At 64.8% G+C, this 115,343-nt stretch carries 97 protein-coding genes, 1 tRNA gene and 3 pseudogenes (1 of these 101 running past the window's edge); 35 read left to right on the top strand and 66 right to left on the bottom strand.

Annotation, left to right across the window (positions count from 1 at the left end):
• Positions 1-1,107, top strand: the 3' portion of a protein-coding gene (thiC, locus tag ADADO0_RS18350) for a phosphomethylpyrimidine synthase ThiC (RefSeq protein WP_511306650.1). The gene continues 741 nt to the left of window position 1, outside the view; the window shows 1,107 of its 1,848 coding nt (coding positions 742-1,848); its start codon lies beyond the left edge, outside the window; the stop codon is at positions 1,105-1,107.
• Positions 1,108-1,180: 73 nt separating this feature from the next.
• Here the strand turns inward: thiC and ADADO0_RS18345 are convergent, their stop codons facing one another.
• Both ADADO0_RS18345 and ADADO0_RS18340 read right to left on the bottom strand, forming a co-directional pair.
• On the bottom strand, positions 1,181-1,540 hold the full coding sequence (locus ADADO0_RS18345; RefSeq protein WP_511306649.1) for a hypothetical protein: 360 nt from the start codon (positions 1,538-1,540) through the stop codon (positions 1,181-1,183).
• A gap of 357 nt (positions 1,541-1,897) precedes the next feature.
• The gene (locus ADADO0_RS18340) at positions 1,898-2,608 is read right to left on the bottom strand and encodes a metal-dependent hydrolase (RefSeq protein ID WP_511306648.1); all 711 of its coding nucleotides are present in this window, start codon (positions 2,606-2,608) and stop codon (positions 1,898-1,900) included.
• Between the two features lie 105 nt (positions 2,609-2,713).
• On the opposite strand from ADADO0_RS18340, the gene ruvX reads away from it, so the two are divergent.
• Positions 2,714-3,241 (top strand): Holliday junction resolvase RuvX, encoded by a 528-nt coding sequence (ruvX, locus tag ADADO0_RS18335; protein ID WP_511306647.1) that lies wholly within the window; start codon positions 2,714-2,716, stop codon positions 3,239-3,241.
• A 349-nt stretch (positions 3,242-3,590) separates the two neighbouring features.
• Positions 3,591-4,529, top strand: a complete 939-nt coding sequence (locus ADADO0_RS18330; protein ID WP_511306646.1) for an AEC family transporter — start codon at positions 3,591-3,593, stop codon at positions 4,527-4,529.
• Between the two features lie 4 nt (positions 4,530-4,533).
• Here the strand turns inward: ADADO0_RS18330 and ADADO0_RS18325 are convergent, their stop codons facing one another.
• Entirely contained in the window at positions 4,534-4,989 is a 456-nt protein-coding gene (locus ADADO0_RS18325; protein ID WP_511306645.1) for a hypothetical protein, read from the bottom strand.
• A gap of 315 nt (positions 4,990-5,304) precedes the next feature.
• Between ADADO0_RS18325 and ADADO0_RS18320 the strand changes: the two genes are divergently transcribed.
• Genes ADADO0_RS18320 through dprA form a run of 4 tightly spaced genes read left to right on the top strand, consistent with a single transcriptional unit; the run spans position 5,305 to position 9,331 of the window.
• On the top strand, positions 5,305-6,252 hold the full coding sequence (locus ADADO0_RS18320; RefSeq protein WP_511306644.1) for an aspartate carbamoyltransferase catalytic subunit: 948 nt from the start codon (positions 5,305-5,307) through the stop codon (positions 6,250-6,252).
• Positions 6,245-7,558, top strand: a complete 1,314-nt coding sequence (locus ADADO0_RS18315) for a dihydroorotase (protein ID WP_511306643.1) — start codon at positions 6,245-6,247, stop codon at positions 7,556-7,558. The genes ADADO0_RS18320 and ADADO0_RS18315 overlap by 8 nt, the downstream gene beginning before the upstream one ends.
• Before the next feature lie 31 nt (positions 7,559-7,589).
• On the top strand, positions 7,590-8,225 hold the full coding sequence (gene plsY, locus ADADO0_RS18310) for a glycerol-3-phosphate 1-O-acyltransferase PlsY (protein WP_511306642.1): 636 nt from the start codon (positions 7,590-7,592) through the stop codon (positions 8,223-8,225).
• Positions 8,222-9,331 carry a DNA-processing protein DprA gene (dprA, locus tag ADADO0_RS18305; RefSeq protein ID WP_511306641.1) on the top strand — a complete coding sequence of 370 codons (1,110 nt, stop codon included), beginning with the start codon at positions 8,222-8,224 and terminating at the stop codon, positions 9,329-9,331. The genes plsY and dprA overlap by 4 nt, the downstream gene beginning before the upstream one ends.
• A gap of 2 nt (positions 9,332-9,333) precedes the next feature.
• Here dprA and ADADO0_RS18300 read toward each other — a convergent pair whose 3' ends face one another.
• Entirely contained in the window at positions 9,334-9,531 is a 198-nt protein-coding gene (locus tag ADADO0_RS18300; RefSeq protein WP_511306640.1) for a hypothetical protein, read from the bottom strand.
• A gap of 194 nt (positions 9,532-9,725) precedes the next feature.
• Between ADADO0_RS18300 and topA the strand changes: the two genes are divergently transcribed.
• Positions 9,726-12,407, top strand: coding sequence for a type I DNA topoisomerase (topA, locus tag ADADO0_RS18295; RefSeq protein WP_511306639.1), 2,682 nt, complete (start codon positions 9,726-9,728; stop codon positions 12,405-12,407).
• Positions 12,408-12,458: 51 nt separating this feature from the next.
• Here topA and ADADO0_RS18290 read toward each other — a convergent pair whose 3' ends face one another.
• On the bottom strand, positions 12,459-13,946 hold the full coding sequence (locus ADADO0_RS18290) for an MDR family MFS transporter (protein WP_511306638.1): 1,488 nt from the start codon (positions 13,944-13,946) through the stop codon (positions 12,459-12,461).
• 323 nt (positions 13,947-14,269) lie between these two features.
• Between ADADO0_RS18290 and rnr the strand changes: the two genes are divergently transcribed.
• From rnr to rpmG, 5 genes are all read left to right on the top strand, one after another.
• Positions 14,270-16,588, top strand: a complete 2,319-nt coding sequence (rnr, locus tag ADADO0_RS18285) for a ribonuclease R (RefSeq protein ID WP_511307221.1) — start codon at positions 14,270-14,272, stop codon at positions 16,586-16,588.
• 34 nt (positions 16,589-16,622) lie between these two features.
• On the top strand, positions 16,623-17,051 hold the full coding sequence (locus ADADO0_RS18280; protein ID WP_511306637.1) for a DUF983 domain-containing protein: 429 nt from the start codon (positions 16,623-16,625) through the stop codon (positions 17,049-17,051).
• Positions 17,048-17,782 carry an NUDIX hydrolase gene (locus tag ADADO0_RS18275; protein WP_511306636.1) on the top strand — a complete coding sequence of 245 codons (735 nt, stop codon included), beginning with the start codon at positions 17,048-17,050 and terminating at the stop codon, positions 17,780-17,782. The genes ADADO0_RS18280 and ADADO0_RS18275 overlap by 4 nt, the downstream gene beginning before the upstream one ends.
• Before the next feature lie 14 nt (positions 17,783-17,796).
• Entirely contained in the window at positions 17,797-18,969 is a 1,173-nt protein-coding gene (locus tag ADADO0_RS18270; RefSeq protein WP_511306635.1) for an MFS transporter, read from the top strand.
• Positions 18,970-19,086: 117 nt separating this feature from the next.
• A complete protein-coding gene (gene rpmG / locus ADADO0_RS18265; protein WP_511306634.1) occupies positions 19,087-19,254 on the top strand; it encodes a 50S ribosomal protein L33 in 168 nt (55 codons plus the stop codon).
• Between the two features lie 170 nt (positions 19,255-19,424).
• Here the strand turns inward: rpmG and ADADO0_RS18260 are convergent, their stop codons facing one another.
• From ADADO0_RS18260 to ADADO0_RS18250, 3 genes are all read right to left on the bottom strand, one after another.
• The gene (locus ADADO0_RS18260) at positions 19,425-20,366 is read right to left on the bottom strand and encodes a peptidoglycan DD-metalloendopeptidase family protein (RefSeq protein WP_511306633.1); all 942 of its coding nucleotides are present in this window, start codon (positions 20,364-20,366) and stop codon (positions 19,425-19,427) included.
• A 352-nt stretch (positions 20,367-20,718) separates the two neighbouring features.
• Positions 20,719-21,990, bottom strand: a complete 1,272-nt coding sequence (locus ADADO0_RS18255; protein ID WP_511306632.1) for an alpha/beta hydrolase — start codon at positions 21,988-21,990, stop codon at positions 20,719-20,721.
• Between the two features lie 91 nt (positions 21,991-22,081).
• The gene (locus ADADO0_RS18250; RefSeq protein WP_511306631.1) at positions 22,082-22,735 is read right to left on the bottom strand and encodes a protein-L-isoaspartate(D-aspartate) O-methyltransferase; all 654 of its coding nucleotides are present in this window, start codon (positions 22,733-22,735) and stop codon (positions 22,082-22,084) included.
• A 120-nt stretch (positions 22,736-22,855) separates the two neighbouring features.
• On the opposite strand from ADADO0_RS18250, the gene recG reads away from it, so the two are divergent.
• The 4 genes from recG to ADADO0_RS18230 all read left to right on the top strand — a co-directional run bounded on the left by recG (position 22,856) and on the right by ADADO0_RS18230 (position 28,027).
• Positions 22,856-24,949: an ATP-dependent DNA helicase RecG gene (recG, locus tag ADADO0_RS18245; protein WP_511307220.1), complete on the top strand. Its 2,094-nt coding sequence runs from the start codon at positions 22,856-22,858 to the stop codon at positions 24,947-24,949.
• An 8-nt stretch (positions 24,950-24,957) separates the two neighbouring features.
• Positions 24,958-25,326, top strand: coding sequence for a YbaN family protein (locus tag ADADO0_RS18240; protein ID WP_511306630.1), 369 nt, complete (start codon positions 24,958-24,960; stop codon positions 25,324-25,326).
• Positions 25,327-25,371: 45 nt separating this feature from the next.
• Entirely contained in the window at positions 25,372-26,844 is a 1,473-nt protein-coding gene (locus tag ADADO0_RS18235) for a DUF2142 domain-containing protein (RefSeq protein WP_511306629.1), read from the top strand.
• A gap of 88 nt (positions 26,845-26,932) precedes the next feature.
• Positions 26,933-28,027 (top strand): SGNH/GDSL hydrolase family protein, encoded by a 1,095-nt coding sequence (locus ADADO0_RS18230; RefSeq protein WP_511306628.1) that lies wholly within the window; start codon positions 26,933-26,935, stop codon positions 28,025-28,027.
• A 69-nt stretch (positions 28,028-28,096) separates the two neighbouring features.
• Here ADADO0_RS18230 and glmS read toward each other — a convergent pair whose 3' ends face one another.
• Positions 28,097-29,920: a glutamine--fructose-6-phosphate transaminase (isomerizing) gene (glmS, locus tag ADADO0_RS18225; RefSeq protein WP_511306627.1), complete on the bottom strand. Its 1,824-nt coding sequence runs from the start codon at positions 29,918-29,920 to the stop codon at positions 28,097-28,099.
• Between the two features lie 97 nt (positions 29,921-30,017).
• Positions 30,018-31,400 (bottom strand): bifunctional UDP-N-acetylglucosamine diphosphorylase/glucosamine-1-phosphate N-acetyltransferase GlmU, encoded by a 1,383-nt coding sequence (glmU, locus tag ADADO0_RS18220; protein ID WP_511306626.1) that lies wholly within the window; start codon positions 31,398-31,400, stop codon positions 30,018-30,020.
• A gap of 101 nt (positions 31,401-31,501) precedes the next feature.
• Between glmU and ADADO0_RS18215 the strand changes: the two genes are divergently transcribed.
• Positions 31,502-31,909 (top strand): hypothetical protein, encoded by a 408-nt coding sequence (locus ADADO0_RS18215; RefSeq protein WP_511306625.1) that lies wholly within the window; start codon positions 31,502-31,504, stop codon positions 31,907-31,909.
• On the opposite strand, the gene ADADO0_RS18210 is transcribed toward ADADO0_RS18215, so the two are convergent.
• Positions 31,869-33,521: a glycoside hydrolase family 17 protein gene (locus tag ADADO0_RS18210; RefSeq protein WP_511306624.1), complete on the bottom strand. Its 1,653-nt coding sequence runs from the start codon at positions 33,519-33,521 to the stop codon at positions 31,869-31,871. The two genes, ADADO0_RS18215 and ADADO0_RS18210, sit on opposite strands and share 41 nt — an antisense overlap.
• A gap of 104 nt (positions 33,522-33,625) precedes the next feature.
• Here ADADO0_RS18210 and ADADO0_RS18205 point away from each other — a divergent pair, with 104 nt between their 5' ends.
• The 3 genes from ADADO0_RS18205 to gltA all read left to right on the top strand — a co-directional run bounded on the left by ADADO0_RS18205 (position 33,626) and on the right by gltA (position 38,523).
• Positions 33,626-34,150 carry a hypothetical protein gene (locus tag ADADO0_RS18205; protein ID WP_511306623.1) on the top strand — a complete coding sequence of 175 codons (525 nt, stop codon included), beginning with the start codon at positions 33,626-33,628 and terminating at the stop codon, positions 34,148-34,150.
• Positions 34,151-34,357: 207 nt separating this feature from the next.
• Entirely contained in the window at positions 34,358-36,997 is a 2,640-nt protein-coding gene (locus ADADO0_RS18200) for a glycosyltransferase (protein WP_511306622.1), read from the top strand.
• A 221-nt stretch (positions 36,998-37,218) separates the two neighbouring features.
• Positions 37,219-38,523 carry a citrate synthase gene (gene gltA / locus ADADO0_RS18195; protein ID WP_511306621.1) on the top strand — a complete coding sequence of 435 codons (1,305 nt, stop codon included), beginning with the start codon at positions 37,219-37,221 and terminating at the stop codon, positions 38,521-38,523.
• Positions 38,524-38,626: 103 nt separating this feature from the next.
• On the opposite strand, the gene lpxB is transcribed toward gltA, so the two are convergent.
• The 14 genes from lpxB to ADADO0_RS18125 form a co-directional block, all read right to left on the bottom strand.
• A complete protein-coding gene (gene lpxB, locus ADADO0_RS18190) occupies positions 38,627-39,805 on the bottom strand; it encodes a lipid-A-disaccharide synthase (protein WP_511306620.1) in 1,179 nt (392 codons plus the stop codon).
• A 2-nt stretch (positions 39,806-39,807) separates the two neighbouring features.
• Entirely contained in the window at positions 39,808-40,698 is an 891-nt protein-coding gene (locus ADADO0_RS18185; protein WP_511306619.1) for an LpxI family protein, read from the bottom strand.
• Between the two features lie 2 nt (positions 40,699-40,700).
• Positions 40,701-41,507 carry an acyl-ACP--UDP-N-acetylglucosamine O-acyltransferase gene (gene lpxA / locus ADADO0_RS18180; protein ID WP_511306618.1) on the bottom strand — a complete coding sequence of 269 codons (807 nt, stop codon included), beginning with the start codon at positions 41,505-41,507 and terminating at the stop codon, positions 40,701-40,703.
• Position 41,508: 1 nt separating this feature from the next.
• Complete coding sequence (fabZ, locus tag ADADO0_RS18175; protein WP_511306617.1) at positions 41,509-42,021, bottom strand: 3-hydroxyacyl-ACP dehydratase FabZ; 513 nt, start codon at positions 42,019-42,021, stop codon at positions 41,509-41,511.
• Positions 42,018-43,082: a UDP-3-O-(3-hydroxymyristoyl)glucosamine N-acyltransferase gene (gene lpxD / locus ADADO0_RS18170; RefSeq protein ID WP_511306616.1), complete on the bottom strand. Its 1,065-nt coding sequence runs from the start codon at positions 43,080-43,082 to the stop codon at positions 42,018-42,020. The genes fabZ and lpxD overlap by 4 nt, the downstream gene beginning before the upstream one ends.
• Positions 43,083-43,143: 61 nt before the next feature.
• Entirely contained in the window at positions 43,144-45,567 is a 2,424-nt protein-coding gene (gene bamA, locus ADADO0_RS18165; protein ID WP_511306615.1) for an outer membrane protein assembly factor BamA, read from the bottom strand.
• A 208-nt stretch (positions 45,568-45,775) separates the two neighbouring features.
• Positions 45,776-46,921 carry an RIP metalloprotease RseP gene (gene rseP / locus ADADO0_RS18160; protein WP_511306614.1) on the bottom strand — a complete coding sequence of 382 codons (1,146 nt, stop codon included), beginning with the start codon at positions 46,919-46,921 and terminating at the stop codon, positions 45,776-45,778.
• 133 nt (positions 46,922-47,054) lie between these two features.
• On the bottom strand, positions 47,055-48,224 hold the full coding sequence (gene dxr, locus ADADO0_RS18155) for a 1-deoxy-D-xylulose-5-phosphate reductoisomerase (RefSeq protein WP_511306613.1): 1,170 nt from the start codon (positions 48,222-48,224) through the stop codon (positions 47,055-47,057).
• 8 nt (positions 48,225-48,232) lie between these two features.
• On the bottom strand, positions 48,233-49,051 hold the full coding sequence (locus ADADO0_RS18150) for a phosphatidate cytidylyltransferase (RefSeq protein WP_511306612.1): 819 nt from the start codon (positions 49,049-49,051) through the stop codon (positions 48,233-48,235).
• Positions 49,048-49,833, bottom strand: coding sequence for an isoprenyl transferase (locus ADADO0_RS18145; protein ID WP_511306611.1), 786 nt, complete (start codon positions 49,831-49,833; stop codon positions 49,048-49,050). The genes ADADO0_RS18150 and ADADO0_RS18145 overlap by 4 nt, the downstream gene beginning before the upstream one ends.
• Before the next feature lie 11 nt (positions 49,834-49,844).
• On the bottom strand, positions 49,845-50,408 hold the full coding sequence (frr, locus tag ADADO0_RS18140; protein WP_511306610.1) for a ribosome recycling factor: 564 nt from the start codon (positions 50,406-50,408) through the stop codon (positions 49,845-49,847).
• Positions 50,409-50,512: 104 nt separating this feature from the next.
• Entirely contained in the window at positions 50,513-51,229 is a 717-nt protein-coding gene (gene pyrH / locus ADADO0_RS18135; RefSeq protein ID WP_511306609.1) for a UMP kinase, read from the bottom strand.
• Between the two features lie 16 nt (positions 51,230-51,245).
• On the bottom strand, positions 51,246-52,169 hold the full coding sequence (tsf, locus tag ADADO0_RS18130) for a translation elongation factor Ts (RefSeq protein ID WP_511306608.1): 924 nt from the start codon (positions 52,167-52,169) through the stop codon (positions 51,246-51,248).
• 103 nt (positions 52,170-52,272) lie between these two features.
• Complete coding sequence (locus tag ADADO0_RS18125; RefSeq protein ID WP_511306607.1) at positions 52,273-53,277, bottom strand: 30S ribosomal protein S2; 1,005 nt, start codon at positions 53,275-53,277, stop codon at positions 52,273-52,275.
• Positions 53,278-53,597: 320 nt separating this feature from the next.
• Between ADADO0_RS18125 and ADADO0_RS18120 the strand changes: the two genes are divergently transcribed.
• Positions 53,598-56,456 carry a DUF4114 domain-containing protein gene (locus tag ADADO0_RS18120; RefSeq protein ID WP_511306606.1) on the top strand — a complete coding sequence of 953 codons (2,859 nt, stop codon included), beginning with the start codon at positions 53,598-53,600 and terminating at the stop codon, positions 56,454-56,456.
• On the opposite strand, the gene dnaE is transcribed toward ADADO0_RS18120, so the two are convergent.
• Positions 56,453-59,893 (bottom strand): DNA polymerase III subunit alpha, encoded by a 3,441-nt coding sequence (gene dnaE / locus ADADO0_RS18115; RefSeq protein ID WP_511306605.1) that lies wholly within the window; start codon positions 59,891-59,893, stop codon positions 56,453-56,455. The genes ADADO0_RS18120 and dnaE overlap by 4 nt on opposite strands.
• Before the next feature lie 501 nt (positions 59,894-60,394).
• The gene (locus ADADO0_RS18110) at positions 60,395-61,507 is read right to left on the bottom strand and encodes a choloylglycine hydrolase family protein (RefSeq protein WP_511306604.1); all 1,113 of its coding nucleotides are present in this window, start codon (positions 61,505-61,507) and stop codon (positions 60,395-60,397) included.
• 172 nt (positions 61,508-61,679) lie between these two features.
• Between ADADO0_RS18110 and ADADO0_RS18105 the strand changes: the two genes are divergently transcribed.
• Positions 61,680-62,114 carry an EamA family transporter gene (locus tag ADADO0_RS18105; protein ID WP_511306603.1) on the top strand — a complete coding sequence of 145 codons (435 nt, stop codon included), beginning with the start codon at positions 61,680-61,682 and terminating at the stop codon, positions 62,112-62,114.
• 6 nt (positions 62,115-62,120) lie between these two features.
• Here the strand turns inward: ADADO0_RS18105 and ADADO0_RS18100 are convergent, their stop codons facing one another.
• From ADADO0_RS18100 to ADADO0_RS17985, 24 genes and pseudogenes are all read right to left on the bottom strand, one after another.
• A complete protein-coding gene (locus tag ADADO0_RS18100) occupies positions 62,121-62,834 on the bottom strand; it encodes an ABC transporter ATP-binding protein (RefSeq protein ID WP_511307219.1) in 714 nt (237 codons plus the stop codon).
• Positions 62,834-64,123, bottom strand: coding sequence for a lipoprotein-releasing ABC transporter permease subunit (locus ADADO0_RS18095; protein WP_511306602.1), 1,290 nt, complete (start codon positions 64,121-64,123; stop codon positions 62,834-62,836). The genes ADADO0_RS18100 and ADADO0_RS18095 overlap by 1 nt, the downstream gene beginning before the upstream one ends.
• Positions 64,124-64,137: 14 nt before the next feature.
• Positions 64,138-65,460 carry a proline--tRNA ligase gene (proS, locus tag ADADO0_RS18090; protein ID WP_511306601.1) on the bottom strand — a complete coding sequence of 441 codons (1,323 nt, stop codon included), beginning with the start codon at positions 65,458-65,460 and terminating at the stop codon, positions 64,138-64,140.
• 588 nt (positions 65,461-66,048) lie between these two features.
• The gene (locus tag ADADO0_RS18085) at positions 66,049-66,321 is read right to left on the bottom strand and encodes a DUF1467 family protein (protein WP_511306600.1); all 273 of its coding nucleotides are present in this window, start codon (positions 66,319-66,321) and stop codon (positions 66,049-66,051) included.
• Positions 66,322-66,334: 13 nt separating this feature from the next.
• Positions 66,335-66,739 (bottom strand): methylmalonyl-CoA epimerase, encoded by a 405-nt coding sequence (gene mce / locus ADADO0_RS18080; protein WP_511306599.1) that lies wholly within the window; start codon positions 66,737-66,739, stop codon positions 66,335-66,337.
• A 63-nt stretch (positions 66,740-66,802) separates the two neighbouring features.
• The gene (locus ADADO0_RS18075; RefSeq protein ID WP_511306598.1) at positions 66,803-68,470 is read right to left on the bottom strand and encodes a ribonuclease J; all 1,668 of its coding nucleotides are present in this window, start codon (positions 68,468-68,470) and stop codon (positions 66,803-66,805) included.
• An 8-nt stretch (positions 68,471-68,478) separates the two neighbouring features.
• Entirely contained in the window at positions 68,479-69,246 is a 768-nt protein-coding gene (locus ADADO0_RS18070) for a biotin--[acetyl-CoA-carboxylase] ligase (RefSeq protein WP_511306597.1), read from the bottom strand.
• 4 nt (positions 69,247-69,250) lie between these two features.
• Positions 69,251-70,681: an NADH-quinone oxidoreductase subunit NuoN gene (gene nuoN / locus ADADO0_RS18065; RefSeq protein ID WP_511306596.1), complete on the bottom strand. Its 1,431-nt coding sequence runs from the start codon at positions 70,679-70,681 to the stop codon at positions 69,251-69,253.
• Between the two features lie 14 nt (positions 70,682-70,695).
• A complete protein-coding gene (locus ADADO0_RS18060) occupies positions 70,696-72,210 on the bottom strand; it encodes an NADH-quinone oxidoreductase subunit M (RefSeq protein WP_511306595.1) in 1,515 nt (504 codons plus the stop codon).
• A 2-nt stretch (positions 72,211-72,212) separates the two neighbouring features.
• Entirely contained in the window at positions 72,213-74,138 is a 1,926-nt protein-coding gene (gene nuoL, locus ADADO0_RS18055; protein ID WP_511306594.1) for an NADH-quinone oxidoreductase subunit L, read from the bottom strand.
• Positions 74,139-74,142: 4 nt separating this feature from the next.
• The gene (gene nuoK / locus ADADO0_RS18050) at positions 74,143-74,451 is read right to left on the bottom strand and encodes an NADH-quinone oxidoreductase subunit NuoK (protein ID WP_511306593.1); all 309 of its coding nucleotides are present in this window, start codon (positions 74,449-74,451) and stop codon (positions 74,143-74,145) included.
• 10 nt (positions 74,452-74,461) lie between these two features.
• Positions 74,462-75,073: an NADH-quinone oxidoreductase subunit J gene (locus tag ADADO0_RS18045; protein ID WP_511306592.1), complete on the bottom strand. Its 612-nt coding sequence runs from the start codon at positions 75,071-75,073 to the stop codon at positions 74,462-74,464.
• Positions 75,074-75,268: 195 nt separating this feature from the next.
• Positions 75,269-75,757 carry an NADH-quinone oxidoreductase subunit NuoI gene (gene nuoI, locus ADADO0_RS18040; RefSeq protein ID WP_348931854.1) on the bottom strand — a complete coding sequence of 163 codons (489 nt, stop codon included), beginning with the start codon at positions 75,755-75,757 and terminating at the stop codon, positions 75,269-75,271.
• A 43-nt stretch (positions 75,758-75,800) separates the two neighbouring features.
• Entirely contained in the window at positions 75,801-76,820 is a 1,020-nt protein-coding gene (gene nuoH, locus ADADO0_RS18035) for an NADH-quinone oxidoreductase subunit NuoH (protein ID WP_511306591.1), read from the bottom strand.
• 15 nt (positions 76,821-76,835) lie between these two features.
• Positions 76,836-78,923, bottom strand: a complete 2,088-nt coding sequence (gene nuoG / locus ADADO0_RS18030; protein WP_511306590.1) for an NADH-quinone oxidoreductase subunit NuoG — start codon at positions 78,921-78,923, stop codon at positions 76,836-76,838.
• An 11-nt stretch (positions 78,924-78,934) separates the two neighbouring features.
• Positions 78,935-79,144: a hypothetical protein gene (locus ADADO0_RS18025; RefSeq protein ID WP_511306589.1), complete on the bottom strand. Its 210-nt coding sequence runs from the start codon at positions 79,142-79,144 to the stop codon at positions 78,935-78,937.
• Positions 79,145-79,150: 6 nt separating this feature from the next.
• A pseudogene (gene nuoF, locus ADADO0_RS18020) lies at positions 79,151-80,459 on the bottom strand (NADH-quinone oxidoreductase subunit NuoF).
• Between the two features lie 2 nt (positions 80,460-80,461).
• Positions 80,462-81,322, bottom strand: coding sequence for an NADH-quinone oxidoreductase subunit NuoE (gene nuoE / locus ADADO0_RS18015; protein WP_511306588.1), 861 nt, complete (start codon positions 81,320-81,322; stop codon positions 80,462-80,464).
• The gene (locus tag ADADO0_RS18010) at positions 81,322-81,720 is read right to left on the bottom strand and encodes a hypothetical protein (RefSeq protein WP_511306587.1); all 399 of its coding nucleotides are present in this window, start codon (positions 81,718-81,720) and stop codon (positions 81,322-81,324) included. Before ADADO0_RS18010 ends, nuoE begins: the two co-directional genes overlap by 1 nt.
• On the bottom strand, positions 81,717-82,925 hold the full coding sequence (locus ADADO0_RS18005) for an NADH-quinone oxidoreductase subunit D (RefSeq protein ID WP_511306586.1): 1,209 nt from the start codon (positions 82,923-82,925) through the stop codon (positions 81,717-81,719). Before ADADO0_RS18005 ends, ADADO0_RS18010 begins: the two co-directional genes overlap by 4 nt.
• An 11-nt stretch (positions 82,926-82,936) precedes the next feature.
• Entirely contained in the window at positions 82,937-83,563 is a 627-nt protein-coding gene (locus ADADO0_RS18000; RefSeq protein WP_511306585.1) for an NADH-quinone oxidoreductase subunit C, read from the bottom strand.
• A 43-nt stretch (positions 83,564-83,606) separates the two neighbouring features.
• Positions 83,607-84,191 carry a NuoB/complex I 20 kDa subunit family protein gene (locus ADADO0_RS17995; protein WP_511306584.1) on the bottom strand — a complete coding sequence of 195 codons (585 nt, stop codon included), beginning with the start codon at positions 84,189-84,191 and terminating at the stop codon, positions 83,607-83,609.
• Positions 84,182-84,547, bottom strand: a complete 366-nt coding sequence (locus ADADO0_RS17990; protein WP_511306583.1) for an NADH-quinone oxidoreductase subunit A — start codon at positions 84,545-84,547, stop codon at positions 84,182-84,184. Before ADADO0_RS17990 ends, ADADO0_RS17995 begins: the two co-directional genes overlap by 10 nt.
• 322 nt (positions 84,548-84,869) lie before the next feature.
• The gene (locus ADADO0_RS17985; RefSeq protein ID WP_511306581.1) at positions 84,870-87,380 is read right to left on the bottom strand and encodes a response regulator; all 2,511 of its coding nucleotides are present in this window, start codon (positions 87,378-87,380) and stop codon (positions 84,870-84,872) included.
• Positions 87,381-87,673: 293 nt separating this feature from the next.
• On the opposite strand from ADADO0_RS17985, the gene ADADO0_RS17980 reads away from it, so the two are divergent.
• Entirely contained in the window at positions 87,674-89,830 is a 2,157-nt protein-coding gene (locus tag ADADO0_RS17980; protein ID WP_511306580.1) for a flagellar biosynthetic protein FliO, read from the top strand.
• 103 nt (positions 89,831-89,933) lie between these two features.
• On the opposite strand, the gene ADADO0_RS17975 is transcribed toward ADADO0_RS17980, so the two are convergent.
• Both ADADO0_RS17975 and ADADO0_RS17970 read right to left on the bottom strand, forming a co-directional pair.
• On the bottom strand, positions 89,934-90,209 hold the full coding sequence (locus ADADO0_RS17975; RefSeq protein WP_511306579.1) for a hypothetical protein: 276 nt from the start codon (positions 90,207-90,209) through the stop codon (positions 89,934-89,936).
• A 228-nt stretch (positions 90,210-90,437) separates the two neighbouring features.
• Entirely contained in the window at positions 90,438-90,779 is a 342-nt protein-coding gene (locus ADADO0_RS17970) for a hypothetical protein (protein WP_511306578.1), read from the bottom strand.
• A 168-nt stretch (positions 90,780-90,947) separates the two neighbouring features.
• On the opposite strand from ADADO0_RS17970, the gene ADADO0_RS17965 reads away from it, so the two are divergent.
• Positions 90,948-91,928 (top strand): hypothetical protein, encoded by a 981-nt coding sequence (locus ADADO0_RS17965; protein ID WP_511306577.1) that lies wholly within the window; start codon positions 90,948-90,950, stop codon positions 91,926-91,928.
• Between the two features lie 128 nt (positions 91,929-92,056).
• Here the strand turns inward: ADADO0_RS17965 and ADADO0_RS17960 are convergent, their stop codons facing one another.
• A complete protein-coding gene (locus ADADO0_RS17960) occupies positions 92,057-92,446 on the bottom strand; it encodes a hypothetical protein (RefSeq protein WP_511306576.1) in 390 nt (129 codons plus the stop codon).
• A 240-nt stretch (positions 92,447-92,686) separates the two neighbouring features.
• Between ADADO0_RS17960 and ADADO0_RS17955 the strand changes: the two genes are divergently transcribed.
• Positions 92,687-94,270: a sensor domain-containing diguanylate cyclase gene (locus ADADO0_RS17955; protein ID WP_511306575.1), complete on the top strand. Its 1,584-nt coding sequence runs from the start codon at positions 92,687-92,689 to the stop codon at positions 94,268-94,270.
• 34 nt (positions 94,271-94,304) lie between these two features.
• Positions 94,305-94,655, top strand: coding sequence for a hypothetical protein (locus ADADO0_RS17950; protein WP_511306574.1), 351 nt, complete (start codon positions 94,305-94,307; stop codon positions 94,653-94,655).
• A 564-nt stretch (positions 94,656-95,219) separates the two neighbouring features.
• Here the strand turns inward: ADADO0_RS17950 and ADADO0_RS17945 are convergent.
• The 4 genes from ADADO0_RS17945 to ADADO0_RS17930 all read right to left on the bottom strand — a co-directional run bounded on the left by ADADO0_RS17945 (position 95,220) and on the right by ADADO0_RS17930 (position 98,732).
• A tRNA-Lys gene (locus ADADO0_RS17945) sits at positions 95,220-95,295 on the bottom strand.
• A gap of 204 nt (positions 95,296-95,499) precedes the next feature.
• Complete coding sequence (locus tag ADADO0_RS17940) at positions 95,500-96,999, bottom strand: tripartite tricarboxylate transporter permease (RefSeq protein WP_511306573.1); 1,500 nt, start codon at positions 96,997-96,999, stop codon at positions 95,500-95,502.
• Between the two features lie 10 nt (positions 97,000-97,009).
• Positions 97,010-97,471, bottom strand: coding sequence for a tripartite tricarboxylate transporter TctB family protein (locus ADADO0_RS17935; RefSeq protein ID WP_511306572.1), 462 nt, complete (start codon positions 97,469-97,471; stop codon positions 97,010-97,012).
• A 280-nt stretch (positions 97,472-97,751) separates the two neighbouring features.
• A complete protein-coding gene (locus ADADO0_RS17930) occupies positions 97,752-98,732 on the bottom strand; it encodes a tripartite tricarboxylate transporter substrate-binding protein (protein WP_511306571.1) in 981 nt (326 codons plus the stop codon).
• 308 nt (positions 98,733-99,040) lie between these two features.
• Between ADADO0_RS17930 and ADADO0_RS17925 the strand changes: the two are divergent.
• Positions 99,041-99,463 (top strand): annotated as a pseudogene (locus ADADO0_RS17925) (DUF6600 domain-containing protein); the annotation flags it as partial.
• A 318-nt stretch (positions 99,464-99,781) separates the two neighbouring features.
• On the opposite strand, the gene ADADO0_RS17920 reads toward ADADO0_RS17925, so the two are convergent.
• Positions 99,782-100,078: a hypothetical protein gene (locus ADADO0_RS17920; RefSeq protein ID WP_511307247.1), complete on the bottom strand. Its 297-nt coding sequence runs from the start codon at positions 100,076-100,078 to the stop codon at positions 99,782-99,784.
• A 1,113-nt stretch (positions 100,079-101,191) separates the two neighbouring features.
• The gene (locus tag ADADO0_RS17915; protein ID WP_511306570.1) at positions 101,192-102,778 is read right to left on the bottom strand and encodes a 2-isopropylmalate synthase; all 1,587 of its coding nucleotides are present in this window, start codon (positions 102,776-102,778) and stop codon (positions 101,192-101,194) included.
• A 448-nt stretch (positions 102,779-103,226) separates the two neighbouring features.
• Here ADADO0_RS17915 and ADADO0_RS17910 point away from each other — a divergent pair, with 448 nt between their 5' ends.
• Entirely contained in the window at positions 103,227-103,967 is a 741-nt protein-coding gene (locus ADADO0_RS17910) for an AprI/Inh family metalloprotease inhibitor (protein ID WP_511306569.1), read from the top strand.
• On the opposite strand, the gene ADADO0_RS17905 is transcribed toward ADADO0_RS17910, so the two are convergent.
• From ADADO0_RS17905 to pdxY, 4 genes are all read right to left on the bottom strand, one after another.
• The gene (locus ADADO0_RS17905; RefSeq protein WP_511306568.1) at positions 103,931-104,668 is read right to left on the bottom strand and encodes an NUDIX hydrolase; all 738 of its coding nucleotides are present in this window, start codon (positions 104,666-104,668) and stop codon (positions 103,931-103,933) included. The genes ADADO0_RS17910 and ADADO0_RS17905 overlap by 37 nt on opposite strands.
• Positions 104,665-105,762, bottom strand: a complete 1,098-nt coding sequence (locus ADADO0_RS17900; RefSeq protein ID WP_511306567.1) for an alkene reductase — start codon at positions 105,760-105,762, stop codon at positions 104,665-104,667. The genes ADADO0_RS17905 and ADADO0_RS17900 overlap by 4 nt, the downstream gene beginning before the upstream one ends.
• Positions 105,763-105,878: 116 nt before the next feature.
• Entirely contained in the window at positions 105,879-106,775 is an 897-nt protein-coding gene (locus ADADO0_RS17895; protein ID WP_511306566.1) for a PhzF family protein, read from the bottom strand.
• Between the two features lie 95 nt (positions 106,776-106,870).
• On the bottom strand, positions 106,871-107,719 hold the full coding sequence (gene pdxY / locus ADADO0_RS17890) for a pyridoxal kinase PdxY (protein ID WP_511306565.1): 849 nt from the start codon (positions 107,717-107,719) through the stop codon (positions 106,871-106,873).
• 172 nt (positions 107,720-107,891) lie between these two features.
• On the opposite strand from pdxY, the gene ADADO0_RS17885 reads away from it, so the two are divergent.
• The 6 genes and pseudogenes from ADADO0_RS17885 (at position 107,892) to phnE (ADADO0_RS17860) (ending at position 113,939) form a co-directional block, all read left to right on the top strand.
• Positions 107,892-109,151, top strand: a complete 1,260-nt coding sequence (locus ADADO0_RS17885; RefSeq protein ID WP_511306564.1) for an amidase — start codon at positions 107,892-107,894, stop codon at positions 109,149-109,151.
• 582 nt (positions 109,152-109,733) lie between these two features.
• Positions 109,734-110,087 carry a DUF1428 domain-containing protein gene (locus ADADO0_RS17880; RefSeq protein ID WP_511306563.1) on the top strand — a complete coding sequence of 118 codons (354 nt, stop codon included), beginning with the start codon at positions 109,734-109,736 and terminating at the stop codon, positions 110,085-110,087.
• 223 nt (positions 110,088-110,310) lie between these two features.
• On the top strand, positions 110,311-111,123 hold the full coding sequence (gene phnC / locus ADADO0_RS17875; RefSeq protein ID WP_511306562.1) for a phosphonate ABC transporter ATP-binding protein: 813 nt from the start codon (positions 110,311-110,313) through the stop codon (positions 111,121-111,123).
• A 61-nt stretch (positions 111,124-111,184) separates the two neighbouring features.
• Positions 111,185-112,096, top strand: coding sequence for a phosphonate ABC transporter substrate-binding protein (gene phnD / locus ADADO0_RS17870; RefSeq protein WP_511306561.1), 912 nt, complete (start codon positions 111,185-111,187; stop codon positions 112,094-112,096).
• A gap of 97 nt (positions 112,097-112,193) precedes the next feature.
• On the top strand, positions 112,194-113,078 hold the full coding sequence (gene phnE, locus ADADO0_RS17865; protein ID WP_511306560.1) for a phosphonate ABC transporter, permease protein PhnE: 885 nt from the start codon (positions 112,194-112,196) through the stop codon (positions 113,076-113,078).
• Between the two features lie 50 nt (positions 113,079-113,128).
• A pseudogene (gene phnE, locus ADADO0_RS17860) lies at positions 113,129-113,939 on the top strand (phosphonate ABC transporter, permease protein PhnE).
• A gap of 3 nt (positions 113,940-113,942) precedes the next feature.
• Here phnE (ADADO0_RS17860) and ADADO0_RS17855 read toward each other — a convergent pair.
• Together ADADO0_RS17855 and phnF are read right to left on the bottom strand one after the other, a co-directional pair.
• Entirely contained in the window at positions 113,943-114,557 is a 615-nt protein-coding gene (locus ADADO0_RS17855; RefSeq protein ID WP_511306559.1) for a pyridoxamine 5'-phosphate oxidase family protein, read from the bottom strand.
• Positions 114,554-115,343: phosphonate metabolism transcriptional regulator PhnF (phnF, locus tag ADADO0_RS17850; RefSeq protein WP_511306558.1), on the bottom strand; the 790-nt coding region annotated here is incomplete at its 5' end. The genes ADADO0_RS17855 and phnF, both read right to left, overlap by 4 nt.

Raw genomic sequence — 115,343 nt, 5'->3', positions numbered from 1 at the left:
TCCACGGGGAAGAACATCCACACCATCCGCGAATGGATCATCCGCAACGCCTCGGTTCCGATCGGCACCGTGCCGATCTACCAGGCGCTGGAGAAGGTCAACGGGGTGGCCGAGGACCTCACCTGGGAGGTGTTCCGCGATACCGTGATCGAGCAGGCAGAGCAGGGCGTGGACTATATGACGGTCCATGCCGGCGTGCGCCTACCCTACATTCCGCTCACCGCCAACCGCGTCACCGGCATCGTTTCGCGCGGCGGGTCGATCATGGCGAAGTGGTGCCTCGCCCATCACAAGGAGAGCTTCCTCTACGAGCATTTCGAGGAATTGTGCGAGATCTTCTCCTGGTATGACGTCGCCTTCTCGCTGGGCGACGGCCTGCGTCCCGGCTCCATCGCCGACGCCAACGACGCCGCCCAGTTCGCCGAACTGGAGACGCTGGGCGAACTCACCGAGATCGCCTGGGAATACGATTGCCAGGTGATGATCGAAGGGCCGGGCCATGTGCCCATGCACCTGATCCGCGAGAACGTGGAGAAGCAGCTGAAGATCTGCCACGAGGCGCCGTTCTATACCCTCGGCCCGTTGGTCACGGATATCTCCCCCGGCTACGACCACATCTCCTCCGCCATCGGCGCGGCGATGATCGGCTGGTTCGGCACCGCCATGCTCTGCTACGTGACGCCGAAGGAACATCTCGGCCTGCCCAACCGCGACGACGTGAAGGCCGGCGTCATCTCCTACAAGATCGCCGCGCACGCCGCCGACCTTGCCAAGGGGCACCCAGCCGCGCGCATCCGGGACGACGCGCTCTCCCGCGCCCGCTTCTCGTTCCGCTGGCGCGACCAGTTCGCGCTCTCGCTCGACCCCGAGACGGCGGAGCAATACCACGACGAAACCCTGCCGGCGGAAGGCGCGAAGGTCGCCCACTTCTGCTCCATGTGCGGTCCGAAATTCTGCTCCATGAAGATCAGCCAGGAGTTGAAGATCGAGGCCGGCGGCATCCTGAGCGCGGAAGCCGGGATGGACGAGATGTCCCGCAAGTTCCGCGAGGGCGGCAGCCAGATCTACCGCCCTGAAGACGAACTCGCTCAGCCGCCTTCGGCATAGGCCAACAAAAAAGGCCCTCCCTGGTTTTCCAGGGAGGGCCTTTTGAAATTCAGCGACGCCCGAAGGCGCCGGATCACTTGAAGCTGGCACTCGTGGTGTCATTCTTCCGGTTGTAGCGGATCGTGATCTCTTCCACCGTGCACAGGTCGATGTTCTTCCATACCGCGCTGGAATTGTCGTCGGCATAGACGACCTTCAGGTCCCACTTGCAGGTGTTGTCGGTGCGGTCGAACTTGATCTCCCAGGAATCGTTGTTCTCGAGCACATCCTTGCCGAGCACGTCTTCTTCCCAATCATTGGTCTTGGTGGGAGAGACGTAGACGTGGCTGATATCGTAGCCCGTCTTGTTGACCAGATCGAAATCCTGCTTGGCGCTCGCCGCATTCCCCACCGCCGGGAACGCGAGGGCCGCCATCAAGGCCAACCCAGCCATCCTCGCTGCCATTTTCATGTCCGCCCCCATCTTGTGATTGCCTTGCCCGCACAGAGCTTTTGCGTACGCCTTTTGCAAACGGCGTCAATTGCGACATCTTGGCAAGGTGTTGCACCGCAAATTCCGAGAACTTCCGAACCCCGATACATGAAAATCGCGTTTCATGCGGAGGCCAGGCCGTCGGACATTACCCGGGAGCGCGCTTTACTCTCGTCATCCTGAAGGTAAGGCGAACTTAGCAAGGTCACGGGAAGCGGATGCACCGAGATGGCCGTGCTGTGCCCGGCATGGCCGCCCCCCTCACCCCACGAGCGGCAGAGTGAGGGGGCACGAGCGCACGGGGTGCGTCTCGGTCGATCAGACCTCGAAGGGGATGCCGCTGGTGGGGACAATGACCTTAGTCGGATGTCCTTCCAGCGCCGCGACGAAGCCGGAGGGGTCTTTGACCAGGGGCGGGAAGGAGGCGTAGTGGCAGGGTACGACGGTCTCGACGTTCAGGAAGCGCCGCACCGCCAACGCGGCGATTTCGGGTCCCATGGTGAAACGATCGCCGATCGGCACGAAGGCGATCTTCGGCTGGTGGATTTCGCTGAGCAGCGCCATGTCCGAGAAGATGTCCGTGTCGCCGAGATGCCAAACCGTCGGCTCACCCTCGGCCTTCACGATCATCCCGTTGGCATTGCCGAGATTGGTCGGGTTCGCGCTCGCGCCACCTGAGGAATGATCCGCACGCACCATGGTGACGGTGAAGCCGCCGAGCGCCACGGTGCCGCCGGTGTTCATCATTTGCAGTGCCTTCAACCCCTGACCTTGCAGGAAGACGCTGAGTTCCGGATTCGCCGCAACCGGCACCTCGCGCCCCTCCTTCGCGGCCTCCTGCACCAGCGCGACCGTGTCGCCGATGTGGTCGTCGTGACCATGGGTGAGAAGAATATGGGTGACCCCCGCCGCCGCCGCTGCCCGGTCCCCCGAGAAAGCGGGATTGCCGGTGAAGAAGGGGTCGATCAGCACCACCTTGTCAGCGAATTCCAATCGGAAGGCCGCGTGTCCGAACCAGGTGATTTTCATGGAAAATGCCTTTGCAAGAGATGATCGGAGCGTAAGCGGGACATGCCGAAGAGACATGCGCGCGCCATCCTCGCCCCGTCTGCCGGGACATGATAGCGAGGGGATATGACATCGGCACCCCCGCCCCCTCCTTCCGTGACCCCCGCCCTGGTTCTCACCCTGGCCGAACTCGCGCCCTTGCTGCCGCCGCGCGGGGCGCTGCTGGGGCTGGATCTCGGCACCAAGACCATCGGGGTGGCGGCCTGCGACCCGGACCGGCGGATCGCAACCGTTGTGGAGACCCACTGGCGCACCAAATTCACCGCAGATGCGCAACGGCTCGTGCTGCTGGCGAAAGAACGCAAGGCGGTCGCCTATGTCCTCGGCCTGCCGCTGAACATGGACGGCTCTGAAGGCCCACGCGCGCAGGCCAGCCGCACCTTCGCCCGCAACTTCGCGCGACTGTCCGGTTGCCCCATCGCCCTCTGGGACGAGCGCCTCTCGACCGTCGCGGTCGAGCGCGCGCTGATCGCGGCCGACATGAGCCGCGCCAGGCGCGCGGCGGTCATCGACCAGCACGCGGCCGCGTTCATTCTTGAAGGGGCATTGGACTTCCTGCGCAATGCAGCTCCAGAAGAAGAAGACGAAGCGTGAACGGCGCCGCTCCTGCGATTCGCGCGCGGTTTGATCCACGGATGTTCCGGCGCGGCAGTCGTCGCGTCCCGTTTTGGGACTGTTGCGTTACGCGCACTCGGCTCCCTCTCCCCCACGGGGAGAGGGTTGGGGTGAGGGGGACAACCCTTTCCAGTTCTGAGATATCGGAGCCCCCTCACCCGGCTGCTAAGCAGCCGACCTCCCCCCCTCGGGGAGAGGTGAAAACAGCCGAGACTGTTGTACGTAAAGAATTGCGCCTCTCCGCGAGAAGCGCTCGGGCAGGATTTCGCAGGACCCCCGCGTGCGGGGGATGGCAGTTTAAACCCAGCGGACACGGCGCGCGTCAGCAATGTCGGTGATCCTGAACTCACTGGTCCCGGTGGCGCTGATCATCGCGTTGGGATACCTGCTCAGGCGCACGATGCTGCGCGATGTCGGCCATTGGTTCGGTATGGAGCAGTTGACCTATTTCGTGCTGTTTCCGGCACTGCTGCTGATCTCGGGCATTCGCGCGGACCTGTCCAAGGTGAGTTTTGCCGGTGTGGTCGGCGCCTACGCGCTCACGCTGGCGCTGTTTTTCTTCGGACTGCTGGCACTGCGGCCCATGCTGGCGCGCCGCTTCGCAATCGATGGACCTGCCTTCACCTCGCTGGCCCAGGGCGTGCTGCGCTGGAACTCCTATGTCGCTCTGGCGGTGGTGGATGGACTGTTCGGGCGCGAAGGCGTCGCTGTGGCAGCGGTGGCGCTGGTCAGCCTGATCCCCGTGGTCAACGTGATGGTCGTCTGGGTGCTGGCGCGTCACGCCAGCACAAAGCCGCCGAGGATGGCTGAGGTTGGGCGCCAATTGCTGCGCAATCCACTCATCTGGTCGTGCGGGCTGGGCATGGCGATCAACCTCGCCGGCATCAAATTGCCCACGGTGGCCTTGGATTTCACCGACATCCTGGGGCGCGCGTCGCTCGCCGTCGGACTGCTTGTGGTGGGAGCCGGGCTCACCCTCCGCACGCTGGCGCAGCCCAAGCCGGCGACAACCTTGGCAATTCTGCTCGACCTGGTGATGAAGCCCGCCTGCACGATCGCCATCGGCTACGCATTCGGACTGCGCGGCATGGAACTGACCACAATCGCGCTGCTTGCCGGTGTACCGTCCTCACCCTCCGGCTATGTGCTGGCGCGGCAGATGGGCGGTGACGCGCCGCTGCTGGCGGAAATCTTGACCCTTCAGATTCTGGTTTCCGCCATTACGCTGCCGCTCGTCGCCTTCGCGGCGACGGCGGTGGGTTCATGATGGCTCAGCACGCGCCCCAATAGCCATAGCCGCGGTTGTCGGTTTCAAACCAACACCGCCCCGCGGCCCGCTGCGGCGGGTAATAGGCTGCGGGCGGGGGCGCATAATACGCAGGAGGCGGCGCGTAATAGGCCGGGGGCGGCGGGGCATAATAGACCGGCGGCGGGGCCGCGGCGGCCGCGATGGCCGCGCCGCCGATCAGGCCGGCGGCAAGGCCGACACCGAGTGCGGCCCCGTTATTCCAGCCGCCACCACCGCAATTCCAACAGCCGCGTCCACCCCAGCCGCCACCGCCCCAACCGGGACCATAATAGCCCACCTGGGTGACCGTGGCGGGGGCGGACTGAACCGCCGACAGCGCGCCGGTGCCGATGGATGCGGAAAAAGCCGGGGATGCCGCAGCCGCTCCCAGTGCCGCGACAATTCCCAATGCCGCAAAATTCTTAACCATCGTCGCCATGATCAAAGTCTCCAGCAGCTTGCAGATTCCGTATGACTGCTTTGGATCCGCAAGACACATGCCCAAACGTTCACACTTGAACCAAGCCAAATTGTGTCGACTGATCAGCATTAGTGATCTTCTTTGCCTTTCCTCGATCGACCCGAAAACAATCGTGGCTGTTTCGTGTTTCATTTACCGAGATTGCGGTGACACTTGGCTCGGGCCTTGGCTTCCGCACAGTTTTGACCGCATTCGTGAAGAAAACGCGCAAGCGTGGCAGTCCGTTCCGCGCTTGCCGGTGGCGGCGGGTTTCTTTAAACCTCCGAGCTTGTCATGCATGCTCCTTCCGCCTTCACACTCGACCGCCGCGACCTGATCGGCATCGAGGGTCTGTCCGCTGACGAGATCCTCGGTCTGCTCGATAACGCGGAGGAATTCGTCGATCTCAATCGGCAAATCGAAAAGAAGCGCACCACCCTGCGGGGGCGCACCCAGATCAATCTGTTCTTCGAGGCTTCGACCCGCACCCAGGCGTCCTTCGAGATTGCCGGCAAGCGGCTCGGCGCCGACGTGATGAACATGTCGGTGAGCAATTCGTCGGTGAAGAAGGGCGAGACGCTCATCGACACCGCGATGACGTTGAACGCCATGCATCCCGATATCCTGGTGGTGCGCCACCATGCGTCAGGCGCGGTCGCGCTGCTCGCCCGCAAGGTGGATTGCTGCGTGGTGAACGCCGGCGACGGCGCCCATGAGCATCCCACCCAGGCGCTGCTCGACGCCCTCACCATCCGCCGCAATAAAGGCCGTATCGCTGGTCTCATCATCGCCATCTGCGGGGATGTGCTGCATTCGCGGGTGGCGCGCTCGAACATGATGCTGTTGGCGACACTCGGCGCGCAGGTGCGCGTGGTTGCCCCCTCCTCGCTCATCCCCTCCGGTATTGAGCAATATGGAGTCGAAGTGCACCGGACCATGGAAAGCGGGCTCGACGGCGCCGACATCGTGATGATGCTGCGCCTACAGCGCGAGCGGATGGCAGGCTCCTTCATCCCCTCGGTGAAGGAATATTTCCATTATTTCGGCCTCGACGAGGTGAAGCTCCGGCGCGCCAAGCGCGATGCGCTGGTGATGCATCCGGGACCCATGAACCGGGGGGTCGAGATCGATTCCGCAGTAGCGGACGGCCCCCAGTCGCTGATTCGCGAGCAGGTGGAAATGGGCGTCGCGGTGCGCATGGCGGTCCTCGACGTTCTGGCGCGGAAGCTTCCCAATGCGTGAAACCGGACGCGGCGCCGAGCCTCACCCCCTGATGCTGACCAACGCGCGGATCATCGATCCCTCGCGCGGCGCCGATTTCCACGGCGACATCCTGCTCTCGGAAGGCGTCATCCGCGACGCGGCGTTCGGCCTCGCGGCCGGAGGCATTCCTGACGGCGCAGAGGTGGTGGATTGCCGGGGCGCGGTCGTCGCCCCCGGTCTTGTCGACATGCGCGCCTATATCGGCGAGCCGGGCGCCGAGCATCGCGAAACTCTCGCCTCCGCCAGCCACGCGGCGGCGGCGGGCGGTGTCACCACCATCGTCTGCCAGCCGGACACAGACCCGCCGGTGGACGACCCGGCCATCGTCGACTTCATCCTTCGCCGGGCGCGCGACACGGCGGTGGTGCGCGTGCACCCTATGGCCACCATTACCAAGGGCCTCCGTGGCACGGAAATGACCGAAATCGGTCTGCTCCAGGCCGCCGGCGCCGTGGCCTTCACTGACGGCACCCGTTCGCTCGCCAGCGCCCAGGTGTTGCGGCGGGCGCTGGTGTACGCCCGCGATTTCGATGCGCTGATCGTCCATCACACCGAAGACGCCACCATGTCCGGCGGTGCCATGAACGAGGGCGCGTTCGCTTCACGCCTTGGCTTGTCGGGAATCCCCGCGGGGGCTGAGACCATCGTGTTGGAGCGCGACCTGCGCCTGGTCGCCGGTACCCGCTCGCGCTATCACGCTGCGGCGCTGACCTGTCAGGACTCGTTGGAGGTCCTGGCCCGCGCCAAGGAGGCGGGTTTGCCCGTCACCGCCTCCGCCAGCATCAATCACCTCAGCTTCAATGAACTGGATGTCGGGGAATATCGCACCTTCTTCAAGGTCGCCCCGCCGCTGCGGGCGGAGGATGATCGCAAAGCCCTGGTACGCGCCCTCGCCTCGGGCCTGATCGACGTCATGGTCTCGGATCACAACCCGCAGGACGTGGAGGTGAAGCGCCTGCCGTTCGCCGAGGCCGAGCCCGGCGCCATCGGCCTGGAGACGCTGCTGTCCGCCGCGCTGCGGCTGGTCCATTCCGACGAGGTCGATCTCGTCAACCTACTGCGCGCGCTCTCGACCCGCCCGGCGGAATTGCTCGGGCTTCGGGCCGGCACCTTGCGTCCCGGCGCGCCGGCAGACATCGTCGTCTTCGACCTCAACATGCCCTGGCTGCTCGATGCGGCGCAGCTCAAGTCGCGCTCGCGCAACACGCCGTTCGATTCAGCCCGGCTGACCGGACGCGTCCTGCGCACCATCGTTGCCGGACGCACCGTGTACGAATACGTTTGAACGGTATTTTCCTTCTGGCAGCGGCGCACTGATGTCCTTTTCCTGGTCCCTGTCTCTGCCGCTTGCCCTGGGTGCCGCCCTGTTCGGCTATCTGCTGGGCTCTATTCCCTTCGGCATCCTGATCACCCGGATCGCCGGCACCGCCGATATCCGCAATATTGGTTCCGGCAACATCGGCGCCACGAATGTGCTGCGCACCGGGCGCAAGGACCTGGCGGCCATGACGCTGCTGGGCGATGCGCTCAAGGGCACCGTGGCGGTTCTGGTAGCCCGCTATCTGCTGGGCAAGGAAGCGGCGCTGCTGGCGGGGCTCGGCGCCTTCGCCGGACATCTCTGGCCGGTGTGGCTGGACTTCAAGGGCGGTAAGGGCGTCGCCACCTTCCTCGGCGTCGCCCTCGGGCTGTATTGGCCGGCCGGACTGATCTTCATCGTCGTATGGATCGCCGTTGCCGCCGCGTCGCGCTATTCCTCGCTTGCCGCATTGCTGGCCTCGGTGGCGACACCGGTGGGCGCGTTTCTGCTGGGAGCGCATGGGGCGGGGCTGTTCCTCGCAGTCCTCGCCGTCATGCTGTGGCTGAAGCACAGCGCCAACATCGCGCGGCTACGGACCGGGACCGAAGGGCGCATCGGCAGCAAGGGGACCCCAAAAGCCGATTCCGAGGGATGACGCCGGGCGCGGCACGGCTCACCGAGGCGCAGCGCCTCGATTGGCTGCGGCTGATCCGCACCGAGAATGTCGGGCCTCGCACGTTTCGTGCTCTGATCAACCAGTTCGGCGGCGCGGGTGCCGCCCTCGAAGCCCTGCCCGCCCTGGCGCACCGTGGCGGCCGAACGGTAGCGCCGCGCATTCCCAGTCGCGCAGAAGCCGAAGACGAGGTGGCGGCGCTCGCCCGAATGGACGGCCGGCTCGTCACATCGGGCGATGCCGACTATCCCCCCGCGCTCCGGCATATCGACGACGCGCCACCCGTGATTTCGGTGCGCGGGTCCGCAACCATTCTGGCGGCGCCGAAGGTCGCCATCGTCGGCGCGCGCAACGCCTCCGGCGCCGGGCGCACAATGGCGGCGCGGCTCGCGCGCGACCTTGCCGCGGCGGGCTATGTCATCGTTTCCGGCCTGGCGCGCGGCATCGATGCCGCCGCGCATGCGGCAAGCATCGATGCCGGAACGCTCGGCGTGTTCGCCGGCGGCCTTGCCCGCCCCTACCCCCCGGAAAACATCGCGCTGATCGAAAGCATGGCCAAGTCCGGCGCGCTGGTCTCCGAGATGCCCCTGCTCTGGGAGCCGCGCGCCCGCGACTTTCCCCACCGCAACCGGCTGGTTTCCGGCATGTCCCTGGCGGTCGTGGTGGTGGAAGCGGCGGAACGCTCCGGCTCGCTGATTACCGCCCGCCTGGCCAACGAGCAGGGACGCGAGGTGTTCGCGGTTCCAGGCTCCCCGCTCGATCCACGCGCCGGAGGCACCAACCGCCTGCTGAAGAGTGGTGCGGGGTTCGTGACCTGCGCCGAAGATGTCATCGAGATGCTTGCGCCTCTCCTGGCACATCCACGCATCCAGGACGTGGAGGCCCCGCCCCCCGATGTCCCGCGCGAACCGCCGGGCGATTCCACCAGGTCGAAAATCGTCGAACTGCTGGGACCGGTGCCGATGACGCTGGATGATCTGGTGCGCCTCTCCGGTTCAAGCGCGTCGGACGTGCAGATCGTTCTGCTGGAACTGGATCTGGCAGGGCGTTTGGAACGACAGGCGGGCGGAAGGGTCGCGTTGATCTGAGTTCAGCGCGGGCGTCCCGGCCTGAACTCGCTGCCCTTTGCGATGCTGCGCGCTTCAAGGCGCGTGATTTCAAGAACATAGGCCAGTGTGGTAAGTCCATGTTCGCGTGACAATTTTGAAAGCTCCGCCGCCAGCGACGCCACATAATCGGCAAACTGAATCGCGTCGACCTCAGGGTCCGGAGGAGAATCGCCCGACATTCATCGCTCCCAGCTTTTGGCTTGAAATATAGCGCGATCCTCAAGGTTGCTGAGCGTTTTACAATCTACTTAAAGTTGTATTTGTCTTTTTACGCCATTGAAGCTGGGCTGTCGCCTGAAATTTGACAGGCCCGCCTTCGCACCCCATGTTGCCGCCGCCGCAGGGGCCGCGGCGCTCTCAAGAGATAATTGCGATGCAGGTCGTCATCGTCGAATCGCCTGCCAAGGCGAAGACGATCAATAAATATCTTGGTCCGGACTATGAGGTTATCGCCTCCTACGGCCATGTACGCGATCTCCCTTCCAAGGATGGTTCGGTCGATCCCGATGCCGACTTCCGCATGCTTTGGGAAATTGACCCGAAGGCGCAGAAGCGGCTCAACGAGATCGCTCAGGCGGTCAAGAAGGCCGATGGCCTGATTCTGGCGACCGATCCGGATCGCGAAGGCGAAGCCATTTCCTGGCACGTTCTCGAAATCCTGAAGGAGAAGAAGGCGCTGCGCGACCAGAAGGTCGAGCGCGTGGTCTTCAATGCCATCACCAAGCAGGCGGTGCTGGACGCCATGAAGGCGCCTCGCGCCGTCGATGTGGCTCTGGTGGATGCCTACCTTGCCCGGCGCGCCCTCGACTATCTGGTCGGCTTCAATCTTTCTCCCGTGCTCTGGCGCAAGTTGCCCGGCGCACGCTCCGCCGGACGCGTCCAGTCGGTGGCGCTGCGCCTGGTCTGCGACCGCGAACGGGAAATCGAGGTCTTCGTCGCATGTGAGTACTGGTCGATCGTGGCCCAGCTCGCGACGCCGCGCGGCGATGCCTTTGAGGCCCGCCTGTCCGGCGCCGACGGCAAAAAGATCACCCGCCTCTCGGTGGGAACGGCGGCCGAGGCCGCCGCCTTCCGCGCCGCGCTCGATGCCGCCGCCTTCAGCGTCAGCAACATCGAGGCGAAGCCGGTGCGGCGCCACCCGCAGCCGCCCTTCACCACCTCGACGCTTCAGCAGGAAGCCAGCCGCAAGCTCGGTCTGGCGCCTGCCCGCACCATGCAGATCGCCCAGCGCCTGTACGAAGGCGTGGACTTGGGTGGCGAGACGGTGGGTCTCATTACCTATATGCGAACCGACGGCGTGGACATGGCGCCGGAGGCGGTTGCCGCGACCCGCAGCGCCATCGCCGCTCAATTCGGCGACCGCTACCTGCCGAGCGCGCCGCGCAAATACGTCACCAAGGCCAAGAATGCGCAGGAGGCCCACGAGGCCATCAGGCCGACCGACTCGAATCGCTCGCCCGGCGCCGTGGCGCGCGTGCTCGATGCCGAGCAGTTGAAGCTTTATGAGCTGATCTGGACCCGCACCATCGCCAGCCAGATGGAATCGGCGGAGATGGAGCGCACCACTGCCGACATCCGCGCGAATGTCTCCGGCCGCGACCTCGAGCTGACGGCGACCGGCACCGTGGTGAAGTTCGACGGCTTCCTCGCGCTGTATCGCGAAGGCCGCGACGATGATGATGATGACGAGGAAGGCCGCCGCCTTCCTGCGATGGCCAAGGGCGATGCCCTGTCCAAGCGCGACATCGTCACCAGCCAGCATTTCACCGAACCGCCGCCGCGTTATTCGGAAGCCTCGCTTGTGAAGCGCATGGAGGAACTCGGCATCGGCCGTCCCTCCACCTACGCTGCCGTGCTCGCGGTGCTGCGCGACCGTGAATATGTGAAGCTGGACAAGAAGCGCCTCGTCCCGGAGGACAAGGGCCGTCTCGTCACCGCCTTCCTTCAGAGCTTTTTCGCCCGCTACGTGGAATACGATTTCACGGCGGACCTTGAAGCCAAGCTCGACCAGATCTCGGCAGACGAGATGGACTGGAAGCAGGTTCTGCGGGAGTTCTGGGCCGATTTCATCCTGGCGGTGGACGCCACCAAGGAGCTGCGGGTCTCCCAGGTTCTCGACGCGCTCGACGAGATCCTGACCGCCCACATCTTTCCCCCGACTGCGGACGGCACGGACCCGCGCCTCTGCCCGACGTGCGGGACCGGCCGGCTGTCGCTGAAGATGGGCAAGTTTGGCGCCTTCATCGGCTGCTCGAATTATCCGGAATGCCGCCACACTCGCCCCCTTACGGGAGAAGCGACGCCCGAGGGCGATGGTATACGCAAGCTCGGTCCCGACCCTGAGACCGGGCTTGAGGTCACCCTGCGCGATGGGCGCTTCGGCGCCTATCTCCAGCTTGGCGAGGCCGAGAACGGCGAGAAGCCGAAGCGATCCAGCTTGCCGAAGGGGCTTGCGCCCGCAGACGTGACGCTTGAGATCGCTCTGGCCCTGCTGGCCCTGCCCCGCACCATGGGCGTGCATCCGGACGACGGCGCACCGATCCTGGCTGGCATCGGCAAGTTTGGGCCTTACATCCAGCACGGCAGGGTCTACGCCAATCTGGATAAGGACGACGATATCCTCTCCATCGGCCTCAACCGGGCGGTGGTGCTGCTTGCGGAAAAGCAGGCCAAGGGCGGACGCGGCGGCGCGACCGCCGGGCGCAATCTCGGCGACCATCCCTCGGGTGGTGCGATTACCGTGCGCGCCGGGCGCTTCGGGCCTTACGTGAACCATGGCAAGGTCAACGCGACCCTGCCGAAATCCGTGGACCCCGACACCCTGGCTCTCGCGGAAGCGATCGTCATCGTCGATGCCAAGGCGGCAACCATGCCCGCCAGCAAGACCACCACGCGGGCAAAGACCCCGAAGGCGGCTTCAGGCGATGCGCCGGCCAAGCGCGCACCCGCCAAAGCGAAGGCCGGGACCAAGGCGGCTGGAAAGACCACTGCCGCTAAGGCAACAGCCAAGAAGAAGGCGCCGGCCAAGGCAAAGACAGCGAAAAGCGCCGGCTGAGATACCGCGAATGCACCGGCCCAAGGCCGGTGCATGGTCACCGGTGCATGGTCATTCGACCACGAGCGCCTCGGCGGATTCACGCACCGTCGCGCGCAGCGGCAGTTCCTTCATCTGAAGCAGGAAGCCGAGGCCGCAGATCAGCGACGCTGCGGCGACCGCGAACACCAGGCTGAACGCGAACGCGAGCTTCCCCTGGTCGGCACCTTGGGCGAGTTGCGCCACGTCGCCCTGATGATCCATCCCCAGCGCGCCGATGAAGACCGCGCCCAGCATTGCCACCATCAGAGCGCCACCCAGCGACCGGAAGAAGTTGGCTGCCCCCGTGGTGGTGCCTAGCAGGTGAACCGGCACCGCATTCTGAATGCACACGGTCGAGATCGGGAACACCATGCCCATGCCGACGCTCGCGACCGTGAACAGGCAGATCCAGATCCACACCGGCAGGGTGGCGGGCAAAAACGCAAGGATAAGAAGGCTCGCCGCAGACAGGACCATCCCGAACACCGCCGGCCGTTTGTAATGCTGCAGCTTCGCCATGGCGCGTCCGCCAAGCACGGCGCCGAGGACCGTCGCAGTCATCTGCGGGATCAACGCCAGTCCCGCCATGCTGGCCGTGAAGCCACGCGCGGTCTCGAAATAAAGCGGCGTCATGATGGTGAGCGCGATCATGGTGCCATAGATGAAGCAGGCCGCGCCGGTCGCGCTTCCCACCACCGGGTTCGACAGGATCGACAGGGGCAGGAACGGCTCCGCCGCTGTGCGCATGCGCCAGATGAACGCCGCCCCCGCCATAACGAACACCGCCAGCAGCAGGATGATCTGTGGACTGGTCCAGGCGAAATGCGTTCCGCCCGACGTCATCGCGAGTAGCAGCGAGGTGGAGGAGACCACCATCAAGGCGCAGCCGAGATAGTCCATCTTATGCGGCCGCCCATGGCGCGGCAGGCGGCCCAGCATCTTGCGCATCACAAGGAACGCGGCGAGGCCGAGGGGAATGTTGATCCAAAAGATCAGCGACCAGTGCAGATGCTGGGCGAAAATGCCGCCCACCACCGGGCCGGCCACGCTGCTGAACGCAAACACGCTGGCGAAATAGCCCTGGTATCTCCCGCGCTCACGCGGCGAGACGATATCGGCGATGATGGTCTGCGCCAGCGAGATCAACCCGCCGCCGCCAAGGCCTTGGAGGCCGCGCGAAATCACCAGCATCAGCATGCTTTGCGACATGGCGCAGGCGAGCGAGCCGATGGAGAACAGCGCGATCGCCACCAGCAGCACGACGCCGCGTCCGTGGATGTCGCTGAGCTTGCCGTACAGCGGCGTGACCGTGGTGGACGCCAGAAGATAGGCCGTCACCACCCAGGACAGATTGACCAGATCATTGAGATCCGCGCCGATGGTGGGGAGCGCCGTGGCGACGATCGTCTGATCGAGCGCCGCCAGGAACATCGCCAGCATGACACCGAAAATGATGGAGAGAATCTCTTTGTGGGAAAACGTCGTCGACGTCTCTTCAGGCTCGGACACGCCGCTCATTGAGGCTGGCTCTTTTCAAGTGCGCCGGGTGACGCATGGAATTTTTAATGGAGAAATCCCGGACTGCCGGACCGGCTCTGTGCCGTGACACCCTGCATATTCGAGAGGATCTCGATGGGTTTATAATGAGGCAGCCTTACTATTTTCGCAACCTGAGCCCGCGACTCGCCCACGGCGCCGGGGTCGAGTAGCCTGAGCGGACGCAAGGCGAATCCTGCCGCAAGGCAAATTGGCGAAGGCGAATCTTGGCAAAGCGCATCTCCCCAGCCGGCCGCTCTCCGGGCCCCAGGGCCAAGACCGGCCAGCGGACCGCCGGAAGGCCCCTGCCCGCCCCGCCCGTGCGCGAGGGACAACTTCCCTCCAAGGAAGAATTGATGGCCTTCGTCGCCGCGCGCGGCGGAGATGTTAGCAAGCGCGACATCGCGCGCGCTTTCGGCCTTGATGCGAGCCAGAAAATCGACCTGAAGAACCTGCTGCGCGACCTCGGGGACGACGGCACCATCGATCGGCGCGGCCGCAAGGTCCATGTGCCCGGTGCCCTGCCAGGGGTGGTTCTTGCCGACGTGACGAGCCGAGACGCGGACGGCGAGTTCCTCGCCATTCCGGTGGAATGGGATGAGGCGGAACACGGCGAGGCGCCGCGCATCCTTGTCCAGGTGCCCCGGCATGCACGCGGCCCGGCGCCCGGCCTGTCAGACCGGGTGCTTCTGCGCATTGCGGATTCGCGTGAGGACGACCGCTACGTGGGGCGGGTCATCAAGGTGATCGAGAAGGCCCGCAAGCAGACCCTCGGCATCTATCGCGCATTACCCGGCGGCGGCGGACGCATTCTCCCCATCGACAAGAAAAACCTGGGTCGCGAGCTTCAGGTGCCCGCCGGTGCCGAGCAGGACGCTGGCGACGGCGATCTGGTGTCCGTCGAAATGATGCGCGAGCGGGTTTACGGCTTGCCCATGGCACGGGTTAAGGAGAAGCTGGGCTCGTTGTCGAGCGAGAAGGCAATCTCGCTGGTGGCGATCCACGCCCATGGCATTCCCCACGTCTTCCCCCAAAACGTTCTCGCGGAAGCGGAAAAGGCAAAGCCCGCCGCCAAGGCCGGCCGCGAGGACTGGCGCGACGTGCCGCTTCTCACCATCGATCCGCCCGACGCGAAGGACCATGACGACGCGGTGCACGCCGAGCCCGATACCGACCCGTCCAATCCGGGTGGGTTTATCGTGATCGTCGCCATCGCCGATGTCGCCGCCTATATCCAGCCCGGATCCGCGCTGGATCGCGAAGCGTTGCTGCGCGGCAATTCCGTCTATTTCCCCGACCGCGTCGTGCCGATGCTGCCGGAGCGCATCTCCAATGATCTCTGCTCGCTGCGCCCGCTGGAGGATCGCCCCGCCCTCGCCGTCCGCATGGTGATCAACAGCGACGGACGCAAGAAATCCCATACCTTCCACCGCATCCTGATGCGCTCGGCGGCGAAGCTCGCCTACGCCCAGGCCCAGGCCGCCATCGACGGCCAGCCCGACGAGACCACGACGCCGCTACTAGATGGCGTGCTGCGCCCGCTCTATGCCGCCTATGCCTGCGTGAAGAAGGCACGGGACGCGCGCCAACCGCTCGACCTCAACCTGCCGGAACGCAAGATCCTGCTGAAGGAGGACGGCACCGTCGATCGTGTGATCGTGCCCGCGCGCCTGGATGCGCACCGGCTGATCGAGGAATTCATGATCCTCGCCAACGTCGCCGCCGCAGAGACGCTGGAGGCGAAGCACACGCCGCTGGTCTACCGCGTCCATGACGGCCCGACGCTGGAGAAGCTGGCGAATCTGCGCACTTTCCTGCTCACCATCGACATCAAGCTGGCCAAGAGCGACACGGTGCGGCCGGAGAATTTCAACCGCATCCTGGAGCAGGTGGAGAACTCGGATGTCGCGCCCCTGGTCAATCAGGTGATCCTGCGCAGCCAGTCCCAGGCGGAATATTCGTCCGACAATTACGGACATTTCGGCCTCAACCTGCGCCGCTACGCCCATTTCACCTCGCCGATCCGGCGCTATGCGGACCTGATCGTGCATCGCGGGCTGGTGCGCGCCCACGATTTCGGCCGGGACGGACTGCCTGAGGGGGTGACGCCTGCCGAACTCTCGGAGGTCGCCGCCGCCATCTCCGTCACCGAGCGCCGGGCCATGGCCGCCGAGCGGGAGACTGTGGATCGGCTGATCGCCCATCATCTCGCCGACCAGATCGGCGCGACATTCGCGGCGCGCATCACCGGGGCGACCAAGTCGGGGCTCTTTGTCGCGCTGGACGAGACCGGTGCCGACGGCTTCATCCCCGCCTCGACGCTGGGCGCGGATTATTATCGGTTTGACGAGACCCGACAGGCACTTGTGGGTGACCGGACCGGCGAAATGCACCGCATCGGCGATCGCGTGCAGGTGAAATTGGTGGAGGCTGCCCCGGTCGCGGGGGCGCTGCGATTTGAGCTTCTGACCGAAGGCACCTATCTAGGGGGCGGACGCAGCAAGCCGAAAGGTCCGCGAACTGTGCCGAAAGGCAGCGGAAAGCCCGGAGGCCCGCCGCGCCGAAAGCACGACGGCAGCCATGTCCCGAAATCCGGACGCAGCAAGGGTCGCAAGCAATCGTGAAGACCGCGCAGACATGACAGATGTTCTCACGACCATGATCGAGGATCGCGCCCCGCGCGCGCCCGGTGAGGCCATCAAGCGCGGCTTGATGTGCCGCTGCCCCAAATGCGGCCGGGGCAAGATGTTTCGCGCCTATCTGAAGGTGGTCGATAACTGCAACGTTTGCGGCGAGGCGCTGTATCACCACCAGGCCGATGACGCGCCGCCTTATATGGTGATTGTCGTGGTCGGGCATATCGTGGTCCCGCTGCTGGTGATCGTTGAAGACGTCTTCCGCCCTGCGATCTGGCTGCACCTTTCGATCTTCATGCCGCTGACTCTCCTCTTGAGCCTTGCGCTTCTGCCGCCCATAAAGGGCGCACTCGTCGGCCTCCAGTGGGCCTTACGGATGCATGGTTTCGACCCTCGCAGCCCGGATCACGAACCATTCCCACCGGCCGCAGTACGGCCAAAGGCACCATGACCGACCTTGCCGCATACCTCACCACGGCGGAACGCCGCCAGGATTCGCCCAATTCGCGCCCGCGCGACGCCGCAGCCCTCGTGCTTCTGGATCGCACCGGCAAGGAGCCGCGCGTCCTCATGGGTCTGCGCCACCCCGGCCACAAATTCATGCCGAACGTCTTCGTGTTTCCGGGCGGGCGGGTCGAACTGACCGACAAGTCGATGCCGGTTCACGGCGTGCTGGACAAAGAGAGCGAGCGGCGGCTTCAGGAGCACGTATCGCGCCCCAGTGCCACCCGAGGGCGCGCCCTCGCCTCGGCGGCGATCCGCGAAATGTATGAGGAAACCGGGCTGATGCTCGGCACCAAGGACGCCGGCAGCCCCGATAGTCCGTCCGATTCCTGGAAGGCTTTCGCCGAGAAAGGTGTCTTCCCGGATCTGGAAGCCCTGACCTTCGTGCTGCGCGCCATCACACCGCCGCGCCGGCCGAAGCGATTTGATACCCGCTTTTTCGCCGCCGATGCCGGCGCAGTGTGCGAGCGGGTGGAGGGACTGGTCGGTCCGTCCTCGGAACTCATCGAGACCCGTTGGCTGACCTTTGAAGAAACCAAGAAGGCGGAACTTCCCACCATCACGCGCGTCATTCTCCAAGAGGTGAGCGCCCGCCTTGAAGCCGGCTTCCGGCGCGAGTTGCCTGTGCCGTTCTACAGCATGCATCATGGCCGCTTCGTCCGGGCCGTCCTGAATTAGATTAGGACATCGTCATGCACGCCCCGGCGTCCACGGCTCAGATGAGCCGCACCGCCTCGATCACGGCTGCCATTGCCTCCATTTCTGTGGTCGGCATCGGCATCAGCCTCTCGATCCCGCTCCTCGCCCTGGAAATGGAAGCGCGCGGGATCAATCACACCTGGATCGGGATCAATACCGCCGTCGCGGGCATCGCGACGGTCTGCACGGCGCCGTTCGTGCCGGCGATGGTCCGCAAGCTTGGCCCCCGCGCACTGCTGGGCATCGCAATCGCGGTGACCGCATTGAGCTTGCCGGCCTTCAAGGCTTCGTCCTCCTTCCTGGTCTGGTTTCCGCTGCGCTTCGCCCTTGGCGCCGCGCTGTGCATCCTGTTCGCCGTCAGCGAATTTTGGATCAACGCGGTCGCGCCACCCCATCGGCGCGGTCTCATCATGGGCGTTTACGCCACCGCTTTGTCTATCGGTGCCGCCATGGGTCCCATCATCCTCAGCGTGGTGGGGACGCAGGGCTGGCCGCCCTATCTTGTGGGCGCCGTGGTTCTCGCCGCCGGACTGATTCCCATATTGCTGGCGAAAGGCATGGCGCCGACCATCGGCGCCAGCACCGGCCGCGGGGTGCTGTCATTCATACGGCGCTCCCCCACCGCGACGCTTGCCGCTCTGGTGTTCGGCGCGATCGAGACGGCGGTGATGAGTTTCCTCCCGCTTTACGGCCTGCGCCTGGGCATGCCCGCGAGCCAGGCATCGCTGCTGCTGACCATCGCCGTGCTCGGAAACGTCGCGTTCCAGATCCCGCTCGGGCTGATCAGCGACCGAATCGACCGGCGCATCCTTTTGATCTTCTGCGCCGCGGTCGGGACCATCGGCGCGTTCGTGCTGCCCTATATGCCGGTGGAAAGCCTGAGCTTCCGCGTGGCCATATTCCTGGTCACCGGAATCGTTGGCAGCCTCTACACGGTCGGGCTGGCTCATCTCGGCGCGCGCTTCCACGGCGCCGACCTTGCCGCCGCGAACGCTGCTTTCGTCATGCTCTATTCCATCGGCCTCGTCGTGGGTCCGCCCCTGGTCGGCTTTGGGATGGACCTTTACGATCCCTATGGTTTCGCCATCGTCATCGGCACCATGCTGGGACTGTATGTGGCGGTGGTGGGCACGAGGTTTGCGCTGACCGACCGCTCCAACGCTTGACAAAGCGGGGCGAATGAAGGAATTTCCGCGCCACGAGCCGCCGCGCTGGCAGCGCGTGCGACTACCTTTGATACCGCGCTGCCTCGGGCACGCCAGCGGCACCAGGATTTAGGAATTATGGCCAAGGCTGCAACCATCAAGATCAAGCTCCTGTCCAGCGCGGACACGGGCGTGTTCTATGTGACCAAGAAGAACTCGCGCACCAAGACCGACAAGATCGTGCTCAAGAAGTACGATCCGGTCGCCAAGAAGCACGTCGAGTTCCGCGAGACCAAGATCAAGTGAGCATGGCTCACCTTAACTTTTAATGGTTCATCGTGACTGACAGGGCGCCTTTCGGGGCGCCCTTTTTGTTTGTGCAGATGGCGAGAGAGCCACAGTCAGCCACTGGCCCGAGCCAACGAAAAACGGCCGGCGTGAGCCGGCCGTCTATCAATCCTCGAAAGAACGTCAGGTCAGAGACCGGCCACGTACTGGCTGGGGTCGACCGGCTGCGAACCCTTGCGAATTTCAAAGTGAAGCTGCGGGGTGTTGACCCCACCGCTCTGACCGGCCTTCGCGACGATCTGGCCGCGCCGCACCGTGTCGCCGCGCTTCACCATGACTTCGCTGTTATGAGCGTAGGCCGTCACATAGCCATCCGCATGCTTGATCAGCACCAGATTGCCGTAACCCTTCAATTCGTTCCCGGCATAAGCCACGGTGCCGTCTTCGGCGGCGCGGACCGATGTGCCTTCCGGCACGGCGAAGTTGACGCCATCGTTGCGGGCTCCGCCAGGCTTGGGGCCGAAGCCGGAGATCACGCGGCCACGCACCGGAGCGCGGAACTGCGGGCCTGAACCGGCAGCGCGCGGCGCATCATCCGCATCTTCGGTCGCGGCGGCAGCGGCGACCTTGGGCGCTGCCGCCGCAGGCGCGGCAGGCTTTGCCGGCGCGACGGCTGCTGTTGCCGGCGCGGCGGCAGGCGCCAAGGTTGCCGCCTGAACCGGCGCGCTCTTGGGCGCGGCAGGAGCCACAGGGGCAGCCACCGGCGCCGCGAGCGGAGCAGCGGCAACAACCGTCGTCGGCTTGGCGCTGACAACAGCCGGCACCGGCTTTGACTGAGCGAGATTGCCCATCGAAGAGGGCACGATCAGCGTCTGCCCGACACGAAGCGGCGCATTCTGCTGCAGATTGTTCGTTGTTGCGATCACCGCCGGCGTGGTGCCGTAGGAGCGCGCCACCGAGGCCATGGTCTCGCCGCCGACCACCACATGAGCAACACCGGAGACACGCGGCGCGGCCGGCGCGGCGGCATGAACCGGGGCGGGTGTGTAGGTGGCCGCCGGGGCGGAATAATTGGTTGGCGCGTAGGCCACCGGAGGACCGGAAGGCGCGGCAGCCTGGGGGTATGCCATCTGGGGCGCACCGATTGGCGCCCGTTCCACCTGCGCGGTCGGCGCAGCGCCGAGCGAACCGGTGACTTCAGGCGAACCCTGCGTCGAAGGTGGATAGGGGCTCGACAACGAAGTGAGGCGTGTCGAGTCTGAGCTGCATCCAGCAAGCGCGCTCGAGACAAGCCCGACCAGGGCAAGCTTCGAAAAAGCGCTATTTCCCGCGGTCTTAAAATTGGAAGGCATGTGAGGGCACTCGCACGCAACGAACATGACGTGAGTAAAGCTGGAGCGAGTAAACACGGGCTTAAATGCCGCAAAAATGCTTAAATTCATTACGGTAGCGCGACATTTATGTCACAGCCCAAATCGCGCCCTATTGCAGCTTGGTCGGAGGCGTCGTCAGCAGCCGCCCGGTCGATCCGGCGGTGTTGGTGACGCTGGAGCCGAGTTGCTCCACCTGGGCGCCGAGATTGTCGCGTGTGTTGGGATCGAACACCGCGACAGGCGCCGAGATGACGACGCCGGCAGCGGTGCCGATGCTCGCCGCGGCACCGCTGGTCACCTGGATGATGCGGTCGCCCACGCCTTCGCGGCCGTCGGTCATCTTCTGCCCCTCCGCCAGGCGGCGGCCGATCATCTGCACGACTTCCGGGCTTTCCGCGAACTTGCCGTGGTTGAGCTGGTCCTCGGTTCTCAGCTTCGTCAGATCGAGCACGGTGATCTTGTCTGTCTCGAACATTGTTTTGTATGGCTCGACCGAAGGGTCCACCTGTCCGAGGCGCGCCTTCGAGCCCCACACCTGCTGCGACACCTGAAGGGCGCGGTCGTCTTGCGACACGAAAACCGCGAAATCCGGCCGCTTCGGGCCGAAATCGGCCATCTGGGTGCGGAAGATGTCCACGTCCACATCCGGCGCCGCCAGCATCACGGTCTTGATCTTCGGCAGGATTCGCCCGTTGCGGATCGCCATCTGGCGGAGGGCTTCGAGCGTCACCCAATTGCCCATGGAGTGGGCGAGAATGGTGATCTCCCCTACATCCGGGCTCTTGGCGAGAACCGTCAGAAGGCGCTCCAGCGCATCGCGGGAATAGGACGCGCTCTCCCGGTCATAGCCATAAGCCAGCAGGCTGCCGCGCGAGGGCCAGGTGAACAGCACCGGCATTACGTCCGCACCCGAATCGTGGATGATCTGGGCGAACCGGAAGACGGCATCCTCGAAGCGGTTGTTGTAGCCGTGGATGAACACCAGCGCCTGGCGCTTGGGGGTCTTGGCGATCTTCTTCGTGACCCAGGCCTTGGCCTGCTCCTGCGTCACCACATCGGCGTTGAGCGTCACGAAATCCGTGGCCGGATTGCCCGGCACGCTCTTGGGCCACTGGACCTCGCCGATGGTGCGCACATTGTCCGGGGGAATCGACACGGTGATTTCTGCGAAGCCGGCATCCAGCCCTCGGTCGCCGCCGTAGAGATCGCCGCCCGTGACCGTGGCGCGCGTCGTGGCAACGAGCATCTCGACCCGGCTGGCGCCCGGAACAGTCGCTGCAATGGGAATGAGGATGCCTGCGGGCCGGCTCGCGCAGGCCGTGAGCCCAAGGCTCGCGAGTGCGAAGGCGATGCCCGCCATGACGTAGCCGCGACGCTTCAAACCAAGCTCTCCTCCCCCACCCGAGGTCGATAGAGGAGCGTAAAGGGTGGCGCAATCGGCAATCGCGTGAGCAGCCGCCCTGCCCCAGCGTTCACAACGTCGCCGATACTCCAGAGAGCAGCGGCACAAACCGCACGTCAGACAGTAACGAGGCACTCATGCCGCCGGCGCTTTTCACGAAGCGCGTGAGCTGTTGCACGGATGCAGCATCACCAATCGGCGCGACGAGGATGCCGTCGATGCGCAACTGGTCCAACAGGGCTTGGGGCACTTCGGAAATCGCAGCGGTGATCATGATGCGGTCGAACGGTGCGCGGGAGGGAGCGCCGCCGCGCCCGTCAGCCGCGATGGCGGTCACATTGCGCAGGCCTAGCACCTGGAAGCGGACCTGAGCCTCACTCACCAGGGTGCGATAGCGTTCCAGCGTCACCACCTCGGATGCGAGGTGGGCGAGGATCGCTGCCTGATATCCCGAGCCGGTTCCCACTTCGAGAACGCGATGCTCGGCATTGACAGCGAGCGCCTCGGTCATCTCCACCACCACGCTCGGCTGCGACATGGTCTGCCCGCAGGCGATGGGAAGCGCGACATCGTCATAGGCGTGCTGCCGCAATACCGGGTCCACGAACAACGCGCGGGGCACCAGTTCCATGGCGCGAAGAACCAGCGCATCGCCTGCGCCGCGTCGGCGAAGCCCCCGGACGAACGCCGCCCGCTCCGTGTCCTCCGCTTGCGTATGCTCCATGAAAGCCCCGAACCTGCCAAAGCCGCATCGTGGCCGGTGATCAGGATACCAGAATTCTCACGCCGCGCAGGGACCGAACAGGGCTTGCGGAGCCACCCGCGCTCGGCCACCTTCCCGGCCATGCGCCCCGCCATACTTGACCCCTTGTTTGCGCCCCTGACGACGCTCAAGGGGATCGGCCCCAAGATGGAACGCCCCTTCGCGCGTTTGCTCGAGCGGGAGACGCCGCGCGTCATCGATCTGCTGTTTCACCTCCCGTCCGGCTTTGTGGATCGCCGCGCACGCCCGACCATCGCAGATGCGCTTCCTGAAACCGAGGTCACGCTGGAGGTGCGGGTGGACGGCCACAGCCCCGCCCCCTCCGGTCGGCGCGCGCCGCACCGCACCTTCGTCAGCGACGCCACCGGCGATCTGGTGGTGACGCATTTCAAAATCGATCCCGCATTCATTGAGCGCCTGTTGCCGGTAGGAGCCACCCGCTGGCTGTGCGGGAAGATTACCCTCTACGACGGCATGCGCCAGATGACGCATCCGGACCGTGTGCTCGATGCCGCCGGCCTCGCCAAGCTTGCGCCGATCGAGCCGGTCTATCCCCTGGTCGAAGGGCTGGGCGGCGGGCAGGTGCGGCGCGCCATGGAAGCTGCGTTGGCGCGCGTGCCCGATCTACCGGAAGCGATTCCTTCCGATATCCTCGCAGCGGAAAGGTGGGAGGATTTCAAGGCTGCCCTCCTGCGCGTCCACCGCCCGGCGGACATCCCCGACATCGAGCCCACCGGACCGGCATGGCGCAGGCTGGCATTCCAGGAATTGCTGGCGCACCAGGTGACGCTCGGCCTCGTGCGCGCGCGCCAGACAGAGGTCGGCGGCCGTCCGAGCGCGGGCGATGGCGTGCTGGTCGCGCGGCTGCGCGGCGCACTCCCCTTCGCCCTCACTGGGGCGCAGGAGATCGCGTTGCGGGACATCCGCGCCGACATCGCCTCGGACAAGCGCATGCTGCGCCTGCTCCAGGGGGACGTGGGATCCGGCAAGACCGTGGTGGCGCTGCTGGCCGCTGCGTGCGTCATCGAAGTGGGACGTCAGGCGGCTTTGATGGCGCCCACCGAAGTTCTGGCGCGACAGCATTACGAGACCATCGCGCCCCTCGCCGCTGCGGCGGGGATCGGCACCGCGATCCTTACCGGGCGCGAGAAGGGCCGCGCCCGTGCCGCCATCCTGGATGATCTTGCCGCCGGCCGCACCGGACTGCTTGTCGGCACCCATGCCTTGATCCAGCCCGATGTGGCATTCGCGGACCTCGCGCTCGCCGTCGTGGACGAGCAGCACAGGTTCGGCGTCGAGCAACGGTTCACCCTCTCGCGCAAGGGCGAAGCGGCCGACATGCTGCTGATGACCGCCACCCCGATCCCGCGCACCCTCGTTCTCACCCTGTTCGGCGATATGGCGAGTTCCGAACTGCGCGAGAAGCCGCCGGGGCGCCAGCCGGTCGATACCCGCGCCATCTCGCTTGAACGGTTGGAAGAAGTGGCGCGCGCCGTAGGCCGGGCACTGGAGGGCGGCGCACAGGCCTATTGGATCTGCCCTCTCGTAGAGGAAAGCGACACCTCGGACCTCGCCGCGGCCACCGAGCGCCATGCGGAACTGAAGGCCCGCTTCGGGCCGCGTGTCGATCTTGTCCACGGCCGCATGTCCGGCAGCGAGAAAGACGCCGCAATGGCGCGCTTCTCCAGCGGCGAATCCCGCATCCTGGTGGCGACCACTGTGGTCGAAGTGGGTGTGAACGTGCCCAACGCCACGCTCATCGTGGTGGAGCATGCCGAACGTTTCGGCCTCGCCCAGCTTCACCAATTGCGCGGTCGCGTGGGGCGCGGCGACAAGCCCTCCACCTGCCTGCTGCTGTTTCGCGGGCCGCTGGGAGAAACCGCGAAAGCCCGCCTCGCCATGCTGCGGGCCAGCGAAGACGGCTTCGCCATCGCCGAGGAGGATCTGCGGTTGCGCGGCGAAGGCGACGTTCTCGGCACCCGGCAGAGCGGCTTTCCCGGCTTCCAGGTGGCGCGGCTGGAATTTCACGCCCCCCTGGTGGATGCCGCGCGGGAGGCCAGCGCGCGCATTCTCAAGCAGGACCCGTGGCTCTCCGAGCCGGGCAGCGAGGCCATCCGCACGCTGCTTTATCTGCATGGGCGCGATGCCGCCATGCGCCTCCTCTCGGCCGGCTGAGGCACGCGATGCAGGAAATCTGGCGCAAAGCCTTGTTTGCGGTGGGCATCGTGTTCCTCATCCTCGGCGCCATCGGGATGGTGGTGCCGATGCTACCGGGCACCGTGTTCCTGATCCTTTCGGCGTGGTGTTTCGCCCGCACCTCGCCGCGCTTCGAGGCCTGGCTTCTCAACCACCGCTATCTCGGCCCCAGCGTCCGGCGCTGGCAGGAGACCGGCGCCATCCCCCTGCCCGTGAAGCTGCTCGCGCTGTCGAGCTTCGTCGGCACCTGGTCCGGGTCCTATTATTTCGGCGCGCCCGACTTCTTGCTGATCGGGCTTGGCATCGTGTTCGCCTTGCTCGCGGTTTTTATTGTCACGCGCCCTTCGGGAAGCTAGCCCTCGCAGCATGAGGCGCCCAGTGCGCGCAGGAAGGGGCGGACGTTGAATACCTCCGAGCATACGCGCCGTTTTTTCCTGCCGTTGGTCTTCGCTCTGGCCACTCTGCCTTTGTCGCTGACCCTTCTTTCGCTGCTTCCGGTTTCGCAGATCCCCGACGCCTACGCTCACCTCATCCGGGCGGACTCGCTCTCGCGCGGCATCATCATGGGCTGGATCGAGGAGGCGCCCCGGTCGGATGGCCGCGTGCAGCAGGTCCGGGGCGCGCTGATGGATCGTGGGCTGGCGCAGATGCTTGCCGAACTCGACCCCGAGAAGAAGCTGGGGGCGCAAGATTTTGACCGGGCAAAAGCCCAGACGTGGGCTGGCCCCGCGTTTTACAGCACCGGCGCGATCGCGACCTATTTCCCGACCTTCTATGTCCCGGCCGCACTCACGCTTGGGGTTGGGCGGGAGATCGGGCTTTCGCCCTATCAAGCGGTTTTCGCGGTGCGCGTGGTCAATCTGCTCTGTTTCACGGCACTGGGCATGCTGGCGCTGCTGTATGCGCCGCGCGGCCAGGGGGTCATCTTCTGCACGCTCGCGGTGCCGATCTCGGTTTTCCTCGCCAGTTCGGTCAATCCCGATGGATTGATGATCGTCTCGGCGACGCTCGCGGCGGCGCTCATGGCGCGGAACGCGGTAAAGGAGCGAGCCTCCGCAAGCCACGTTCTTCCGGCCCGCGTGGCGGTGTCGGCGCTACTGATCTGCGCGGTCGCCCTGGCAAAGCCGCCCTACGTCCCGCTGGCGGCCCTCCTGATCCTCCCGTTTCCCTGGAGCCGCGCGGGGTTTTTCGGCTCGGCGTTCGCGGTTCGCCTGGGGCTGATCGCGGCAATCGTAGCGGCCACCGCTGCCTGGGTGGCGACTGTGGCCCATATCGCCACCATCCCCCTACTGGATGCGACCTATGAGGCCGGCCCGCTCTGGCCCGGTCCTCGGCCGGCCTTCTTCGCGGCGCTCGACCCTTCCGCGCAGATGAAGGTGCTGTTGGCCGAGCCGCTCCGGCTCCTCACCATTCCCCTGAACACCTTCATTTTCGAGCGCGGCCTTCAGCGCCAGATGATCGGGATGCTGGGCTGGGTGAACACCCCCCTGCCGGTCATCGTCTATACGCTCTGGACCTGCGCACTCGGAGCCGCGCTGGTCTCCGACGCGACGCGTCAGCAGCCACCGGCAAAGCCGTGGGGGCCGCATCTCACGGAAAGCGCATTGCTGTTTCTCGCCGTCCTCATGGCGCTCTGTGCGATCTATCTCTCCCATTACGTCACCTGGACGCGGGTGGGCGCGCCGCTCACCGAGGGCACGCAGGGCCGGTATTTCCTGCCCCTGCTCCCCATGCTCGCCGTGGCCGTTCCCCTAATGGGCGGCGGGTGGACCCGCCTCCCGGCGCGGGTGCTTCTCGCGGCACCGTTGGTGGTTGCCGCTCTCGATATCCTGGTCATACCGGGCGCGGTGACGCGCGCCTTCTACTTGCAATAAGCCGCTTGGGCTTGATAGTTAGAGATGATTTTACGTTGAGCTAACGACATTTACACCGCGCGAACATCTGTGGCTTGAAAGAAAAAACATGACTTCAATTAAATCTGCGATTCAGGTGATCGCTCTGGTTGTTGTTGCGATTTTTGCTTCAATCCTCATAAGCGAAGTATTTATACGAATTGTTGCACCACAAAATCTCACTGGGACGAGTCGCGTTCAGGACGATACCGGGCTTCTGCTCAACAAGGACAGCGGGCATTCCCAGCACCAGTTTTTCGGCACATCCGTCGTCTATCACTTCGGCAAGTATCACGACCGGCTGCTGGCGCACCCGGTCAGCGAAATTGAGCGAAAGCCGCGCGTGCTCGTGCTCGGGGATTCGTTCACCTTCGGCTGGCTGATTGCCGACGGCGCGACCTATGTCGACATGCTACAGGACAAGTACCGCAACTATCAGTTCATCAACGCCGCTGCGGCGGGGTGGGGAACGGCGGACTACACCAAATATGTCGAGAATTACTGCACCGACATCAAGCCGCAGATTGTGCTGGCCTTCCTTAATTCCGACGACATCGCCCGCACCTTCCGCAGCGGCCTGTACGCCTTTGAGAACGGAAAACTGACACCCGAGAAGGTCCAGAAGGACCCGCTCAAGACATTCCTGAACAAGCTGCCCCTCTATAATTTCGTCTCCGAGCATTCCCAGGTCCTGGCCCTGATCAAGGCGGCCTTCTATCGGAGCCAGCCGCAGAGAGACATTTCCGGCCAGCAGTTCCCTCATTTCAACATGGAGGACGAAAGCGTCCGGAAGACCGCCGTGGCGAAGGGCCAGGCGACGTTTCTTCGCCTGAAGACGGCGGCGGCCGCCTGCGGCGCGAAGCTGGTCGTGATCTATACCGGCTGGGTCGACTACAATGACCCGGCGAGCGACCTGGACCCGACGATGAACTTCATGCGCCAGGCCGGCGCGTTTTTCAGCGCGAACGACATCACCTTCTACAATCTGACCTCGGACCCGGCGATGACCAACCTCCGAGCGCATCGCCCGGACTACATCCTGCCCGGCGACTGGCACCCGAACGAAAAGGGCGTGAAGGTGATCTTCCAGGCAACGATGGACGCGCTCAACGGGACAGTGCTGACCGAAAGCCCAGGCACGCCGCCGCAGAAGACCAATCCGTAGGTCCCGGAGATAGGGCGGCAGGCGCGGAGGCTGAGCCCGCGCGACTGCCGTGCCCCGATCTTAAGTCGCTTATTCCACCGTCACGGATTTGGCGAGGTTGCGCGGCTGGTCAACGTCGGTGCCGATGATGACCGCCGTGTGGTAGGCGATGAGCTGGATCGGAATGGAATAGACGATCGGCGCCACCGTGGCGGGCATCTCCGGCAGGATCAGCTTCTGCACCGCATCGACGCTCGCCGCCTCCGCGCCCTTTGGGTCGGTGATGAGGATGATCCGCCCGCCGCGCGCCGCGACCTCCTCCATGTTCGACACGGTCTTATCGAAGATGCGGTCGTAGGGGGCAATGACCACCACCGGCATGGTTTCATCGATCAGCGCGATCGGCCCGTGCTTCAGCTCGCCGCCGGCATAGCCCTCGGCGTGGATGTAGGAAATTTCCTTCAGCTTCAGCGCGCCTTCGAGCGCCAGCGGATAATTGGTGCCGCGCCCGAGATAGAGCACGTCCTTCGCCTTCGCGAGGGTGCGCGCGAGCATCTCGATCTCGGGGCTGAGCTTCAGCGCCTCGGTCATCAGCCGGGGCACCTCCATCATCGCCCGCACGAGGCGATGCTCATCCTCTTCCGACAGAATCTTGCGCGCCCGGCCGATGCCCACGGCGAGGCAGGCGAGGGTCGCAAGCTGGCAGGTGAACGCCTTGGTGGAGGCAACGCCGATTTCCGGTCCCGCCAGTGTCGGCAGCACCACGTCCGCCTCGCGGGCGATGGTGGATGTCGGCACGTTGACTACGGCAATGGTCTTCTGCCCGCATTCCTTCGCGTAGCGCAGCGAAGCGAGCGTGTCGGCGGTTTCGCCCGACTGGGAGATGACGATGGTGACGCCGCGCGCGTTCAACGGGGTTTCGCGATAGCGGAATTCGGAGGCGATATCGGTGGAGACCGGAATCCGCCCGAACCGCTCGAACCAATATTCCGCGATCGCCCCGGCATAGAGCGCGGTGCCGCAGGCGGTGATCGAGATGCTGTCGATCTCGGCGAGATCGAACGGCAATTCCGGCAGGGAGACCGTCTCGGCGGAGAGGTCGAGATAGTGGCCGAACGTGTGGCCGATCACCTCGGGCTGCTCGTAGATTTCCTTCGCCATGAAATGGCGGTGGTTGCCCTTGTCCACCAGCAGGCCGCCGAGGGGGACTTTTGCCACGGCTCGCTGCACGATCGTGCCGCTCTCATCGTGAATTTCCGCGCCGGCGCGGGTGATGACCGCCCAGTCGCCCTCTTCCAGATAGGAGATCACATCGGTGAACGGCCCGAGCGCGATGGCATCCGAGCCGAGGAACATCTCGCCCTTGCCATAGCCCAGCGCCAGCGGAGAGCCACGGCGCGCCGCGATCATGAGATCGTCATGGCCGTCGAACAGGAAGCCGAGCGCGAACGCACCCTTGAGGCGCGGCAGAACGGCGGAAACGGCGGCGACAGGATCGCTCCCGCGCACCATCTCGCGGTCCACCAACTGGCCGACAACCTCGGTGTCGGTATCGCTGCGGAACACGACGCCCTCGGCCTCGAGTTCCCGCTTCAGCTCGCGGAAATTCTCGATGATGCCGTTGTGCACCACCGCCACGCGCTTGGTGGTGTGGGGATGGGCATTGCGCTCCGAGGGCTTGCCGTGGGTCGCCCAGCGTGTGTGGCCGATGCCGGAATGGCCGGCGAGCGGATGCCGGAACAGCTTATGGGTGAGGTTCTTCAGCTTGCCTTCGGCGCGGCACACCGCGAGGTGCCCGTTTTCCAGCGTCGCAACACCGGCGGAATCATACCCCCGATACTCCAGCCGGCGCAGCGATTCGATCAGGCTGTCCGCGACAGCTTCCTTGCCCAAGATTCCGACAATGCCGCACATAGGCTCAGCCACTCCCCGAATTGACCCAACGATTCTGTAGCATGGCGCGGGCGCCGTGCCTCTCACATCCTCTATCGCTTCCTGACAAGGTGAAGATTCAGGTTTTCGCCTTCGAGGCGTTGGTTTTGGAGGCGTTGGCCTTCGCCTCCGCCATCTTCGCGCGCATCTCCCGCGCCCGCCCCGGCTTGGTCACCTGACGCCCACGGGCCACCGCGAGCGCATCCTCGGGCACGTTTTCGGTAATCACCGAGCCGGTCCCGACATAGGCCCCATCGCCGATCGTCACCGGCGCGACCAGCGCCGAGTGCACGCCGATGAACGCGCCCTTGCCGATCTCGGTGCGGAACTTGGAATAGCCGTCGTAATTGCAGGTCACAGTGCCGGCGCCGAGATTGCTGTCGGCCCCGACATGGGCATCGCCCACGTAGGAGAGGTGGTTCACCTTCACGCCGCTCTCAAGATGGGCGGCCTTGGTCTCCACGAAATTTCCGATCTTCACATTGCTGTCCAGCCGGGTTCCCGGCCGCAGCCGGGCGTACGGGCCGATGGTGACGCCGCTTGCCAGCGTCGCGCCTTCCAGATGGCAGAAGGAATGGATCACCACATTGTCCGCCACCGTGACACCGGGTCCGAACACAACGTGCGGCTCGATGATGACGTCACGCCCGAGCTTGGTGTCGGTGCACAGGAACACCGTCTCGGGCGCCACCAGGGTGACGCCGCCGGCCATAGCTTCGCGGCGAAGGCGGTCCTGAAGGATGGCCTCGGCCTCGGCCAGTTGGATGCGGCTATTGACGCCGACGACTTCGCTCACGGCCGCCTCGGCGGCAGCCGCCGTCAGATTCTCGGCGTTGGCGATCTCCACCACGTCGGTGAGGTAATATTCGCCCTTGGAATTGTCGTTGCCGACGCGGCCCAAAAGGTCGAGCGCGTGAGCGCCGGCCAAAGCCATGAGCCCGGCATTGCAGAAATCGATGTCGCGCTCGGTCGGAGTGGCCTCTTTCTCCTCGCGGATGGCGACGAGTTCATCCCCGTCCATGATGAGGCGTCCATATCCCGCAGGGCTCTCGGGTCGGAACCCCAGCGCCGCCACCGCCGCGCCCGCCGCCAGAGGCGCGCGCAGGGCCAGCAGTGTCTGCGGCCGCACCAAAGGCGTGTCGGCATAAAGGATCAGAACATCGTCTGCCGGCTGCTCCAGCGCATCGCGGGCAGCGAGCACGGCATGGGCGGTGCCCAACCGCTCGCGCTGCACGAACACCTGCGCTTCCGGCGCCACGCGAAGCGCCTCGGCGGCGACATCCTCACGGTCCGGGCCCACCACCACCGCGATCCGGGTCGCGCCGGCCGCCTGGGAGGCGGCGAGAACATGGTTGAGCATGGTGAGGCCGGCGATCTTGTGCAAAACCTTGGGCAGGCGCGAAACCATGCGCGTCCCTTCGCCCGCTGCGAGAACCACGACGAGCAGGCTGCGTTCTGTCATTTCAATCCCCTGACGCTCATGCCGATTCCTTATCGTGCCGGAGCGCGCGGGAAAAGGCGGCAGCGCGTCCTCGGGCATTGTCCGTTGCCCGGCGCGGTGGCATGGAAGACGTGAGAATGGAGGCCGAGATGGCGAACACCACCTTCAAACCCGGCCCGCGCGCCATGAACTGGCTGATCTTCATCACCATGGCCGCCACCGGATGGGCGCTTTATGTGCGCTATCTGGTGATCGAGCCGTCAACGGTCGGCCTTGCCTGCGATGCCGAGCTCAAGACCATGCAATGCCAGATGCGCGCGGTGGTGATTGCGCTGTTCGGCTGGTCGGCATTCGGCGCCGTTGCGCTGATCGCCGCAGGCATCCAGATCATCCGGCCCTCCGTTGTCGCTTTCGCGGTGGGCTTGGCCTTCGCCGGGATCGCGCTGGTGCTCTACAACAATATAGCAGGCGCGGTCGCGGCCATGCTGCTCATCCTCTCGCTCGCGCGGCCAGGACGCGCCACAGCGTAAAGGACAAAGCAAGGCAGATGAGCCCGAACCACAGCGCCTGCCAGTTCTGCAAGGTCTCGTTCAGCGGGATATAGACGCCGGCGGCCAGGAGGCCCCAGAATCCGATGCGCTCGGTCATACCGACGCCCGACCCATCCGGCCTCCGCCGCACCGCGAGAAGCGCCAGCGCGATGACCACAGGGGTTAGCGCATTGACCGGGAAATCCTTGTAGCGCGGGTCGAACACCAGCTCGAAGGACGCTTCACCCACGGCAAGCAGCGCAAGGGCAAGGAGCGCCGAAACGGCGATGGCGCGGGCACTCTCACCGCGCTGGTTGCGGAAATCCAGAGCGATGGCGGGCGAGCGCAGCGCGGTTCCCCGCACCAGAAACGCCGGAGCCAGCAAAGTCACCGCCAGGGACAGCAAGAGGAACGCGGTGTTCCGGGTCCAGCCGACCCAGCCGAGGCTCTCCAAGGGCATGGCGGCGAGCGTGCTTCCAAGCGTTACGCCGCCCGCGAGCGCCACGGCCGAAACGCAGAACCACACGGAGGTCGAGGGCGCCGGCTCTCCCCGCGCATGCAGCCTGCGGGCCGAAATCCCTGCGACAGCAAAGGCACCAGCCGCCAGGACCGCACCGATCAGCGCCTGGAAGGGCCAGCCGGAATGGTTGCTGACCGGCTCGCCCCAGTGGAATTTCTCGGTCCGGTTCGCGGCGTCGATCAGGCCCCAGTGGCCGCCGACCGTGCCTTCGTTGCGGCGCTTCCAGGGCTGGTCATAGGCCTCGATGACATTGACCCGGTAGCCCTTTTCCTTGGCGAGCTTGAGCACTTCGTGCATGACCAGCGCCTGGTCGGCGGGGGATGGCAGGGCGCCCTCGCGCATGCGTCCTGCGCTCGGCCAGCCGGTTTCGCCGATCAGGATTTCCTTTCCGGGAAACTGGTCCGCCACATGCTGGCGAATGCGGTCGATGTGGGCCCCGGCCTCCTTCGCCGAAACGGGAAGGTCCTCCCAATAGGGGAGAATATGCACGGTGACGAAATCCACCTCGCCGGCGAGCGCCTTGGCGCGCTCCCAGAACTCCCAGACATCGGCATAGGTGACGGGCACATTGCCGGCCCGCGACTTCACGTCGCGCAGGAGGGCGGTGATGTCGGCGGCGGACAATTCGCCGCGCAGCATCACCTCATTCCCGACCACCAGGGCGGAAATCACGTCGGGATATTGCTGGGCGAGGCGGACGCCGGCGTCCGCCTCCGCGCGATTTTTCTCAGGATCGGAGCCAAGCCAGATGCCCTGGAAAACCTTCAGCCCGTGCTTTTTCGCCAGCGGGGCCACCTTGTCGAGGCCAAGCTCCACCGAATAGGTGCGCACGCAGGCGGTTATTTTAGAGAGCTGCGCGAGATCCTCATCGATCTGCGCCTCGGGAATAGGGGTGCCGCCGTTGAGCGGCGATTGGCCCTCACGGAACGGTGCGTAGGACACGCAGGGCAGTTTTTCGCCCGCAGCAAGGGGCGACGGCGGCATGGCCACCGGCCGGACCATCCATGCCCAGAACCCGGCGACGAGCCCAAGCACCGCAATGAATAGCACCAGCGGCAACCGGACGCCCGGAGAGCGGAGGGAAAACGGCATGGCAGCTCCCGCACCCGACCTTCGGGCCATCCGCGACATAAAGCTTCCCGAAGGGCCTGTGAAGGGATGGTGCTTCAACGTGCTACTTCGGAGCGCATGTCGTCATGCTGACAAATTCCATGCCTTCTTCTAACGTGTCGTCGCGGAACGCCTTCCGCTCACCAGCCTCGAACGCATTGGCCGTCATGGACCGTTTTCGTATCGCTCTGATCGCGGGCGCAGTTTTCCTTGCGTTCGCCGGCTCCGCATCTGCTCAATCCTCCTCGCCCGACCAGAAGCCGGCTCAGCCGGAGCAGGTCACGCCCGAGCAACAGGCGGCCCGCGACGCGCAGCGCCGCTCGGTGGAGGAATTCGCCGAAGCCGCAAAACTGCCCGGCGCCGCCGGCCTGCCGGAATGCGTGTGGACGGGACGGCGTATCGCCACGCTCCTGTGGCGCGACGATATCGACACCGCCCGCCGCCATCTCGAACTCTACGAGCGGTTCGGCTGCCCAACCGATCACCTGAAACTGGCGTTCCGGTGCCTGGTGCGCCAGGGCAACATCGATCCAAAAACGCAAGAGCGTCTTCCCGGCCGGGTTCAGCAGTGTTGGGTTAATCCCGACTATGTTGCTGCACCTGCGCAATAATTAGATCACGGGGCCGCCCCGGCCCCGTCGAACGGCTGCCACAGTCCCCATTTACCTCTTTATTTGAGAGGTTTAGTGTCTCGATGCACTGCCGTATAAAAGCAGTGCCGACCGTGGGGGCAGGTCGAAAAGGTGCCCGTGACGTTTGGCTGGAACCGTTGCCAAACGTCAGCGTTGACGGTTCGCCTTTCTTCGAGTGGTCTCGCTATGCGTCCGGGCCTTGCTGTAGCCGCAGCGATTATCGTGGTCGTGACTGGGTTTCACGCCGCGATCTGGTTTTCCCTCCGTCCGCATGGGACCGCCCCTGCGGTCACTGAGCGATTCTCAAGCCTCTCTTTCGCGCCGTACAGCCGCGACGTGCGCCACCCGGATAAGGGGCCGCCGGTCACGGCCGCGCAGATTCGCTCCGATGTGGACGCGGTGGCCGACTATACCCGCGCCATCCGCACCTATTCCTCGACCATGGGCCTGGAACTGATCCCCGCAATCGCCGCCGAGCGTGGCTTGAAGGTGTCGGTCGGCGCCTGGATCGACAAGGACGAGACCCGCAACGCGCTGGAAATCCAGAACGCGATCGGCCTCGCCAAGCACAATTCCAACGTCGAAGCCCTCGTGGTCGGCAACGAAACCATCTTCCGTGGTGAAAAGAGCGCGGCGGAGATGGCCGAGCTGATCCGAAGCGTGAAGCGCCAGACCAATGTGCCAGTCACCACGGGTGAAATCTGGAACGTGTGGCTGGACCATCCCGAGTTGGTGTCCGCCGTCGACTTCATCGCCGCGCACATCCTGCCCTACTGGGAAGGCGTGACCGCCGAAGCGGTCGTCGACCGCTCCATCGACATCTACAATCGCCTGCGCGCCGCCTATCCCGGCAAGCGTATCGTCATCGCCGAGTTCGGCTGGCCGAGCGCGGGCTATAACCGCGACGCGGCGGTGCCGGGCGAAATGGCGCAGGCCAACGTCATCCGCAATTTCACGTCGCGCGCTGACGCCCTGGGCATCGATTACAACATCATCGAAGCCTTCGATGCGCCGTGGAAGAGCTTCGAAGGCTCGGTCGGCCAGTATTGGGGCATGTTCGACGCCGACCGCCACATGAAGTTCTCCCTCACCGGTCCGCTAGAACAGCGCGGTTTCGGCCGCACCGCGATCCTCGCCGTCCTGCTGGGCCTGGCCTTCTGCCTGCCGATGCTCCGTGCTGGCCCGATGACCACTTCGCAGGGTGCTGTTCTGGCGGCGGCCGCCTGTGCTGTCGGCTCCTGGGTCGCTCTCGTCATCGACTTCTGGGCGACGCATTACGTCATCGGCGGCGGCTACGTCACGCTCGTGCTGTCTCTCGCTTTGCTCGGCCCGCTGGCGCTGGTGCTGCTCTATCGGGTGGAAGAACTCTCCGCCATTGCCTTCGGCCGGGCGCCCACGCGCCTTGTCGAACTGCGCCCGCGCGGCACGCCGTCGCGCTACCCCAAGGTCTCGATCCATATTCCGGCCTATCGCGAGCCGCCGGAGATGCTGAAGCAGACGCTCGATAGCGTCGCGCGTCTGGAATGGCCGAATCTGGAATGCGTGGTGGTGCTGAACAACACCCCCGACCCCGCCTTGGTGGAGCCGGTGCGCGCTCATTGCGAGGCGCTGGGTGATCGCTTCAAGTTCCTGAACATAGAGAAGATGGCCGGCTTCAAGGCGGGCGCCTTGCGCATCGCGCTCGAGCACACCGCGCCGGATGCTGAGATCATCGGCATCATCGATGCCGACTATATGGTCCAGCAGGATTGGCTGAAGGATCTCGTGCCGGTGTTCGAGGATCCCACCGTCGGCCTAGTCCAGGCGCCGCAGGATCATCGCGACGGGCATATGAGCCCGATGCATGAAGCCATGAATGCGGAGTATGCCGGCTTCTTCGACATCGGCATGGTTCAGCGCAACGAGGAAGACGCCATCGTCGTCCACGGCACCATGTGCTTGATCCGTCGCGCCGCCATGATGGAGGCCGGCTCCTGGTCGTCCGACACCATCTGCGAGGACACCGACCTTGGTCTGTCGATCGCGGAAAACGGCTGGAAGACCCACTATACCCGCGTCCGCTACGGCTGGGGCCTGCTGCCCGACACGTTCGAGGCGTTCAAGAAGCAGCGTCATCGCTGGGCCTACGGCGGCTTTCAGATCGTGCGCAAGCACTGGCGCCGGTTCCTGCCGAACGCGTCGCGTCTCAACACCTCCCAGCGCCGCCACTTCGTGCTCGGCTGGGTGTCGTGGCTGGGTGCGGAATCGGTGGGCGCGCTCGCCGCGTTGCTGTCGCTCCTGTTCGTGCCGTTCGTGCTGATCATGGGAATCGCCGTGCCGGCCCACGTTCTGACGCTGCCGATCATCATGACCTTCGTGGTATATGTTCTGCACTTCATCGCGCTCTACCGCATGCGGGTGGCGACCACGCCGCTGCGGATGGCCGGTGCCGCGCTCGCGGCGATGGCAGTGCAGTTCACGGTGGCCAAGGCAGTGTTCGACGGCTTCCGCTACAAGGACCTCGCCTTCGCCCGCACCGCCAAGGGCGGCGGGTGGCTGACCGGTGCCGCCCGCTCCTTCCCGGCTCTGCCGGAAGCGGTGGTCGGCGGCCTGCTGATGGCCAGCGCCGTCTCGCTGCACATGACCAACTGGCATACCGTGCGCGAAGTCGACCTGTACGCCCTGGCGCTCGCCATTCAGAGCCTGCCGTTCCTCGCGGCAGCCTTGATCGGGCTGGCAGAGACCTCGCGGGTCAATGATTTCGCGGCATGGAAGCTGCTGCGGACGCGGATTTCCGGGGCCGTGCGGCGGCTACGGCCGACCGCCCCGCCTGCCGTTGCCGAATAGGCAAAATCTCCTCATATTAAAGGCCCGGCGCAATGCCGGGCCTTTTTGATTCCGGGGTGCGCGACGCGCCGCTATTGGTAAAATTCGCCTTATAATTCCCCTTGCCACATTGCAGTGCACAGTCACGCTTGCGGCGAAAATGGGGAGGGTTTAGGACTGCCGGGGAACCCTTCGCATTTGCGATAGAGGTATCACTCAGCCGCCTAAGGATGGGAGATCTCATGGACGCCACCACGAATGCCGGATCAGCGAAACTCACCGTAGGTGACAAGAGTTTCGACCTGCCGATCCACGGAGGCACCATCGGCCCCGACGTGGTCGACATCTCCAAGCTGTATGGCCAGACGGGCCTGTTCACCTACGATCCCGGCTTCACCTCGACCGCATCCTGCGAAAGCAAGATCACCTATATCGACGGCGATGAAGGCATACTGCTCTATCGCGGATATCCCATCGAGCAGCTCGCCGAGAACGGCGACTTCCTGGAAACCTGCTACCTGCTGCTGTACGGCGAACTGCCGACCCCCGCGCAGAAGGCCGATTTCGATCTCTCCGTGACCCGTCACACGATGGTTCACGACCAGATGAACCGGTTCTTCCAGGGCTTCCGCCGCGACGCCCACCCGATGGCCGTCATGGTCGCCTCGGTCGGCGCGCTCTCGGCCTTCTATCACGACTCGACCGACATCTCGGATCCGCAGCAGCGGCTGATCGCGTCGATCCGGATGATCGCCAAGATGCCGACGCTGGCGGCGATGGCTTACAAATACACCATCGGCCAACCGTTCGTGTATCCCCAGAACGAACTCGACTACACGTCGAACTTCCTGAACATGTGCTTCGCGGTTCCCTGCGAAGACTACAAGGTGAGCCCGACACTCGCCCGCGCGCTGGACAAGATCTTCATCCTGCATGCGGACCACGAGCAGAACGCCTCCACCTCAACCGTCCGCCTGGCGGGCTCCTCCGGCGCCAACCCGTTCGCCTGTATCGCCGCCGGCATCGCATGCCTGTGGGGACCCGCCCATGGCGGTGCGAACGAAGCCGCGCTGAAGATGCTCACGGAAATCGGCCGCCCCGAGCGCATCCCCGAGTTCGTCGCCCGCGCCAAGGACAAGAACGATCCGTTCCGCCTCATGGGCTTCGGCCACCGGGTCTACAAGAATTACGACCCGCGCGCGAAGATCATGCAGCAGACCACGCACGAAGTGCTGAAGGAGCTGGGTATTAAGGACGATCCGCTGCTGGACGTCGCCATCGAGCTTGAGCGCGTTGCGCTGCACGATGAATATTTCATCGAGAAGAAGCTCTACCCGAACATCGACTTCTATTCGGGCATCACGCTCAAGGCGATGGGTTTCCCCACCGACATGTTCACCGTGCTGTTCGCCCTCGCCCGCACCGTCGGGTGGATCGGCCAGTGGAAGGAAATGATCGAGGACCCGAGCCAGCGCATCGGCCGTCCCCGTCAGCTCTACACCGGCGCCGCCCAGCGCGACTACGTGCAGATGGCCAAGCGCAAGTAGACTTCGTCCTTCGGGGGCCTCCCGAGATCGGGACCATGGAAAAGCGCGGCTCAGGCCGCGCTTTTTTCATTTCTGAAGATCGTTTCTCTGAAGGCTTAAAGGCCTATTCGCCCGACGCCCGCGAGGCGATGAGATCGAGCACCGCTTCGGCGGCCCGCAGGCTCGGCGCCGCGCCTTCCGTGCCGAAGATGTCGTCCAGGCGCTTGAAGGCGCTGAGCTGGCGCTGACGCTCCGGGCTGTCCGTGAGCACACGATCCAGTGCCGCCGAGATGGTGTCAGGCGTACCGTGATGCTGGAGGAATTCCGGCACCACATTGTCCTTCAACACGAGATTGGCCAGGACCACGCTCGTAACGGTGAGCACGTAAGGTGCGATCTTGGCCTCCCACCACGCCACCCGATAGGCGGCCACCGTGGGCACGCCGGCAAGCGCGAGTTCCAGCGTCACCGTCCCCGATGCCGCCAGTGCCGCACGCGCGGTGCGGAAGGCGGCCTGCTTTTCGGCGTCCGACGTGACGATCCGCACCGGCACCGGCCATTGCGCGACCATTTCCTCCACCATCGGCAGCAGGCGCGGCAAGGTCGGCAGGGTCAGCGTAAGCTCGTAACGCGCCGCGAGACGGCCCAGCGTCTCTCCGAACAAGCTGCCCAGCCGCGTGATCTCGCTGCGGCGGCTGCCCGGCAGGACCAGCAGATGATACGGCTGCGCATCGCGGCGCGCCTGCTCCGTGACTGATGGCCGAAGCACATCCAGCCGCTCCAGCAGCGGGTGGCCGACATAGATTGTCGGCGGGCCGCCAAGGCGGGCGTGAACCTCCGGCTCGAACGGCAGCAGCGCCAGCAGCCGGTCGATGGAGGGGCGCATGGCCTTCGCCCGGCCGGGGCGCCACGCCCACACGGTCGGCGAGACATATTTGACGATCGGCAGGTCCGGCAGGCGACGCCGGACGCGCGCCGCGACGCGATGGGTGAAATCAGGCGCATCCACCAGCACCAACACATCGGGCGGCGCCTTGACGATGGCCTCTACGGTCTCCGACAGCCGGCGCAGGATGAGCGGCAGCTTGCCGACCACCTGGTTGAAGCCCATGGCGGTGAGGTCATCCATGGGGAATTGGCTGTCCAGGCCCGCGCCCGCCATACGGCGCCCGCCGATGCCCCGGAACACCGCGCCTTCCGGCGTGATGAGTTGCAAGCCTTCCATCAGCGCGCCGCCGAGCTGATCGCCCGATTCCTCGCCGGCGACGATGAAGACATCCAGAGGCGGGACGCCCAGCAACATGATCAATGCCCGGACGCTGGCGGAATGCCGACGACGAACAGCCCGGCCTCGTCGGCCACCCGCACCAATTCCTGGGAATCGGGAACGATCACGCCGCCGGCCTCGAATGCGATGCCGGCAAGGCCGGCCTTTGCTGCGTGGCGCACGGTGGCGGGGCCGAGGGAGGGCAAGTCGATGCGGCGATCCTGCTCGGGCTTGGGTGCCTTCACCAGCACGCCATGGCCGGCGGGAAAGCGCAGGCGGCCGGTGGCGCGCATGTCGGCGTAGCGGGCGAGCACGGCATCCGTGCCTTCGGCGGCTTCGACAGCGGTGACGAAGCCATCCACCACGATCACCCCCTGACCCACATCGAACGGACCCAGCGTGCGGATCACCTGGAGGCCAAGAGCAATGTCCGCCTCATTGACGGCCGAAGGCGACTTCGCCCCCAGCGAGCCCTCAGGCAAAAGCAGGTCGGGGACCGCTTCATGGGCGCCCATCAGATGGAAGCCCTGCTCGGCCACAAGAGCCAGAACGCCCGACAACAGATGATTGTCGCCGCCTCGGAACAGGCCGGCAATCCGCGGCAGCATGCGGATCGTCGCCCAATCCATGCCCAGATCCCGCATGCGCGGCCGGGTGAGGCTGCCGATGATGACGACATCGCGCACGCCGAGTGCCCGCGCGCGTGTCGTTACGGTTCCGATCGAGCCGATGCGGAACCAGAAATGGGGATAGCGTTCAAGCGCGGGGTCGGCAAAGCCCTTCATGAGCGCAAGGACGACCTCCCGCCCTTGGGCCAGCACAGCCTCGGCGACAGCGGCTGGAAAGGCTCCCCCGCCCGCGACGATGGCGAGCGGCCCGCGCGCGGGATCACCGGCTCCGGTCCGCGCGGCGGTGGATGCCGGGGGCAAGGCTATTCCTCGGCGACGACGCCGCGCGAGGGACGACACAGCGGCCGCTTCTCCCCAGCATCGACGAAAGTCACGATGGCGCGGGCGAATTCCGATGTATCGACCTGCTCGCGCAGCTTGGCGAGCCGCTCCTCGAACACGCCTTGCCCGAAGAACAGGTCGCGGTAAGCCGCGCGCGCCTCGTGAAGATCGGAACGGGAAAATCCGCGCCGCTTCATTCCGATGGTGTTCAGGCCCACCAGCCGCGCCGCCTGGCCGAGCGCAAAACCGAAGGGGATGATGTCCTCGCGCACGCCGGTGATGCCGCTGATCATCGCCTGCGCGCCGATGCGCGTGAACTGATGAACCGCGCTCAGGCCGCCGAGGAACACATGGTCGCCGATTTCCACATGGCCGCCGATGGTCGCGTTGTTAGCGAAGATGACGTGATCGCCGACGAGACAATCATGCGCCACATGCGAACTCACCATCAGCATGCAGTGGTTGCCGATGCGCGTGACACCGCGCCCCGCGGCGGTTCCGGTATTCGCCGTGACATGCTCGCGGATCATGCAATCCGTGCCGATGACCAGCTCCGTGCGCTCGCCCTTGTAGTGCACGGATTGCGGCGGCGTGCCGAGCGAGGCGAACGGGAACACCTGGGTGCGGGCGCCGATGGTGGTCGCGCCCTGGATGTTCACATGGGAATGCAACGTCACGCCTTCGGCGAGCGTCACATCGGCGCCAACGACACAGAACGGACCGATGACCACGTCATCCGCGAGTTTCGCGCCGTCGGAAACGCGCGCGAGGGGATCGATCAACGCCACGTCAGAACCCGGTAATCATGGCGCCAACGCGCGCTTCGGCCACCAACTCACCGCGCACCCGGGCCTCGCCGCGATACCACCACATGTTGCGGCGCTTGGAGACCTTGGTCATGTGATATTCCAGCACGTCGCCCGGCACCACAGGGCGGCGGAACTTGGCCTCGTCGATGGTCATGAAATAGACGATGGGTGCAGCACCCTTGGGGATGCCGCCGTTGGCGAGAATGCAGATTACACCTGCGGTCTGCGCCATGCCCTCGATGATGAGCACGCCGGGCATCACCGGATTGCCGGGGAAATGGCCCTGGAAATGCGGCTCGTTGACCGTGACGTTCTTGATGCCCACGCAGGACGCTTCGCCGTCGATGCGCTCGATCCGATCCACCAGCAGGAACGGATAGCGGTGCGGAAGACAGGCAAGAATATTGCTGATGTCGGCACTCGCCAGCGTCTCCGCCGGGGCCGTCGCTTCAGTCACGCCCGCCTCGCTTGCCCCAGTCACGTCCCCGCTCATTGCTCCCCGCCCTCCGTTGAGCGATGTGCGCCCGCCGCGGCGAGGCGCTTCAAGGTGTTGACCTCGCGGAACCATTCGCGCACCGGCTTTGCCGGCGAGCCGCCCCAGCGGGCGCCCGCGGGAACGTCGTCCTTGACGTTGCTGGTCGCAGCGATCTGGGCGCCGCTGCCGATGGTGATATGGCCGATGACACCGGCCTGTCCGCCAATCATCACGAAATCGCCCAGCGTCGTGCTGCCCGAAATCCCGACCTGGGAGACAATGATGCAATGGCGGCCGATGACGACGTTGTGGGCGATCTGGACCAGATTATCGATCTTGGTCCCCTCGCCCACCACGGTGTCGCGCAAGGCGCCACGATCGATGGTGGTGCCGGCGCCGATCTCCACATCGTCCTGAAGCACGACCCGGCCGACCTGCGGCACTTTCAAATGCCCGCGCGCACTGGCCTGGAAGCCGAAGCCGTCCTGGCCGAGGCGTGCGCCCGCATGGATGATGACGCGGTTTCCGACCAGGGTGTGGATCAGGGTGACACCCACGCCGATCGCGCAATCGCGCCCGATGCGGACGTTGGCGCCGATGACAGCGGTGGCGCAGATGACGGTGCCGGAGCCGATTTCAACGTGGGGTCCAATCACCGCGCCGGGATCGACCGTCACGCCATCTTCCAGGCGCGCGCTCGGGTGGATGAAGGCGCCCGGGGCGATGCCCTGATGCTCGAACACCGGCTGTGGGCGCAGCGCGAGGGGAAACAGTGTGCGCGTCACCGCGACAAAGGCTTGGGCGGGACGTGGAGACACCAGGACCACGACGCCCTCAGGCGCGCCCTCGGCCAGCTTCTCGGTGGTGATGCAGACGCCGGCGCGGGTCGCCAGGAAATCCGGGCGATAGCGGACCGAATCGAAAAACGCGAGATCGCCGGGGCCTGCGTCCGCGAGCGTGGACACGCCGCGCACCACGATGCCCTCGGGCACGTCGGCGACCGGGCGCGCGCCTCCCAGCGACATCACCTCGCTAAGGCTAAGCGGTGTCGGCAGAGGGAAGAAGCGGGGATCTGTCATGGGCCAAAATACAAAGCGGGCGCCGCGCGCAGAACGCCGGCGCCCGCGTGAGAGGGGAAGATCAGAAGCGGGTGCCGCCGGAGAAGCGGAACGCCTGGGTCTGGTCATAAGCCGCCTGAGAGAGAACCCAGGCATAATCGAAGCGGAGCGGACCGAACGGCGACTGCCAGATCAAGCTCGCGCCGACCGAGGAGCGGATGCCGTTGTCGTCGGCGACGCAGACCGCACCGACGGCGTTCTTGGAGGCCGGCAAGCAGGTGTACGGCTGCACGCCATTGAAGTTGACCGGCCCGGTGTAATCCCAGAGCGAGCCTGCGTCTGCGAAGATCGCGCCCTTCATGCCGACATCCTTGGGCAGGAAGGCCAGCGGGAACTGAACTTCAGCCGATGTGCCCCAGTATGCGGTGCCGCCCAGGGAATCGAGCTGCCCGGTCGAGATATCGCGCGGGCCGATGCCCGAGGGTGCGAAGCCGCGCACCAGGTTCGGCCCCATGAAGAAGTTGTCCATGATGCGCATATCCTGGTCGCCCCACGCCGTCACATAGCCGGCCTGGCCACGCAGCGAGAGCACCCAGTCGTTGATGAGCGGGTAGTAGTAGCGCACGTCACCGGTGGTGCGGATGAAGTTCACGTCGCCGCCGACGCCGGCGAAGTCCTGCTTCAGTTCGGCAAACAGGCCGGAGGTCGGGTTGAGATTGCTGTCCAGCCCATTGAAAGACAGGGTGTAGCCAACCACAGAGCTGATCGTCGTTCCCTGGGCCACCGCCTCGATGATCGCCCACGACGCCTGCCCGTTACAGGTTGCGTAGATCGAGTCGTAGCCAAGCCAGATGCCGGTGTAGTTGTCGCAACCCAGGCTCAGCTCGCGCTGGTAGATATTGTAGCGCAGGGCCAGCGTCACTTCGTCGGTGATGGGCAGGCCGAAGCGAATGCCGGCGCCGAGCGTGTTGCTGCCGTAGGAGGTGTAGCTCGTCGGGCTGGTCTCTTTCCAGTAAAGGTCGAAACCGGCCGCGAGGCGATAACCCATGAAGTAGGGTTCGGTGAAGGAGAACTCGGCACCCTGGGCATACTGCCCGAGCGAGCCCGACACGCGGACATACTGGCCGCGACCGAGGAAGTTCTTTTCGCCGAGCGACACTTCGCCGATGAAGCCGTCAGCCGTGGAGTAGCCGCCGGAGACCGAGAATTCGCCGGTGGGCTGATCCTCAACGTCCACCACCAGGATCACGCGGTCCGGCGCGGAGCCGGGTTCGTTGGTGATCTTGACGGTCTTGAAGTAGCCGAGATTGCGCAGGCGACGCTCGGCCCGGTCGACCATGACGCGGTTGTAGGCATCGCCTTCGCCGAGGTCGAACTCGCGACGGATAACCCAATCGCGGGTGCGGGTGTTGCCGCGGATATCGATCCGCTCGACATAAACCCGCGGGCCTTCCTCGACCACGAACAGCACGTTGATCTTGCGGGTCTCGAAGTCACGATCGCCGCGTGGCCGCACCTGGGCGAAGGCGTAGCCCGCCTTGGACACCTCGATGGTGATGTTCTCGACCGACTTCTCAACCAGTTCGGCGTTGTAGACCTGGCCCGAGGTCATACGCAGGGCGTTGCGCAGGTTTGCTGCGGGCACGTCCTTGATGTTCGAGACGATGTCCACGGTGCCGAAGGAATACTGCGGACCCTCTTCGATTGTGAAGGTGATCACGAAGGCCTTGCCGTCCGGCTCAAGCTCGGCGCTGGCGGCGAGGATGCGGAAGTCCGCATAGCCGTTCTTCAGGTAGAAGCGGCGGATCAGTTCCTGGTCGGCGTTGATGCGGTCCGGATCATAGACGTCGGTGGACTTCAAGAACGACAGCCAGTTTGTGGTCGTCGTCGTGATGACGTCCTTCAGCTTGTAGTCGGAGAACGCCTTGTTGCCGACGAACTTGATGTCCTTGACGCCGACCTTGTCGCCCTCGTTCACCTCGAACACCAGATCGACGCGGCCGTTGCCGCGATCGATCGTGACGGGATTGACCCGCACGTCGTTCCGGCCGGAGCGGCGATAGACTTCGATGATGCGCTGGGTATCGGCCTGAACCGTGGCCTTGGAGAGCGTGCCGCGCGGCTTGGACTGAACCTCGCCGGCGAGAACCTCGTCCTTGATCTTCTTGTTGCCCTCGAAGGCGACCTTGTTGATCACCTCGTTCTCGGACACCCGCACGACCGTCCGACCGCCCTGCTGGGAGATGTTCACATCCGAAAACAGGCCTGTGGCATAGAGCGCCGTGAGCGCCTCGTTGACCTTGCCCGGCGTGACCGGACCGGTGCCGAAGTAGGAGCGGATGGTGTCCGCATCCACCCGGCGATTGCCCTCAACCACAATGTTGTTGGACTGCGCGGCAGCAGGGCTCGCGATGAGGAGCGAACTGGTCGCTGTCGTGAGCGCGACAAGCGTCGCAATGCCCAGGACGGCAGCCAGCTTCACGATAACCCGGACCGGAGCAGTCATATGGCACGCAACCTTGGTTTCGTTGTTCTCAAACCCGCGCTCGGGGAGCAGCAGATTCCGACCTTAACGGCGCTTGTACTAGCTTTTAACCGCACTGCAAACGCCTGAAGCAACAGCGGCTTCCCCTTTTCCGGCCACCGTGACCCATGAGCCACGGAAGCCGGCTTCCCATTCCGCTAAGTCAGCTTCGCCCAGTCAAATCCGCCCGTTACATGGTCGCCAGGTGGACGACGTCGTTCCAAGTGGCGAAAACCATCAACATCAACACAATCGCGAGCCCGATGCGGAACCCGATATCCTGCGTGCGGGGACTCAGCGGACGCCCCCGCACCGCCTCCACACCGTAAAACAAGAGGTGCCCACCATCCAAGAGCGGGATGGGAAAGAGGTTAAGCAATCCAATCGAAACCGACAGGACAGCCGCCAACGAGAGCAGCGCACCGATTCCATACGTTGCCACCTGCCCGGAAACCTGGGCGATACGGATCGGCCCGCCGAGTTGATCCGCCGATTCCCGGCCGGAGATCAGCCCGCCCAGATAGTCGAACGTGCGCGACACCACGAACCAGGTTTCCTGCGCGCCCAGGCCAACCGCCTCGACCGGGCCATAGCGGCGGGTGGAAACGTCGGATGGCGCAAGCGAGCGGGTGATTCCCAACAGGCCCATGCGGTGGACGTTGCCGAAGGCGTCCTTCATCTCGCGCATCTCCGGGGTCGCGGAGAGAGCGACCTCGGCGTTGTTGCGCTCCACGCGGAAGCTCAGCGGACGGCCGGAGGCGCCGCCGACGATGCGCTGCATGTCCGCGAAGCTCTCAACCGGGGCGCCGTCAATGGTCAGCACAAGGTCGCCCGGCTTGAAACCGGCCCGCTCGGCGGCGCTTGCGGGTGCCACCTGATCCACCCGCGGGGCTGTGACCTGACGGCCGAAGGTCATGAAGACCACGGCGAAGATGACGATGGCGAGGATGAAATTGGCAATCGGCCCGGCGGCGACGATGGCTGCGCGCCACGCCAGGGGCTGGAAAAAGAAGCTCTCGCGGCGCTCCCGAAGCGTCATGCGGGCCAGCGCCTCGGGATCCGGCTTGCTGGCGGCATCCTCGTCGCCGAAGAATTTGACATAGCCGCCGAGCGGAATGGCGGCGAGGCGCCAGCGCGTTCCGTGGCGGTCGTTGAAGCCGACCAGTTCCGGGCCAAAGCCCAAAGAGAAGGTCAGCACCCGCACGCCGGCGCGGCGCGCCACCAGGAAGTGACCAAGCTCGTGGAAGAACACCACCAATGTGAGGACAAACAGGAAAGGAACCAGATAACCGAGGAGAGACGTTCCCAGGGAAACCATACTCGTCAACACTTCCATCGTGTGATCCTCGATCGCTCCAGCCCGGCGCGAAGCGCGGGCGGGCCACTCCTGGCCGCAAAGGGAATCGCCCCGTCCGCTTGCGCGGCGGCACAACGCCCATCGTGGTCAGGAAACCCCTCGTCCCACCTGACTAAGATGCCTTTGCGGCAAACTTAGGCAAGAGTGAAAGCGCAAGACGCCGCGCTTCTGCATCGAGTGCAAGCGCCTCTGCAACCGAGGCGGGTGCCGGTGACGCCGGAAGCTTGGCCAGGGTCTCCTCGACAATCGCTGCAATGCCAAGCATTCCGATGCGCGATTCGAGAAACGCCGCGACCGCGATCTCGTTCGCGCCGTTGAGAATGGTCGGCGCGCTGCCGCCCGCCTCCATGGCCGCGACGGCGAGCCGCAGGGCGGGAAAACGCTCCAGATCGGGAGCCTCGAAGGTGAGGCGCCCCACGCGGGTCAGGTCAAGCCGCTTGCAGGCCGTGTCGATCCGCTCCGGGAAACCCAGGCAATGGGCGATCGGCACGCACATATCGGGCACCGCAAGGCCGGCGACCACCGATCCATCACGAAACGAGACCAGGCCATGCACCACTGATTCCGGATGCACCACGGTCTCCAACTGGTGCGCGGGAATGCCGAACAAATGGTGCGCCTCGATCAATTCGAGGCCCTTGTTCATCAAGGTCGCGGAATCGATGGTGATCTTCGCGCCCATCGACCAGTTCGGATGGCGCAGGGCATCGGCGGCCCCTGCCCGCGCGATCTCCTCCCGGCTCGCGGTGCGGAACGGTCCGCCCGACGCGGTGAGGGTGACGCGCTCCACATCCTCGCGACGGCCGGCGGTCAGGGCCTGGAACACCGCGTTGTGCTCGCTGTCCATGGGCAGCAGGACCGTGCCGGTGCGCGCGGCCTCCGCCATGAAGAAGGCACCGGCGGCGACCAGACATTCCTTGTTGGCGACCGCGACCCGCCGCCCCTGCCCGAATGAGGCGATCGTCGGCACCAGACCGGCGATCCCGGAGATCGCGGCGACCACGATGTCGGATGGCCGCTGCGCCGCGTCCAGCACCGCGCTCGGCCCGGCGCCGCAAGCGATGCCCGTGCCGGCGAGAAGCTCAGCCAGCCGCCGGCCGGCATTGGGATCGGAAATGGCGGCGAAGCGCGCGCCGAGATCGATGGCGGCGGCGGCGAGACCTTCGGGATCACGACCGCCGGCAACCGCCTCTACCCGAAAACGTCCCGGCGCGCCCTTGAGCACTTTAACCGTGCTCCGGCCGACCGAACCGGTGACGCCGAGAATGGAAACGCTGGCCATTTCCGGTCCTACCACAACAGGAGGCCGGACGCAGGCGCCTGGAAATTCCGCGCCAGTCCAAACAGGATCGCCACGAACACCGCCGCCGTGAACCCGTCGAGCCGGTCCAGTAAGCCGCCGTGGCCGGGAATGATGCTGCCGGCATCCTTCACACCGAAGGCGCGCTTGAAGGCGGATTCGGCGAGATCGCCGAGTTGGGCGGCGATGCTCAGCACGACACCGAGAACAATGGTCTCCGGCGCGAAGCGAAGCCCGGTCCCCATCAGCAGCCCGCAGCCGGCCAGCGTCCCGATCAGGGCCCCGCCGACCGCCCCGGACCAGGTCTTATTGGGAGATAGACGCGGCCACAGCTTTGGCCCGCCGATGGCACGTCCGACGAAATAGGCGCCGATATCGGTGCACCAGACGATGGCATAGATGAACAGCACGGCCGAAAGGCCGATGCGATCCTCGCCCCGCAGAATCAGAATCGGCAGGGCGGCGATGGCGGCGATCAACACCCCCGCGCCGCCGGACGTTGGCCTGCGGGTCAGCACTGCGCAAACGAGGATTGCGGCGAGCACGGCGGGGATCACGAATTCCTCGGCCGAGAGATATATCGCCGTTGCGCCGCCGACGATGCCGCACATGCCGACCAGCACATATCCCAGGCTCGGCTTCAGACGGGCCACGCCGCTCCACTCATGGAGAATGCCGGCGGTGGCGGCCATCCACAGCAGCACGAAGGGAAGGCCCCCGAGAAACGTCAGGCCAACCACGACGGGGATCATGATCAGCGCGGAGAGCGTGCGCCGCGCGAGATCCGACTTTGGGAGACCGCCAATCACGATCGCGCGCTGCCTGCGCGGGCCGTCACGCCGCCAAAGCGGCGATCACGCCGCGCAAATTCCTCCAGCGCCCCGAGGAGCGCGGCCCGATCGAAATCCGGCCAATAGATCGGGAGGAAAACGAACTCGGAATACGCCGCCTGCCACAGCAGGAAATTGGAAAGGCGCTGCTCCCCGCTGGTCCGCAGGATCAGGTCGGGGTCGGGAATGCCGGCAGTGTCGAGATGTTCCTCGATCTTCTCGACCGTCACATCCTCGATCTTCAGCACGCCGGCCGCCACCTGGGCGGCGATCTTGGCGGCTGCGCTGGCGATCTCCTGCCGGGCGCCGTAGTTGAATGCGACGATCAGCGTGAGCCCGTCATTATTCAGGGTCAGGCTTTCGGCCTCTTCCAGCAGGCCCGCGATATCGGCCGGCAGCGAGGCCCGCTCACCGATAATGCGCACGCGCACATTGGCGGCGTGAAGTTCGGCGATGTCGTGCCGGACGAACCGCTTCAGCAGGCTCATCAGCTCGGCCACTTCGCGCGCGGGTCGCGACCAGTTCTCGCTGGAGAAGCTGTAGATGGTGAGATAGCGGATGCCGATCTCGCGCGCCGCCCGCACACAGCGGCGCAGAGCCTCCAGGCCACGCCTGTGCCCCTCGAACCGGGGAAGCTTGCGGGAAGTCGCCCAGCGGCCGTTGCCATCCATGATGACGCCGATGTGGACGGGCACGCAGGCCGGAGCCTGCGCTTGCGTCGCCGAGGCGCCCTCCAGGATGGACATTGCCGCTCCCCCCATATCGGACCCTCTCAGACTGAGAGGATCTCCTTTTCCTTATGGGCCAGGGTCTGGTCCACTTCGGCAATGGTCTCGTCGGTCGCCTTCTGCACCTGGGTCGACATGCGCTCCAGATCGTCTGCGCTGATGTCGCCGTCCTTTTCCAGCTTCTTGAGCAGGTCCATGCCGTCACGACGGACATGGCGCACCGAGACGCGGGCGGCTTCGGTATATTTGTGCGCCACCTTCACCATTTCCTGGCGGCGTTCCTGGTTCAGCTCAGGGATGCGGATTCGCAGCACCTGCCCCTCGGTGTTGGGGTTGAGGCCGAGGTTGCTGTCGCGGATCGCCCGCTCGACGGCGCTCACCATGCCACGGTCCCACACCTGCACCGAAAGCATGCGCGGCTCGGGCACCGAAACCGTCGCCACTTGGTTCAGGGGCATATGGGTGCCATAGGCGTCCACATGGATCGGCTCCAGCAGGCTCGCGGAGGCCCGGCCGGTGCGCAGGCCGCTGAGTTCCTTGCTCAGCCCGGCGACCGCGCCATGCATGCGGCGCTTAAGGTCGGCGAGATCGAATCCCTCGTTGGACATGTCTTAACCTCAGTTCTTCATTTACCCGCGACGCCGGACAAAGCCCCGCGCTTCGCATGAACACGCCGCAAGGACGCATCCCGGATGAAACCGCCGCCCGGTGGCTAGGGCGCGACCACCGTCACGCGGCCTTCCCCCTTGGCGGCCGTGGCGATCGCTCCCGGCTCACGGATCGAAAACACGATTATCGGCAAGGCCGCTTCGCGGGCAAGGGCGAAGGCGGCCGCATCCATGACCTTGAGATCATAGGCCAGCGCCTGATCGTGCGTCAGGCGCTCGTAACGGGTCGCGCTGGGGTCGAGCTTGGGATCGGCGGTGTAGACGCCGTCCACATTGGTCGCCTTCAGCACGGCGTCGCAATCCAGTTCGGCGGCGCGCAGAACCGCGCCGGTATCGGTGGTGAAATAAGGATTTCCCGTGCCGCCCGCGAGCAGCACGATGCGCCCGCGCCGCAGATGCCGCATGGCCGGCTGGCGGGCATAAGGCTCGCACACCGTGGGCATCGGAATGGCCGACATGGTGCGCGCCGGCTCGCCGGCAGCCTCGACCGCCCGCTCAAGCGCGAGGGCGTTCATGACAGTGGCAAGCATCCCCATATGGTCGGCGGTTGCCCGGTCGAGATCCTCGCCGGCCACCCGCGCGCCACGCAGGATATTGCCGCCGCCCACCACCACCGCCACTTCGCAGCCGAGCGCGCGCGCGGCCACGAGGTCGCGGGCGATACGGGCAACGGTGGGGGGATGAAGGCCGAACGGCTCGGACCCCATCAAGGCCTCTCCCGAGACCTTGACGAGAATCCGCGGATAGGGAAGGTCTTTCATAGCCTCCCCTCCCGGTTCAGGACTGACCTGCGGCTGCGGCGACTTCCGCCGCGAAGTCGGTCTCTTCCTTCTCGATGCCCTCGCCGAGGACGTAGCGCACGAAGGACTTGATCTTGACGGGAGCGCCGACCGAACCTTCGCTCTCTTTCAGCACCTGCGACACCGACTTGGAGCCGTCGTGCACGAAGGCCTGCTCGAGCAGGGTGACTTCCTTGAAGAAGGTCTTGATGCCGCTCTCGGCGATCTTGTCCTGCACGTTGGCCGGCTTGCCCTGGTGCTTCTCCAGGAGAATGGCTTTCTCGCGGGCGATGGTCTCGGCCGGGATGCCGGACGAATCTAACGCCGTCGGGTTCAGCGCCGCGATGTGCATGGCGATCTGACGGCCGAGCACGGAGAGCTTCTCCACGTCGCCTTCGGATTCCAGAGCCACCAGCACGCCGATGCGGCCCATGCCGTCAGCAACCGCGCCGTGGATATAGCTGGCGATCACGCCCTTGGTGACCGAGAGCTTCTCGACGCGGCGCAGCGTCATATTCTCGCCGATGGTGGCGATGAGCGAGGACAGCTTCTCCCCGACCGTGATGGTCTCGCCCGGGAAATGGGCGGCGGCGAGCGCCTCGATGGTGCCGTCGGTGTTGAGCGCGATCTTCGCGGCTTCACGCACGAACGCCTGGAAATCGGTGTTGCGGGCGACGAAGTCGGTCTCGGCATTCACCTCAAGCGCGGTGGCGTAGTGACCCGAAGATTCGACGGCGACGAGGCCTTCGGCGGCCACGCGGCCGGCCTTCTTCGCGGCCTTGGCGAGGCCCTTCTTGCGCAGCCAGTCGATGCCGGCTTCGATATCGCCATTGGTCTCGGTGAGGGCAGCCTTGCAGTCCATCATGCCGGCGCCAGTCTTGTCGCGCAGCTCCTTAACGAGCCCTGCCGTGATCGCGGCCATCGTCTTAATCCTTCTTCTTCTCGCACCACGGCCGGCTGCGGGTCTTTCCCGAGCCGGCCGCCGGGGCGTTTGCCCCTTCTAAAACTTAAGCTCCGCGAAGATGTCACTCCACCTCGGCGGAAGCCTCCTTGGACTGGGCGATCCAGCTGTCGACGCGGCCGGGGAGCCCAACTTCTTCGCTGATCAGGTGCGCATCGTGCGCGTCCAAAACGGCGATCTGGGTCAGGTGGAAGATGCCGAGGTCATTGAGCTTCTGCTCGATTTCCGGGCTCACGCCAGGCAGCTTCTTGAGATCGTCGGCAATGCCGCGCGGGCCGGAGAGCGGCTCGAACGAGGTCCAGATGGACACTTCTTCGACCGGCAGGTCTTCCAGCAGCGGGGCGGTGGCCGCACCCGCATCACCGAAGTCACCAGCGCCGCGCCCGATGCCGTCGATGGCGGCGCGGGCGATCAGATCGCAATAGAGCTGGATCGCGCGGCCGGCGTCGTCGTTGCCGGGGACCGGGAAGGTGATGCCGTTGGGATCGCAATTGGTGTCGAGGATGGCCGCCACCGGGATGCCGAGGCGCTGGGCCTCCTTCACGGCGATGTCTTCCTTGTTCGTGTCGATCACGAACAGCAGGTCGGGCAGGCCGCCCATGTCGCGGATGCCGCCGAGGGCGCGGTCGAGCTTGTCCTTTTCACGGGACAGCGTCAGGCGCTCCTTCTTGGTGTAGCCGGAGCCCTGCTCCGGACCCGCCAGCATCTCTTCTAGCTTCTTCAGCCGGGCGATCGAGTTGGAGATGGTCTTCCAGTTGGTCAGCATGCCGCCGAGCCAACGGGAGTTCACATAATACTGCGCCGAACGACGGGCGGCATCGGCCACCTGGTCGGCCGCCTGGCGCTTGGTGCCGACGAACAGCACCCGGCCGCCGTTGGCCACCGTGTCGGACACGGCCTGCAGCGCGCGATGGAGCGCGGGCACGGTCTGCGACAGATCGATGATGTGAATGTTGTTGCGTACACCGAAGATGTATGGGGCCATCTTCGGGTTCCACCGATGGGACTGATGACCAAAGTGAACGCCAGCTTCAAGCAGCTGGCGCATCGAATAATCGGGAAGCGCCATTTCAGTATTCTCCGGTTGAGCCTCCGCGGACGTACCCCCGACCCGTCTGGGACGAAGGCACCGGATGGCCGTAATGGCCGAATGTCCGCGTGCGGAATGGCGCGGCTTATAGGCGAAGGGGGTGAAAGAGGCAAGGGTAGCGGCCTGCCAATTGCCAAAAGCGGGCGCTTGTACCTCTCCCCCGGCCGGTGATCTTCCGGGAATAGACCTGTGGCACGGATGCAACCTGCCGGCGACAGCGAATACGGAGGTTATTAAATACCGCCCAACGCCGATTCTTGGTGGTAGCGTCTGATATTGCTTAAGTTGGGGCTTGTAGAATGGCGTCCACCGTCGAAATCGCGAATTCCTCATTTCTTGATCTCGGTAGCTATCAGAGCGTCGATGCCGACGTCGATGTCGCGACCGCCTACGGGCTAACCACCACGGGAGCGGCGCCCGCAGGCGACGGGTTCATGGTCGCCCTGGTGCTCGACCGGGCGAATCCCGTCACGTTTCTGGACCAGAGCTGGGGCGAGCGGCAGCAGACGATCAGCGATTTGAACGCCAGCGGCACGCTGTGGTCCACCTACGGCGCCAGCCAGAGCACCTTTGACACCGTCACCACAGCGCTACAGGGCATGGGCCTGACCATCGTCGGCAATGCCGAGGGGCAGGACGGCTACGTCACCTCTGCGGAATCGCGCACCATCTGGGTCGAGCTGTTCGCCAGCGATTTCGAAACGCTGTTCGGCAAGGAGCTGATGTCCGGCAGCAACAGCGAGGGCTCGCTGCTCTACTGGAACGGCAATCTGACCCTGCCGGACACGATCGCCTCCTCGGTGGTGGGCATTTGGCCCGACTACAACATTGATCCCGCCATCAGCAATCAGACCGACGCGTCCATCCCCCTGGAGCAAGGCGCGCAGAGCCAGGGCAACAACACCACCGCCACGACCGACTTGTTTCCCCAGGACATCGCCGCGCTTTATAATTTCCCCCTCACCGGCACCGGCCATGAGACCGGCACCATCGGCGTGATCGAGCCCGGCATCGGCGATGCGGTCGAGCATATTGCCGAGGACGGCACGTTCCAGGAGCGGTTCGACACCTATCGGGCAACCGCCGGCGTCGGCGGCACCGCCGAATATTACGTCAAGAATCGCGACAACCAGTCCTATGACGGCGATGCCGCCGGCGAACGCTCGCTGGACGTCGGCATTATCGGGACCGTCGTGCCGGAAAGCCGGGTTGGCCTTTACGTCGGCTCAGGCGACACCGTCTTCACCTCCTACCAGACCGCCATCTGGGACACCGAGAACGCGCCGGAGGTGATTTCTTCCTCCTGGAGCGACGGCAACCTCATGTCGCCCGACTCGCCCTTCTACCGGGCCTATCGGGAATTGTTCGTGGATGCGGCCCTCGCCGGCATTTCCATGTTCAACGACGCCTATGACGGCGGCTCCGGCAACGAGACCGCAACCGGCGTGCCGAGCCTGTTCACCGGCAGCATGAGCCCCTACGCCATGGTGGTGGGTGGAACATCCCTGTCCACCAACGCCGCCGCCGAGGCCGACACCACCTTGACGGATCTGGTCCAGCAGGCAGCCGGCAACGACCTTTCGACCATATGGAGCCTGATCCGCGGCGGCCTCACCCAATGGTCGGCGGATGCCACCCAGCAGAGCACCTTCATCGAGACGGTGTGGAACCAGTATTTCCTTCAGGGCGATACGCTGACCTACAGCTATCTCAGCAATGCAACGACATCGGGCGGCGTCGACACCACGCAGGACACGCCGTCCTACCAGACCGATTTCGGCATCCATCCCGTCAGCGATTCTCCTGATCCCCATGTCGGACGCGGCGTGCCGGATGTCTCAGCCAATGCCGGCGGGAACCTGGAATATCTCGCGCCCGGTGAGGACATGCTGGACGTCACCGGCTCCGGCGGCACCAGCGCGGCAACGCCCCTCTGGGCGAGCCTTGCCACTGAGATCAATGCGATCTTCACCGACCAGGGCCTGCCGGTGTTGGGCTATGCCAACGATCTCTATTATCTCGCCGCCGCCATCGCGCCGGCCTCGTTCAACGACATCACGCTCGGCAACAACATTTCCAGCTACACGCTGGGCGGCAGCTATCTCGCGCAGACCGGCCCCTGGGATAACCCGACCTACACGCCCATCACCCCGACAGGCTTCGGCTACGAAGCGCAGGAGGGCTATGACCTGACCACCGGCCTCGGGTCGCCCAATGGCGTCCTGCTGGCCCGCGCGCTCAGCACCATCGCCCATTCGCAGATGTATTTCGACCTCACGCCGATTCTGGTGGAGAGCGGCGGCGAGGGTGCGACCTGGAGCACCGGCGCCACGGAAAGCCTGCTGTTCCAGGCGAACCTCACCGGCAATGACGGATGGAGCCTGTCTCTGGACAGCGTCTCCTACACATTTTCCAGCACCGACGCGCAAGCCTATGCCTGGACTGCGTCCATGGCCCAGCAAAGCCTCCAGTCCGACTTCTCGTCCGCGCTGGTGACCATGTTCGACGGCTATGCGCACAGTCAGATCTATCAGGTGACAGCCGAAGCCGGCAGCGATCTCGCCATTTCCATCGGCGGCGTGGCGGCCGATGCCTATCAGGCGGCGCTGACCTCGAACTACGGCTTCGTGGACTTCGCCACCGCGGACGGCTCCTCGGTCGAAGTGGCCCGCGCGGTGGCACTGGCCACCACCGCAGGCGGCGCGGACGACCAGGACGTGGTGGTGCGCATGCGCCAGAACGGCATGAACGACATTTCCGTCTCGTTCTATGAGGTGGACAATTACGCCGGCGCCATCAACGGGGTATTGCCGGGCGAACCGGGCTATGCCGCGTTGGCGGCCGCCCACGCCTACGCCACCACCGGCGGACAGACCTCGATCTCGGGCGGCGGCTATGGCGCTTTCAGCCAGACGGAGATCGTCGGGGTGGATGCAGGCGACCTCGTCGCCATGAAAATCACCAGCGCCGGCCAAACCTATTGGGCCTTCGCCTCCGCCAACGAAGTGGTGGACGGCGCGAACGTCGCCCACATGTGGAGCTACGGCCTCAATACCTGGGGCTGGGAAGACCTCTATGGCGGCGGCGACCACGATTACAACGATCTGGTCGTCCAGCTGGACTTCACCAGCGCCTCCGGCAGCGGCCTGCTGGTTTAGGCCGCCTCCACCGAGACCACGCCGGGGATCGCCTTGATCGCCCCGGCGATCTGCGGCGAGACCGGGTAGCGGCCCTCCAGGCGGATTTCCACCTCGGCCTTCCCCTCCTCCATGAGCAGGATCAGGCTGACCTCGCCGTCACCCTTTCCACCAGAGAGGCGCTTGGAGATTCCCTCCAGCGGCTCGGGCGAGCGCACGAAGATGCGCAGCGCCTTGTGGTGGCGCGCCGTGGCCTCGTCCAACCGCTCGCAGGACTGGATGCGCACGCGCACATCCTCGCCCTGGAGTTCGGCCGCAACCATCATCAACAGCGGCGTGCCGGGCTCCAACAGGTCGCGGTAATGCGCGAGCCCTTCGGAAAAGATCACCGCTTCGAACGTGCCGGAGGGATCGGAGAGGCCGACGATGCCCATGCGTGAACCGGACTTGGTGCGCCGCTCCTGCCGCGACACCACTGTCGCCGCCAGCCGGCCCGCCGCCGCGCCGGACCGGACAGCGCGCGAGAAGTCGGAGAAAACCTGCACCCTCAGCTTCTTCAGCGCGGGGGCATAATCGTCCAGGGGATGGCCGGTCAGGAAGAAGCCGATGGCGTCGAACTCTTTCTGGAGCCGCTCTGGAGCGTCCCACGGCGCGGCCTGAGGCAGCGGCAACTCGGCTTTTAAACCCACATCCAGGAAGCTGCCCTGGCCGGAAGCGGCTTCATCGCCCGCCTTCGCTGCATGGCCCATAACGGAATCCAGCGCCGCGAACACCCGCGCCCGGTTCGGCTCCAGCGTGTCGAAGCAGCCGGCGGCAGCTAAGCTTTCCAGCGTGCGCTTGTTGACGATCTTCGCCGGCAGGCGGCCCGCGAAATCAGCGAGCCCCTTGAACGGTTTGTCGCCGCGCGCCGCAACCAGAGCGTCCACCGCGCCCCCGCCGACACCCTTCAGCGCCGCCATGGCGTAGATGATCTTTCCCTCCACCACCGCGAACTCGCGCGCCGAGAGGTTGATGGAGGGCGGCACCACCTGGATGCCGAGGCGCTGCGCCTCCTGGCGGAATTCGGCGAGCTTGTCGGTGTTGCCCATGTCGAGGGTCATGGAGGCCGCCAGGAACTCGGTGGCGTAGTTCGCCTTCAGCCACGCCGTCTGGTAGGCGACGATGGCGTAGGCTGCAGCGTGGGATTTGTTGAAGCCGTAGTCCGCGAACTTCGCCAGCAGGTCGAAGATGGTGTCCGCCTGGGCCTTCGGCACCCCGCGCTCCTGCGCGCCGGAGACGAAGCGCTCGCGCTGCTTTTCCATTTCCGCGCGGATCTTCTTGCCCATGGCACGGCGCAGCAGGTCGGCCTCGCCGAGCGTGTAGCCGGCCAGCGCCTGGGCGATCTGCATCACCTGTTCCTGGTAGATGATGACCCCGAAGGTCTCCTTCAGATACGGCTCGATCTTGGGGTGGATATAATCCGGCGTCGCCTTGCCGTTCTTGCAATCGCAATAGACCGGGATGTTGGCCATCGGGCCGGGCCGATAGAGCGCCACCAGGGCGATCAGGTCTTCGACGCGGTCGGCCTTCATGTCCACCAGGGCGCGCCGCATGCCCGCGCTTTCCACCTGGAACACGCCCACCGTCTCACCGCGCGCCAGCATGGCGTAGGTCTTGGGATCGTCGAGCGGGATTTGCGTCATGTCGAGTTCGATGCCGCGCTGGCGGATCAGCTTCGCCGCCTTCTCAATGACCGTCAGCGTCTTCAGGCCGAGGAAGTCGAACTTCACCAGTCCGGCCTGCTCCACCCATTTCATATTGTATTGGGTGACCGGCATGTCGGACTTGGGGTCGCGATAGAGCGGCACCAGTTCGTGCAGCGGCCGGTCGCCGATAACGATGCCGGCGGCATGGGTGGAGGCGTGGCGGTTCAGCCCTTCCAGGCGCACGGCGATATCGAACGCGCGCTTGACCACCTCCTCCTGGTCCTGCGCCGCCTGAAGGCGCGGCTCGTCATGGATCGCCTGCTTCAGCGTGACGGGCGCGGCCGGATTCTGGGGCACCAGCTTGCAGAGCTTGTCCACCTGGCCGTAGGGCATTTCCAGCACCCGGCCGACGTCGCGCAGCACACCGCGCGCCTGGAGCGTGCCGAAGGTGATGATCTGCGCCACCTGCGCGCGCCCATAGCGCTGCTGGACGTAATGGATCACCTCGTCGCGCCGGTCCTGGCAGAAGTCGACGTCGAAATCCGGCATGGAGACGCGATCCGGATTCAGGAACCGCTCGAACAGCAAACCGAACCTCAAGGGGTCAAGGTCGGTGATCTGGAGCGAATAGGCCACCAGCGAGCCCGCGCCCGAGCCACGGCCCGGCCCGACGGGAATGTCGTGCGCCTTGGCCCATTTGATGAAGTCCGACACGATCAGGAAGTAGCCGGGGAACTTCATGCCGGAGATGACGGAGATTTCGTAGGCGAGGCGATCCTCATAGGTCGCCACATCAAGACCCGGCGCCGGGCCGTGCTTGGCGAGGCGGGCTGCCAGCCCTTCCTTCGCCTGGCGCCCCAGTTCCGCCGCCTCGGCCTCAAGCGGGTCGGTGCCCGTGACATCGCCGGTGGTGAAGCGCGGCAGGATCGGCTTCACCGTGCGCACCCGATAGGCGCAGCGCCGGGCGATCTCCACCGTGTTCGCGGTCGCTTCCGGCAAGTCCGCGAACAGCTTCAGCATTTCCGCGCGGGTCTTGAAGCGGTGCTCGGGGGTGAGACGGCGGCGGTCGCCCTCCGACACCATCCGCCCCTCCGCGATGCAGATCAGCGCGTCATGGGCCTCATAATCGCCATGCGAACCGAAGAACGGCTCGTTCGTCGCGACGATGGGCACCGAGCGCGCATAGGCAAGATCGAGCAACAGCGGCTCGACAAGCCGCTCCGCATCGGTGCCGTGGCGCTGAAGCTCGACATAGAGGCGGTCGCCGAACATATCGATCAGCCGGACGAGCCGCTCGGCGGCGATATCGCCCTGCCCGGCCGCCAGCGCCTTGTCGATCGGCCCGGCCTGCCCGCCGGTGAGGGCGATCAGCCCGTCATTGGCGGTCGCCAGCCAATCGAGCGCGATGCGGGGTTCTTCGTCGCTGGGCGTCTCCATGAACGCGCGCGACACCAAAGTCATGAGATTGCGCCAGCCGGCTTCCCGCGCCGCCAGCAGAACGAGGCGCGGCTTGCGCGCCGGCACACCGCCGCGCGGCCCCGGCAGATCGGCGAGGTCCAGCGCCAGCGAACAGCCGACGATGGGCTGGATGCCCGCCCCCGCCATCTTCTCGCTGAATTCCAGCGCGCCGAAGAGATTGCCGGTGTCCGTCAGCGCCAGCGCCGGCTGCGAATCTGCCTTGGCAAAATCCGCCAGCTTGCCGAACGACATCGCCCCCTCCAGCAGCGAATAGGAGGAGTGCGTGTGCAGATGGACGAAACCGGGATCAGGCATGGGGTCTCATTTACACGAGTCGAGGCGCCCCCAGAGTAGCGCGGATCACCCTCGCTTCCACGCGGGACCTTGCCTTGCCCCCGCTATCCTCCGAACATCGCGCCTCTTTCCCCGGCCAAGCGAAAGCGCAGCTTGAGCGCAGAGCCGGGGTCCAGCGCAAAAGACCGCCGAAGGCGCTTCGCCCCATCATCGACGCCACGCGGCGATGATGCAGAACGCTGTTTGCGAGGTGTCGGCTTCGCCGGATTCGTGTGCTGGGTCCCGGATCTGCGCTCCGGCTGCGCCGTCGCTTGTCCGGGACAAGAGCGCGCCTAGGCGAGTCGTTCCCCGCGAGGGCGGGACTGTTGCGTAGAGCGCCGTAGCCCCCTCTCCCGCTTGCGGGGGAAGGTTGGGGAGGGGGCAGGAGCCTTACACAAAGAAGCGCACCCAACCCATCTTCACCAATTCCCCCTCCCTACCCCTCCCCCGCAAGCGGGAGAGGGAACGCGACGGGGAAACAGCCTAAGGCTTCGGGAAGGCCAGGGCCGGCGGGGTCATGTCCGGCTTCAAGGGCGCGGTGGCGATGGTCTTGGCGTCGAGGTCGAAGCTCATCAGGTCGATGCTGCGCAAGACCTGATCGTCATAGGTCTTCACGTAGTAGCGCTTGTTGGTGAGATCGCCCACCGACGTCCACTGGGTATATTCAAGCTCGCTGTTGTCGCCCTTGTCCCGGATCCACCCCGTCGGGATGTCGAAATTGTTAGCGATGTGCTCGGCCACCCGCACGCTTTCGATGCCGCTCGGCTTCTTCTCGGCGGAGACCGCATAGCCCAGCGCCCGGATGAAGCGGGACGGCGGGGTGGGATCGCCGGGAATGCCCAGCAGGCCGGACCCCTGCCCGAAAGAGGTGACGGTCTGCCCGTCGATCTGGAGCGGCGGCGCGTTGGTGGCGGAGAGCTTCACGTAATTCTTCAGATTGGTGAGGTGCCAATCGAAGGTCGGGGCATTGGTCATGACGCCATAGGGGTTGTCATAGACCTTCAGCACCCCGTCCACCGGCTCGATCACCAGCGAGGCGCCCGAAGCGTCGTGGATGGTGTAGTGGAACGGCGGTGTGATCCCCATGGTGGGCTCTTTGATATCCACCACCGAGATGCCCGCCAGCCCCGCCTTCACCTCGGCGACGGTGGCGAAATTGGTCAGCACCCAGGTCAGGAAATCCCAGGGCGCGAGAGACTTCGCCGGGTCCGCCTTGGCGGGATCGGCATAGCCGACATAGCCCGGGAAATAGAGAATGCCGCCGGCAAGCCCCTTCTCGTTCAGCCCATCGGTGAGAACCGGCAGGCCGAAGGCGTTGAGGCCGACGGCGGCGTATTTGCTCTTCCACGCCATGGCGCCGGGCTTTCCGCCCGCGCCGGTCGCGGTGAGCGCGAACTGGCGCGGCATGACGATGGCGCTGGAATTCAGCTTGAATCCGAACTCCATGGTGCGGCCATAGACGGCGCCGCCATCGGAGGTGCGGATCAGGAAGCTGGTGCAGGCCTGTGCCGTCGGCGCGAGGCTCAGCGTTCCCGCCACAGCCGCAGCAGCAACACCAACCACCCGCGACTGGCGAAGACGGGCGAGAAATGACATGGGATTTTGTCTCCAGGAGCACCTGAGGCGCGCGCGACCGGATATCGGGGCGGCACATGCGTGACCATGGGAGGAGAACACGGCGGGAAAGGGGCGTAAACTGCGCCAAGACTTTGACTGCGCTGCAATAATTCTTCCAAATCCAATTCAGCGAAACAGGGGAGCCGGCGATATGAAGGGCTTTGTCGGAAGCTGGCAATTCTGGGCCTTCGGCGCGGCCATTTTCGCCGCACTCACCGCAATTTTCGGGAAGCTCGGCGTCAGCGCGGTCCACACCGATCTCGCGACATTGATCCGCACCGTGGTGATCCTCGCCATCATCACCTTGGTGGTCAGTGTCGGGAACGCCTGGCAGCCGCTCGACACCATCTCCTCGAAAGCGTGGCTGTTCCTGGTGCTGTCCGGCCTTGCCACCGGCGCCTCGTGGCTCTGCTATTTCCGGGCGCTCCAGATCGGCGATGCCGGGCAGGTGGCGCCGCTGGACAAGCTGAGCGTGGTTATGGTCGCGATCTTCGGCGCCATCTTCCTGGGCGAACGCCTCTCGGCCACCAACTGGCTCGGCGTCGCCCTGATCGCCGGCGGCGCGGTCCTGGTGGCGCTGCGCTAGGCGCGCTCAGTCCATCTCCACGACCACGCCATCGCGCACCGTCACCCGGCGGTCCATCTGGGCCGCGAGGGTGAGGTTGTGGGTGGCGATGAGGGCGGCGACGCCGGTGGCGCGCACCAATTCGGTCAGGGCGCCGAACACATGGTCGGAGGTGCGCGGGTCGAGGTTTCCTGTGGGCTCGTCGGCCAGGAGGAAGCGCGGCGCGTTGGCGAGAGCGCGGGCGATGGCGACGCGCTGCTGCTCGCCGCCGGAGAGTTCGGACGGGCGATGGGTCAGCCGGTGCCCGAGGCCGAGGTAGGACAGCAATTCTTTGGCGTGGCCGGCGGCCACCGCCTTGGAGAGGCCGCGGATCATCTGCGGCATCATCACATTCTCCAAAGCGGAGAATTCCGGCAGCAGATGATGGAATTGGTAGACGAAGCCGACATGCAGGCGCCGCAGGCGGGTGCGCTCGCTGTCCGAGAGCTTCGCGGTCGGCAGCCCGTCGATGAACACCTCGCCCTCGTCAGGATGCTCCAGCAGGCCTGCGAGATGCAGCAGCGTGGATTTTCCCGATCCGGAGGGTGCCACCAGCGCCACCGACTGGCCCGCCTCGACAACGAGGTCGGCGCTGCTCAACACCTCGATGAGGTTTTCACCCTGCTTGTAGCGGCGCGCGACGCCGACCAGCGCCATGGCCGGCGCATCGGAGCGTGTGGGGTCGAGATCGGTGGCTTGCATCACTCGTATCTCAGGGCTTCGACGGGATCGAGCCGCGCTGCCCGCCAGGAGGGATAGAGGGTCGCCAGCAGCGACAGCACCAGCGCCATCAGCACCACCGAGGCGGTCTCGCTGACATTCATCTGGGCCGGCAGCTTGCTGAGATAATACAGCTCCGGCGAGAACAGCTCAGTGCGGGTGAGCCAGGAGATGAAGCGGCGAATCTCCTCGATGTTGAGGCAGACCAGCACGCCCAGCCCCAGCCCGACCACCGTGCCCACCACGCCGATGGCGGCGCCGGTGATGAGGAAGACCCGCATCACCGCCCCTTGGGTCGCGCCCATGGTGCGCAGCACGGCGATGTCGTGGCCCTTGTCCTTCACCAGCATGATGAGGCCGGAGACGATGTTGAGCGCTGCCACCAGCACGATCAGGGTGAGGATGAGGAACATCACGTTCCGCTCCACCTGCAGCGCGTTGAAGAAGGTGGCGTTGCGCTGGCGCCAGTCCACCACATAGACCGGCCGCTCCGCCGCCGCGATGATCGCCGGGCGCAGCTCCCCGACGTCGTCGGGGTTGTTGATATAGACCTCGATGGCATTCACATCGCCGGCGCGGTTGAAATAGGCCTGGGCCTCCGGCAGCGGCATGAAGACGAAGGCGCCGTCATATTCCGACATGCCGATCTCGAACACGGCCGCCACCTTGTAGACCTTGATGCGCGGCGAGGTGCCCATGGGCGTCACCGCCCCGCGCGGGGCCACCAACGTGATGTTGTCCCCCGCATGCAGGGACAGTTGGTCGGCGAGACGCTTGCCGATGGCGAGCCCCTGCCCTGTGTCGAAGCCTTCAAGCGTGCCCTGGCGGATGTTGTTCGCGACCGAAGGCAGCGAGCGCAGATCCTTCTCGCTCAGCCCGCGCACCAGCACGCCGGAGGCATTGTAGGCCGAGGAGGCGAGCGCTTGCCCCTCCACCAGAGGCACCGCCAGCTTGACGCCGTTGAGCTTGGCGATCCGGTCGGCGACCGCGACATAGTCGGTCAGCGGGGTCTCCATGGGCTGCACCAGCAGATGGCCATTGAGCCCGAGGATCTTGCCCAGCAATTCCTGCCGGAAGCCGTTCATCACGGCCATGACGATGATCAGCGTCGCCACGCCCAGCACGATACCGACGAACGAAAAACCGGCGATGACCGATATGAACCCTTCCTTGCGGCGGGCCCTGAGGTAGCGCAGCGACAGCATCCACTCGAACGCGGAAAAGGGCCGGGTTCCCGTTGGCTCCGCCCCGTCCGCCGCGCTTCGTGCCATCCGCTGCGCTCCCGTCATGTGGTCAGTTTCTCAATGGCGTCGTTGATCGACATCAGCTCGCGCGCGCCATCCACGCGGCGCTTCAGTTCCACCTTGCCGTCGGCAAGGCTCTTGGGGCCGACGAGAATCTGCCAGGGCAGGCCGATCAGGTCGGCGCGGGCGAACTTGCCGCCCGCCCGCTCGTCGGTGTCGTCATAGAGTACATCGACACCTGCGGCCGCGAGGCGGGTGTAGAGTTCACCGCAGGCGGCATCCACAGCCGAATCCCCCACCTTGAGGTTCAGGACACCCACCTGGAACGGCGCCACGGCGTCCGGCCAGATGATCCCCGCCTCGTCGTGCGAGGCCTCGATCATCGCGGCCACCAGGCGCGAGGGCCCGATGCCGTAGGAACCCATGTGAATCAGGTGCTCGGCGCCATCAGGCCCCTGCACCTTGGCGCCGAAGGGTTCGGAATATTTCGTGCCGAAATAGAAGATGTGGCCGACCTCGATGCCGCGCGCGGCAAAGCGGCGACCCTCGGGGATCGCGGCGAAGGCGGCTTCGTCGTGCTTCTCGGAGGTCGCGGCATAAAGCTCAGTCCAGCGGTCCACCAGATCCTGCAGACCGGCCTTGTCGTCGAAGTCAGTGGCGACGGGGGGCGGCGCCATGTCGAGATATTCGGCATGGCCGAACACCTCGCTCTCGCCGGTGGAGGCGAGAATGATGAACTCGTGCGAAAGGTTGCCGCCGATGGGCCCCGTGTCCGCCACCATGGGAATCGCTTTCAGCCCCATCCGCGAGAAGGTGCGCAAATAGGCGACGAACATCTTGTTGTAGGAATGGCGGGCGCCGGCCGCATCCAGATCAAAAGAATAGGCATCCTTCATCAGGAATTCGCGCGAGCGGTAGACGCCGAAGCGCGGGCGCACCTCGTCCCGGAACTTCCACTGGATGTGGTAGAGGTTCAGCGGCAGCGCCTTGTAGGACTTCACATAGGCGCGGACGATCTCGGTGATCATCTCTTCATTGGTGGGGCCGAAAAGCATCTCACGGTCGTGCCGGTCGCGGATGCGCAGCATCTCCTTGCCATAGTCGTCGTAGCGCCCGCTCTCGCGCCACAGGTCCGCCGACTGGATGGTGGGCATCAGCATTTCGATGGCCCCGGCGCGATTCTGTTCCTCGCGCACGATGTTGCAGATCTTGTTCAACACCCGGTGGCCCAGCGGCAGCCAGGCATAGATGCCGGCGCTCTCCTGGCGCACCATGCCCGCACGCAGCATCAGCCGGTGAGAAACGATCTCCGCCTCCTTCGGAACTTCGCGAAGAATGGGCAGGAAATATCGGGACAAGCGCATGTTGGGGACTCGGCGTCTGTTAGGATCGTGGCGCCGCCAGTGAAAGCGGAACGGTCGATAAAATACAAGCCCGGCGCGCACTTTTGTGTTGCGACGCAACAATTGATCTATTGCGGCGCAAGGATGACAAAGGGGTAATTCTTGTTCTACTTTCCCCTCGTCAAAAGAAAGGGGTCCGCCATCATGCCTTTGCAGGCATCTTGGGAGAGGTCCGGGTCTCGGGAGGAAGATTAACAATAAGCCGCCCGATGACCGCCTTTACTGGCGCGCGCTAACGGAAGCGGCAGCACAACAGGTCTTGCGGCTGCACCCGCGTTCGACCCAAAAAAATGTGCAAAATTCAGATCGAAGGCGGGGCATTGGCCTCGCCTTTTTTCTTTTCGGGCTTTGCTGGCATCTGGGCTGAGGGTGGCGACTCACTCCGTGTGAACTGTCATGCCCGGGCTTGTCCCGGGTATCCACGCGGCTCCCCTGGCGATGCTCTGCCAAGATTGGTGCGAACGGTTCGGCGTGGATGCCCGGAACAAGCCCGGGCATGACGGCTGACGCTTCAGGAGTACGGCGTCCCCGCGCGCGCCTTTGCCGGCGCTATTCCTGCTCGACCTTGAAGGGCATGGGGAAGTCTTCAAGGGTCACGAGGCCGCTGCGGCCGATCCAGATCAGCCCGGATGTGATGACCACGGCGACCAGGCTGGTGGCGATGGCCTTGTGCAGCAGGCGCGGCCTTATCGGCGCACCGGGATCGGTGCCGGGTTCCGTACTATTATCCTCGGCCTGCGAGCGCACGCCCCAGGGCAGGACGATGAACAGGCTGGTCCACCAGACGATGAAGTAGATGGCGAGATAGGTTCCGATAGCCAATTGATTCGGCCCCTCAGGCCTGTTCCAGTTCCACCAAAGTCCCGGTGAAATCCTTGGGGTGGAGGAACAGCACCGGCTTGCCATGGGCGCCGATCTTCGGCTCGCCATCGCCCAGCACACGCGCGCCGGTCGCCTTGAGCTTGTCGCGCGCGGCGATGATGTCATCCACCTCGTAGCAGATGTGGTGGATGCCGCCGTCCGGATTGCGTTCCAGGAATTTGTTGATGGGAGAGCCCGCGCCCAGCGGCTCGAGCAGCTCGATCTTGGTGTTGGGAAGATTGATGAAAACCGTGGTCACGCCATGGGCGTGCTGCTGCACCTGCTCGGAGACTTCGGCCCCGAGGGTGTCGCGATACAGCGCGGTCGCGGCGGCGATGTCGCGCACCGCGATGGCAACGTGGTTCAGCCGTCCGATCATCTTCCCCTCCTGACGCGCGGGCGTGCGCAGCGGGCAATGTCCCGCCGCGCAAACCTTGGCTTATCAGACCTCGACAATGTGGACGTGGCAAACGGGCTTTTTGCCCCAGAGCCCGTTCACCGTGCCGCGCACCGCGCGCTCCAGGGATTCGGCGATGGCGTCGGGATCGCGGCGGCGGGCGCGCGGCAGTCCCTCAAGGGTGGTCATCACTGTGTCGAGGATGTGGTCGAGCACATCGACGCCCCCCTCCCCGCGCTCCGGCAAGCCGGTGGCCTCAACGCTCGGGTCGCCGACCAGAGTGCCTTTGCTGTCCAGGGCCAGGGCGATGGAGACCACGCCCACATAAGACAGCTTGCGCCGCTCGGGGATGGTGCGCGCCTGTTCGGGGATGAGCAGGCGGCCGTCCTTGTAGAGCCGGCCGAAGGGCACATTGTCGACCCGCTCGGCAGGCCCAGGGGCAAGGCGGATGACATTGCCGTCGGTGCAGGTGATGACCTCGGGCACGCCCATGCGCTTGGCGAGCTTGGCGTGCTCGGCGAGGTGGTAGGGCTCGCCGTGAACCGGCACCGCCACCTGCGGACGCACCCACTGGTACATCTGCTCCATCTCGCCCCGGCGAGGATGGCCGGAGACGTGCACAAGGCCGTCGCGGTCGGTCATCACCTCGACGCCGCGCTTCACCAGGCCGTTGATGACGGTGTTCACCACCTTCTCATTGCCGGGAATGGTGCGCGAGGAGAACACCACGAGGTCGCCCTTGGAGAGCGCGATTTCCGGGTGGTCGTCTTCCGCGATGCGCCGCAGCGCCGCGCGCGGTTCGCCCTGGGAGCCGGTGAGCAGCGCCACCACCTTGTCGCGCGGCAGGTAGCCATAGGCTTCGGCGCTGCGGAACGGGCGGATACCGTCGAGATAGCCGTGCTCGCGGGCAACCCCGATCACACGGTCCATGGCGCGACCCACCACCACCACTTCGCGATCGTTCGCCATTGCCGCCTCGGCGATCGAGCGGATGCGGGCGACGTTGGAGGAGAAGGTGGTGAAGCAGATGCGATTCTTGGCGCGAGCGACCACCTCCTTGAGCGTCGCCGCCACCTCGGCCTCGGACGGGGAAACGCCGTCGCGGCCGGCATTGGTGCTGTCGCAGATCATCGCCCGCACACCCTCATCGCCCAGCTCTTTGAGGCGCGCGATGTCGGTGACGTTGCCGGCGATGGGGGTGGGGTCGAGCTTCCAGTCGCCGGTATGCAGCACCAGACCCAGCGGCGTGCGGATGGCGATGGCGTGGCTGTCCGGGATGGAATGGGCGACCGGAATAAACTCGACCTCGAACGGGCCGAGCTGGAGCGGCACACCTGCGCGCACCACAGTGATCGGTACATTAGGCGCACCGGGCTCAGCCCAGCGCTTAGCTTCCAGCAGGCCCGCGGTGAAGCGGGTGGTGTAGACCGGGCACTTCAGCTTCGGCCACAGGTCGAGCACCGCGCCGACATGGTCTTCATGGCCGTGGGTCAGGATGAGGCCGACGATATTGGCCTTCTCCGCCTCCAGGAAACGAATGTCGGGCAGCACCAGATCGACGCCGGGAGCTTCCTCACCGGCAAAGCTCATGCCGAGGTCCATCACCAGCCAGCGGCGCGCCTTGCGCGGGCCGAAACCATAGAGGCCGAGATTCATCCCGATCTCGCCCACCCCACCGAGGGGTGCGAAGACCAGTTCATTTTGTTCAGACATAACTGACGCTACTCTCCCTTGGGGAGGGAGACATCTCCCGCGGTGATAATCTCCGCGATCCCGTCACGGCGCCGCAACATCATGGCGCCCCGCGCATCGATACTCTCGAACCTGCCCACCACTTCTCGTTCGCCCACCTTCACGCTGACCGTGTCGCCGATGGCCAGCGCATGGCGCATCCAGTCGGTGCGGATCGAGGCGAAACCGTTGCTGCCGTTCCATTGGTTCAGCCGCACGGCCATGGAAATATCCAGGGCCTCCAGCACACGGTCGGGCGCGGCGGGTGCGCCGGCAGCTTCAAGGCTGGTGGCGGGATACGGCAGGTCTTCAGGATGGTGCAGGCAATTCACGCCGAAACCGACCACGGCGCAGGGGCGGCCGGCCGGATCGGCGGCGCCCTCCACCAGGATGCCGGCGAGCTTGCCGCCGTTGAGCATCAGGTCGTTCGGCCACTTCAGCTTCAGCGCCTCGGTGGACAGCAAGGGCGCAGCCGCGATTACGGCATCGCGCAGCGCGAGGCCGGCGACGAAGCAGAGCTGGGCGAGATTTGCCGCCGGGGCGGGATTGGGCAGCACCAGGGAGGCGAACAGATTGCCCAGTTCGCTGGTCCAGGGCCGGCCGCGCCGGCCGCGCCCTGCAGTCTGGATATCCGCGACCAGCCAGACCGGCATGGCTTCACCGCGCGACAGCCGCGCGAGCCCTTCGGCATTGGTGGAGCCAATTTCCGTGAAACGGACGATGGGGACAGTGGAGCTTTGAAACCGTTGCTGCGCCATCGGGTCAGAAAAGCGCGCGCGCTGCCGCGCCGGCCGCGTCGATCAGCGGCGACGGCCAGACGAAGTAGAAGATGGTGAACAGGCCGGACACGCCGAGCACTGCCTTGAGTTCACCGGGCATGGGGTCGAAGGCTTCCGCCGGTTCGTCGAAATACATGATCTTCACGATGCGCAGATAATAGAACGCCCCGACCACCGAAGCGAGCACGCCGATCACCGCGAGCCCGTAAAGGCCCGACTGAATGGCGGCTAGGAACACGTAGTATTTTGCGAGGAAGCCGGCAAGCGGGGGAATGCCCGCGAGCGAGAACATGAGGCCGGCCAGCATCAGCGCCATCAAGGGCCGGGTGCGGGCGAGACCTGCCAATTCATCCACGTTCTCCACAGCCCGGCCGTTGCGGCGCATGGCGAGGACGCAGGCGAACGAGCCGAGCGTCATGGCGACATAGATGGTCATATAGACCATGACGCCGCGCACGCCCTGCGGCGTTGCCGCCGCCAAGCCCACCAAAGCGAAGCCCATGTGGCCGATGGAGGAATAGGCCAGCAGCCGCTTGATGTTGCGTTGGCCGATGGCGGCGAACGCGCCCAGCACCATGGAGGCGATGGAGACGAAGGCGATGATCTGCTGCCACTGGTGCGTCACATGCGGCAGCGCCTCGATGGCGACGCGCAGGAAAACCGCCATGGCCGCGACCTTGGGCGCGGTGGCGAAGAAGGCGGTGACCGGGGTCGGCGCGCCTTCATAGACGTCGGGCGTCCACATATGGAACGGCACCGCCGAAACCTTGAAGCACAGGCCGGCCATCAGGAACACGATGCCGAAGATCAGGCCCAGCGAGGGCGAGGTCGCGACCTTGGCGATGCCGAGGAAATTCACCGTGCCGGTGAAGCCGTAGAGCAGCGAGGCGCCATAGAGCAACATGCCGGAGGAGAGCGCGCCGAGCACGAAATACTTCAGGCCCGCCTCGGTGGAGCGCACCGAATCCCGGTTGATCGCCGCCACCACATAAAGCGAGAGGCTCATCAGTTCGAGGCCGAGATAGAGCGCGATCAGGTCGCCGGCCGACACCAGGATCATCATGCCGAGCGTGGCGATGATGATCAGCACCGGATACTCGAACTTGTTCTGCTGTTCGCGGTTCAGCCAATCCACCGACATGATGAGCGAGACCGTGCCGCCCAGCAGCGCCAGCGCCTTCATAAAGCGGGAGAACGGATCGATCACCAGCGACCCACCGAAGGCCGTGAGCGTGGTCGCCGGCTTCAGCAGCACCAGGACCAGCGCCGCCGCCAGCACCGCGATGGCCAGCCCGGTCACGAGGTTCGTCGCGCGTTCACCCCTGATGGCCCCGAGCAGAAGCAGCACGATGGCAGCGAGCGCGAGGACCACCTCGGGAAGGACGGCGCCGAGCGGAGGCAGGAGGGGGGGCATCGGGCGACCTCGGATCAGAAGCTGAACAGCAGCGCGGCGGTCTTCACCACCTCGGCTGCGGAATCGGTACGGGCGACCACGGCGTTCACCGCGGTCGAGGTCATGTTGAGGATCGGCGCCGGCCACACGCCGAACAGCACGGTCAGAACCAGCAGCGGCATCATGATTACGATCTCGCGCGGGCTGAGGTCGAGAATGCCCTTCAGATTGTCCTTGTCGATGGTGCCGAACACCACCCGCCAGTACAGCCACAGGGCATAGGCCGCCGATAGGATCACGCCGGTGGCGGCGAAGAAGGCGATCCAGGTGTTGCGCTCGAACACCGCCAGCATGGTCAGGAATTCACCCACGAAGCCGGAGGTGCCGGGCAGGCCGACATTGGCCATGGTGAACACCATGAGGCAGATCGCATAGAGCGGCATGCGGTTCACGAGGCCGCCATAGGCCTTGATCTCGCGGGTGTGCATGCGGTCGTAGATCACGCCGACGCAAAGGAACAGCGCGCCCGAGACGAAGCCGTGGGAGATCATGAGGAACATCGCGCCCTGCAGGCCCGCCTCGTTCATCGCGAAGATGCCCATGGTCACGAAGCCCATGTGGGCGACGGAGGAATAGGCGATCAGCTTCTTGATGTCCTCCTGCACCAGCGCCACCAGCGAGGTGTAGATGATGGCGATCACGGAGAGCGTGTAGACCATGGGCGCGAACAGGTGCGAGGCGTCCGGGAACATCGGCAGGGAGTAACGGATGAAGCCGTAGCCGCCCATCTTCAGCAGCACGCCCGCCAGGATCACCGAGCCTGCGGTCGGGGCTTCGACGTGGGCGTCCGGCAGCCAGGTATGCACCGGCCACATCGGCATCTTCACCGCGAATGAGGCGAAGAAGGCCAGCCAGAGCCAAGTCTGCATGCCACCGGGGAAGTTGTGCGTCAGCAGAGTCGGAACGTCGGTGGTTCCGGCCTGCCAATACATCGCCATGATGGCGAGCATCATCAGCACCGAGCCGGCCAGCGTGTAGAGGAAGAACTTAAAGCTGGCATAGATGCGGCGCGGGCCGCCCCAGATGCCGATGATCAGGAACATCGGGATCAGGCCGCCCTCGAAGAAGAAGTAGAAGAGGACGAGATCGAGCGAGCAGAAGGTGCCGAGCATCAAGGTCTCAAGCACCAGGAAGGCGATCATGTATTCCTTCACCCGCTTATGCACGCTCACCCAGGAGGCGAGGATGCAGAACGGCATGAGGAAGGTGGTCAGCAGCACGAGCGGCAGCGAGATGCCGTCGATGCCCATGTGGTACGCGGCAATGTCGCCGAGCCAGGGGTGCTTTTCCACGAACTGGAAGCCCGGCGCCGTGCGGTCGAAGCCCGGCAGCAGCAGCAGCGACACCACGAAGGTGACGAGCGTGGTCCACAGCGCCACCCAGCGGGCGTTGCGGGCAATCACCTCTTCATCGCCGCGCACCACCAGGATGAACAGCGCGCCGACGATCGGCAGGAAGGTAATGACGGAGAGGATGGGCCAGGTGGTCATCGTCACACTCCGGCAAACATGAACCAGGTGATGAAAGCGGCAACGCCGATCAGCATCACGAAGGCATAGTGGTAGAGGTAGCCGCTCTGAAGCCGGACCACGCGGCCGGTGATGTCGAGCACGCGGGCGGACACACCATTGGGGCCCAGGCCGTCGATGATGCGACCGTCACCCACCTTCCAGAGCGTCCGGCCGACCCAAAGGGCCGGGCGGATGAACAGGAAGGCGTAGATTTCGTCGAAGTACCACTTGTTGAGCAGGAACTGGTAGAGCGCGTCCTGGCTCTTGGCGAGCCGCGCCGGCACCGTGCGGTCGATGACGTAGAACCAGTAGGCCACCACGAAACCGAGCGCCATCATGAGCGTGGGCAGATACTTCGCCCAGCCTGGGATCTCGTGCATCTCGTGCAGAACGTGGTTTTCCGTCCCCATGAAGATGGAGTGGCGGAAGAAGTGCTCCACGTTGTGGCCGACGAACTCGTTGTAGAGCGCGAAGCCCGCGACCACCGAGCCGAACGCCAGGATGCCCAGCGGAATGGTCATCACCAGCGGGGATTCATGCGCCGCCTCGTAATGGTGATGGTCGTGGGGATGGCCGTGGAAGGTCAGGAAGATCAGGCGCCAGGAATAGAACGAGGTCAGCGCCGCCGCTGCCACCGTCATCACCCAGCCGTAGAGCGCGAAGTGGTTCGTGCTGGCCCAGGCGGACTCGATGATGGCGTCCTTGGAGTAATAGCCGGCGAGGAACGGAAAGCCGGTGATGGCCAAGGTGCCGATCAGCATCATCGTGTAGGTGAAGGGGATCTTCTTATAGAGCCCCCCCATGTTACGCATGTCCTGCTCATGGTGCATCGCGTTGATGACCGAGCCGGCGCAGAGGAACAGCAGCGCCTTGAAGCAGGCGTGCGTCAGCAGATGGAACATGCCGATGGAATAGGCCCCTGCCCCCATGGAGACGAACATGTAGCCGAGCTGGGAACAGGTGGAATAGGCGATCACCTTCTTGATGTCGTTCTGAACCAAAGCGATGGTCGCCGCGAACAGCGAGGTGGTCGCGCCGATCAGCATGACGAAATCAAGCGCGGTCGGCGACAGCTCGAAGATGGGCGACATGCGCGCCACCATGAACACGCCGGCCGTCACCATGGTCGCCGCGTGGATGAGGGCCGAAACCGGGGTCGGGCCTTCCATCGCGTCCGGCAACCAGGTGTGGAGCAGGAATTGCGCCGACTTGCCCATGGCGCCCACGAACAGCAGCAGCGCGATCACCGTGGGTGCATCCCAATGGTGGCCGAGGAAATAGATGGTCTTGCCGACGAGGCCGGGGGCCTGGGCGAATATGGTCTCGAAATTCACCGCTCCGGTCATCACGAAGATCGCGAAGATGCCGAGGATGAAGCCAAAATCGCCGACGCGGTTGACCACGAAGGCTTTCATCGCTGCCGCGTTCGCCGAGGGCTTCTGGAAATAGAAGCCGATCAGCAGATAGCTCGCGAGACCCACGCCCTCCCAGCCGAAGAACATCTGAAGCAGGTTGTCCGACGTCACCAGCATGAGCATGGCGAAGGTGAACAGCGAGAGGTAGGCGAAGAAGCGCGGGCGGAACGGATCGTCCGCCATGTAGCCGATGGAATACAGGTGAACCAGCGAGGACACCGTTGTGACCACGATCAGCATGATCGCGGTGAGCGTGTCGATGCGGAACGCCCAGTCGATCTTGAGGTCGCCCACATAGATCCACTGCATCACCTGCACGCGGGTGTCGTGCCCGCCGAAGCCGACGCGGAAGAACGCGATCCAGGCGAGCAGACACGCAAGGAACAGGAGGGTGGTGGTCACGGCCTCGGACGCGCGTGCGCCCATCATGCGGCCGAAGATGCCGGCAATGAAGAAGCCGATCAGGGGGAAGAAGACGATCGCCTGATACATGGCCTCAACCCTTCATGGCATTGATGTCCTCGACGGCGATCGACCCGCGATTGCGGTAGAACACCACGAGGATGGCGAGACCGATGGCCGCTTCGGCGGCGGCAACCGTCAGCACCAGAAGCGCGAACACCTGCCCGACAATGGTTCCGTTGAAGACGGAGAAGGCAACCAGATTGATGTTCACCGCGAGCAGGATCAGCTCGACCGACATCAGGATGATGATGACGTTCTTCCGGTTCAGGAAAATGCCCAGGGTCCCGAACGTGAACAGGATGGCGGCGACGACAAGGTAGTGGGAGAGGCTGATTTCCATCTTTCTCTCCTCAGAGGCCCTGGCCGGGGCGAACCTTGACCACTTCCATAGCGGTCTCGGGCGTCCTGGCCACCTGGGCGGAAATGTCCTGGCGCTTCACGTTCGGCTTGTGGCGCAGCGTCAGCACGATGGCGCCGATCATGGCCACCAGCAGCACCATGCCGGCGATCTCGAAGAAGTAGACGTATTCGGTGTAGAGCACGCGGCCGAGCATCTGCGTGTTGGTCAGCACCACGGCGCCCGCTTGCGCCACCGGCGGGGCCGCGACCATCGGGCCGGTGGTCCAGGTGACCGCGACCAGGACCAGTTGCGCCAGGAAGATGATGCCGATCACCACGCCTATCGGCAGGTATTGCAGGAAGCCCTGTCGCAGCTCGACGAAGTCCACGTCGAGCATCATCACCACGAACAGGAACAGCACCGCCACGGCGCCGACATAGACCACCACCAGGATCAGCGCGAGGAATTCGGCGCCGATGAGGATGAACAGCCCGGCCGCGTTGACGAAGCACAGGATCAGGAACAGGACCGAATGGATGGGATTGCGCGAGGCGATCACCATGAAGGCGGACGCCACCAGCACCAAGGCGAAGAGATAGAAAAACGCTGCCGCGACACTCATGCGCCGAGCCCCCCATTGCGCGGCGACCAGGACATCATCCCGCCCGCCTCGGTTCCCTTCGCGGCATCGGCACGCCGCATGCGGCGGCCGGCCCGTCGATAGCCCGTACCCATGACTACATCCACTCGTCTGAGGCAACCGCAGGACACGGAAGCCGCCCACCCCTTTTCGACCGCCCGACGGGCGGCCGTGATCTCACCGATACGGCGCGTCCAGCGCGATCGCCTGCGCGATTTCGCGCTCCCAGCGGTCGCCGTTCGCCAGCAGCCGTTCCTTGTCGTAATAGAGTTCTTCGCGCGTCTCGGTGGCGAACTCGAAGTTCGGCCCCTCGACGATGGCATCCACCGGGCAGGCTTCCTGACAGAAGCCGCAATAGATGCACTTCACCATGTCGATGTCGTAGCGGGTGGTGCGGCGCGTGCCGTCATTGCGGCGCGGCCCGGCCTCGATGGTGATGGCCTGGGCCGGGCAGATCGCCTCGCACAGCTTGCACGCGATGCAGCGTTCTTCGCCGTTGGGATAGCGGCGCAGCGCATGCTCGCCACGGAACCGCGGCGAGATCGGGTTCTTTTCGAACGGGTAGTTGATGGTCGCCTTGGGCGCGAAGAAGTAGCGCATGGCGAGGAAGAAGCCGGACACCAGTTCCGTCAGGAAGATGGCGCGCGCAGCCTGGTCGAGCTTCATGACATAGCTCCCGTGGTTCGCGGTCGGCAGAGGAAGAGGTTGATCATCGCGCGGCCATCCCCGTGAAGTGGAGGACGCTCGCCACCACCACGACGGCCACCAGCGAGATCGGCAGGAACACCTTCCAGCCGAGCCGCATAAGCTGGTCGTAGCGATAGCGGGGCACGATGGCCTTCGCCATGGCGAACATGAAGAACATGAAGCAGAGCTTCAGCACGAACCAGATGATCCCCGGCACCCAAGTGAAGGGCGCGAACGGCAGCGGCGAGAGCCAGCCGCCCAGGAACAGGATCGTGCCCAAGGCGCACATGGTCATGATCGCCACGTATTCGCCGAGCATGAACAGCAGGTAGGGCGTGGAGGAATATTCCACCATGAAGCCCGCAACCAGTTCGGATTCCGCTTCCACCAGATCGAACGGCGGGCGGTTGGTCTCGGCCAGCGCCGAGATGAAGAAGATCACGAACATCGGCAGCAGCGGCAGGAAATACCAGTTCAGCAGGCCCAGGGGGCCGTCCTGCGCCTCGACGATCTTGGAGAGGTTTTGTGAGCCCGCGCACATCAGCACCGTGATGATGACGAAGCCGATGGAGACTTCGTAGGACACCATCTGCGCCGCCGAGCGCAGCGCCGCGAGGAACGGATATTTCGAGTTCGACGCCCAGCCGGCCATGATCACGCCGTACACGCCGAGCGAGGAAATCGCGAAGATGTAGAGGATGCCGACGTTGAGATCGGCGATCACCCACCCGTCCGCGATCGGCAGCGCCACCCAGGCGGCCATGGCGAGCACGCAGGAGACCAGCGGCGCCAGCAGGAACAGGCCCTTGCTCGAGCCCGAGGGAATGATCGGCTCCTTCAGCACGAACTTCAGCAGATCGGCGAAGGATTGCAGCAGGCCGAACGGGCCGACCACGTTGGGGCCGCGCCGCATCTGCACCGCCGCCCAGATCTTGCGGTCGGCCAGCAGGATGAAGGCAATGAAGATCAGCAGCGCGACGAGCAGCGCCAGGCTCTGCCCGACGATGATCGCCACCTTCAGAAAAGTATCCTGCCAGGTCATCTGTCCGCCCTGCCCCTATTCCGCCGCGACGGCGGTGACCCCGCCCAACCGCAGCGCCGAACACTCGGCCATGATGGCCGAGGCGCGGGCGATGGGATTGGTGAGGTAGAAATCATGGATCGCCAGGCCGAAGCCGGCCTTGTCGGTGGTCCCGCCGACCTGCGACAGCGCGGTGACGCCGGCCGGGTCCGCCGCCTCCAGCATGTCGGTGGTCCCCAGGTGCGGATGCGCGGCCACCAAGGCGGCGCGCAGCGCGAACAGCGTGTCGTAGGGAAGCTTCTGCCCGAGCACTTCGGAGAGCGCGCGCAGCACCGCCCAATCCTCGCGGGCATCGCCCGGTGGGAACGAGGCCCGGCCGGCGAACTGCACCCGCCCTTCGGTGTTCACATACAGGCCCGACTTCTCGGAATAGGCGGCGCCCGGCAGGATCACGTCGGCGCGGTGCGCGCCGCGGTCGCCATGGGTGCCGATATAGACCGTGAAGGCCCCTGCCCCGACTTCGATCTCGTCGGCGCCGAGCAGGAACACCACGTCGAGCGCCCCGGGCGCGGTCATGGCGGCGGCATCAAGCCCGCCAGCGGCCGGCACGCAGCCGACATCAAGCGCGCCGACCCGCGCCGCCGCGGTATGCAGCACCGCGAACCCGTTCCAGCCGTCCTTGACGGCGCCCACCGACACCGCGAGCCGCGCCGCCAGCGAGAGAACCGCCGCGCCGTCCGGACGGGAGATGGCGGCCTGGCCGACGATCACCAACGGGGTCTTGGCGGCTTTGAGCACGTCCGCAAAGGTGCCCGAGCCGGTGAGGTCAGCCAGCGTATCGGGTCCGGCGCCGAGATAGTCGTAAGGATAGGTCAGGTCCACCGGCGCGCCGATCAGGCCGATCCTCAGTGCGCCCGCCGACATGCGCCACGCCTTGCGGATGCGCGCATTGACGATCGACGCCTCATGACGCGGGTCGGTGCCCACCAGCAGGATCGCGTCCGCCTCCTCAATGCCGGCGATGCCGGGATTGAAGATGTAGGAGGCGCGCCCCAGCGCCGGGTCGAGCGCGGCGCCGTCCTGGCGGCAGTCGATGTTGCCGGAGCCGAGCTTGGAAAGCAGCGACTTCAGCGCGAAGGCTTCCTCGACGCTGGCGAGATCGCCGACCAATGCGCCGATCCGTGCCGGCGCGGTGCCCTTCACCTTGGCGGCGATGGCGTCGAACGCCTCGATCCAGGTGGCGGGCGCCAGGCGGCCGTTCTTGCGGACATAGGGCTGGTCAAGGCGCTGCGTCTTCAGGCCGTCCCAGACATAGCGGGTCTTGTCGGAAATCCACTCCTCGTTCACGCCCTCGTTGGTGCGCGGGAGAATGCGCATCACTTCGCGGCCGCGGGTGTCGATGCGGATGTTCGAGCCGGCGGCGTCCATCACGTCGATGGATTCGGTCTTCACCATTTCCCACGGCCGGGCATGGAACTGCATGGGCTTGTGGGTCAGGGCGCCGACCGGGCAGAGGTCCGCCACATTGCCCTGCATCTCGGAGCGCATGGCGTGCTCGAGATAGGTGGTGATCTCCATGTCCTCGCCGCGCCCGATGGCGCCGAGATCCGGCACGCCCGCCACCTCGGTGGAGAAGCGCACGCAACGGGTGCAGTGGATGCACCGGTTCATGGAGGTCCGCACCAGCGGGCCGATATATTTGTCCTCGACCGCGCGCTTGTTCTCGGCGAAGCGGGAGGTGTCGACCCCATAGGCCATGGCCTGGTCCTGGAGGTCGCATTCGCCGCCCTGGTCGCAGATCGGGCAGTCGAGCGGGTGGTTGATGAGGAGGAACTCCATCACCCCTTCGCGCGCCTTCTTCACCATGGGGCTCTTGGTGAGCATCACGGGCGGCTCGCCGTTGGGGCCGGGGCGCAGGTCCTTCACCGCCATGGCGCACGATGCCGTGGGCTTGGGCGGGCCGCCCTTCACTTCCACCAGGCACATGCGGCAATTGCCGGCGATCGACAGGCGCTCATGGAAACAGAAGCGCGGAATTTCCACGCCCGCCGCCTCGCACGCCTGGAGCAGCGTGTACTCGGGAGGAACGTCGACCTCGGTGCCGTCAACGATGATCTTGGCCATCAATCAGATCCTCAATGCGGCAGTTCGACGAGATCAAGACGCCGCTCGATGCGATCAAGGCGAGCCTCAACACGGTCTAAGCGGCGGTGAACGCCCGCAAGGTTTTCTTCTATTGCGGTGACACGAATTTTCAGATCCCGAACGTCATCCATCACGCGATCCAGCTTCTCGTCGAAGCGCTGCATATAGACGAGGATGAGGTTTTCGGTCTCTCCGGTCATCCCCGTTCACTCCGCCGCGACCGGCATGGCGACCGGGTCGGAATGGGGGTTGGCCGCATAATCGTCGATACGCTTCTCGATCTCGTGGCGGAAATGCCGGATCAAGCCCTGCACCGGCCATGCCGCCGCGTCGCCAAGCGCGCAGATGGTGTGGCCTTCGATCTGGGTGGTGACTTCCAGCAGCAGGTCGATCTCGCGCTTCTGCGCGCGGCCCTCCGACATGCGGTTCAGCACGCGCCACATCCAGCCGGTGCCCTCGCGGCAGGGCGTGCATTGGCCGCAGCTCTCATGCTTGAAGAAGGCCGAGATGCGGGTGATGGCGCGCACGATGTCCGTGGACTTGTCCATCACCAGAATGCCGGCGGTGCCTAGGCTCGACTTCACCGCGCGGGTGCCGTCGAAATCCATGATGAGGTCGGCGCACTGGTCGGCCGGGATCACCGGGCAGGAGGCCCCGCCGGGGATGATCGCCAGCAGATTGTCCCAGCCGCCGCGAATGCCGCCGCCGTGCCGCTCCACCAGTTCCTTGAACGTGGTGCCCATGGCGTCTTCGACGACGCAGGGCGTGTTCACATGGCCGGAAATGCCGAACAGCTTGGTGCCCACATTGTTCGCGCGGCCGATGCCGGCGAACCAGGCCGCACCGCGCCGCAGGATATCCGGCGCAACCGCGATGGATTCCACGTTGTTGACCGTGGTGGGGCAGCCGTAGAGGCCCATGTTGGCCGGGAACGGCGGCTTCAGCCGCGGCATGCCCTTCTTGCCTTCAAGGCTCTCCAGCAGCGCGGTCTCTTCGCCGCAAATGTACGCCCCGGCCCCGTGATGCACATAAAGATCAAAGGGATAGCCGTGGATATTGTCCTTGCCGATCAGCTTGGCCTCATAGGCCCTGCTCGACGGCGGCTTCCAGCTGCTCGCGCTCGCGGACATATTCGCCGCGCACATAGATGTAGGCCGCGTGGGCGCCCATGGCGAACGAGGCGATCAGGCAGCCTTCGATCAGCAGATGCGGATCGTTGCGCATGATTTCCCGGTCCTTGCAGGTTCCGGGCTCGGATTCGTCGGCATTCACCACGAGATAGTGCGGACGGCCGTCCGACACCTTGGGCATGAAGGACCACTTCAGGCCGGTCGAGAAGCCGGCCCCGCCGCGCCCGCGCAGCCCGGAGACCTTCATCTCGTTGATGATCCAGTCGCGCCCCTTTTCCAGGAGGCCCTTGGTGCCATCCCAGCCGCCGCGCGCCATGGCGCCCTTCAGGCCCCAATCGTGGATGCCGTAGAGATTGGTGAAAATGCGGTCCTTGTCCTGGAGCATGCTCACTCCTCCGGATCGCGCACGCCGGTGCCGGTCTTCGGCGCCTCGCGCTTTGAGCCCGTCACGGAGGGGCTGTTCTCCTGGGCGGCGGAAGCCACCTCTTCGCGCTTGTCCCGCTTGTCCTGGCCGTTGATCGCCTTCTCTTCCTTAGCGGAAGCGGCGCCCAGCGGGTCGCCGGGCGTTTCGGTCGCCGTAGAGGGGCGACCGGCCTCCTGAAGATCGGGCACTTCCGCCGTGTCCGAATTGTCGGCCACGCGCGGGGCGTACAGCGCGGGATCGGTCAAAGTGGTCGGACCGCCGAGCGGCGCGGACATCTGGCGGCCGTTCTGCGAGCCGGTCTTCACCGGGCGCCCAGCCGCGAGATCGTCGAGGATGTTGCCGAACACTTCGGGGCTCAGATCCTCGTAATAATCGAAGTTGATCTGAACCATGGGCGCGTTGGCGCAGGCGCCGAGGCATTCCACCTCAAGCCAGGACGCGCCCTCGGGGGAAACGTGCCGCTCCGGCCCGATCTTGCGGCGGCACACGTCCTTCAATTCTTCCGACCCGCGCAGCATGCACGGCGTGGTGCCGCACAACTGCACGAAATGCCGGCCCACCGGTTCAAGGTTGAACATGGTGTAGAAAGTGGCGATCTCCATCACGCGGATGTTCGCCATGTCCAGCCGCTTCGCCACCGCGCGGATGGCGGGTTCAGGCAGCCAGCCGCCGGCCTGCTCCTGAGCCTTCCACAACAGCGGAATCACCGCACTCGCCTGCCGGCCTTCTGGGTACTTGGAAATCTGGCGGTCGGCCCAGGCCGAATTCTCCGCCGTGAAGGCGAAGCTTTCGGGCTGTACGGCTGCGAGGCGGCGAACGGACATCAACGTGTTCCCGTAGTGACGATACGACAGTCGTTGTAGATTCCACCGACCTGGGCGATGCCGCAGTCGGCATAGACGCCGTTCTTGTAGAGACGCATGGCGCTGGCGTGGCTCACATGGGCGAAGGCGCCATTCGTGCCGGGAATCCCCGTGTCGGGGATGATGGCGGCACTGACCGGTGTCCAGCCGCCCTGAAGCAGGCTGTACATGGTGATTCGCTCCACCACGACCGCGCGAGGCGGTTCGGCGTAGACGGCGACGGGCACCACAACTTCGATGGGGGTCTTCACCACCACGGCGCGCGGCGCGATCTGCACCGGATCGGCGGCGAACGCCGGCGCGGACATGAGGGATGCGGCACAGACCAGCGCGGCAAGGGTATTATTAAGGGTTTTCAACGGTCTACCTCCCCGAACACGATGTCGAGGGAGCCAAGCACCGCCGAAACGTCGGCGAGCATGTGCCCGCGACAAAGGAAGTCCATAGCCTGCAGATGGGCAAAACCCGGAGCGCGAATCTTGCAGCGGTAGGGTTTGTTGGACCCGTCCGCCACGAGATAGACGCCGAACTCACCCTTCGGCGCTTCCACCGCGGCATAAACTTCGCCTTCCGGCACATGGAAGCCTTCCGTATATAGCTTGAAATGGTGAATGAGGGCTTCCATCGACCGTTTCATCTCGCTGCGCTTCGGCGGCGCGATCTTCCGGTCGACGGTGTGGACCGGACCCGGCTCCTTCAGCAGGCGCGCGACGCACTGCTTCATGATCTTGATCGACTGGCGCATCTCTTCCATGCGCACCACGTAGCGGTCGTAGCAGTCGCCGTGCAGGCCGATCGGGATGTCGAAATCGAGTTCGGAATAGCACTCGTAGGGCTGCGAACGGCGCAGATCCCACGCCGCGCCCGAGCCGCGCACCATCACGCCGGAGAAGCCCCACGCCAGGGCGTCCTCAAGGGTCACGACGCCGATATCGACGGTGCGCTGCTTGAAGATGCGGTTTCCGGTGACCAGGCGGTCGAGGTCGTCCAGCAGGGCGAGGCAAGGACCGCAGAACTCGCCGATGTCTTCCACCAGCTTGGTGGGCAGGTCCTGGTGCACGCCGCCGGGCCGGAAATAGGCCGAATGCATGCGGCTGCCCGAGGCCCGCTCATAGAACATCATGAGCTTTTCGCGCTGCTCGAAGCCCCACAGCGGCGGGGTGAGCGCGCCCACGTCCATGGCGAACGTGGTGACGTTGAGGATGTGCGAGAGAAGCCGCCCGATCTCGGAATACAGCACACGAATGAGCTGCCCGCGCATCGGCACTTCAAGCTCCAGCAGCTTTTCCACCGCGAGGCAGTAGGCGTGCTCCTGGTTCATCGGCGCGCAATAATCGAGCCGGTCGAAATAAGGCAGAGCCTGGAGATAGTTCTTGGTCTCGATCAGCTTCTCGGTGCCGCGATGCAGCAGGCCGATATGCGGATCGACCCGCTCCACCAGTTCGCCGTTCAGCTCCAGCACCAGGCGCAGCACGCCGTGAGCCGCGGGATGCTGCGGCCCGAAGTTGATCTGGAAGTTGCGAACCGGGTTTTCGACACGGGGCGAATCGAGGGTATGGGCCATGGTGCGCTCCTTCAGCCCGCCTTCGGGGCGCCGGGCTGCGAGGCAGCCTTCTCGTCGCCAGGGAGCACATATTCGACGCCTTCCCAGGGGGAGAGGAAATCGAAGTTGCGGAATTCCTGCGCCAGCTTCACGGGCTCGTAGATCACCCGCTTGGCTTCGTCGTCGTAGCGCACCTCGACGTAGCCGGTGGTCGGGAAGTCTTTGCGCAGGGGGTGGCCGTCGAAGCCGTAGTCGGTCAGCAGGCGGCGCAGTTCCGGGTGGCCGGTGAACAGGATGCCGTACATGTCGTAGGCCTCCCGCTCAAACCAGTTGGCACCAACATAGACCGAGCAGAGGGAGGGTACGGTGCCGGTTTCGTCGGTCTCCACCCTCAGGCGGATGCGCAAGTTCTGCTTCAGCGAGAGCAGATGGTAGACCACGTCGAACCGGTTCACGCGGGCGGGATAATCCACGCCGCAGATGTCGATCATGCAAGCGAACAGACAGCTCGGGTCATCGCGCAGAAAGGTCGCCACCTTGACGATCTCACCGCGCTCCACGTCCAGCGTCAGCTCGCCGTAGGCGACCTTCGAGCCGCGCACGGCGCTGCCCAGAATACCGGAAATGTGGACCGCAAGGTCCTTGAGGGTTTCGTCCATCCGCATTTTCCCCGCGCCGTCCGGCGGCGATTGCTTGGCTCGATCAGCGTTCGATGGTTCCGACGCGACGGATCTTCTTCTGGAGAAGAAGGATGCCGTAGAGCAGCGCTTCGGCGCTCGGCGGGCATCCCGGCACGTAGATGTCCACCGGGACCACCCGGTCGCATCCGCGCACCACCGCGTAGGAATAGTGGTAATAGCCGCCGCCGTTGGCGCAGCTGCCCATGGAGATGACGTAGCGCGGCTCCGGCATCTGGTCGTAGACCTTGCGCAGCGCGGGAGCCATCTTGTTGGTCAGCGTGCCGGCGACGATCATCACGTCCGACTGGCGCGGCGAGGCGCGCGGCGCGAAGCCGAACCGCTCCACGTCATAGCGCGGCATCGACGCCTGCATCATTTCAACGGCGCAGCAGGCGAGCCCGAAGGTCATCCACATGAGCGAGCCGGTGCGCGCCCATGTGATCAGCTCGTCGGCCGTGGTGATCAGGAAGCCCTTGTCCGCAAGCTCGGCGTTGATCTCCTTGTAGAAGGGATCATCCGCGCCCGCGGGGCGGCCGGTCGAGGGATCGATGATGCCTTTCGGCGCCTGGGACACCAGCGGCGCCGTGGCTGAAGGGGTCAATCCCATTCCAGTGCTCCCTTGCGCCATTCGTAGATGAACCCGACGGTCAGCACGCCGAGGAAGATCATCATAGACCAGAAACCGAGGTCTCCGAGCCCGCCGAACGAAATCGCCCAGGGGAACAGGAAGGCCACCTCCAGGTCGAAGATGATGAACAGGATCGACACCAGGTAGAAGCGCACGTCAAAGGTCATGCGCGCGTCGTCGAACGCGTTGAATCCGCACTCGTACGCCGACAGCTTTTCCGGGTCCGGGTTGCTGTAGGCCACGAGAAATGGCGACACCAGCAGGGCCAGCCCGATCACAAGCGAAACGCCTATGAAGATGACAACCGGCAGATAATCCTGCAGCAGCAGATTCATGTCCGCACCTCGGGACGCTGGGCGATCCGCTTGAAGCGTAAACCGCGCCCGCCTCGGTTGGAGTAATTCGAAACGAGCGAGGCTTACCGCAGTGCCAGATAGGTGGCAAGCGCAAGCTGCCCGCTACCTTCCCAGCCCCTCATGTTGCACAGCAGCATGACATCTTCCCGCACCTGCGAAAAGCCTGCGCGGACGCTGGATTGGATGTATTCCAGCTCACGTCTGGCACCTTGAGGGCAAACCAGATAGGGGCGCCGCACCGCCTGGGAAAGGCAGGTGCGACAGTATGGCCCGGCGCCCGTCCACCGCCGCGAGGGGCGCCTCAGGCGCCCATCGCCTCCTTCACGGCCGCGACCAGTTGCTTCAGCGAGAACGGCTTCGGGAGGAAGGCGAACTTCTCCCCTTCCGCCAGATTCTTGCCGAACGCCTCCTTGGCATAGCCGGAGATGAAGATGACCTTCAGGCTCGGCATCTGGGCGCGCAATTCCTTGACCAGCGTCGGCCCGTCCATCTCCGGCATCATCACGTCGGAGACCACGAGATCGATGCGCGGCGTGTCCGGCTTGTCGAGCGCCTCCAGCGCCTCGGCGCCGCTTGCGGCGGCGATCACGTTGTAGCCGCGGGCCACCAGAGCGCGGGTGGCGAAGGCGCGCACCGCGTCCTCATCCTCCACCAGCAGGATGGTGCCCTGGCCGGTCATGTCGGCGGCGCGGGCGTCCGGCTCGGGCACCGGGGGCGGCAGCGCGTCCTCGGTGGTCATTTCATGGCGCGGCAGGAACACGCGGAAGACGCTGCCCTTCCCGGCCTCGCTGGTGGCGAGGATGTTGCCGCCGGTCTGCTTGACGATGCCGTAGACCGTGGACAGGCCGAGGCCGGTGCCCTTGCCGACATCCTTGGTCGAGAAAAACGGCTCGAAAATCTTGTCCATGATCTCCGGCGGAATGCCCGTGCCGGTATCTGTGACCTCGATCAGCGCGTAATCGGCCGGCGCGAGCGTGCCCTCGTCGCCGAACCGGGCGCACTCGGCGGCGGTAATGTTCGAGGTGCGCAGGGTCAGCGCGCCGCCGCCGGGCATGGCGTCGCGCGCGTTCACCGCGAGATTGACGATCACCTGCTCGAACTGGTTCACGTCCACCTTCACCGGCCACAGGTCGCGGCCGTGCTCCACCTTCAGGTCGATTCGCTCGCCGATCAGCCGCCGCAGCAGCATGGAGAGGTCGGCGAGCACGTCGGTCAGCTGGATCACTTGCGGCCGCAGCGTCTGGCGCCTGGAGAAGGCGAGCAGCTGGCGTACCAGGCCCGCCGCCCGGTTCGCGTTCTGCTTGATCTGCATGATGTCGGGGAACGACGGGTCGCTCGGCCGATGGTTGGCCAGCAGCAGGTCGCAATAGCCGAGGATGGCGGTGAGCACATTGTTAAAGTCGTGCGCCACGCCGCCCGCGAGCTGGCCGATGGCCTGCATCTTCTGGGATTGGGCGAACTGCGCCTCCAGCGACTTTTGCGCCGTGGTATCGACGGCATAGACCGCGACGCCAGCCACGTTCGGCCCCAGCAGAGCCGCGTAGAGCCGCGCCGAGCGCCCACCCTCCCCCGCGATCGAAGCCTCCACCGGAGACACCGCCACCTGCCCGGAGACGGTATCGCGCAGCAGGTGCTCCACAGCCTGTCCATCGCGCTCGATCACGAGACGCTCAAGCTTGGTGCCGATCACCGACAGGCCGCTGCCGGCGAACAGGCGCGCGAAGCTGCCATTGGCCTCCAGCACGCGGCCGGCCCGGTCGACACTCGCCATGGCAAGCGGAGAGCGCGCAAAGAAAGCCGCCTCCGCGCCCCCGGACATCGCGGTCCCGGACGTCGCGGTCCCACCAAGCCCGCCCGCCCCAAGCGAGGGCGGCGCGAGTTGGACCACGGGCAGCGTCAGCATGCGCGGCACGACGACGACGATGCTCTCGCCGCCCGCCTCTCCGCCGATCCAGACGTGAGCCGGCCATGTCGAGCCATCCTTGCAGATGAAATCCACGTCCATGCCGGCCGCGCCCGATTCGCCCTTGCCGATGGCTTTGAGGACGGCGGCTTCGCTTTGCCCATCCACGATCTCCGCGAACGGCATGCCGGCGGTGCCCCAATCGGCGAGGTCATATCCCAGCCAGCGCGCGAAGGTGCCGTTGGGAATGCGCCCCTCGTCCGCCGAGAGCAGCAGCAGGCCGACCGGTGCCGCTTCCCACAGGGAGGTCAACACGCTGGCTCCGTCGGGATCGATCGCAGACACGCCGGACTGAGCCGGCACGCCGGCAAGCCGGGACGGGCGTTCGGGAACCGGAACGCCGGACAGTTTACGGCCGCCGGCCTCACCGAGACTCAGCACCCATATCACCCGGCGCAGGCCCTCAAGCGGATGGACCGCCACCACGAGACGCCGGCCACCCGGCTCGGGATCGAAGGGGAACGCCTGGACTCCATGGGTACCGTCCGCGATCGCGCGTAGCAGCGCGCTCACGGGCCCGTGGGAATTGGGAATACGGCTGAGAAAGCGCTCCGGGGTGGGGGCCTGCCCCTCACCGCTGCGGCAAAGGCGCAGATAGGGGCCGTTCACCTCGATGAGTTGGTCGCCATCCTCCACAATTGCCACGGCATCGCTGGTGGCGGCGAGGAGTGTGCGCGCGAGATCATCATTGCGCCGCGCATCGCCGCGCCAAAGGCGCACAGAAGATGTTATAATCGTGAACACGCCGACAGCGGCAAATGCCGCCAGAACGGCGGTTATCGCCGAACCGCCGCCATCCCGCAGAACCACGGCAAGCAGCCCGCCAATGAACGCTGCGGCCCCGACCACAACGCGCTGCGACGCAAACCTCTTCGATCGGAGTCGGTTGCTGGTACCCTCCGCGCGTTCACCGCGCGCGCCAAAAATCATGAATTTTCCCTTTTATCGTGCCGCCAGCGGGTTTAGTGCCAAGCAGCCGATTCCCGGAAATTAACGCAAAGTTACGGCATTGGTTGATTTATGCGCCTGATGGTCAACAATTTCTTCGCGCCCGCCTCCATAGGAAGCGCGCGCCTGCTGCTGTATTGGGACGGCTGCGTTTTGACAATGCAGGCCGGTGCCGCACGCGGCGAAGAGGAGACATGATGTTGCAGGACCTGCTCGGAACGCAGCTCGAATTGCCGGCGCGAATTGCGATCGCAGCCATCGTGATCGTCGCCCTGCTCGGGTTGACCGTTCTCATTGTGCGCCGCCTCAACGGCGGCGGCCGCGCCGGTGGCGGGCGTTCGCGGCAGGCGCGTCTCGCGGTGCTCGACAGCGTCGCGATCGACCAGCGCCGCCGGCTGGTGCTGGTGCGTCGCGATGACGTTGAGCACCTCCTGCTGATCGGCGGAAGCGGCGACATCGTGGTCGAACCCGGCATCGTCAGGGGGTCTCCGCGCGAGGGCATTGGTGCCCGTGAGATGCAGCGGGACGCCGCCGCGCCGCGCGAGGCGACCCAGCTGCGCGAGCCCACGACCTCGCGGGACGCATTTCCGCGTCGCCCCGCCGCGCCTTCGCTATCCGCTCCCCCGGCCCCGCCCGAGGCGGTCGCATTGGCGCCCGAACCGATCTCTTTCGCCGCGCCTGAGGCCGCACCTGGTTTCGAGGAAACCGATCTCGCCCCGGTGGAACCCCGCCGCCCGCTGAGCCCGCGTCGTCCGCTCCGCCCGGAAGGTGAAGCGGGTCTTCGCCCGCCGCGTCCGCTCGGTCTGCCCGAGCGCACGCCCGCACGCGCCGCACCCTCTTTCGCCAGCCGTTTCCGCCCCGCGCCGGAGCCCAAACCCGCCGATGCCGCGTCGGAGCTGGACTCAGCCCCGGATTTCCACCCCGTCGTGGCGCCGCTTCCTGTCGTGGAACCCACGCCCGCCGCGCCAGAGCCGGTGGCGGTGGCGGTGGCGATGGAAACCACCCATGCGGAACCCGAGCCCTCGTTCGCGGCCTTTGAGCCGGTGGCACCTGAACCTGAACCCGTCGTGCTGGAAAAGGTCGAGCCAGAGCCGGTCGAGGAGGAGCCCGTAGCTGGAGCGCCTGTCACACCGGCGCCGGTGGAGCCGGAGCCGATGATTGAGCAGCCGGTCGCGAATGAACCGGCCGTGCCGGACTACGCCGTGCACGAGCCGGTCGCGCAGGCCCCTGCCCCGCACGCCTATGAGGCGCCCGAACCCGAAGCGCCTGCACCCACGGTGTTTGCCGAAGTCTCCGAACCCAACGCCGTTTCGGAACCGCCGGCTTGGGAGCCGGAATTCACGCCCCAGCAAGAGCCCGTGCACGAGCCCGTGGCGTTCGTGCCTGAGCCGATCATCGAGCCCCCCGCGCCCTTCAAGGAGGAGGAGCCGGTCTCAGACGCGTTCGTGCCCGAGCCGGTGGTCTTTGCCCCTGAGCCGGTGGCCTTTGCGCCCGAACCGGTGGTTTTCGCTCCGGAACCCGTGGCCCTTGCGCCCGAGCCCGTCGCGGTGGCGCCGGAGCCGGTGATTTTTGCGCCGGAGCCGGTCGCGGTTGCGCCCGAGCCCGTTGCTTTCGCTCCCGAGCCGTTCGTGTCGGCGCCGGAGCCTGTTGCACGGCCGCAGGACGCCGCGACATTCCACGGCGAGCCTCGGGAAACCCCTGTTGAGGCGCCGCGCGCGCCTTACGATGTGCCGCCCGTTGTGCCCGACGAGCCGCAGCCCCGCCGCATTCCGGCGTTCAGCCTGAGCCGTCCGACCCGTGGCCCCCTGGCGCCGACCGGGCGCACCGAACCCCAGATCGGCGACCTTGCCAGCCGCCTGGAGGCGTCCCTGGGCCAGGCGCTGGACGAGCCCGCATCGGGGGCGCCGCCAGCAGACGTGCCGCCGCCCAACCCGTCGCGCCCGACGCCGGCACGTTTCGCACCCATGATGCGGGCTACGGCGTCATCCGCTGCCCCGCCGCCGCGTCGCACCGAGCCGCAGCCGTCGCTATTCACACGCGCCGCGCCCAGACCCGAACCTGCGACAGCCCCTGCCCCGCATGACACGATCAGCGCAGCAGGCCTGGGGCTCAACGAAACCGATCTCGTGCGTGAGCTTGAACTGGCGCTGGCCGGCGAGGGCGAAGAGGAAGCCAAGAAGAAGGATGCCGCGCAGGCTGCGGAGGCTGCTGCGTTGGCATCCGTCGCTGAATCAGAGCCTTCGCCGCATCAGGCCCCCGAGGACAAAGACGCCGATTCCTTCGACCCGTTCGGCGATCTGGAAGCTGAGATGGCAACCCTGCTCGGCCGCCAACCGGCGGCGCGCAAATAGCGCGCTGCTGGCTCCAAACTAAAAAGCCCCGGACGTCACCGTCCGGGGCTTTTTATGTTTCAGAGCACGCACGCCGCGTCGCTAGGACGCCGCGCGCCAATTATCAGGCATTGATCATGGCCAGGCACTTGCCCGCAGCTTCAGCCGCCGGGCGCGCGCTGGACATGGGCACTGCGCCGGATTTCACCAGTGCCTTGGTCTGCGCGGTGATGATGTCACGCAGATTGGCGCCGGGCACGACCTGCGCCGCCGTCGAGGTATAGATGGTCTTGGCGTCGGTGCTGAGCCCAGCGGCGCACTTGTCAGCCGCCGGACGGTCTGCAAGCGCGACCGAGGACAACAGGCAAAGGCTGGCGGCAGCGGCCGTAATCTTCAACATTATCGGTCTCCCCCATGAATTGCATGGTCTGCATATTGAATGGTCTGCGAACGCGCGGGACCACCGCGATCAGGCGTGGAAGCCGAATGCGACCGAATTGAAGCAATCCGGTCGGGAAACCCGGCCCCAGTCCTTAAAAAGAGAACGCGTCACCCGATCCGCCTGCCGTGCAGGCCGACCACGGCGTGCACGAGCAAGCTTTGGCGCGTCAGAATGCCGGCACGGGGATCAGCGCACCCCGACGCGATTGACCGGGCCGCCGGCGTTCACGCCGCCGTAGCCAGGCGCACCGACACCCGGCGCACCTACACCGGCACCCGGCGCAAGGCCGACACCCGCCGCGCCAGCTCCGGCACCCGGCAGGACGCCGACACCGTTGGGATTGGCCACGCAGCCCTTGGGATACCCAGGACGGGTGCAATAGGCGACCCGCGGCGCGGGCCGGGCCACGCAGCCCACCGGAACTCCGGGGCCGTTGCAATAGACCACGGCCTGGCTTTCGCCGGAGCCCGCAGTCAGGGCGAGGCCCAGGAACATTCCAAACGTCGCAATAGTGCCCGTGAACTTCATGCGTTCCCCCGATCAGGTTGGCCAAGCAGCTAGAACGCACCGGTTTCGGCGGCAATGGCGATTCTTGACAGTTTAGCGCCAAACCCGCCTCGTCAGGAGAGCGATGTCCGCGCTATAAGACAACGACGGGCAGAAATGCGGCCGGAACGCTGGGATTGCACGAGAGGCATGTTCAAGCCGAGCGACACCCTGACGGATGAGCAACTGATCTCGAAATCCGTAGCCCGGATGGAGATTTTTCGCGCCAGTCCGGACTTCCCCGCCGCCATGGAGCGCGGCGCGCGCGGCCTGGTGCAGATTTACCGTGGCAACCGCATCCTCAACCGCATCCTCAACGACCGTGGCCGGGTGATCTTCGGCCTGTTCGTGCTCTATCTCGATGCCATCCCGGACGAGCGCGGCGTCGGCCTTACCGTGACGCGCATCGCCACCCTGTGCCAGGAAACCGGAGTCTGTAGCCGCGGGCGGGCCAAGGCCATGGTCATGCTGATGCGCTGGGCGGGATATCTCGACATGGGACCCGAGACCGGCGCCAACCGGCGTCAGCGCCCGCTTGCGCCGACCCAGCGCCTGCTCTCCGAGCAGATCACACGCTGGCGTAAGCTGCTGAGCGCGCTCGCGGTGATCTATCCGCCCGCCGAGGAGGTGCTTGCCCGTATCGACGACCCGGAATTCGCCCGCATCCTGATTCGGGAGATCGGCTCGCGCTTCCACGCCGGCCTGCGCCTGCTGCACTTCGCGCCCGAGGTCTCCGTCTTCGCCGAGCGCGACGCCGGCATCCTCATCGTCATGAGCCTTCTCATCTCGGGCACCGACGGCGATGTGTTCCCGCCCGAGCAGCCGGTGCCGGTGCCGGTCGCGGCCCTCGCGCGCCAGTTCTTCGTCTCCCGCGCCCATGTCCTGAAACTGCTGCGCGAGGCCGAGACCGAGGGGCTGATCGCCCGCACCCCCTCGGCGACCGGCAGCGTGCACCTGCTGGAGCCTCTGCGCTCCGGCATGATCGCATTCTTCGCCGCCATGCTCTCCACCTTCGCCGATTGCGGCGATTGCGCCTTAGCCACCTATGGCGGCGGGCGGGACTTCGGCGGCACGTCGGAGCCCCTCAGCTTCGACCCCGGCGCCGGCCACCATCACTCCGCCCACCCCTGATCGTCAGGCCGCGCGCCGGGTTGACCTGCATCGTGCTTGGCGGCATCGACATGCGGGTAGATCTGCGGGTCGCGGCGTGTTGATCAAGGGCACATCGACAGCGAAATCCACACAGCGGACCCGCGTCGTCAGCGTTGGCGCACCAGCCGTGCGCACACCGCGCGGGGCGCTTTTCCGGTCTCGGTGTAGCAATAATCCAGCGTATTTTTATCCACGAGATCAAAGGCATAGCTGCCCTCCTCGTCCGCGCCCATGATCAGCCGACCACCCGGCGTAAAGGCGCCCCAGAGCGGCTCATCCTCATCCCCCGCCGGGTTCGACCGCTTGAGGTGCCCAACGAAAGTCATGCCTTTTTGTTCAGTAATAACAAGGGTCGCCGTCCCCTCGCGCCAGCCCTCGACCTTCGCCGCGCGCTCCCTGTGGCCGGTCCACGTCCCCACCAGCGAGACCGCATCCTGGGCCTGCGCAGGGGCGCACGCGAGCACCGCCAAAGCGGCCAGCATCAGATATTTTGTCATGGGGCGTCCTCCATCCAAGTCCCGGCTTGCGGGGACCTGAGACGATCCTAGCGTGACCCTCGCGGTCATCAAAGCACTGTGCTTCAAAGCATTTTCCTCGCCCGGTGAAATCCTGACCTTTACAGTTTCATGAAATTGATATGCTTTACCTAAGCGAGTAGTTTTTCCTCCGACTACTCGCATGGGTTTGCGGCGACAAATGAAAAGCAAAATCTCCCCGCCCCCGGAGCCTTTGGACTGATGCGGACCAAGCGGGACTTAAAACAAAGCGAGATCAGCGGCTTATCCGGTTCGGCCTCGGTCGGCGCGGAGGCGCAAAGTCCCACCTCCAAAGTCCCGACGTGGATGTTCGGCGGCCCGGTCGTCCCGCTGCTGACCTGGCTCATCATCCTGGCCGTGCTCGCGATTCAGGGTTTCATGATCTGGCAGGCACGGCAGGAAGCATGGAACGAAGCCGTCCGCTCCGGTGAGAACCTCGTCCATACGATTTCAAACGCCATCGACAAAAACCTAACGATTGTCGACCTTTCCGTCCTCGGCGCCCAGGAGGCGCTGGAAAAGGGCGACACGGAAGGACTGTCCCCGCGCCAGCGCGACCTACTGCTGTTCGACCGCTCCGCAACCGCAGAATTCCTCGGCTCCATGCTGGTTCTGTCGAAGACCGGCGACATTCTCATCAACTCGCGCGGCAACGCACCGCCAGGCGTGGACCTGGCCGACCGAGACTATTTTCGCGCCCAGGAAATCAGCAATTCCGGCACATATCTCAGCCGCCCCTACCGCAGCCGCCTGCGTGACGGCGATCCGAGCATAGCCATCAGCCGGCGCATCTCGGCACCCGACGGAAGCTTCGACGGCGTGGTGATGGCGGCGGTGCGCCTCGCTTATTTCCAATCCCTGTTTAAGGCCGTAACCCTCGGGCCGGACAGCATTCTTTCGCTGGTTCGCACGGACGGGATCATGATCATGCGCACCCCCTCCACCGATGGCGGAGGCAACATCGGCCTGGTTCTCGGCCATTCGCCGATCTTTGAACGCATGCTGACATCGCCCGTCTCATTCGTGGGACGCGCCACCATCGACGGGCGTGAGCGGCTCTATATTCATTCCCGCGTGGGCCAGTTCCCGCTCCTGCTGTCAGTTGGAATTTCAACCACAGAAATTTATGCCGACTGGTGGCAGCAGACCCTGGTCACTTTGCCCCTCACCCTCGCCTTCTGTCTCACGCTCGGAATTCTCGTGCGCGCACTCCAACTCGGGCTGATGCGCACAAAGGAGATGGAAGAGATGATGAAGCAGATGTCGCTCACGGACGAACTGACGGGTCTGCTGAACCGCCGCGCGTTCGAGTGGTGCTTTGCCTCGGAGCTTCGCAACAAGGCGCAGGACCCCGCCCCTTTGACCTTGCTCATTATCGACGCGGATAATTTCAAGCGGATCAACGATACCTATGGCCACCAGGAAGGCGATCGGTTCTTGCGTGTGCTGGCGCGCCAGATTCAAAGAGGTGCCGCAAGGCCCTCAGATGTGGCGGCGCGCATTGGGGGAGAGGAATTCGCCGTATTGCTGCCGCGGACCGATGACGCCAGTGGGCGACGGATCGCTGAGCGCATCCGGGGAGAAGTGGAACGCCTTTCCCTCTCGTTCGAGACCGGCCAACGCTTTGGAACCACGGTTAGCATCGGCCTCGTTACCACGGATTCAAGCAGCCCCGTCAGCGCCTCCGAACTGCTGAAGTTGGCGGACGAAGCGCTCTATCAAGCCAAGGCGACGGGCAGGAACCGCACCGTCGCTTCAGGCTCTGGCGGTCTGTTGGTCGATTGAGTGAATGTGACCCTCGCGAGCCAGAAACAGAGCAATGACCGTCATTCCCTACGTTTTGGCCTGCCTCGCGGTTTTTCTGACGCCCGGTCCCACCAATACAATTCTCACCCCCTCCGGCGCGGTCATGGGAGTGCGGAACGCGGCCATCCTGCCTCTGGCGGAAGCCATAGGCTATACGTTGGCGGTCAGCGCCTTCGTCATGATGGACGCCGCGAGGCTGGAAGGGATCGCAATTTTCATTTCCCTCTCGGTGGCCGCCGGTGGCTGCTGGCTCATGATCGGCTCAGCCCTGCCGCGCGGCTATCGGCACCATTCCTACAAGGCGGCTGCGGTCGTGGTGTTCGGGTTTTCCATCGCCGCCGCAGCGAGCGCGGCGCACTTCTGAGACCATTGCCGTCCTTGGCATCGCCCAAGATTCATTGTCCTTGGAAAAGCAGATCAGCGCACGCGATCTCCGGAAGCTGCCAATTCCAGTACCGGTACGAATTGCCAAAGCGCAGAAAGGCCAAGGATCTCCTAGATGCTTGCGCGAGCGGTGCTTCCCCGCCCACCAGCATCTGCGTGAGGTGGTCCTGCTCGAAAAACCTGCCAACGCCGAATTTCCCGCCGCCCCGACGACGAGTAATGCGGTCACAACGTTCAGCACTTTCAAGACCTCTCCTCCCCTACGCATGGGGGAAAGCACCCTGGCCCTTAAAACGAGATGTACAGGGCAAATTCGTGCATATTTTTAAGGCGCCACTTTACAGAACTGATAACCGCCAGCGTTTTAATTCGCTACAGCGAATGGAACGGCTGCCTAACTGGAGCTAGCCGCTTCCAAGATTGAGCGATAACGATAACTGTGGATATTGGGTTAAAAGCCGATCTTAATCAGGCTTTACAGGTCTCTTATTTGAAGACCCAAAAAATCCACCAAAGCTCCAACACTGACAGTGTCTAGAACTAATGGTGGGCGCACTAGGGCTCGAACCTAGGACCCGCTGATTAAGAGTCAGCTGCTCTACCAACTGAGCTATGCGCCCTCTCGAAGGCCGTGGCCCCGCGAGGAGGTGGTCGTGTAGCAGAGGCCCCAGGTGGTGTCCATAGGGTTATGCGGGGAAGCTCTACCTTCCTGCGAAACATCCACAGGCTGGGAAAAATCCTGCGAAAACAAAAGGAGCGCGACCTTGCAGGCGCGCTCCTGATTTTTTGATGACAGAGAACGGTCCTCTTGCGAGGACCGCCCCTCACTCCTTGAAGGCTTCTTCGCGGGTCTTGCTGACCGAGGGAAGCAGCACAGCGGTCAAGGCGATGGCAGCGACAATAAGCAGGCCGGCGGAAATGGGCCGCGTCAGGAACACCATGGGATCGCCACGCGAGATCAGCATGGCGCGCCGCAGATATTCCTCCAGCATCGGGCCGATGACGAAGCCGAGCAGCAAGGGCGCTGGCTCGCAGTCCAGCTTCACCAGCAGGTAACCGGCAAGACCGAACATCGCCATCGTGTAAACGTCGAACGTGTTGTTGTTCACGCTGTAAACGCCGATGCAGCAGAACGCCATGATCGCCGGAAACAGGATGTGGTAGGGCACCGTAAGCAGGCGCACCCACATGCCGATCAGCGGCAGGTTAAGCATCACCAGCATCGCATTGCCGATCCACATGGAGGCGATGACGCCCCAGAACAGATCCGGCTTCTCTGTCACCACGTTCGGCCCCGGCGTGATGCCCTGAATGATCAGAGCACCGATCATCAGAGCCATGACAGGGTTGGACGGAATGCCGAGGGTGAGCATGGGAATGAAGGAGGTCTGCGCACCAGCGTTGTTTGCGCTTTCCGGACCCGCCACGCCTTCGATCGCGCCCTTGCCGAAGCGGCGCGGATCTTTCGCGATCCTCTTTTCGATCGAATAGGCCGCAAACGAAGACAGCATGGCGCCGCCGCCAGGCAGGATGCCGAGGAACGATCCGAGGATCGTCCCGCGCAGCACGGGTGCAATGATCTGCTTGAATTCGGCCTTGGTCAGCATGAGGCTGGTGACCTTGGCTGCCACCAGGGTGCGTTGGGATTCATCCTCGAGGTTGCGGATGATTTCCCCCACGCCGAACATGCCCATTGCGAGCGCGACGAAGTCGAAGCCGTCGGCCAGTTCCTGGATGTCGAAGGTGAAGCGTGGGGTGCCGGTGTAGATGTCCTGGCCGGAGAGGCCAAGCAGCAGGCCGAGCACGATCATTGCCAACGCCTTGATGACCGAGCCGGAGGCCAGCGTCACCGAGGCGACGAGGCCGAGCACCATCAAGGCGAAGTATTCCGGCGGACCGAACTTCAGGGCGAGATCCGCCAGCGGCGGAGCGAAGACCGCGAGCAGCAGCGTGGAGACGCAGCCCGCGAAGAACGAGCCCAGGGCGGCGGTAGCAAGCGCCGCGCCTGCCCTGCCCTGCTTGGCCATCTGGTGACCGTCGAGCGCCGTGACGACGGAAGAGGATTCGCCAGGCAGGTTGATGAGGATGGCTGTGGTGGAGCCGCCGTATTGCGCACCGTAATAGATGCCGGCGAGCATGATAAGCGCGGACACCGGCGGCAGGCCGAAGGTGATCGGCAGCAGCATGGCGATGGTCGCCACAGGACCCAGGCCCGGAAGCACCCCGATCAGCGTGCCTAGGAGGCAGCCGATAAAGCAATACATCAGGTTTTGAAGAGAGAAGGCGACGGAGAAGCCGAGCGCCAGATGATCAAGAAGTTCCATGCGCCCCTCCTCAGTATCCGCCGAGCCACGGACCGACCAGTTGGATCGGAAGGCCAAGCCCCAAAATGAACACACCCCAACAGAACACCACCATTACCCCGGTGATGGTGAGCGCCGTGACCAGATGAAATTTCTGGCTGGCAAGGCAGGCCAGGAACACGGTGATGGCGAGGGTCGGAAGAAATCCGAGGGGGCGCATACCGAAGCCGAAGAACAACGTAGACAGGGTCAGCATGATCACGCCGCGCCAGGCAATCGATGTCGCCCGGTCACCCTCGAACCGCAAGCCGCTGATGAGCACCACAATGCCCAAGAACGCCATCAGGCCCGACAGGACCATGGGGAAGTACCCCGGCCCCATGCGCACCGAGGAGCCCATGGGCAAGGTCAGAGCCTGCCAACCAAAGAGCAATGCTAAGGCTATAAATAGGAGACCTGATAAAACGTCCTTAGGACTGCGTATGAAACTCATAACTTTCCCTCCCCCGGAAGACATATTGCTTTTGCCACGGCTGGCCGGGGCACCCCGCCTACGGCTGGATCTCTGACCTGGGCGCAGAACATAAAGGCTACGTTGCGAAAGTCGAACGAAAGTTCAATGTGTCCCCTAAGTAAACACTTGCCGCTAGGGCAGACTGAGCAACGCGAATTTCTAAGGCGGTTCCCAGGTGCCTGAAGTGCAACAGGCGGATGCACTTGCACCCGCCTGAAACTCCACTTTGCGCCCGCGAAAGGCGGGCAAACTGTGCAGATCAGTCGGCGTAAACGCCGGCCGCTTCAATGATCGGCTTCCACTTCGCCACTTCAGACGCGACGAACTGCTTGTGGAACGCGCGGCTGCGACGGTCCTTGCCTTCCGGCTCGGTGCCAAGATCGGCAAAGCGAGCAATGACCTTGGGGTCTTCAAGGGCGGCGTTCAGCGCCGCATTGAGCTTATCCATGATCGGCGCGGGCGTGCCCTTGGGCGCATACATGCCGTGCCAGATGGTGACTTCGAAGCCTGGCATGCCGCTTTCCTGGAGGGTCGGCAGATCGCCCAGCGACTTGACGCGATCCTTCGTGGTCACTGCATAAGCTTTCACCTTGCCGCCGCGAATTTGGCCGGTGGTGTTGGTGGTCTGGTCGCACATCAGGTCAATCTGGCCGCCCACGAGATCGTTCATGGCCGGGCCCGTGCCCTGGTATGGGACGGTGGTCATGGAAGCGCCGACCTTGGACATGAACAGCATGCCGCACAGGTGCGATGCGGACCCGACACCGGCATTGCCGTACGTGACCTTTTCCTTGTTTTTCTTGATGTACTCGACCAACTCGGCCGGGGTCTTGGGCTCAAGCGTCGACTTGCCGATAATGGTCATCGGCACCGGAGTGATGAGCCCGGCCTCTTCAAAATCCGTCAGCACATTGTACGGCAGCTTGCGATAGAGCGATGCAGCGGTGGCGTGGCCGATGTGGTGGATCAACAGCGTGTAGCCATCCGGCGCGGCCTTCGCGACCTGACCGGCGCCACGGGTGCCGCCAGCGCCGCCGACGTTCTCGACCAGGACTTGCTGGCCAAGCGTGTGGGTCATGGATTCGGCAATGAGGCGGGCGACGGTGTCGGTCGGTCCGCCGGCCGCGAAAGGCACGATCACTGTGATCGGACGTGACGGAAAAGCTGGCTGCGCCTGAGCGCCGGTGGTGGCAAGACCGACAAGAGCAGCAAGTGCCAGGGCCGCGTGCTTCAATTTCATAGAACCTCCTCGAGCCCTCTGGTCGGCTCTTGTCATATTTCGAGCGAACGCCCGCCTTGTTCAAAAATGGCTTTGAGGCATCCGTCAAGTCCAGCTCTTACTTTCGTGCCATAACTTTAGCATCAATCGGATCGTTATGTTGCAATGCAACACGAGCGCCGGTGACATAAAATAGCCCATACTGCGTCACGTTTCCTGTCAAACCGCATTGATTTGACTTCATTATTCTTCCAAGCCCTCTGCGGAACCTTAGCCTTCCGCCATGGTTAAAGCCTCCGCCGCCCAAGCGCGACGCAGGAGGATTAAGGATGCGTGCCAGCAAACCATTCGCAGTTGCGGGGCTCGCCATGAGCCTTGTCATCGTGCCGTTCGCCGGCCCGGTCTTCGCGCAACAGCCACAGGCGGCGATGGCTTCAGCGCAACAGAAGGTCGATATCAATGTCTTTTACGAGCCGCTGGCGGAACATGGTACCTGGGTCCAGCATCCCGACTACAAATATGTCTGGGTGCCATCGGGCATGGACGCCAGCTGGAGGCCGTATCAGGAAGGGCGTTGGCTGTGGACCGACGCGGGCTGGTACTGGGAATCCGGCGAGCCGTTTGCCTGGGCCACGTATCATTACGGCCGCTGGGGATATGACCCCGACTACGGCTGGTTTTGGGTCCCCGGCGACACCTGGGCACCCGCTTGGGTGACATGGCGGCGTGGCGGCGGCCAGATCGGCTGGGCGCCCATCGCGCCAAGCGGCCCTGGTTACGCCATGGGCGTGCCCGAGCGATATGAGACCTCGGTGGCTGAAAGCTGGGTCGTCGTGCCCGAGCGCGACATCATGGCGGAGGATCTCGCCATTCACGTCGAACCTGTCGCAGAGCTAGGAGGATGGTGGGAGAGCAGGCCGCAAGCCTACGAGCCGGTCTACGACAATGGCGTTGTCGTTACCCGCTTCATCTCCGGTCCTGAGATCGCGCGCTTCACGCGCTCAGAGGTCGTGACCCGCCAAGTGGTTTATGTGAACGGCTATGATCAGGAATTCTATGAGGGGAACGGTTTACGCCTTGGCGTCTATCGACCGTTCATTGGCAATGTTCAGAACATCCCCGCGCCGCCCCGCTTCGTTCGTGACATAGCTCCGGACCGGCGCGTGGTCATCCGCCAGTTCGCGCGAGACGGTCTGGCCGGCGCGGGTCCTTCGGCGGCATTGCTGGGCGTCCTCGGCGTTGATCAGCGCCGCGATCTGAGGCAGGCGCGTTGGAGCGGCGACCAGCAGGCGTATCGCCGTGATATCCAGCAGTTCCAGGAACGCGAGCGCGACGCCATCAGCCGCGAGCGGCAGACGGCGGAGCAAGATCGTCGCGGATTCGAGGACCGGCGCCGAGACATGATCCAGCAGCGCATGCGAGGCCAGCAGCAGGTGCTGCAGCAGCGCGAGCAGCGCGCGGGCGAGGTGATCCAGCGCGTCAACGCGCCGGCCGCCAATGCCCCCGTTCCGGGCCAGCCGCCGCGCCCCGGTGCGCCAAATCAGCCTCCGGCCGGTCCGTCTGCGACTGCTCCTGCAGCACCGCCGCCCCCGCCCGCCGGTGGCCCGCCGGCGGCCCCAGTTACGACTCCGCCACCGCCTGCCGCTCCGAATGCCGTCCAGGCCCCAGCTGCGCCGACGCCAAGCGCGCCACCACCCAACGCACAAACCCGCCCAACGCCAGCTCCGAATGCTGGAAACGCAGGCAATGTGCCCCCGCCGGATGCCAAGGCTCCACCTCCGGGTGCGGCATCGGCTCCGCAGTCTCCACCTCCGCAGGCACGTACCACTCCGACTGGGGACAAGCCTTCCGGAGGCAATCCGTCAAACCGTGAACCGGCCGGCAAGGCGCCATCGCGCGCCGGCACACCTCCCCCGCCAAAGGCCCCAGAGGCATCGGCGCCAGTGCAGGCGCCCAAGCCAGCGCAAACCGAACGGACGCCCGAGCGCCCCAATCCAGGTAATCTCAGGCAGGAAGATCGCCCGCAGGGAAATCGCGGAGCGGACAAGCCGCGTCCAGCCCAGGCGGCGCGACCGCCTGAAGCGCCTGCGCAGGCTCAGCCTCCCAAGGCCGCCCCTGCTCAAGCTCAGCCACCTCAGGCGCAGCCGCAGCGGCCACAGGAGGCGCCCCGCGCTCAGGCACCGGCGAAACCGCCGGCTGAGCGACAGGCTGCACCGCCACCTGCGCAACCAGCACAGCGACAAGCCCAGCCCGAGAACCCGCGTCCCTCCCCACAGGCCGCACCTGCCGCCCAAGCCGCGCCTAAGGCACCGCCGCCACCCGCCGCAGCCGCTCCCCCGCCGGCTGCGCGCGGCCCCGCAGGTCCGGGAGGTGGACCGGAGGCCGGTGGCCCACCCAAGCCGGCGCAGTAGAAGAGACCCAAAGAAACAGAAAGGCCGGGCAACCGCCCGGCCTTTCATGCGTTCGGAGATGCTCCGCGATCAGCTCGCAGCAGCCTGCGCGTTGTGAGTCTGGCGCTTCAACATCAGCTTGTTGAGGGCCGTGATATAGGCCTGCGCCGATGCGACCAGCGTATCGGGATCCGCGGACTTCGCCGTCACCGCTTTGCCGTCCTCTTCCAGGCGCACCGAAACCTCGGCCTGCGCGTCCGTACCCTCGGTCACGGCGTGCACCTGATACAGCTCCAACTTCGCAGTGTGAGCCACCAAAGCCTTGATGCAGTTGAAAGTTGCGTCCACCGGGCCATTACCTTCGGCTTCCTCGGTCATGACACGGCCGTCCACTTCCAGGCGCATGGTGGCACGCTGAGGGCCGCGCGTGCCGGCAATGACTGACAGCGAGACCAGCTTGATACGGTCATAGGCAGCAGCGATGCCCTGGTCCACCAAGGCTTCGATATCCTCGTCGTAGATCACCTTCTTGCGGTCGGCGAGATCCTTGAAGCGCGTGAAGGCGTCGTTCAAAGCGTTCTCGCCCAACTCGTAGCCCAGGGTCTTCAGCTTATCGCGGAACGCCGCGCGGCCTGAGTGCTTGCCCATCACCAGCGAGGTCTTGGAGACCCCAACGCTCTCGGGCGTCATGATCTCATAGGTCTGGGTATGCTTGAGCATGCCGTCCTGGTGGATGCCGCTCTCGTGTGCGAAGGCGTTCCGCCCGACGATGGCCTTGTTGTACTGCACCGGGAATGAGGTCACGGCCGCCACCAGCTTGGAGGCGCGGGTGAGCATGGTGGCGTCGATGCCGGTGCGGTAGGGCAGCACGTCCGAGCGGGTATTGATCGCCATGACGATCTCTTCCAACGCGGCATTACCCGCGCGCTCGCCGATGCCGTTGACGGTGCATTCGATCTGGCGCGCGCCGCCGGCAACTCCCGCCAAAGAGTTGGCCACCGCCATGCCCAGATCATTGTGGCAATGGACCGAGAACACCGCCTGGTCCGAATTCGGCACGCGCTCACGCACCGTGCGGAACAGTTCGGCATATTCGGCGGGTGTCGTGTAGCCCACCGTGTCGGGAATATTGATGGTGGTGGCGCCAGCCTTGATAGCGGCTTCGACGCAACGGCACAGGAAGTCGATCTCCGTGCGCGTGCCGTCCTCGGAGGACCACTCCACATCGGCGACATGGTTACGGGCGCGCGTCACCGAGGCGACGACCATCTCCAGCACTTGCTCCGGCGATTTCTGGAGCTTGTATTTCATGTGCACCGGCGAAGTGGACAGGAAGGTATGGATCCGCGCCCGCCCGGCATGGCGCACAGCTTCCGCGCAGCGATCGATATCGTTGAGCGCGGCACGCGACAGGCCGCAGATCACCGCATTCTTGGAGCGGCGGGCGATTTCGGAGACGGATTCGAAATCGCCGATCGAGGCGATCGGGAAGCCGGCTTCGATGATGTCCACGCCCATGGTGTCCAGCAACTCCGCCACTTCGAGCTTTTCCTCGAAGGTCATGGAGGCGCCGGGGCACTGCTCGCCATCACGCAGGGTGGTGTCGAAAATGACCACCCGGTCCTTCTCGGATACGGGAGCCGTGGTCGCGGGCTGGGCCGACTGCTGGGAACTCATAGCTTGCGTCCTTCTTGGGTCGCGGCCGTCGCGCTCGAATGGGACAGGCCGGAATGCGCTTTTTCAGGTTCTCGAAGGCGTCCCCTGAGTGCCCAGGCGCCAAGCGCCCGGCCGGCCCTCAGGGGCGGCTAAGGAGAAGGAGCGCGCGCAGAATAAGAGCGTTGCCCGCCACCCAGGGGGTGCGGGAGGCGGTACCGGCGATGATCGTCGAACGGGACGACACGGCTCTTGGCTCGCTCTCTAAAAATGCTCTCTGCTCGGCCTGATAGCCGAGTTCGCCCGGCGAGACAAGTCGATGTCGATGAGCCGAACCAACGAAGTCCAGAGCCTGCCCATGCTGGCCGCCGTCCTGGGGACGTTACGGATATCCCGCATCCGGTCTCATTCATCTCCGGTTCTGGATGCAAAGGTGAAGATGCGGAATTGTTAAGAGTCATGCGAAAGCTCCATGCGCATTCTTCTTCTCGTCCTCCTCTTCGCCGCAGCGCCTTTTACCGCCTCGGCGCAATCACCGGACGCGGTGCGCTTCGCCGGGATCTACCGGACCACTTATAGCGGGACGTTCGGCAACCAGACGTGCACGGTCCGGCTCACGGGGAACACCACCATTTTCGGCGGCTATGGCGCGTCCTCGCAGGGGTGCGGCGGAAAGCTGATGTCGCTCAATCGTTGGAACGTCTCAGGCGTGAGCATCGTATTGATGGACGGTAACGGACAGATGCTTGCAAGCGTGGGCCCGAGCCGGCGGGCGCTCAGTGGCGGCACAACCGATGGGGCGAACGTCACCATGACTCGCACGGACGGCTCCCCCAGCGGCTTCGGGATCACGCCTCCTGGGTTCAACGCCGGCATCGGCCCAACGTCGGAATGCAAAGCTTATTACGGCTGGAACGGAACCCGCTGCGCCTCCACCGCCGATCTTGCCGCGCCGTTTATGATGCCCGGCGCCGCCACGCAGATCATGGCACTAAGTGTTCTGAACTTTAGGGATGCTCCCAGCTTCTCTGCGGGCGCTGCCGGCAAGATCCCGCCCAATAGCTGCGTGCGCACCGATTCTTGCGGAACGTACGGTGGAACAGACTGGTGTCGCGTGACCTATGGCGGAAAGGTCGGCTGGCTTGCGAAACAGCAGAATGCCAGCAATGGCCGGCGCTATATTCTGTTCACCAACCGCTGTGGATCAAACTGAGCCCAGCGCCATCGGACATAAGCCGCGGCGAAGGAGGTCACCTCCGGGCTTATATCCGCCTCGGACCCGATCATCCTCACGTCCTTGAGTTCCGGCCGCGCCTCCGCTGCGAGGAAGCCGCGAATGCGGGTTGCAAGAGCGTCTCCAGTCTCCCGGAAGACCAGGCGACGCATGAGACCGAAATAAATCCCGTCGACGACGGCATCCCACCCGGCGTCCACGCTCACGTCCGCGCCACTAAGCCCAACCTCTTCCTCCATTTCCCGCAACGCCGAGCCGTGAAGGTCGAGGCGACCGTTCTGAACGTCCTGGAGATCCGGCGTGCCGCCGGGAAAATAGATGCTGCCGGGGCTTGCTGTGTGGTCACCCATAACGCCCATCACGAAGGTACCGTCCGAACCCTCCAAAGCGGCGAGGCTGAAAATGTTGGCAACGGCCAGATCATCGAGGCCGCGCTCACGCCACCACGTAAAGGCGGCAAAGTCCGTTTCGATGCAGCTTCCCGTCAACACCCCATCCTCAAGCGCGTGATCGCGCATGAGAATGACCCGGCCATTCCAAAGATGCGGGTTCTTCGCGCAAAGCGCGGCGAAATAGGCATCTATGTCTGCGCGATGGGCCTGCACCTCCGGCCAGCCTCCCGCCACCACCCGAAGGTCGAGGCGGGAGATCGGAAAGATGCGTGCCGCAGTTCGGCTCAAGCCACCGCTTCCAGCGTGGGATAGTCCGTGTAGCCCTCGGCGCCGCCGCCGTAGAGCCCTTCGCTTTTCAGCGGGTTGAGCGGCGCGGCCTGTTCCAGGCGCGCAACCAGGTCGGGGTTGGAAATGAACGGGCGGCCAAAGGCGATGAGATCGGCCGTGTGATTGGCCAAGGCCTGCTTCGCGAGGTCGAGATCATAGCCGTTGTTGACGATCCAGGTGCCGGAATAGCGCCGCTGGAGTTCCGCGAACGAGAAGTCAGGCGCGACATCGCGCGGTCCTCCCGTGGCGCCTTCCACGACATGGATATAGACCGGATGCAGCTTTTCCAGTTCCTCCACGACATAGTTGAACAGAGGCTGGGGCGCGCTGTCGGTGAGGCCATTGGCGGGTGCGACCGGCGAAAGCCGCAACCCTGTGCGCTCCGCGCCGATCTCGCCAATCACAGCCGCCACTACTTCAAGCAGCAGACGCGCACGGTTCTCTATGGAGCCGCCGTACTGATCCGTGCGCGCGTTCGCGCCATCCCTCAGGAACTGGTCGAGCAGGTAGCCGTTGGCGGCATGCACCTCCACCCCGTCGAAGCCCGCCTTGATGGCGTTGGTGGCGGCGCGGCGATAATCCTCGATAATGCCGGGGATTTCGGAAAGCTCCAGGGCGCGGGGCACGGACGTCTCAACGAAGCCGTTGTTCACAAAGGTCTTGGTCTTGGCCGGGATCGCGGAGGGAGCGACGGGCGCGCCGCCGTTCGGCTGCAGCGAAGTGTGGGACACTCGGCCGACGTGCCAGAGCTGCACCACGATGTGCCCGCCCTTGGCGTGTACAGCGTCGGTTACGTCCTTCCAGCCTGCGACCTGGGCATCGGTATAGATGCCGGGGGTGTCCTGGTAGCCCTGCCCTTGCTGCGATATCTGCGTCGCCTCGGTGATGAGGAGGCCGGCACTGGCGCGCTGGGTGTAATATTCCGTCGAGAGCGGACCGGGCACGAAGCCGGCGGCGGCGCGGTTTCGCGTCAGCGGCGCCATGACAATGCGGTTGGAAAGAGTGAGGGAGCCGAGGCGGTAGCTGTCGAACAGCGAGGGAATCGCTTCAGTCATGAATATGCCTTCCGGGCGAAAGATCGCCTGATGCTTATGGTGCGATGCGGAAGAGATAAGTCTCAGCTTGGCAACGCCAAGGGGTGTTGGCCGAGAAACCTACGCGGCCGCGCTGCTCACAGGTGGAGCACACCTTCGGCGATCACCACCGCGCTTCCACCAATGGTGACATCCCTCACCAGCCCGGCCTTGACCTGGAATCCAAGGTTGATCCGGCTGGGCCGGCCCATCTCGAAGCCCTGGTCGATGCGCACCCTGTGGTGTCCGTCCACGCGGGCCTCGGCATCCAGCAAAACGGCCGGAAAGGCCGCGGCGGCGGCTCCGGTGGCCGCGTCCTCCTCGGTCCCAAGGCCGGGGGAGAACATGCGCGCGCGGAAGTCGGCATCGCCCTCCTCGTCCAAGGTGTAGAGGTACAGCGCCTCGCCGTAGGAGCCGAGGCTGCGAATGAAGGCCGCTTCATCCGGCCGCGCCCGCGCCAGAGCCGTGAGGTTCGCCAGCGGCACGAACAGGAACGGCACGCCCGCACTCGCGACCAGCGGGCGATGCGCATCAAACCCGATATCTGAGATCGCGAGGTTGAGCGCGTCGGCGCAATCCTTGCGGGAAATATCCGCCTGCTCCAGTTCCGCACGACGTGGAACTGTGAATGTTGCAACACCCTTGCGCGAGCCCGGACCTTCGGTCGACACCTCGCACTTTACAGCGCCCACTTGCTCCTCAAGCAGAAAACTGCCCTTCGAGAGCTTGTCCTCCAGCGCCAGCAGCACCGCGGCGCCAACGGTGGGGTGGCCGGCGAACGGCAGTTCATGCGCCATGGTGAAGATGCGGATGCGCGCGCGGTGGCTGGGGTCCTTCGGCGGCAGGACGAACACCGTTTCGGACAGGTTGAACTCGCGAGTGATCTGCTGCATGGCCGCGTCGTCGAGGCCCACGGCATCGAGAACCACTGCCAGTTGATTGCCGCCGAATGGGCGTGCGGTGAAGACGTCGAGCGTCACATAGCGGCGAGGCATGGCGGTTTCCGATTCCCCACTGTGACGTCAGACTAGGTTGCAGATTAGACCGGCTCACTCCGTGAGGCGCGAGCGCGGAATGTCACAGTTTGGCCTTAAATCGCCACCGGCGTGAAGATAAAAGTGGGTTGTACAAACTCCTCCTGCGCATCCACCAGCAGCAATTCCCGCGAGGCCGCATCGTGTGTGCGCTTCAACAGGCCGAATATGGACGAGCCAGCCGCACCGAGCGCCGCCGCTGTGCTGCCCATGCGCTTGTAATGCAGGAAGAACAGCGCCGCGATGGCGTCCCCTGCCCCGTTCAGCGACACATCGAGCCGCGGCGTGCGCAGCAGGAACCGCCCGTCAGGACCAGAGGCGAACATGTCGATGGAGTCGGCCGGGGTATCGGCGGTGTGGAGCGAGGTGACGAGAATGACCTTCGGCCCGCGCGCATGCAGCAGGTCGCAGGCGGCCCCGGCCTCCTCCCGGCTTGTCACGCTCATGCCGGCGAGCAGCTCCAGCTCGAAATGGTTGGGCGTGAGGATATCAGCCGCCGGTACGGCGGCCTCGCGCATGAATTCGGGAATGCCAGGCCGCACGAACACACCGCGCCCGACGTCCCCGATCACCGGATCGCAACAATAATCCGCCAAAGGATTGGCAGCCCGAACCCGCGCCACCGCATCAAGGATGGCGGCCCCGATATCCGCCGATCCCATATAACCGGACAGCACACCGTCGCACGCGTTCAGCCGGCCACGGTCTTCGATGCCCTCCACCAGTTGGCCGATAACATCAGCCTCGAACACCTGGCCCCGCCATGCGCCATAGCCGGTGTGGTTGGAGAACTGCACGGTATGGATCGGCCACACCTCGACGCCAAGGCGCTGGAGCGGAAACACTGCCGAAGAATTTCCCACATGCCCGTATGCCACATGGGACTGGATAGACAGGATGTTCATTGCCGGCTTGCCCGTTGCGGGAGATGTGCAGCGCAGCTAACGCGCAACACCCGCGCCGACAAATGGATTCTTGTGATCCCGCCGAGCAATCGCGCAGATGAGTCCCATGCTTGCGTGCATGCCCGTGGCGTGCAAAGCCCGGTATCTTCTGACCTCAGCCGCAAGAGCCCGCATGCTCCTCGCCCGCGACCTCGCCCTCGCCATCCACTCCGGGGGCCTCTCATCCCTCGATGTGGTGCAACAATGCGCCGCCGCGATCGCCGCGCGTGAAGCTGAAATCGGTGCGTTCACCGAACTCGATCTGGATGCGGCGCGCAGAGCAGCGGCGGAGAGCGGAGTAGGCACACGCCCGCTCGCCGGACTGCCGTTCGGTATCAAGGACATCATCGACACCCGCGACTTCGTCACGGCATACGGCTCAACGCTTTACGCCGGCCATCGCCCGGTGGCGGACGCGGCTGTGGTGCGGCAGGTGCGGCGGGCCGGCGGCATCGTCATCGGTAAGACGGTCACGACCGAGTTCGCTCATATGACACCCGGCAAGACCCGCAATCCCGCACGTCTCAGCCACACGCCTGGCGGCTCCTCCTCCGGCTCAGCAGCGGCGGTGGCCGCCGGCATGGTACCGCTGGCGCTGGGCACCCAGACCGGCGGCTCGGTGATCCGCCCAGCAGCATTCTGCGGTATCACCGGCTATAAGCCGACCTTCCGCAACCTGCCGACCATCGGCATGAAGACCTTCTCGTGGCACCTCGACACGCTCGGCCTGTTCGGCGCGCGAGTGCGCGACGTTGCGTTCGCTGCTGCCGCGCTGACCGGCCGCGACCTCGACATCGCCGATGAGGCCTTGCACGCGCCCCGGATCGCCGTGGTGCGTACTGCCCGTGCCGATCTCGCCGGACCTGACGCCCACGCCGCACTCGACACCGCCGCACGCGCCGCGGAGCGGGCGGGCGCTCGTGTGGTGGAGATCGACCTGCCTCCGGTCATCGAGGCGGCGGATTCTATTCACCCGGTTATTCAGGATTTCGAGGCGTGGATCGCCCTTTCCGATGAATATGATCGCGGACGCCATATGCTCTCGCCGGGCCTCTCCGCCCATCTTGAAGCATCCTCCCGCATCAGCGTCGATGCCTATGACACCGCCCGCCGGGCCGCCAAACGCGCGCGCCAGAAGCTCGGCGACCTGTTCGCGGACTTCGATGCCTTACTGACCTTTTCCGCACCAGGGGCGGCACCGGAGGGGCTTGGCACCACCGGATCTCCTGCCTTCAACCGACTCTGGACACTGATGGGGACGCCCTGCGTGACCGTGCCTGGGTTGACGGACAGCTCGGGGATGCCCGTCGGCGTCCAGATTGTCGGGCGTTTTGGGCGTGACCGAGCCGCGTTATTGGCCGCCGCCTTCCTTGAGCACGCCATTTCGGCCTGAGCCGCGAAAATTTTTGCGCCGCGCGGTGCAGTGCGATACGGCCTTGTATCTGATTATAAAGAACATACGATTTGGATGCGCTGCACCGCACGGTGTATTACTGCAACGCAGTACATTTATTCTCTTTTCTACAACGAAGTATTTGCTAAGCTTGAATCGAGATCGGCCAGGAGAGGACTTGGGACGTGAACTTCGGTCCGACGCTCGATCTGATGAAGCTCTGTGCCGCGGTCGCCTTCATTGGTGCGGTGGTGATGGGCGTGATCTGAGCGAAGACCCACATACCTGAGCAGCCTTCACACAACGATAAAAACAAAGAAGGATCGGCCGATCGGGACGGCGCTGGAGAGACTGCTCTCCGGCGCCGTTCTTCTTTCAGCCGCCTGAAAAGCAAGGCTTTGAAGCTCGGAATAAGCGATCCGAACGCCGCATCCTCGTGCCCCGACGCACATCCGCCCCAAGTCTGGCCCGACGCCCGCCACGAACAATGAAGCACGCCCTGCTCCAGCGTTTTTTTGACGGCGATGTCGGGGCGACACCTGACCTTACGTCCTTTGGAGGCATCCTTGAGGAGAAATGCCGATGGCTTATGTCGATGGTTTCGTGGTTCCCGTGCCCAAGGCAAAGCTCGACGCTTATAAAGCGATGGCTGAGACGGCGGGCGGAATCTGGAAGGAACATGGCGCGCTCGCCTTCGTCGAATGCGTAGCGGACGATGTTCCTTATGGCGAGCTGACGTCATTTCCTCGCGCCGTCCAGGCGAACGAAGACGAGGTGGTCGTGTTTTCCTGGATCGTCTATCCCTCACGGGAAGACCGCGACGCCATTAATGCGAAGGTTATGGCCGACCCGCGCCTCGATATGGACCCTGCCAACATGCCCTTCGACGGCAAGCGCATGATCTACGGCGGCTTCAGGACACTGGTGGAACGTTAGATTCAAGCTGCGCGAAATATCGTGCGCCCCGGCGCGCCCGGTTCGCGGGCGCGCCGGGGCAAGGCCGTGACAAATTACTAACGAGTATGCCCTCGTATAACTAATTGAATAAAATGATTATTTCTTAACTTAAACCCTGCCGTCACAGTCTCATTGCCGAACCGTCATACAGCTGTAGTCGGACGGACTTAATGACGACCACCAGAGTGCACCGGAGTGCCACATGCTGGTGATCGAAGGTCTGACCTGCCGATTTGGTGACAAGGCGGCCGTTTCCGACGTCAATCTGGAAGTCGGACGCGGCGCGTTCGTCGGCGTCATCGGCCGTTCCGGTGCGGGGAAGTCCACCCTTCTGCGCATGGTCAATCGACTCCAAGAACCGACGGCCGGACAGATCCGGTTCGACGGCGAGGACGTCACCGCTCTCAAGGGGCGTCAGTTGCGCTTATGGCGCGCCCAGGCGGCGATGATCTTCCAACAGTTCAATCTGGTGGGGCGGCTCGACGTGCTCACCAATGTGCTCATGGGGCGGCTCTCTACGATGCCGCCTTGGCGCGCCATGACCAAAGCCTGGAGCCTGGAAGACAAGTCGCTCGCGCTTTCCGCGCTCGATCAGTTCGATATCGCTTCCCTCGCCGCTCAGCGCGCCGACAGCCTCTCCGGCGGGCAGCAGCAGCGTGTCGCCATCGCCCGCGCGCTGGTGCAGGAGCCGGGCCTGATCCTCGCCGACGAACCCATCGCCTCGCTGGATCCGCGCAACACCAAGATCGTGATGGACGCGCTTCTGCGCATCAACCGGCACTTCGGCATCACCGTTTTGTGCAACCTCCATTCCCTCGACCTCGCCCGCACCTATTGCGACCGCCTTGTCGGCATGGCCGGCGGCCGTGTCGTGTTCGACGGCGCCCCGCACACCCTCACCGAGGCTGTGGCGCACGACCTCTACGGCCTTGAGGCCGGCGACGTCATGGATGTGCAGCGAGCGGCGCCCGACCGCTCAATCGGCCGTCTGGCGGGATCCGCCGTGGCCGTGTGAACCGATTTACCCAAGCGTTCCCGAGCGTTCCCTTTTCCCCGCATCCCACAAGGAGCGAGACATGCTGACACGCCGTACACTGATTGCCGCCGCTGCGGCGCTCACGCTGACCGCCGGCCCCGCCGCTGCTCAGGATTGGAAGGCCCAGTATCCCGAGCTGACCTTCGCCATCATCCCCGCCGAGAATGCCTCGGGCGTCACCGAGCGCTACGCGCCCCTCATGACCTACCTGACCAAGGAACTGGGCACCAAGGTCACGCTGCGCATCGCCAACGACTATGCGGCGGTGATCGAGGGCCAGCGCGCCGGAAACATCCATATCGCGTCCTATGGCCCCTCCTCCTTCGCCCGCGCGCTGATGACCGGCACGAAGATCGATGCCTTTGGCATCGAAGTGAACGCGGACGGCACCAAGGGCTATTTTTCGGTGCTCTATGTGAAGACCGACAGCCCCTACAAGACCATCGACGACCTGAAGGGGAAGAACCTCTGCCTGGTCGACCCCAACTCAACCTCCGGCAACAACGTGCCGCGCATGTCGCTGAGCAAGATGGGCATCACGCCTGACCAGTTCTTCGGCAAAGTGGTTTACGCCGGCTCGCACGAAAACGCCGTTATCGGCGTGCAGCAGGGTACTTGCGATGCCGCCTTCAACTGGTGGAACGACGAGCAGGAATCCGCCCTCATGCGCATGGATCGCAAGGGCATGGCGAAGTACGCGGACTATCGCATCATCTTCAAGTCCGACCAGATCGTGAACTCGCCGCTGGCCTATCTCGACAGCCTGCCGGCCGATCTGAAGGCAAAGATCCGTGACGCCTTCTTCAACATCGAGAAGAACGACAAGGCTGCCTTCGACAAGATTTATGAAGGCAAGCAGCTTGTGTGGCAGCCGGTGACCAACGCCTCCTACGAAACCATCATTGAGCTGAACAAGTTCGTCGACGAACTGCGCAAAAAGAAAGCCTCCTGAGGTCAGGAGCCCTTTAGCCCCTCTCCCGCTTGCGGGGGAGGGGACCTCACAGCGGTCTTCTGCTGAAGGGGAATTTCATATTTAGGACCTCGCCCCATTGCCTCACGCCATCATCCAGCTTCCACCGGAGCAGATTGCGCCTCTACAGCGCCGCTATGACGAGGCGCTGGCGACCCGGCGGAGGCATACGCTTATCGTTGCCGCCGTCATCGGCGTGTGCATTGCGCTTTCCTGCTGGGCAGGTGAAGTGCGCCCTGGGGTGTTCGCCGTCAATGCGCACCGGTTGGGCACCTATTTCTGGAATATCGTTCCGGTGTTGCGATGGGACAGCCTCGGCGCCGACCTCGCCGAATGGTACTGGAACCTGGACGGCTGGCTGAAGCTGCTGGCCGACACCATCCTCATCGCCTATCTCGGCACGCTGATCGGCGGCATCGGCGCGTTCTGCCTCTGCTTTCTCGCCAGCGCCAACCTGGTGCGCGCGCCCTGGATCCGGATCTGCGCGCGTCGCTACCTGGAGGTCTGCCGCACCGTCCCGGAGATCGTGTTCGCACTGCTTTTCGTGGTCGCATTCGGTCTCGGCGCCATGCCGGGCGTTCTGGCACTCGCGATCCACACCATGGGCGCGCTCGGCAAGCTATTCGCGGAGGTGGTCGAGAACATCGACATGAAGCCCGTCGATGGCGCGACCGCTGCCGGCGCGAGTTGGACCCAAACGGTACGCTTCGCGGTGGTGCCCCAGGTGCTCTCGAACTTCGTCTCCTATGGTCTGCTGCGCTTCGAGATCAATGTGCGCGAGGCCGCCATCATGGGCTTCGTGGGCGCGGGCGGCATCGGCCAGGACCTCGTGGAGGCCATCCGCAAATTCTACTATTCGGATGTCTCCGCCATCCTGATTCTGATCATCGTCACCGTCATGATCATCGACTTGGTAACCGAGCGCATCCGCCATGCGCTGATCGGCATGGAGCACAGCCGATGAGCCGGGCGCGTCTCAACCCCTCCGCGCAGGAGTGCGAGCGCCTGCTGGCGATGCACCCCGCGCTCGCCAGCAACCTCCACCGGCGCAGCATCGGGACCGTCGCCCTGCTGGTGGGGCTGGTATTGATGGGGGTCTATGCACTCTGGCATCTGGGCTTTTCCCTGAGCCGCCTGGGCAGCGGCATCGTCCAGCTCTGGCATTTCCTGACCCTGATGTTCCCGCCAAATCCGGGCACCCAGCTTCACCTCTATATGGATGCCCTAGGCGAGACCCTTGCCATTGCCTTCCTAGGCACCCTCGTGGGGGCGGTGTTCGCCTTGCCGTTCGGCTTTCTTGCGGCGAAGAATGTGATCTCAAACCCACTGCTGCATCACGGCGTGCGGCGTCTGCTCGATGTGCTACGTGGCATCGACAAGCTGATCTGGGCCCTGATCTACGTGACAGTGGTAGGGCTGGGCCCGTTCGCCGGCATCCTTGCCATCGCCACGGCGTCCGTCGGCGAACTGGGCAAACTGTTCTCGGAGGCTGTGGAAGCCACCGATCGCAAACCCAGTGGAAGGCATCGTCTCGACCGGCGGATCGCGGCCAGATGCGGTGCGCTTCGGCATGCTGCCCCAGGTGCTGCCGGTGCTGGCAAGCCAGATGCTGTACTATTTCGAGAGCAATGCCCGCCAGTCGACGATCGTCGGCATCGTCGGCGCGGGTGGCCTGGGCCTCCACCTCGCCGAGCAGATCCGCGTGCTGGAATGGCAGAAGGTGAGCTTTCTGATCCTGATGATGCTCATCATGGTGGGCGTGATCGACTTCATCTCCTCACGCCTGCGCTTTGCGATCATCGGTCGGCGAAGTGTGACGCACTGAAGCTCAGTAGAGCACTTCGCGGTACCGCTGTAACATTTGCTCCTGGCTCTCCGGTTCCAGTTCCAGCCCTGCGATCTGGTCCTTGAGCATTTCGCCCAGGGTCGGAAGCACGGAGCGTTCGACGCGCGCGGCGGGCTCCCAGAGCCGCGAACGCATCAGCGACTTGGCACAGTGTAGATAGGCCTCTCCCACCTCGATGCGCAGCACACTCGTCGGACGCTTCGCGCCGACCGCATGGCGGTCAAGAAGGTGAGCGTCCGTGTGGATATGCGCTGTGCCGTTGAGGCGCAGGCTCTCGTCCACCCCGGGGATAAGGAACAGCAGGCCCACCGCAGGATTGACGAGGATGTTCTCCAGGCTATCCAGCCGGTTGTTGCCGGGACGGTCCGGCAGGATCAGCGTCGTGTCATCCTCGACGCCGACGAAGCCGGGATGATCGCCGCGCGGCGACACGTCCATGGCGCCTTTCGCGTCGCAGGTCGCCAGCAGCACAAAGGGGCTGAGGGAAATGAAGTGGCGGCAATGGCGGTCGAGCCGATGCAGCACCTTGTCCAGCGTGCGGCCCTTGGGCTGCGCGTAGATGGTGCGGAGGGCTTCGAGGGTTTCGATTCGGCTCATGGCTTGATCACCAGTTGCACGCGGTCGGCGGCGAAGGAGGAGCGGCCAAACTGGAGCGGACGGCCGCTGATTTCAACATCAACCCGCTCCACCACCAACACGGATCGACCGGGAGCCAGGGAGAGCAATTCCTGCTCGCGCTCGTCGGCGGCGCGGCCGGTGATGCGGGTCTCGCGGCGTCGATAATCCTGAATGCCCAGGGTGGCCAATGCCCGCGTCAAAGAGCCGGTGGCGGCGTAGATCAGGTCGAGGTCGCGGCAGCGCCCTTCCGGAAAATAGGACCGCCCGAATGTAATGGGCACACCGTCCGCCTCGTGGAGGGAATCGATGCGCAGCACCAGTGTGCCGTCAGCCACCATGAGTTCATGCGCGATCTCGCCATGCGCCTCCTCCACCTGGGAGCCCAGGCAACGGCCGAAGGGTTCCCTGCCGCCCGCAGAGACGATCTCGCTGAATCGCGTGCGCGTACCGATCGGGTAGCGAATTGGCGGCTCCTTCACAAAGGTGCCCCGCCCTGCGGTCGCTTCGATAAACCCCTTCTCGCTAAGCACCGACAAGGCGCGCCGAACCGTGTGTCGATTGACCCCGAAGCGCACCGCAAGGTCTGCCTCCACGGGCAGGCGCGAACCCGGAGCATAGACACCTGAGGCGATCTCGAATTCGAGGCGGCCGGCGATCTGCTTCCAGAGCGCAACACCGCTCCCGCGCGTGACGTCCGCATTGTCTGCATCTGTCATCGGGCCGTGATCGAACGCATCCATGATGTCCGCATTCCCCGCCACGATC

The organism is Aquabacter sp., assembly GCF_965279295.1.
GTDB lineage: Bacteria > Pseudomonadota > Alphaproteobacteria > Rhizobiales > Xanthobacteraceae > Aquabacter.
Note: the sequence above shows the minus strand (reverse complement) of the source record. Positions and strands in the feature narration are given on the sequence as shown.

What these genes read in the sequence shown, in the direction of transcription:
- ADADO0_RS18345 (WP_511306649.1), bottom strand. Translation starts at nt 1,540, where the DNA reads ATGGCTGGGTTGGCCTTGATGGCGGCCCTCGCGTTCCCGGCGGTGGGG.
- ADADO0_RS18340 (WP_511306648.1), bottom strand. Translation starts at nt 2,608, where the DNA reads ATGAAAATCACCTGGTTCGGACACGCGGCCTTCCGATTGGAATTCGCT.
- ruvX (WP_511306647.1), top strand. Translation starts at nt 2,714, where the DNA reads ATGACATCGGCACCCCCGCCCCCTCCTTCCGTGACCCCCGCCCTGGTT.
- ADADO0_RS18330 (WP_511306646.1), top strand. Translation starts at nt 3,591, where the DNA reads ATGTCGGTGATCCTGAACTCACTGGTCCCGGTGGCGCTGATCATCGCG.
- ADADO0_RS18325 (WP_511306645.1), bottom strand. Translation starts at nt 4,989, where the DNA reads ATGGCGACGATGGTTAAGAATTTTGCGGCATTGGGAATTGTCGCGGCA.
- ADADO0_RS18320 (WP_511306644.1), top strand. Translation starts at nt 5,305, where the DNA reads ATGCATGCTCCTTCCGCCTTCACACTCGACCGCCGCGACCTGATCGGC.
- ADADO0_RS18315 (WP_511306643.1), top strand. Translation starts at nt 6,245, where the DNA reads ATGCGTGAAACCGGACGCGGCGCCGAGCCTCACCCCCTGATGCTGACC.
- plsY (WP_511306642.1), top strand. Translation starts at nt 7,590, where the DNA reads ATGTCCTTTTCCTGGTCCCTGTCTCTGCCGCTTGCCCTGGGTGCCGCC.
- dprA (WP_511306641.1), top strand. Translation starts at nt 8,222, where the DNA reads ATGACGCCGGGCGCGGCACGGCTCACCGAGGCGCAGCGCCTCGATTGG.
- ADADO0_RS18300 (WP_511306640.1), bottom strand. Translation starts at nt 9,531, where the DNA reads ATGTCGGGCGATTCTCCTCCGGACCCTGAGGTCGACGCGATTCAGTTT.
- topA (WP_511306639.1), top strand. Translation starts at nt 9,726, where the DNA reads ATGCAGGTCGTCATCGTCGAATCGCCTGCCAAGGCGAAGACGATCAAT.
- ADADO0_RS18290 (WP_511306638.1), bottom strand. Translation starts at nt 13,946, where the DNA reads ATGAGCGGCGTGTCCGAGCCTGAAGAGACGTCGACGACGTTTTCCCAC.
- ADADO0_RS18280 (WP_511306637.1), top strand. Translation starts at nt 16,623, where the DNA reads ATGATCGAGGATCGCGCCCCGCGCGCGCCCGGTGAGGCCATCAAGCGC.
- ADADO0_RS18275 (WP_511306636.1), top strand. Translation starts at nt 17,048, where the DNA reads ATGACCGACCTTGCCGCATACCTCACCACGGCGGAACGCCGCCAGGAT.
- ADADO0_RS18270 (WP_511306635.1), top strand. Translation starts at nt 17,797, where the DNA reads ATGCACGCCCCGGCGTCCACGGCTCAGATGAGCCGCACCGCCTCGATC.
- rpmG (WP_511306634.1), top strand. Translation starts at nt 19,087, where the DNA reads ATGGCCAAGGCTGCAACCATCAAGATCAAGCTCCTGTCCAGCGCGGAC.
- ADADO0_RS18260 (WP_511306633.1), bottom strand. Translation starts at nt 20,366, where the DNA reads ATGGCATACCCCCAGGCTGCCGCGCCTTCCGGTCCTCCGGTGGCCTAC.
- ADADO0_RS18250 (WP_511306631.1), bottom strand. Translation starts at nt 22,735, where the DNA reads ATGGAGCATACGCAAGCGGAGGACACGGAGCGGGCGGCGTTCGTCCGG.
- recG (WP_511307220.1), top strand. Translation starts at nt 22,856, where the DNA reads ATGCGCCCCGCCATACTTGACCCCTTGTTTGCGCCCCTGACGACGCTC.
- ADADO0_RS18240 (WP_511306630.1), top strand. Translation starts at nt 24,958, where the DNA reads ATGCAGGAAATCTGGCGCAAAGCCTTGTTTGCGGTGGGCATCGTGTTC.
- ADADO0_RS18230 (WP_511306628.1), top strand. Translation starts at nt 26,933, where the DNA reads ATGACTTCAATTAAATCTGCGATTCAGGTGATCGCTCTGGTTGTTGTT.
- glmS (WP_511306627.1), bottom strand. Translation starts at nt 29,920, where the DNA reads ATGTGCGGCATTGTCGGAATCTTGGGCAAGGAAGCTGTCGCGGACAGC.
- glmU (WP_511306626.1), bottom strand. Translation starts at nt 31,400, where the DNA reads ATGACAGAACGCAGCCTGCTCGTCGTGGTTCTCGCAGCGGGCGAAGGG.
- ADADO0_RS18215 (WP_511306625.1), top strand. Translation starts at nt 31,502, where the DNA reads ATGGAAGACGTGAGAATGGAGGCCGAGATGGCGAACACCACCTTCAAA.
- ADADO0_RS18210 (WP_511306624.1), bottom strand. Translation starts at nt 33,521, where the DNA reads ATGCCGTTTTCCCTCCGCTCTCCGGGCGTCCGGTTGCCGCTGGTGCTA.
- ADADO0_RS18205 (WP_511306623.1), top strand. Translation starts at nt 33,626, where the DNA reads ATGCTGACAAATTCCATGCCTTCTTCTAACGTGTCGTCGCGGAACGCC.
- ADADO0_RS18200 (WP_511306622.1), top strand. Translation starts at nt 34,358, where the DNA reads ATGCGTCCGGGCCTTGCTGTAGCCGCAGCGATTATCGTGGTCGTGACT.
- gltA (WP_511306621.1), top strand. Translation starts at nt 37,219, where the DNA reads ATGGACGCCACCACGAATGCCGGATCAGCGAAACTCACCGTAGGTGAC.
- lpxB (WP_511306620.1), bottom strand. Translation starts at nt 39,805, where the DNA reads ATGTTGCTGGGCGTCCCGCCTCTGGATGTCTTCATCGTCGCCGGCGAG.
- fabZ (WP_511306617.1), bottom strand. Translation starts at nt 42,021, where the DNA reads ATGAGCGGGGACGTGACTGGGGCAAGCGAGGCGGGCGTGACTGAAGCG.
- lpxD (WP_511306616.1), bottom strand. Translation starts at nt 43,082, where the DNA reads ATGACAGATCCCCGCTTCTTCCCTCTGCCGACACCGCTTAGCCTTAGC.
- bamA (WP_511306615.1), bottom strand. Translation starts at nt 45,567, where the DNA reads ATGACTGCTCCGGTCCGGGTTATCGTGAAGCTGGCTGCCGTCCTGGGC.
- rseP (WP_511306614.1), bottom strand. Translation starts at nt 46,921, where the DNA reads ATGGAAGTGTTGACGAGTATGGTTTCCCTGGGAACGTCTCTCCTCGGT.
- dxr (WP_511306613.1), bottom strand. Translation starts at nt 48,224, where the DNA reads ATGGCCAGCGTTTCCATTCTCGGCGTCACCGGTTCGGTCGGCCGGAGC.
- ADADO0_RS18145 (WP_511306611.1), bottom strand. Translation starts at nt 49,833, where the DNA reads ATGGGGGGAGCGGCAATGTCCATCCTGGAGGGCGCCTCGGCGACGCAA.
- frr (WP_511306610.1), bottom strand. Translation starts at nt 50,408, where the DNA reads ATGTCCAACGAGGGATTCGATCTCGCCGACCTTAAGCGCCGCATGCAT.
- pyrH (WP_511306609.1), bottom strand. Translation starts at nt 51,229, where the DNA reads ATGAAAGACCTTCCCTATCCGCGGATTCTCGTCAAGGTCTCGGGAGAG.
- tsf (WP_511306608.1), bottom strand. Translation starts at nt 52,169, where the DNA reads ATGGCCGCGATCACGGCAGGGCTCGTTAAGGAGCTGCGCGACAAGACT.
- ADADO0_RS18125 (WP_511306607.1), bottom strand. Translation starts at nt 53,277, where the DNA reads ATGGCGCTTCCCGATTATTCGATGCGCCAGCTGCTTGAAGCTGGCGTT.
- ADADO0_RS18120 (WP_511306606.1), top strand. Translation starts at nt 53,598, where the DNA reads ATGGCGTCCACCGTCGAAATCGCGAATTCCTCATTTCTTGATCTCGGT.
- dnaE (WP_511306605.1), bottom strand. Translation starts at nt 59,893, where the DNA reads ATGCCTGATCCCGGTTTCGTCCATCTGCACACGCACTCCTCCTATTCG.
- ADADO0_RS18110 (WP_511306604.1), bottom strand. Translation starts at nt 61,507, where the DNA reads ATGTCATTTCTCGCCCGTCTTCGCCAGTCGCGGGTGGTTGGTGTTGCT.
- ADADO0_RS18105 (WP_511306603.1), top strand. Translation starts at nt 61,680, where the DNA reads ATGAAGGGCTTTGTCGGAAGCTGGCAATTCTGGGCCTTCGGCGCGGCC.
- ADADO0_RS18100 (WP_511307219.1), bottom strand. Translation starts at nt 62,834, where the DNA reads ATGCAAGCCACCGATCTCGACCCCACACGCTCCGATGCGCCGGCCATG.
- ADADO0_RS18095 (WP_511306602.1), bottom strand. Translation starts at nt 64,123, where the DNA reads ATGGCACGAAGCGCGGCGGACGGGGCGGAGCCAACGGGAACCCGGCCC.
- proS (WP_511306601.1), bottom strand. Translation starts at nt 65,460, where the DNA reads ATGCGCTTGTCCCGATATTTCCTGCCCATTCTTCGCGAAGTTCCGAAG.
- mce (WP_511306599.1), bottom strand. Translation starts at nt 66,739, where the DNA reads ATGATCGGACGGCTGAACCACGTTGCCATCGCGGTGCGCGACATCGCC.
- ADADO0_RS18075 (WP_511306598.1), bottom strand. Translation starts at nt 68,470, where the DNA reads ATGTCTGAACAAAATGAACTGGTCTTCGCACCCCTCGGTGGGGTGGGC.
- ADADO0_RS18070 (WP_511306597.1), bottom strand. Translation starts at nt 69,246, where the DNA reads ATGGCGCAGCAACGGTTTCAAAGCTCCACTGTCCCCATCGTCCGTTTC.
- nuoN (WP_511306596.1), bottom strand. Translation starts at nt 70,681, where the DNA reads ATGCCCCCCCTCCTGCCTCCGCTCGGCGCCGTCCTTCCCGAGGTGGTC.
- ADADO0_RS18060 (WP_511306595.1), bottom strand. Translation starts at nt 72,210, where the DNA reads ATGACCACCTGGCCCATCCTCTCCGTCATTACCTTCCTGCCGATCGTC.
- nuoL (WP_511306594.1), bottom strand. Translation starts at nt 74,138, where the DNA reads ATGTATCAGGCGATCGTCTTCTTCCCCCTGATCGGCTTCTTCATTGCC.
- nuoK (WP_511306593.1), bottom strand. Translation starts at nt 74,451, where the DNA reads ATGGAAATCAGCCTCTCCCACTACCTTGTCGTCGCCGCCATCCTGTTC.
- ADADO0_RS18045 (WP_511306592.1), bottom strand. Translation starts at nt 75,073, where the DNA reads ATGAGTGTCGCGGCAGCGTTTTTCTATCTCTTCGCCTTGGTGCTGGTG.
- nuoI (WP_348931854.1), bottom strand. Translation starts at nt 75,757, where the DNA reads ATGAAGCTCGACCAGGCTGCGCGCGCCATCTTCCTGACGGAACTGGTG.
- nuoH (WP_511306591.1), bottom strand. Translation starts at nt 76,820, where the DNA reads ATGACCTGGCAGGATACTTTTCTGAAGGTGGCGATCATCGTCGGGCAG.
- nuoG (WP_511306590.1), bottom strand. Translation starts at nt 78,923, where the DNA reads ATGGCCAAGATCATCGTTGACGGCACCGAGGTCGACGTTCCTCCCGAG.
- ADADO0_RS18025 (WP_511306589.1), bottom strand. Translation starts at nt 79,144, where the DNA reads ATGACCGGAGAGACCGAAAACCTCATCCTCGTCTATATGCAGCGCTTC.
- nuoE (WP_511306588.1), bottom strand. Translation starts at nt 81,322, where the DNA reads ATGTCCGTTCGCCGCCTCGCAGCCGTACAGCCCGAAAGCTTCGCCTTC.
- ADADO0_RS18005 (WP_511306586.1), bottom strand. Translation starts at nt 82,925, where the DNA reads ATGGCCCATACCCTCGATTCGCCCCGTGTCGAAAACCCGGTTCGCAAC.
- ADADO0_RS18000 (WP_511306585.1), bottom strand. Translation starts at nt 83,563, where the DNA reads ATGGACGAAACCCTCAAGGACCTTGCGGTCCACATTTCCGGTATTCTG.
- ADADO0_RS17995 (WP_511306584.1), bottom strand. Translation starts at nt 84,191, where the DNA reads ATGGGATTGACCCCTTCAGCCACGGCGCCGCTGGTGTCCCAGGCGCCG.
- ADADO0_RS17990 (WP_511306583.1), bottom strand. Translation starts at nt 84,547, where the DNA reads ATGAATCTGCTGCTGCAGGATTATCTGCCGGTTGTCATCTTCATAGGC.
- ADADO0_RS17980 (WP_511306580.1), top strand. Translation starts at nt 87,674, where the DNA reads ATGATGTTGCAGGACCTGCTCGGAACGCAGCTCGAATTGCCGGCGCGA.
- ADADO0_RS17975 (WP_511306579.1), bottom strand. Translation starts at nt 90,209, where the DNA reads ATGTTGAAGATTACGGCCGCTGCCGCCAGCCTTTGCCTGTTGTCCTCG.
- ADADO0_RS17970 (WP_511306578.1), bottom strand. Translation starts at nt 90,779, where the DNA reads ATGAAGTTCACGGGCACTATTGCGACGTTTGGAATGTTCCTGGGCCTC.
- ADADO0_RS17965 (WP_511306577.1), top strand. Translation starts at nt 90,948, where the DNA reads ATGTTCAAGCCGAGCGACACCCTGACGGATGAGCAACTGATCTCGAAA.
- ADADO0_RS17960 (WP_511306576.1), bottom strand. Translation starts at nt 92,446, where the DNA reads ATGACAAAATATCTGATGCTGGCCGCTTTGGCGGTGCTCGCGTGCGCC.
- ADADO0_RS17955 (WP_511306575.1), top strand. Translation starts at nt 92,687, where the DNA reads ATGCGGACCAAGCGGGACTTAAAACAAAGCGAGATCAGCGGCTTATCC.
- ADADO0_RS17950 (WP_511306574.1), top strand. Translation starts at nt 94,305, where the DNA reads ATGACCGTCATTCCCTACGTTTTGGCCTGCCTCGCGGTTTTTCTGACG.
- ADADO0_RS17940 (WP_511306573.1), bottom strand. Translation starts at nt 96,999, where the DNA reads ATGGAACTTCTTGATCATCTGGCGCTCGGCTTCTCCGTCGCCTTCTCT.
- ADADO0_RS17935 (WP_511306572.1), bottom strand. Translation starts at nt 97,471, where the DNA reads ATGAGTTTCATACGCAGTCCTAAGGACGTTTTATCAGGTCTCCTATTT.
- ADADO0_RS17930 (WP_511306571.1), bottom strand. Translation starts at nt 98,732, where the DNA reads ATGAAATTGAAGCACGCGGCCCTGGCACTTGCTGCTCTTGTCGGTCTT.
- ADADO0_RS17915 (WP_511306570.1), bottom strand. Translation starts at nt 102,778, where the DNA reads ATGAGTTCCCAGCAGTCGGCCCAGCCCGCGACCACGGCTCCCGTATCC.
- ADADO0_RS17910 (WP_511306569.1), top strand. Translation starts at nt 103,227, where the DNA reads ATGCGCATTCTTCTTCTCGTCCTCCTCTTCGCCGCAGCGCCTTTTACC.
- ADADO0_RS17900 (WP_511306567.1), bottom strand. Translation starts at nt 105,762, where the DNA reads ATGACTGAAGCGATTCCCTCGCTGTTCGACAGCTACCGCCTCGGCTCC.
- ADADO0_RS17895 (WP_511306566.1), bottom strand. Translation starts at nt 106,775, where the DNA reads ATGCCTCGCCGCTATGTGACGCTCGACGTCTTCACCGCACGCCCATTC.
- pdxY (WP_511306565.1), bottom strand. Translation starts at nt 107,719, where the DNA reads ATGAACATCCTGTCTATCCAGTCCCATGTGGCATACGGGCATGTGGGA.
- ADADO0_RS17885 (WP_511306564.1), top strand. Translation starts at nt 107,892, where the DNA reads ATGCTCCTCGCCCGCGACCTCGCCCTCGCCATCCACTCCGGGGGCCTC.
- ADADO0_RS17880 (WP_511306563.1), top strand. Translation starts at nt 109,734, where the DNA reads ATGGCTTATGTCGATGGTTTCGTGGTTCCCGTGCCCAAGGCAAAGCTC.
- phnC (WP_511306562.1), top strand. Translation starts at nt 110,311, where the DNA reads ATGCTGGTGATCGAAGGTCTGACCTGCCGATTTGGTGACAAGGCGGCC.
- phnD (WP_511306561.1), top strand. Translation starts at nt 111,185, where the DNA reads ATGCTGACACGCCGTACACTGATTGCCGCCGCTGCGGCGCTCACGCTG.
- ADADO0_RS17855 (WP_511306559.1), bottom strand. Translation starts at nt 114,557, where the DNA reads ATGAGCCGAATCGAAACCCTCGAAGCCCTCCGCACCATCTACGCGCAG.